This window comes from Streptomyces sp. KL109B (assembly GCF_030766935.1).
GTDB lineage: Bacteria > Actinomycetota > Actinomycetes > Streptomycetales > Streptomycetaceae > Streptomyces.
The window spans coordinates 171,957-282,486 of the sequence record NZ_JASERL010000003.1; the positions used below are offsets into that span (position 1 = coordinate 171,957).

Consider the following 110,530-nt stretch of genomic DNA (forward strand, 5'->3'; position numbering starts at 1 on the left):
CCTCGTCGTCGGTCAGCTCACGCTTCTCCTTGCCCGCGACCTCCTGGTTGGTGATCGCGGAAAGGGTCAGCCGGAGCGTCGAGGAGCGCAGCTCATCGCGCTCCCGGATCGCGGCGTTGAGGTCGTCCTGCAGCTTCGACTTGAGCGTGGTCATGACTTGATTGTCGCAGGTGCCCGAGGCCCAACGCCCGCCGATTTCCCGGGCGGTGCGGGTCTGACACGATGGGGAGCATGCGCGCGCGATACGGGAATGCCCTGAAGACCTCCCTCAAGGTGACGGCAGGCATCACGGCGGCGGGCGCCGCCGGCCTGATCTACTCGGCGGGCTTCGAAGCCCGCTCCTTCCGCCTGCGACGGGTCACGGTCCCGGTCCTGCCCGCGGGAATGCGCCCGCTGCGGGTCCTCCAGGTCTCCGACATCCACATGGTCAGCGGCCAGCACAAGAAGCGCCGCTGGCTGCAGTCGCTGGCCGGTCTGCGCCCCGACTTCGTCATCAACACGGGCGACAACCTCTCCGACACGGAGGGCGTCCCCGAGGTCCTCGACGCGCTCGGCCCCCTGATGGAGTTCCCCGGCGCGTACGTCTTCGGCTCCAACGACTACTACGGCCCCAAGCTCCTCAACCCGGCCCGCTACCTGAAGCAGCAGATCTCCGGCAAGCACGGCCTGAACGGCAACGCACCCATCGTCGGCGCCATCCACAACCCGTGGGAGGACCTCCGCGACGGCTTCGACGAGGCGGGCTGGGTGAACCTCACGAACACGCGGGGCTCCCTGAAGGTGGCCGGCGTCGAGATCGGCCTCACGGGCGTGGACGACCCCCACATCAAGCGCGACCGGTACGCCGAGGTCGCCGGCGGCCCCCTGCCGGGCCCCGACTTCTCCATGGGCATCGTCCACGCCCCGTACCTCCGCGCCCTGGACGCCTTCACCGCGGACGGCTACCCCCTGGTCCTCGCGGGCCACACCCACGGCGGCCAGCTCTGCATCCCCTTCTACGGCGCCCTCGTCACCAACTGCGACCTGGACACGGACCGCGTGAAGGGCCTCTCCACGCACGAGGCGGCGGGCAACACGTCCCACCTCCACGTCTCCGCGGGCTGCGGCACCAACCGCTACACCCCGGTCCGCTTCGCCTGCCCCCCTGAGGCGACCCTCCTGACACTGGCCCCGTCGACCACGTGAGACCCGCCGGGGCCCGCTGAGGCCCGGGCGCAGCGGGCCCCGATAACCGGATTTCGTCTCAGGCCCACTGTCCGCTAAAGTTAACGACGTCGCCGCGACCTGCAGGACCGCAGGAGGCGGAACAACGACATCGGGGTGTGGCGCAGCTTGGCAGCGCGCTTCGTTCGGGACGAAGAGGTCGTGGGTTCAAATCCCGCCACCCCGACAGCTGAAATAGCAGGTCAAGGGCCTGATCCGGATTCCGGGTCAGGCCCTTTCCGCGTCTCCGGTGATCGTTTGGGAGGAAGCCGGGAGAAGATCTTGGGCGGGGTCTCCCGGATCGGTGAACTGAAGTCTGTCTTGACGCGTGACACCGGGCTTCCGAGGTTCTGTGCGGCCGTGAAATTCGTGCTGCGAGGGGCCAACTCCCGTATCTGTGCGGGAATCAGTCGCGGCTCGTCATCAAGCCTTCGACGCCGGCCTACGAGGGCAGCGTCTGCGTGACGCGCCACAGGCGGCGTGGCAGATCGCCCTCCTCGAAGACGTGCGCCGTCCCCGGTGTGCCGGACCGTGCGGCAGCGGGTCGCGTACGTCGTGGAGCTCGGTCCGCACCCGGTCGGCGAGGCCCTGTTGGCCGGCGGTCGCGCGGTTGCTCCAGGCCCGTGGCGCTGAAGTCGGCGGCTCGTACGGTGAAGACCTCGCGGGCGAAGTGCGGCGTGTCGCGGCCGTGGCCCGCGCAGAGTTCCAGGACGTCCCGGGCGTCTGCCGTGCGGAAGGTGGCGGCGTGGCGTACGGCGGCGTCAGAGGGCGCGCCCGCCGTCCTTGACCGCGGCCACGCGCTCGATCACGCCGAGGCGGTAGCGGTCGCGTTCGGACACCGTGAACCCGGCCTCCGGCAGCAGGCGCAGCGGGCGGCGCGTCTGGTGGTCGGCGGCGAGGCTGAGCATCAGCGGTTCGATCAGGCGTTGACCCGTGCGCACGGCGAAGTTGCCGCCGATGACGTGGTCGAGGAGGAGCAGGGTGCCGCCGGGGCGCAGGACCCGGTTCATCTCGGCGACGGCAGCGCGGTCGTCGGGGATGCAGCACAGGGCGAGGGCGCAGACGACTGTGTCGAACGAGGCGTCGAGGAACGGGAGTTGGGTGGCCGACGCCTCGGACAGGGTGATGCCGGTACCGAGGTCGGCGGCTCGGGTGCGGGCGCGCTCCAGCATCGCCGGGGACAGGTCGACGCCGGTGAGGTCGCTGCCCTTCGCGTAGAAGGGGAGGTTGAGGCCGGTGCCGACCGCGACCTCCAGGATGCGCCCGCGGGCCCGCGAGGTCAGCCAGGCCCGGCCGTCGCGCACCATGAGCCGGTCGAAGGTGCGCATCCAGCCGTCGTACTTCGGTGCGTCGCGCTCCCAGATCTCGCGGTTGCGCGCGTCCGGGTCCGGCGCCTTGCCCTCGGTATCGCCTGTGCCGCCCATGCCGCCCATGCCGCCCAGCATTGCGCCGCTCCTCGTCGGACGCCACGGCTCCGCCGGGATCCACGACACCTCGCGCACGGGAATACACGGTTCTCTGAATTCAGGGATTCCTGTACTCTCGCCGTGTGCTGACCATCGCCCCGGAGATCGACGTCCTGACCCGCTTCGGCCGGGCCCTCGCCGACCCCGTCCGCTGCCGCATCCTGCTCACCCTGCGCGAGGCCCCGGCCTACCCGTCGGACCTCGCCGACACCCTCGGCGTCTCCCGCACCCGGCTCTCCAACCACCTGGCCTGCCTGCGCGACTGCGGCATCGTCGTGGCGATCCCGGACGGCCGCCGCACCCGGTACGAGCTGGCCGACGCGCGCCTCGGCCACGCCCTGGACGACCTGCGCACCGCCGTCGTAGCCGTCGAGTCGGACCGCACTTGTCCGGATGCCGCGGAGAAGGGGTGCTGCTGATGGCTTCGCCGACCCCGATATCCCTGGGTCCGAGCCCCGCCCGTCGGGACCGTCTGACCCGGCTGATACGGCTCCTGGTCGCCGCCACCATCACCTACAACGTCATTGAGGCCGTCGTCGCCCTCGCCGCCGGGGCGGCCGCCTCCTCCACCGCCCTGATCGGGTTCGGCCTCGACTCCGTCATCGAGGTGTCCTCCGCCGCGGCGGTCGCCTGGCAGTTCTCCGCCCGCGAGCACGCGGTGCGCGAGGCCCGCGAGCGGACGACGCTGCGGATCATCGCCGTCTCCTTCTTCGCCCTCGCCGCCTACGTCGCGGTCGACGCGGCCCGCGCCCTGGCCGGCACCGGCGCGGCCGACCGCTCCCTCACCGGCATTGTCATCGCCGCCCTGTCGCTGGCGATCATGCCGTTCCTGTCCGCCGCCCAGCGCCGTGCCGGGCGGGAACTCGGCTCCGCCAGCGCGGTCGCCGACTCCAAGCAGACCCTGCTGTGCACGTACCTGTCCGGCGTGCTGCTGGTCGGCCTCGTCCTCAACGCCACACTCGGCTGGTCGTGGGCCGATCCCATCGCCGCCCTCGTCATCGCCGCCGTCGCCGTCAAGGAAGGGCGCGACGCGTGGCAGGGCAAGGGCTGCTGCGCCGCCCCCGCCCACACCACGGCCGCACCGGCCGAAGCCGACAACTGCGGCTGCGCACCGGGGTGCGCCTGCTGCGGGTGACAGGGCCGCATCGGCGGCGCCCCGCCGAGGTGGAGGTTGGCCATCGGTGGTCAGCAGCACCTGCCGCCTGCGGTGACGGGCTCGGACGTCTCCGTAGCGGCCTGCGGGGTGCGACAGGGGCTGGCGATGGACGCTTGCAGGTCCGGGACGCGGAGTGCGAGTTGGACGCGGGACATGGCGTGCCTCCTGGCGGGTGGGTGGGCCGGGTGGGCCGGACGCGGGTCAGCAGCCTCCGGAGGTGGTCGGGGACCCGAGCTGCACGAGCTGCGGCTCAGGGGTGGCGCAGCAGCCGCCCGCGCTCTGCTCGGCTTCGGGGGTGTCGAAGAGGCCCGCGCCGCCGCAGACGCCGGTCTCGGGGAGGGTGAGTTCGACGCGGTCGGCCGATTCCCTGTCGCCGGCGAGGGCGGCGACGACCGAGCGGACCTGCTCGTAGCCGGTCATGGCGAGGAAGGTGGGGGCGCGGCCGTAGGACTTCATGCCGACCAGGTAGACGCCCTGTTCGGGGTGGGAGAGCTCGCGGTGGCCGTGCGGGTAGACGGTGCCGCAGGAGTGCTGGTTGGGGTCGATCAGCGGGGCCAGTTCGACGGGGGCTTCGAGCCGTTCGTCGAGGTGCAGGCGGAGCTCGGAGAGGAAGGTCAGGTTCGGGCGGAAGCCGGTCAGGACGATCATCTCGTCGACCGGGGCCGAGCGGCGGCCGTCCTCGGCGGTGAGGACGAGACGGCCGTCGGTGTCGCGTTCGACGGCCTGGGTGCGGAAGCCGGTGACCGCGTCCGCGTGGCCCTCGTCCACGGCGGCCTTCGCGGCCAGGCCGAGCGCGCCGCGGGCGGGGAGCTGGTCGGCCTCGCCGCCGCCGAAGGTGGAGCCGGAGATGCCGCGGCGCAGGATCCACACGGCGTGGGTGCCCGGGGCGTCCTCGGCCACGTCGGCGAGCATGGCCAGTGCCGTGAAGGCGGAGGCGCCGGAGCCGATGACGGCGGTGCGCCTGCCCGCGTAACGGGCGCGTACGGACGGGTCGTTGAGGTTCGGGACCTGGTAGGCGATCCGGTCGGTGGCCGCCTTCTCGCCGAGGGCCGGGAGGCCGTCGGCGCCGGCCGGGGACGGGGTGGACCAGGTGCCGGAGGCGTCGATCACGGCGCGGGCGAGGATGCGCTCCTCGCGGCCGTCGGCGTAGGCGACGTGGAGGGTGAAGGGCTGGGTCTCGCGGTCGGCGTCGACGATGCGGTCGCGGCCCGCGCGGGAGACGCCGGTGACGTTGGCGCCGGTGCGGATCTTGTCACCAAGGGCGTCGGCCAGCGGCTGGAGGTACAGGTCCGCCCAGTCGCCGCCGGAGGGGTACGTCGCCGGGTCGGGGCGGGTCCAGCCGGTGGGGGCGAGGAGCTTCTCGGCGGCCGGGTCGACCACCTCGCCCCAGGTGGAGAAGAGGCGTACGTGGGACCACTCGCGCACCGCCGCACCCGCCTGCGGTCCCGCCTCCAGGACCAGCGGCTCGATGCCCTGCTCGACCAGGTGGGCGGCGGCGGCCAGGCCGATGGGGCCGGCGCCGATCACGGCGACGGGCAGGTGGTCGGTGGCGGTGGCGGTGGCGTTCACGGCGGCTCCCTTTGATTCGACGTTTGTCGATGGCTTGGGCGGCCAGCATTGCACCTGCATCGACGGGCGTCAACATAGACGTTCATCGAAATAGCTCCCCCCGGGCCACTGCTTCGACGTATGTCAACATAGACGTATGTCGAATACGAAGGTGCTGCCGCTCGTCGAGGCCGACGGCCAGGACGCCGTGGCGCCCTGCTGTCCGCCGCTTACGGAGCGGCCGTTCACCGCCGACGAGGCGGAGACGGCGGCCCGGATGTTCAAGGCGCTCGGTGATCCGGTGCGCCTGCGGCTGTTCTCGCTCGTCGCCTCCCACGAGGGCGGGGAGGCGTGCGTCTGCGACATCTCCGACGTCGGCGTCTCCCAGCCGACCGTCTCCCACCACCTGAAGAAGCTCAAGGACGCGGGACTGCTGGTCTCCGAGCGGCGCGGGACGTGGGTGTACTACCGGGTCGAGCCGTCCGTCCTCGCGGCCATGGGGCAGCTGCTGACCCTGCGTTCCGCAGTCTGAACCGGGGTTGTCAGTGGTGCCCGGCACTATGAAGGCGTGCGCAGCGATATCCCTTGGGCGCGCGCCTAGGGCCGTCTGGGCGCGCGCCTAGGACCGTCGGCGTCCCGCGTCATGCGGATGTCGTGATCTCCGCGGGGGCGAACTTCTTCCTCCAGGCCAGCGCCACGTACACCAGCGCCACCAGGACCGGCACCTCGATCAGCGGGCCGACCACACCGGCAAGGGCCTGTCCGGAGGTGACTCCGAAGGTGGCGATGCAGACGGCGATGGCGAGTTCGAAGTTGTTGCCGGCGGCGGTGAAGGCGAGCGTCGTCGTGCGGTCGTAGGCCAGTCCGATCGCCTTGCCCAGCAGGAACGAGCCGAAGAACATGATCGCGAAGTAGACCAGCAGAGGCAGCGCGATGCGGATGACGTCGACCGGCTGCGAGGTGATCGTGTCGCCTTGCAGGGCGAAGAGGATGACGATCGTGAACAGCAGGCCGTACAGCGCCCACGGGCCGATCCTGGGAAGGAAGTCGGACTCGTACTTCTCGCGGCCCATCTTCTTCTCGCCGATGCGGCGGGTGAGGAAGCCCGCCAGCAGCGGGACGCCGAGGAAGACGATCACGTTCAGGGCGATGTGCCAGACGGGGACGTCCAGGCCCTGGCCGTTCCCGAGGCCCAGCCACTGCGGCAGCAGGTCCAGGTAGAACCAGCCGAGCAGGCTGAACGCGATGACCTGGAAGACGGAGTTGAGGGCCACCAGGACGGCGGTGGCCTCGCGGTCGCCGCAGGCGAGGTCGTTCCAGATGATCACCATCGCGATACAGCGGGCCAGGCCGACGATGATGAGACCGGTGCGGTACTCGGGCAGGTCCGGCAGGAAGATCCAGGCCAGCGCGAACATCACGGCAGGGCCGACGATCCAGTTGATGACCAGCGACGAGACCATGAGCTTCTTGTCGCGGGTGACCGTGTCGAGCCTGTCGTAGCGGACCTTGGCGAGTACCGGGTACATCATCACGAGCAGGCCGAGCGCGATGGGCAGGGAGATGCCGCCGATCTCGACCTTCGCGAGCGCGTCGTTCAGGCCGGGGATCAGGCGGCCGAGGCCGAGGCCGATCGCCATGGCCAGCAGGATCCACACCGGCAGGAACCGGTCGAGGGTCGACAGTTTCGCGACGATCGACGCGTCCGGACTCGCGTCCGGGTCGTCAGGACTCGCGTCCGGGTCGTCAGGACTCGCGTCCGGGTCGTCAGGACTCGCGTCCGGGTCGTCAGGACTCGCGTCCGGGTCGGCTGCGGCCCCGGTCTTCTGTTCGGTGGTCACGGGCAGGCCCTCTTCGTGTCGTTCTCGATGGTCGTACGGGCGGTCGCGGCCAGGTCGGCGAACAGGCCGGCGACGGCGTCGAGGACCTCCGGGCGCAGCGTGTAGTAGGTGAAGCGGCCGCACGGCTCGGTGTCCACGACGCCCGCTTCCCGCAGGACGCGCAGGTGGTTGGAGAGATTCGTCTGCCGCGCGCCCGTCTCCTCCACGAGGTGCGTCGTACAGAGCGTCTCGTGGGCGAGCAGGGTCACGATCCGAAGCCTGAGCGGGTCGGCGAGGACCCGGATCAGGTCAGTTTTGGCTGACGTCATCATGGGCTGATACTTTCACATCAGTTGCCGCTGATGTCACCAGGGAGGCCCCGCCCATGTCCGAGAAGCCCTCCGTCCTGTTCGTCTGCGTCCACAACGCGGGCCGCTCCCAGATGGCCGCCGCGTGGCTGACCCAGCTGGCCGGGGACCGCGTCGAGGTCCGCTCGGCCGGTTCGGACCCGGGCGAGGAAGTGAACCCCGCCGCCGTCGAGGCCATGGCCGAGGTCGGCATCGACATCTCCGCCGAGGCCCCGAAGATCCTGACCGTGGACGCGGTCAGGGAGTCCGACGTCTGCATCACGATGGGCTGCGGCGACACCTGCCCCGTCTTCCCGGGCAAGCGCTACCTCGACTGGGAGCTTGAGGACCCTGCCGGTCAGGGGGTCGAGTCCGTGCGTCCGATCCGCGACGAGATCAAGGTGCTCGTCGAAGGGCTGATCGCGGAGATCGCCCCGGAGGAAACTGCGTAAGCTCCACGCAGGCGACTCCGTCGGGTCAACCCCTCATTTCCGACCGGCAGTTGGCCGGACAATCGCCCCAACAGCCAGGCGACAGCCGTCAATCGCCACTTCTCCAGCAGCTTGTCGAGCACCGCGACGGGCGACTGAGCCCGCCGCCGGCTCCCGACCGACGCCCTTCAGCCGGAACCACACCCGCTTCCCGCCGCCCGGCACCGGCTCCGCGCCCCACTCGTCGGTCATCACCGCCACTATCCCGAGCCCACGCCCGCCCTCCGCCAGCGGCTCCGCCGGTCCGTCCGGCAGGGGCAACTCCCGGACGCCGTCCCGCACTTCGCCCTCCAGGCCGGTGGCCTGCCGTGCGATGCGCACGGTGCACTTCCGGTCCGGGACGTGACGCAGCACGTTCGTGACGAGTTCGGTGAGGGCGAGCCCGGCCGCCGCCTCCAGCTCCGCGAGGCCCCACTCGTCCAGCAGCACCCGCTGGATGCGGCGCAGGTGGCGGGCCGTGTGGGCGCCGACGGTCAGGTTCAGGGTGTACGAGTCCGGGGGCCACGCGGGCGGCGAGTGCATGGGTGACGGATTGTTGGGTTCCATGCACCCAGAGTGGGGATGTGTGTTGTCGTTGCGCTACTGGTTCAACTGGACTCCGGGAACGTGGAGTTCACGGCCGGCAAAGGGGCCGCCGCATGGTCAACGTACGAGAACTCGACCCCAACGCGTCACCGCTCGCCTTCTTCGGCTGCGAGGTGCGCCGCTTGCGCGAGATACACGACATGACGCTCGACCAGCTGGGAGCGAAGGTGTACGTGTCCGGTTCGCTGATCGGCCAGATCGAGACGGCCACGAAGGTGCCGAAGTACGACCTGATCCCGCGCATCGACACGGCACTTGAGGCGCGCCGTGGGCTGGTGCGGCTGTGGAACATGGCGATTCGGACGCGGTTGCCGAAGTGGTTCCAGGAGACGGCCGAGTTGGAGGCGAAGGCGGAGCGGATTCACACCTATCAAGCCCAGTTGGTGCATGGGCTGCTTCAGACGCCGGGGTACGCCGAGGCCGTCCTCGGCGTGATGAGCGACAGCGGACTGGACGAGAAGGTCGCCGCCCGGCTGAGCCGTCAGTCGATCCTGGACCGGGAGGACCCGCCGGTCCTGTGGGTCGTCATGGACGAGGCGGTACTGCACCGCGAGGTGGGCGGCCCCGCAACCATGCGAACCCAACTTCTGCGTTTGTTGAGTTGGCGCGATACCGATGAGGTGCAGATCCAGATTCTGCCGAACTCGGCGGGCGCGCATCCGGGGGTGTTGGGCTCCTTCACCCTCTACTCCTTCGCCGAGCAGGCCGACATCGCGTACCAGCCGGGGTACGAGGACGGGTGGGCGACCGCCAACCCACAGGAGACCAAGGCACGTTGGCTTCGTTACGATCTGGTCAGGGCTGCCGCGCTGTCCCCCGGGCAGTCGGCCGAACTGATCACCCGGGTGTTGGAGGAACAGTATGGGCACCATCCCGACGACCACGACTGACACGACTGAGTGGCGTAAGTCCAGCTACAGCGGGGACGACGGCGGCGAATGCGTCGAATGCGCCCCCCTCACCCCCACCGCCATCGCCGTCCGCGACTCAAAGAACCCCGACGGTCCCCGCCTGGCCCTCTCCCCCGCCGCCTTCCGTGCCTTCGTGGCGGGGGCGGCGCGGGGCTGACGGGTCGTCCGTGGGGGCCGGGCGGGCGACCCCGCCCACGTACGCATAGATCACCGACAGCATCGCCAGCAGCAGGAGCGGGCCGAAGAGCCAAGGGTGGTGGGCCATCGGCAGGGGGAGCAGGCGGTAGGAGAGCAGGAGCGCGGCGAGGACCAGCGTCCCGTACGCCGTCACGAGCAGGGCCGGGCGGGCGGACCGGCCCGCGTCGTACGCCCGCAGGCCCGCCTCCACCGTGAGGACGAGGACGACGCCCGCGATGAGGTCGACTCCGTAGTGGTAGCCGAAGCCGAGGGTCGCGGTGAGGGTCGCGACCAGCCAGAACGTGCCGGCCCAGCGCAGCGCCCGCGGGCCCTGGCGGGAGTGGACGAAGATGGCGGTGGCCCAGGCGGTGTGCAGGCTGGGCATGCAGTTGCGCGGGGTGACCTCGTCGAAGGGGATGGGGTGCGGGCCGGTGAGCGGGGGCGGGGTGTGCGGCCAGATGTCGGCGATCGCCCAGGTGCCACCGGAGTAGCTGTCCGGCGCCCAGAGGGCGATGGGCGCCCAGTGGTCGGTGCCGGTGCCGTAGGCGAAGAGGGGGCCGACCACCGGGAAGAGGAGGTAGAAGGCCGGGCCGATGACGCCGATCACCAGGAATGTGCGGATCAGGTGGTGGCGTGGGAAGCGGCGTTCCTTGGCGACGTGGCGGAGCTGGAAGAGCGCCACCGCCACCGCGGCGACGGCGAGTTGACCGTAGACCGTGTCGAGGACGTTGAAGCCGACCGGGCCCGTCGCGGTGACGAGTCTGCCGACCAGCCAGGACGGGTTGCCCAGGGCCTGGTCCGCGGTGGCCACGTACGGGTCGAGCACCGTCGGGCGGGTCCGGGCCGTGAGGAACAGCCAGGTGTCGCCGGTCTTGCGGCCCGCGAGAAGGATCAGACCGAGGCCAACCCCCTTGAGGAGCAAGGCCCGTTCGCTGCCCGTACGGCGCCGTACGGCGATCACGGCCCAGCCGAGCATCGCCCACAGCGCGCCGTTGCCGAAGGGGTGGCCGCCGTGGGTGCCGATACCGGCCGCCCAGCGGACGAGGAGCAGGGCCAGGTCGATGCCGATCGCCGCGGCCAGGGTGAGCCACCGCCGGCGCCAGGTGAGGACCAGCATCGTCAGGGCCAGCGCCGCGTACAGCATGCCGCCCGAGTCGGGTGGCAGGACGGTCTCGCGGAGGGAGGCGGTGAGCGGTCCGGGCTCTCCGTAGTGGCGGGACGCGAGCTCCAGCGCCACCAGGAAACCGAGCGTCACGACGCCCGCGAGGCCCCAGAGGGCCCTGGCCCGCGCGCGGCTCCGCCCGGCCGTCCGGTGTGTCCGTGTCCGTGTCTGTGTCCGTGGCCGTGTCCGTGTCCGTGTCCGTATCCCGCCCTGTTGCTGATCCATCCTGCCCCCCCCAGCCCCGTGCCCCCGTGCCCCCGTGTACCGGGCTCAGAACGAAACACGGGGCTGCGCGACGTATCAAGAGGCGTACGCGAGACGTACGCGAGGCGTACGCGAGCGGCGGACTGACGCCCCAGGGCTTCAGCTCGTCGTGCGGTCGCCCTGCTTGTCGCACGGCAGGTCGGAGAGCTTGGCGTGGGCGAGGAAGTCGCGGGTGGCCTGCTGTTCCACGTCGGAGATGGCCGTGGGTTCGACGTCGACGATGCCGCCGAAGGGGCGGTCGACGTCGCGGATGATGCAGAGGGTGGCTGTCAGGAGGACGGTGACCAGGGTGAGCGCGGCGAGTTGGCCGCGGTTGTCCTTGCGCGGCAGGCAGAGGCCGAGGGCGGCCACCGTCACGGCGAGCACCGCGAGCAGGAACCAGAAGATGGCGCTGGGGATGCTGGCGGTCGCCTGGGTGAGGCGTTCCTCGCGCTCATCGGAGCGCTTGTGGTCGGCGCTGACCAGCATGCCGAACGCCTCGTCGCCCTGCATCGTTCGGAAGGTGCGGCGGAGGTCCGTCGACCACACGCTGGGCGCCGTCGAACCCTTGCCCTCGGACATGGCGGGCCACTCCTTGACGCGGACGGCTCGCGCGTAGCAGATGGCGTCCGCCTGGACGTCCGACCGCTGCGCCGCCGGAGCGTACTCGGCGGTCTCCACGAGCTGGTCAAGGGCGCGCGCCTCACCGCGCGAGGCCACCTCGGCCTTGCCGTACGAGCCGTTGGCCGTGACCAGGACGAAGGCCAGGAGGAGGACGGTCAGGGTGAGCAGGGGTGCGACGAGGTCCTTGACGGCCATGCCGCTGTCGTCGTCCTCGGTCAGCAGCCTCGGCCGGAGGTATCTGTTGGCCACGAGCCCGGCGATCAGGGCGAACGCGGCGACGACGATGGCGATGACCACGGGTGAGTACCTCCGGGATGCGGCAAGACGGCGACGTGTGACGTGTCTTGTCCTCACCGTCACCGCGCTCCCCGTAAGGCGGCGCGGCGTTCTCGCCCCCTAACGAGGGACAGGTCTTGCGCCGGAAAGAGGTGCCCGGGTCACACCGAGTGCGGCGGGCGCCCGGCCAGCAGCCCCTGGCGCGCCGCCGTCGCCACCGCCGCCGCCCTGCTGTCCGCGCCGAGCTTGGTGTAGACGGCGCTGAGGGCGCTCTTGACCGTGCTCGGGCTGATGCCCTGGCGGACCGCGATCTCACGGTTGGACAGGCCGTTCGCCACGAGCCTGACCAGGTCGACCTCGCGTGGGGTGAGCACCGGGGCGCAGCCCTGCGGTCCCGGCAGGGCGTACCGGGCGACACCGGGGCCGAGGACGGTCTCGCCGCGGGCGACGGCGCGCACCGCGGCGAGCAGCGACTCGGCGGACGCGTCCTTGCCGAGGAATCCGGCGGCGCCCGCCCGCAGCGCGGAGGTCACCGTCTGCGCAGTGACGTAGGCGCTGAGGACCAGGACGGCCGGCGCGGGCCGCAGCGCGCACAGGTCGGCGACGAGCCGGAGCCCTTCGTCGACCCCCTCGCCGAGGTCGAGGTCGACGAGGGCGACGTCCGGGGCCTCGGGGCGGCGGGCCGCGCGCAACGCCTCGTCGGCGCTCGCCGCCTCCGCCGCGGGCGCCAGGTCGTCGACGGTGGCGAGCAGGGTGCGCAGGCCGATCCTGAGCGCGGGGTGGTCGTCGACCACGAGGACGCGGGTGGGGCGGGTGCCGTCGAAGGCCACTGCTGGTATGCCGCTCATGTTCATGTTCAGGACGTCACTCATCTACGTCACTCATCTACGTCGCTCGCCCACGTCCCCCACCGCCGGCCTGCGCCGCAGCCGGGCGCGTACCTCCGTGCCCTCGCCGGGCCGTGACGTCACCGTGAACGTGCCGCCGAGGCCCTCGACGCGGTGGCGCAGGGAGCGCAGGCCGTGCCGGTCGTCGGGCACCTGGGCGGGGTCGAAGCCCCGGCCGTCGTCCCTGACGGTCATGGTCGCCTCCTGCGGCTCGTAGGTCAGGGTGGCGGTGACCTGCCGCGGCCGCGCGTGCCACAGGGCGTTGGACAGCGCCTCCTGAGCGAGCCTCAGCAGGGTGTGTTCCACGTCGGGCGGAAGCGGGCCGGGCTCGCCCGAAGTGTAGAACGCGATCTTCGGGGGCTCCTCGGCGGCGGCGAAGAGGTGGTCCGGGGCGGGTGGCCCGCCCGCCTCCGCCACCCCGTCCGCCTCCACCGCCCCGCCCGCCTCCACCGCCCCGTCCGCCCCCTCCACCCGCCACCCCGCTGCGAGCGCCCGGCGCACCGCCGCGAGGTGGCACTCGATGTTCTCGGGGAGTGTGCCGTCCCTGAGCCCCGCCGGTTGCCGGGTGTGCGCCGAGTCGATGAGGGCACGCGCCTCGCGCAGGCCGAGGTCGGTGAGCTCGCGGGCGGCGTGCGTCGCCTCCCCGGCACTGGCGGGAGCCGTGGTCAGGGTGCGCTCCGCGCCTTCGAGGAGGAACTTGACGCCCGCCAGGTACTGGGCGATCGAGTCATGGACCTCGGCCGCCATCCTGCGCCGCTCGTCCGCCTGCCCGGCGGTCCGCTGAGTGAACGCCAACTGGGCGCGGCTCTCCCGCAGTTGACGGATGACGCCCTCGGCGGGAGCGCGCAGCCGCTCCTCTTTACGGAAGGCCAGGACGACCAGGAGCAGGGCGAGGAAGGCCGCTACGACGGTCATCTCCTGGTCCACGACGGACGCGGGACCCCGGCGCGCGGTGACCGCGGCGGCGGCGATCGCGACGACCGTGACCCCGAGCGTGCGCCACCGGGGCAGGAACAGCAGGACGACGAAGTAGAGCGCGGCGACCAGCACCCGGAACTGGGACCCCGTCAGGTCGAGCCAGAGCCAGAGCCCGAACAGGACCGTCAGCCAGCCGAGTGTGAAGGGGTCGGCCCTGCGCGCGAGCCGGAGCGCCCCGGGGTCGGCCCCCGAACGGCGCTCCGCGACCGGCGCGAGGCAGTACACCGCGCCGAGCACCGCCGCGACGCCGATCCGCCACGGATGCCCCGACACCCCCGCCGCCGCGGTCCGCACCAGGCCGACGGCCAGCAGCACCAGGAACGTCGCGTGCAGCGGTGACGTCAGCAGCCGAGAAAGGCCCCGCCCCGCGCCCGGTGTCGGCGCGGGCGGCTGCCCGGCGGAGGTGAGCGATACGTCGCCCATGGGTGCCCCTATCAATTGCCGGGCCGCCCGTCCAGGGCCGGATGGGCACCGCCCCGAAGCCGGGTGGCCGCGAGCACACGGCCCAGTGGCCGGTGATCGGACGTACCGGATCTTCAAAGATCAGTGATGACATGCCGGACGCCCTGGTGGGGCGCCTGACGCCCACGCGGCACCGAAGGAGGACTCCCATGGCGGAACAGGGCGGCACCCGGCTGCAGTCGGTGGAACGCGCCCTGCGCGTCCTGACCGAGGTGGCCGGGCACCCGCGGGGCCTGACCGCCAAGCGGATCGCGCGGGTGCTCGACGTACCGCTGGCGACGGCGTACCACGTGCTGCGCACGCTCACGCACGAACGCTGGCTCGAACACGTCGACGGGCACTATCGGATCGGCCCCGGGGCGGCCGCCTTCTGCCAGGACGTTTGCAGAGACTGAAATCTCGCCGGGATCTTCCGCGTACGACCCTGTTGTTGGGGCCACCGGGCGCGGTGAGAATCGCGGCGTTGCCCAGGAGGGGTGGGGCGCGCAATGCGCACGGATGACGGTGGGCCGGACGAACTGGTAGGTGTCGTCCAGGCGTTGGCGCGCTGGGGCGAGGACCTGTTCCACCCGACGGAGGTGGAGCTGCGGTTCCGGCTCACGGATCCGCTGGCCGTCACGGTGACGGCGTGGGGTGGCCCGGAGGCGGGCGTTCCGGGGTCCGTGCTGTGGCCGCTGTCCCGGGAGCTGCTGCTCACCGGGCTCGAACGGGCGGCGGGTGACGGCGACGTACGCATCGAGCCGCACAGCCCTCCCGGGGCCGAGCGGCTCGTCGTCGTGGATCTGCGCAGCGCGCCCGGCGAGCCTCAACTCGTCCTGTCACAGGACTCGTTGAGGCTTTTCCTCGACCGTACGGAGCGGATGCTGCCGGAACGCGAGGGCCGGCTCGAAGGGCTCATCGACCGCGCCCTGCGAAACCTGAGACCGGATGCCTAGCCGTTGACGCAGGTGTTGCCGGACGACGGGTTGAGCAGGCCGATCAGGTCGATCGAGTTGCCGCAGGCGTTGATCGGGATGCCGATCGGAACCTGGATGACGTTCCCGGACAGCACGCCGGGGCTGTTCTGGGCCGCGCCCGTGGCACTGGCGCCGGCGCCGTCCGCCGCGGAGGCCATGGAAGCGGACCCGATAACGGCGGTTGCGGCCAGTGCGGCCGCGGCCGCGAATGCGCGAAGACGCATCGTTGCTCCCTGTTGCATGGAGGGGATAGGACCCGCCCATGAGACCGTCTTCCGCCCAGGACAAGGGGAATTGGGCCAACGGGGGGCGTGTCCGGCCGTCCTCCCGGCGGCTACGCGCGCACGCGGCGGATGGGCAGCAGGCAGTGCGCGGCAGCCGTCAGGGTCTCCTCGGCGCCCACGAATTCCTTCAACTCCCCCTCGGTGACCGGCGATCCGGGGGTGGCGGTGGGCCAGACGCGTGTGGTGAAGACGAAGTAGGCGCTCTTGCGGGCCTCCGCCGCCTCGAGCCACTCGGGCGGCACCGGGCACTGGGCGTTCAGGAGCGGCATGGTGACGACGGCCTGACCCGCCTCGACCAGCAGGGACACGGGGAAGCTGGGGTGGCTCGAAGCGTCGTGGACGGTGTCGCCCACCGTGAGGCCGTTCGTCTCCAGGAGGCCTCGTACGGCAGCTTCCGCGGCCTCGGGTCCTGCCGGGGAATCGCCCATGGAGTACGCGAGGAGAAAGGGAATGTCGCCCTCGCCGTCGGCGTGTTCTCCACTCCAGGCGATGACCGCCAGAGTTCCCAGATCGGCTGCCTTGAACGCGGGGCCACTGCTCAATGTTGAAGTCACCGAGAAAGCCTAGCCAGATACGGTTCGCGCACCGGCCGCCGTTCACTCGTATGACGCAACGTATTCCGCGGACGAAATACCGAAGGCCGACCCGGGAAATCGAATTCCCGAACCGGCCTTCGAATGAGCGGTACGTACGCGTGGACCGCGCGGCGCCAGTGGCGGCTACTGGCCGACGGGGAGCCCGCCGAGCATGCTCCCGGGAGCGTCCGAGCCGCCGTTGTTCAGGCCGTTCACGGCGCCCGTGACGGTGCTGACGGCGCCGTCGTCGTTCTTCGGGTCGAGCATGTTGCTGTCCACCGGGCTGACGTCGAGCGTGGACTGGCTGGTGACCGTGTCCACCGCGCCGTTCAGGCTCATCGGAGTGAGGTCGGAGGCAAACGCGGGAGCGGCGGCGCCGGCGATCGCGATGGATCCGGCGACAACGGCGGCGGCCTTCAGGGACTTCATGTTTTCTGCCTTCCCTCGATGACTTGCGTCATCGGTTCGGAATCTCGCTTCTCTTTACAACGGAGCAGCCGTCCCTCATCGAGATCGAGAGACGGCTGCGAAAGAGTCGGGCCAAGCCCGTCAGTCGTTGACGCAGGTGTTGCCGAACGCCGGGTTCAGCACGCCGATGACGTCGACGGTGTTGCCGCAGAAGTTGACCGGCACGTGCACCGGAACCTGGATGGTGTTGCCCGAGACCACACCGGGGGACTCGACAGCGGTGCCGTGCGCGCCGGAGTCGGCGGCGGCGACACCGGCCGTACCGGCCATGGCGGCGGCGGCCGCAGCGGAAAAGACGACAGCCTTCGCGGTACGCGACATGAAGCATGCTCCTTGGGGGGTCGTTCTGAACGGCCAGTGCGGGTGCCTGGCGTGTGGTGCAACGGGCAGGCGGGGCAAGGGGTTTCGGTTCCGAACGGGTGACTGGCCGTCACGGCTCTGGAAGGCCCGCACCCCTTTGGGGTGACGTCACGGGCGTACGGGTGAACCGGTGGTTCCGGGGCGGCGCGCCGGTGGTCCACTGGGGCCGTCATGAGAATGGCTGCGCCGCCTTCCCTGCCAGCCGTCGGCTCCACGCCGTTGGGAGGCGGCCGCGTATCCGCGGCATCCTCCGCGGTCCGGGCCGGGAAGCGCGATCGCGCGGATCTTCCCGGCCCGTGCCGTGCGCGCCTTCGGGCGCCTAGTCGTTCCCGACGCCGTTCGCGGACAGGACCGGGATGTCCCCGAGGACGTGTGCCAGCGGCTCGTCGCCCTTGGCCTGCGTCGAGTTCACGGCGCACTGCTGGTTCTGCGGAGCCGACAGGATCGGGACGTCCTGGGCCGCGACCGGGACGCCGCCGACGATCGAACCGGCGTTGCCCTTGACCGGCAGACCGATGCAGAGCTTGTTCAAGGAGCCCTGCACGGCTCCGAGCTGGGGGCTCTGGTCGCCGGTCGCCACCGAGTCACCGTACTTCTGCGTCGCGTTGTTGCCGCTGGACGAGGTGGTGCCGCCGTCGTCGCCGATGGCGAGCGCCTGCGGGGCTGCGGCGGCGGAGACACCGACGACGGACACGGCGACCGCTGCCGCGGCCATGGCCTTCTTGAGCATGGTTCTGTTCCTTTTCTGACAGGCACCGACAACTGCACAGGAGGCAACTCCGGAAGGCGGAAATAGTTCCGCACGTGCACCCGATCGGACAGCCGTCGTTCTTCATTTCATCGAACCCTGCCGGGAGTTGAAATCGAGCGGTCCCCATCCGGGTGAACCTGAGCAACCGATGGCGCGGTACGGAGTTGATACAAGTGCTCCCATACGGAAGAAGAAGGGGAATTCCTCATGCTGAAGAAGGCTATGGCCGCAGCCGCGGCCACCGCGTCGCTCGTCGGTGTCGCGGCGGCCGCCGCCCCGCAGGCCCTGGCTGTCGGCAACGACGGTGGGACCACGTCCGAGAGCGGCAACAACGCCTCGCAGACGTACGGCAACTCCGAGACGTACGGCGACATGAGCCCGCAGATGGCGCTGATCCAGGGCTCCCTGAACAAGCCCTGCGTCGGCCTGCCCGCCAAGGTCAACGCCGGTTCGATCGTCGGCGTCGTGCCGGTCTCGGTCCAGGACATCCCGATCCTGTCGGCCCCGCAGAACCAGCAGTGCACCGAGAACTCCACCCAGGCCAAGGGCGACGAGCCGCTCTCCCACGTCCTGGACGACATCCCGGTTCTCGCGGGCAACGGTGTCGGCAACGACTGAGAATCCCTCGGTAACAGGCCGGAAATTCCGGTAACTGTACGAGCCTTTGATCCGCCGCTTCCGGATGCGGAAATGGTCCGAACGGGTTTCGGTCCGCAACTGCCCGGAATGCAATCAAGTTGACCAGCCGTGGCTCCGTTTCCGGAGCGCGCGTATCGAAAGGAACCCCCATGAAGAAGCTGTTCGCAGCGGCCACGATCGCCGCCTCCGTCGCCGGTCTGTCCGCGGTGGCCGCCCCGCAGGCGCTCGCCATCGCCGACGACGGTGGCACCACGTCCACCAGCGGCAACGGTGCCTCGCAGACGTACGGCAACTCCGAGACGGCCGGCGACATGAGCCCGCAGCTCGGCCTCGTCCAGGGTTCGCTCAACAAGCCCTGCATCGGCCTGCCGGCCAAGGCCAACGCCGGTTCGCTCGTCGGGCTCGTGCCGGTCTCGGTCCAGGACATCCCGGTCCTGTCGGCCCCGCAGAACCAGCAGTGCACCGAGAACTCGACCCAGGCCAAGGGCGACGAGCCGCTCTCCCACGTCCTGAGCGACATCCCGGTCCTCGCCGGCAACGGCACCGGGAACGGCTGACCGGACCCGGACTCGTACGGAGTTCCGTACGGCACGGCATGACGAAGGCGGTGGACCGGATTCCGGTCCACCGCCTTTGTGGTGTCTGTTCGCGGGTTACTGGACCGCCGGGAGGAGGTTGGTGACCGGGGCGACGAGGTCGGTGGCCTGGTGCAGGTCGTTGAGGTGGTTCAGGCCGGAGAGCTGCTCGGCGGTGCTGGGGAGCTGCGCCTGCTGGTCTTCCGGGATCGCCATGGTGGAGAGCGAGTCGAGGGTTGCGGTGGGGGAGATGGCGCCGCCGCCGGCGGCGGGGGTGGCGTCGGCGGCCTGGGCGGCCGGGGTGGCGAGGGCGGCGGCGCCGACGGTGAGGAGGAGGGCGGTGAGGGTGCGTCGAGTTGAGGTCATGTTCGGGTAACGGGTGGGGTGTGGGGGCGGATACGGGTGGGGTGGGTGGGCCCACTCGTCAGGTCTAAGGGGCGCGGTGGGAGGGGTGCACGTCGCGGGGCGCTGCCCCGGACCCCGCTCCTCAATCGCCGGAGGGGCATGAATGGCAGGGGCCCGGGAGGTGGGCTCGGTGGAGGGCGGAGGGGTAGGGGAGGGAGGTGGCCAGGGTGGTGGCGTGGGTGAGGGCTTCGGTGGACTCTTCGGGGGAGGAGAGGTGGGAGAGGGCGGCGGCGCGGGCCAGGTGGGCTTCGGTTTCGGTGAGGCGTTCGCCGGTTCGGGCGGCGCGGGCCGCTTCTGTGGTGGCTGTTCTCAGGGCCAATCGCGGGTTGCCTGAGAGGAGTTGGGACCAGGCGGTGAGGACGGGGGCGTCCTGTTGGTACGGGGTGAGGGCGAGGAGGGCCGCTTCGGGGTGGCCGGTGCGGAGGGACAGTTCGGCGCGGGCCGTGCTGACTTCGAAGCGGGCCTGGCGGTCGCCCAGGTGGTCGGCGGCGGGGGTGGCACGGTCGAGGAGGCGGGTCGCGGCCGGGATGTCTCCTGTGCGCAGTCGGACGCGGGCCAGTGTCGCCAGGGCGTACGGGAGGCACCAGGCGCCGTCGCCCTCCGCGAGGGTCACGGAGACCTCGGCGAGGGATGTGGCCTCGTCGAACTCGTCCAGGAGGAGGTGGAGTTCGGCGAGGTTGAGGCGTTCGAAGGAGGCGGCCGTCGGGTTGCCCGAGCGGTCGGCCAGGTCGAGGGCGCGTTCGCCGCTCGCCACCGCCTCGCGCAGCCGGCCGTGACGGCGCGCGTTCTCGCGGAGCGTGGACAGGACCGTGCCGAGCAGCGTCGGGTCGCCGTACGCCTCGGCGGGCGCGAGCGCCAGGTCGCCGGCCTCGCGGGCCTCGGTGAGGCGGCCCGAGAGGCCGAGGTTGGTGGCCTGGAGGGCGTAGGAGCGGGCGAGGAGGCCCTGGCCGTGCGGGCCCGGGACCCGGCGTGCGGCCTCCAGTGCCGAACGGGCCGCCGCGTGGCCGTCGTCGTAATGGCCGCGGACGCCGTCGAGGACCGCGCGGGACAAGTGGTGCGCGGCGACGGGTTCGGGGGCCGTGTCCGGGGTCGGCGGGTGGGCGTGGAGCGCTTCGGCGGCGGCGTCGAGGGCGCCGGTGCGGACCAGGGACTCGGCGAGGCGGGCCGCCGTGAGCACCGCGTCTTCGTGGGCGCCGCGCCGGACGAACTCGGCGAGGGCCTCGCGCAGCGCCCCGGACGCCTCCTCGAAGTGGCCCATCCGGGACAGGACTTGGCTGTGGGCGAGGCGGGCACGCGCCGCGTCGACGTCGAGGCGGGCGACGAGGTCGCGGTAGTAGCGGTCGGCGGTGTCGTTGGCGTAGAGGGCGGCGGCGCGTTCGGCGGCGCGGCGCAGGTACTCGGCGGCGCGCGGATCGTCGGCGCGGGCGAAGTGCGAGGCCAGCGCGTCGACCGCGTCGGGGCGGCGGGCGAGGACGGCCTGCGCGAAGGCGCCGTGCAGCTGCCTGCGGCGGACCGCCGTCAGCCGTTCGTAGCAGGTGAGGCGGACCAGGGGGTGGCGGAAGGCGAGGCCGGGTTCGGGGCGGCCCGCGACGACGACCTGGCGTTCCTCCACCAGTGCGGCCGTGATGGCGCGTTCGACGCCGTCGGCCGCCGCGGCGCCGGTCACCGGGGGGCGCAGGGCGTGTGCGGCGACGTCGAGGAGTTCGGTGAGGGCGGCTTCGCCTCCGGCGACGGAGAGGGCCTCCACCAGGCGGCGGGTGTCCGGGTCGAGGCGGATGAGGCGGTCCGCGACCAGGTCCCGGATGCCGGCGGGGGCGGCCGCGCCCGGTTCGGTGACCGGGTTCGCGGCCAGGTCGCGGGCGAGTTCGAGGGCGAACAGGGGGTTGCCGAGGGAGAGTTCCCAGATGCGTTGGGCCTCGCCGCTGGAGCGCTGCGACGGGGGAAGGATCGGGGCGCTGCCCCGTACCCCGCCGGCTCTCGTCCGACGGCGGGGCTCGATGCCACGCAGCACCGCAAGGCACGCCTCTCGGTCCAGGCGTGGCAACTCCTCGCGTACCGCCAGGTGTTGGCGCAGCAGGAAGGACAGGATCGAGCGGCGGGGGTCGTCCTCCGGGAGTTCTTCCTCGCGGTACGTGACCAGGAAGCGGAGGCGGGTGCCGCCGGAGGCGGCGCGGCGGGCCAGGTGGCTCATGAGTTGGTACGAGCCGGTGTCGGCGGCGTGCAGGTCGTCGAGGACCGTCAGGACGGGGTGCGCCGATGCCAGGTCGGCGAGGAGCGCCGCGCCCGCGCGGAACAGGCGGTCGCGTTCCTCCTCGGGGCTGCGCTCCCCCGCCGCGCGGATGCGGATCTGACCCAAGGAGGGGAGGAACGCGGCGAGTTCGGGGTATTCGGCGGCGATCCGCGCGCGCTGGTCCGCATCGTGTTCGGCCAGCCAGCCGTCCAGCGCCTCGGCGAACGCCCCGTACGGTGTGTGGCCCTCCGCGTCCTGGCCGCCGCCCCACAGGGCGGCCGTGCCCCGCGCCGCCGCCCGCCGCGCCACCTCGCCCACCAGGCGCGTCTTGCCCACGCCCGCCTCGCCGGTGAGCAGCGTGACCGGGGGTCCTTCGGCGGCGAGGAGGCGGTCGAGCACCGCGTCGCGGCCGTGCAGCGGGGTGGCGGGGCCCGCGCGCAGCAGCGAAGGCAACGTTGTCGAGGCCGACACTGGGGCGGGCGCCGCGGCGAGGGCGGCCCGGTGCAGCGCCTCCGTCTGCGGGCCCGGGCGGACGCCGAGTTCGGTTTCGAGCGCCTCGCGGCACGCGTGGTACTGGTGCAGCGCGCGCCGCCGCAGGCCCTGGCGGAGCGAGGCGTCGATGAGGACGCGGTGGGCCAGCTCCTCGGCGGGGCTGGTGGCGACGAGCTGCTCCGCGACGGTCGCCGCCTCCGCTGCCGCGCCCTCGGCGAGGTGTGCCTGCGCGAGGCCGAGCAGGAGGCGCTCCCGCAGCAGCGCGAGCTGCCCGCGCCGCTCCTGCGACCAGCTCGCGTACCGGTCCTCGGGGAGCAGTTCGCCGGTGAACAGGGCGAGCGCGGCGGCCAGTTCGGCCGAGTCACCGTCGGCCAGCGCCGTCCGCGCCGCCGTCTCCGCCTCGTCGGCGTCGATCCGTACGGTCGTCGGGTCGAGGGAGAGCATGCCGCCGGAGGAGCGGAGGTACGACGACGTGGCGCGGGGCGCGAGTTCGGGTTCCAGGGCGTGGCGTGCGGCGTGCAGGGCGACGCGCAGGCTGCCGGCGGCGGAGGCCGGGTCGGCCTCGGGCCAGCAGATGTCCATGGCCTGTTCGCGGTGGAGGCGGTGGCCGGGGACCACGGCGAGGAGTTTCACCAGGGTGCGGGCGCTGGGCCGCGACCAGCGTGCGGCGGGTTCGGGGCCGCCGTCACGAGTCGCCCGGAAGCCATCGAAAAGGTGCAGACGCAGGCGCGGGGCACCGGAGTTGGGGCCGTTGTCCGTGCCTAGTGCATCCATCAGGGCGACAGCGTAACGGAGCACGCTGAGGGCCCGCCGGGCGTCGACCGGCGGGCCCTGCCATGGTCGGCCGGGTCAGGAGAGTTTGTACGTCGACATCTGGTGGATGCCGTTGTTCAAGGACAGGACGCCGCCGCCCAGTTGCCCGGCCATGCGGTTGATGCCGAAGTCGTCGAAGTTGAGGGAGACCATCTCGTCGGTGCCGTCGCCGTCGAGGTCGGCGGCGACATAGTTGCGGCCGCCCATCAGGTTCGCGCCGCCGACGCTGGACTGGAAGACCCCGCCGTTGGTCAGCTGCGACGGATCGTAGGCCGCGAGGCCCGACTCCGTGCCGCCCGCGAGGAGCTTGCGGCCGCCGGGGCCGTTGATGAACCCGACCGTGCGCAGCGGGGCGATCACCGAGGCGTAGGTGTCCTCCTTGCCGTCGCCGGGGTAGCCCTTCATGACGCCGAAGCTGAGCTGGTACAGCGGGTCGCCGGGGCCGTCGATGAAGTAGTTGCCGTGGGACCAGGGGCTGCCGCCGAGGATCTGCCGGACCACCTCGCCGGTGCGGCCGTCGCGGATCTCGGTCACGACGCGCGGCGAGGCGGTGGCGAGGTCGCCCGCCGTCGTCGGGTCGGCCTTGACGATCCAGGTGTAGACGACCGCGTGCCCGTCCGCGTACGGGATCTTCGGGGACGCGAAGACGCCGTTGACCAGGACCGCGCCGTGCAGTTTGCCGTCGACGGCGCGGTCCGGCGCCTTGGGGTCGGCGGTCCAGCGGACGGCGCCCTTGCCGTCGAGGGCGACGCCGTTCACGACGGCGTCGGGGGCGTTCAGCGCGCCGAGGCTGCTGTACTGCGTGTAGACCTGCCCGTCGGAGACGACGGTGTCGGAGAAGACCACGTCGCCGGCGTCCGACGGCGCGGCGTACGACCAGAGTTGGGTGCCGCTCGCGTCGTACACGCGCAGGGCGTCGGTCGGGACGAGGATCTCGGCCCTGCCGTCGCCGTTGACGTCGGCGACGGTCACCGTGCGGACGTAGCCGCCCTTGCCGTCGATCGTCGTCAGGGCCTTGCCGGTCCTGCCGTCGAGCACGGCGGTGGCGTTGTCGGCGGCCACGACGACGTCGGGGGTGCCGTCGCCGTTCACGTCGCCGGTCGCGATGTTGTGGGTCTCGCCGGGGACGGTGGCCTGCCACAGCTTCTTCGGGGCGCCACTGACCAGCGACGTACCCGAGTACGCCCACACGCCGTGCGAGGAGCCGCCGACGACGAGATCCTTCTTGCCGTCGCCGTCGAAGTCCGCGGCCTTGCCGTAGTTGAGGTCGCCCTGGAGCGGAGTCAGCTTCTTCTGCCCGCCGTTGCCGAGGCTGTACTCGCGGATGTTCTGCTGCTGGTCGACGACGCGTACGTAGTCGTCGCCCCCGGACGAGTACAGCTGCTGGTACATCGGAGAGGCCTCAAGGGTGTGCCGGCGCCACTTGAGCTTCCCGCCGCCGGTGAACGCGGTCAGCGAGCCGTAGCGCAGGCCGCCCGGGTTGAGCGCCTCGCCCATGTCCTGGTCGTCCTGCGCGGCGGCGTAGAGCGAACCGGCCTTGGTGGCGAGGTTCCAGGTGCTGGCGCCGTCGCCGGGGTTGGTCGCCGAACGCTTCGTCGTGTACGCCCACTTGACCGTCGCGCCGTCCGAGCCGTCCAGGACCCGGATCGTGCTGGCGTTGATGAAGAGCGACGAGGTGAACGTCGACTCGCTGACCGCGATCTCGGCGCCGCCGCCCGTGGCCGCGTCGCCGACCGTCAGGGCGGTGGGCAGGGCGTTGACGCGGGTGTCGAGGGTGGTGCGGGCGCCGTCGGCCAGGTCGTAGGCGGCGAGTTCGTACGTCACGGCGTCGGAGTTGTCCGCCTGTTCCAGGGCGACGATCCTGCCCCGGGAGGCGTCGAGGCGGAGTTGGCGGCCGTAAAGGGCGCTGTCCGTCTGCCAGTTGACGGTTCCGTCGGCGGTGTCCAGGACGAGGGTGCGCCCGCGCGAGGCGTTCGTGGCGGTCTTTCGCAGGTCCCAGACGGCGGCGACCCTGCCGTCGCCGACGGACTCCAGGGCGCCCCAGTTGACGTCCGCCGTCGACTTGGTGTCGTACGTCCACGTCGACGACGGGGTCAGCTTTCCGTCGGCGTACGAGAAGCGGATGCCGGTGAGGGTGGCGGTGTCGGTCGCGGGCGCGTTGGAGTTCAGGCGCGGCGAGTTGGCGAGGAGCAGGGTGCCGTCGACGACCTTGACGTTGGTGACGTACGAGTACAGCTTCGACCACACCGTGTTCCCGGTCCTGCCGTCGAGGACCGTCACGAAGGTGCCGGTGGACAGCGAGGAGCCGGGCGAGGTGAACGGCCGGGGCATCGGCGTGGAGCCGACGGCCGCCGAGAAGACGATGTCCTTCGTGCCGTCGCCGGTCAGGTCGGCGGTGTCGAAGCCCTGGTCAGAGGACGGCGCGAACGGGTTGACGGCGTTGTACCCCATCAGGACGCGCGCCGGGTACGGCTCGGCCCGCCACGGTTGCAGCGGCTTGACCTGCCAGTCCTTGTAGTACGAGGCGTTGGTGCGGGCCCAGGCGGTGGAGCCGTCGGCCTTGTGCAGCTGGACGTTCCCCAGGCTGTGGACGGTGAAGTAGCTGCCGTCGGAGCCGGCCGGGGCGGTGGCGGCGACCCCGCGTGCGCCTTCCAGGGTGGACTTGTTGGTGAAGGTGACGGGGGTGTTGGCGGCGGTCGTGGACGTGCCGGAGGCGTCGGCGGAGGGCTCGGCGGAGCCGTCCGCCTTCGCCGCGGACGCGTTGTCGTCCCCGTACACGTCGACGTTCATGTGGTCGGCGAGCTTCTTGGACTCGGTGCTGGTCAGCGTCGTCGCCGTCGCCGTCGCCGTCGTGGTTGCGTCTGTGGCGAGGGCGGGCGGCGCCGAGGTCAGGGCGAGGCCCGCCGCGACGAGGGCGGAGGCGAGCGTCAGGGCCCGCCGGGAGGAATGCGCTCCGTGCGTTCCGTGCGTTCTGTGGGCTCTGTGGGCTCTGTGGGCTCTCATCACTTGGCTCCCTGCGCGATGCGGATCGCCGAACCGGCCGTGAGGACGGCCTGGTCGTGCGCGTACTGGAGGGCGTCGGTGCCCGCCTGGTTCTCGATGCCGACGGTGGCGGAGGCGCCCGCGCCCGGAACGGACTTGTACTGGAAGGTGATCGCGCCGGTGGCCTCGTCGAAGACGGCCTCGAAGGTGGCGCGGTCGGTGCCGCCCGCGAACAGGACGTTGTTCCAGACGACCGCGAACTTCCGGCTGCCGGACGTCCCGGTGGTGGCCGTCTGCACGCTGGACTTCTTGTCGAGGGTCAGGTCGTCCCAGAGCGGGGCGACGATGCCGTTCGGCTGCGCCTCGGTCGGCAGCGCCTCGTTGGCGTAGTCGCCGATGCGCGGCGACAGGAAGTTGATCAGGCCGTCGGTGGTGACGGCGGCGCTGCTGTACTTCACGCCGTAGAACGGGACCGGGAAGGGCAGCGCGACGGTCTTGGCGTCCTCGTCCCCGCTCAGCGCGACCTTGCTGGAGCCGGGGATCCAGGAGTACGTCGCCGGGGCGCAGCTGTGGCCCGCGGCGTCGGTGCGGGCCGGGAGCCGGATCGTACGGCTCTCGGCGCCGTCGACGGTCAGCGAACCGGTGGACGTGCCGTTGCACAGCACCGGCTGGGCCGGCTTCACGTACAGCGAGTACGTGCCCTCGGCGACCTTCGGCAGCGCGAACGTGCCGTCGGAGCCGGAGGTGACCGGGGCGAGCGGGGAGCCGTTCAGCTCGACGGTCGCGCCCTTGAGGGGCTTGCCGGTGAGGTCGAGGACGGTGCCGCTGACGGCGTGCGAGGGCGCGGGGGTGAGGGCGACGTCCTGGGTGAGCGGCGAACCGGTCGTCAGCTGCACGCCGGAGAGCGTCTTCGGGCGGTAGCCGTAGCCGGAGAGCGTGACGTCGTACGTGCCCGGGGGCAGCGTCAGCCGGTACGTACCGTCGGAGCCGGTGCCCACCGTGCGGGTGCCGGTGGTGGCGTTCGAGGTCGTGACCGTGATGTGGGGCAGCGCCTTGCCGGTGGCCTCGTCGGTGACCGTGCCGGACACGTGGACGGCGGAGTGCGGGGCGGCGTCGACGGAGGCGAGGACGTCGAGCTTGCCCTCGCCCCACACGTTGTTCATGCCGGCGGTGCCGCCGCAGTGCGTGTCGTCGACGTCGCGGGCGCCCTCGCCGAGCAGCCTGCGCGTCTCGTCGATGTCGCCGATCAGCTCGGGGGCCGCCGCCCACAGCAGGGCCACCGCGCCCGCGACGTGCGGCGTCGCCATCGACGTACCGTCGATCGTGTTGTACGCGGATCCCGGCCACGCCGACGTGATGTCGACGCCCGGCGCCGAGATGTTCGGCTTCGCCGAGCCGTCCACCGGGGAGGGGCCGAAGCCGGAGAAGTTGGCGATCGTGCCGCTGGAGTCGTAGGCGCCGACGCCGTAGGTGGAGTCCAGCGAGCCGGGCGCGGCCGTGGTCGAGCACGTCTTGCCGTCGCCGTCGTTGCCCGCGGCGAACGCCTCGAAGATGCCCGCGGAGTTCCACGCCTCCACGACGTCCTCGTAGAACGTCGTCTCGCCGCCGCCCCACGAGTTGTTGACGATGTTCGGGGCGAGGTCCGGGCGCGGGTTCTGCCCGTTGTGGTCGGTCGGGGCGAGGATCCACTGCCCGGCGGCGAGGAGGCTGCCGTCCGTGCAGTACTCGGCCGTCTCACAGCCCTTGGCGGCGATCCACTTGGCGTTCGGCGCGACCCCGATGCCGTTCTTGCCGACCATCGTGCCCATGGTGTGGGTGCCGTGGCCGCTGTTGTCGCAGGGGGTGGTGCTGGTGGGGCAGGTGCCGGAGGGGTCGTAGAAGTTGTAGTCGTGGGTGAACGTGCCGTCGCCGTTGTTTCCGCGGTAGTTGGCGACGAGGTCCGGGTGGTCGTACTGCACGCCCGAGTCGACGCTGGCGACGACGATGCCCTCGCCCTTGTCCTGGTACTGGTCCCAGACCTGGTCGGCCTTGATGTCGGAGATGCCCCAGTCGGGGGTGGTGGCGGTGGTGGTGCGTGAGCCGGTGACCTCGGCGTCGGCGCCGGTGTCAGACGTCTCGATCGTGCTCGGCTTGTACTTCCGTGCCTTGACGAGGTGTTGGACGTCGGAGCGGGCGGCGAGCTTGTTCACCAGGGCGCGGTCGCCCGTCACCTGGACCGCGTTGGCGATCCAGTAGTCCTTGTGCCCGACCTTCTCCTTGTCGAGGAAGGCCGTGAGCGACTTCTGGCTGTCCGCGGCGGTGGCCTTCAGTGCCTTGTACGTGGCCGTGGCGGCCTTCGCGTGCGAGGGCCGGCGCTTGGCCGTGGTCAGGTCGGCGGTTTCCTTGAGGACGACGAAGAAGGTGGCGTCGTCGTCCTTTTGGGAGACGGCTTTCGTGAGGGCGGAGTCGACCTTGTCCGAGGCGGGGGCCGCCGCCTGGGCGGGGGCGGCGAGGGCGGGCAGTGCGCAGGTGAGCAGGGCGGCGGCCGCGGTCAGTGCGGCCGCCGCCCGAGCGGTGTGGCTCCGCCGGGGTGGTCGGGGCTGGGGCATCGGGCACTCCTCGGGGAGGGTACGGGGTGCCCGGAATCTAGGTAGGTGGTGTTACTGCGCCATTACTGTGCCGGTGAGTGGGGTTGGTGGGGGCGGGTGTGCGGGTTTGCGGGTTTGCGGTTGTCCGGTCCTGCGTCGCGGGGCTCTGCCCCGGGCCCCGCTGCTCAATCGCCGCAGGGGCTTGAAAGATCGGGGCTCTGCCCCGGACCCCGCGCCTCAATCGCCGGCGGGGCTTGATGTGTCCGCCGGCGAGGCAGCCTGGAGGGTCACAGTCGTAGGCCTCTCGCGCGGAGCCATGGCAAGGGGTCGATGCCTGAGCCGAATTGGGGGGTGACGCGGACCTCGAAGTGGAGGTGGGGGCCGCTGACGTTGCCGGTGGCGCCGGAGAGGGCGAGGGTTTCGCCCGTGTCGAGGTGGTCGCCGGTCTTGACGCCGATGCGGGACAGGTGGGCGTACTGCGTGTAGTAGCCGTCGGCGTGCCGGACGACCACCTGGTTGCCGAAGCCGTCGCCGCATCCCGTGTAGACGACGGTGCCCGCGCCGACCGCCCGCACCGGCGTCCCGGTGGGAACGGCGAAGTCCTGGCCGGTGTGCGCGTTCGCCCACAGGCGGCCGCCGGAGCCGAAGCCCGCCGACAGCGGCGCGGGGCTCACCGGCTTCACCCAGGTCCGCCCCTTGCCCGCCCGGTCGTGCTCGCCGATGTCACCGCGCCCGCACGCCCCTCCCCCGGTCGGCATCGGCGGCCCCGCCGCGAGGGCCCGCGCCCGCGCCCGCCGCACCTCCGCCTCGGCCTTGTCGAGCTTCGCCTCGATGTCGTCGCGGGCCGCCGCCCTGCGCTTCTCCTGCGCCTTGAGCCCCTTCACGAGTCGGGCGGACTCGGCGCGCCGCTCGGCGATCCGGTCCCTGGACTCCGTCGCCCGGTCGGTGAGCTGGCGGGCGGCGCGGTCGCCGCGGCCCGCGAGGACGGCGGCGTCGAGGGCGCGCCGCGGGGAGGACGAGGTGAGCAGCGGCAGCATCGTGCCGAGCCCCGAAGCGCCCTGGTACTCACTGCGCGCCTGGCGGCCGAGGGTGGCCATGAGCGCGTCGAGCCTGCGCTGCTCGGCGGCCTGTCGCTTCGTCACCTCGGCGAGCCTGCGCTCGCCCTTGCGCGCGGCGGCCCGTGCCTTCTCGTGCGCGGCGACGGCCTTCGACGCCTGCTGTATGAGGTGTTCGGCGCGGGCCGAGAGCTGTCCGAGGCCGGGCCCGTCGTCGTGCGCGGACGCCTGGCCCGCCCCGGCGGAGCCGAGGAGCGCGGCGACCACGGCGGCCACGCATGCGGCCCTCGTCGCGCGCATCTTCGTACGCCTCGTCGTACGCCCCGTCGTACGCCTCGTCGCGCGCTTCGTACCGTTCTTGGTTCCGTGCCCGTGCCCGTGCCCTTGCCCGTTCCGTCGTGTACATCGCATCGACCGAATGTCGCAAAAAGGGCAAGCCGGACGGTGGCGCGTCGCCGTGTCGGCCGCTCAGGGTCCATCGAACGGCCGTGGGGCCGGTCCCGGTGGACCGGCCCCACGGCCGTTGTGTGGGTGGACAGTTGGTCAGAGGTCGCGGCGGCGGCTCCGGCGGACGGCGAGCAGGAGCAGCGCGCCGAGGCCGAGGACCAGCGCCGCCGCCGTGGCCAGGACGACCGTGTCGTCGTCGGCGCCGGTGTCGGAGAGGTGGCCGCTGGGGTTGCCGGGCTTGGCCGGGGGTGTGGCGGGCGGGGTGTCGGGGTTGTCGGGGGTCGTGGGTGTGCTGGGGGTCGGGGGCTTCGGGGTCTTCGGGGTCTTCGGGGGCGGGGGCACCGTGACCGTCGTGGTGCAGGCGTTCGCGCAGGTGGCGTCGGGCGGGCCGGTGACGGCGTTGGCGAGCGTCCGGTCGCCGGTGACCGGGTCGTCGACGGTGACCGAGTAGGTGACGGTCACCTTCTCCCCGGCCGGGACGTTCCCGGACCAGCTCAACTTCGGCTCGTCGTAGGAGACATCACCGGCACTGGCCTCGGCGTCGTCGTTGTACGTCGCGTCGTCGAGCACCTGGCCGAGGTCGTCGGTGAACTCGGCGCCCATGTACCGCGCGTCGCCGCTGCTGGCGACGGTCACCGTGTAGGTGACGGTGTCGCCGGGCTTCGCCTCGCTGGTGGAGGCGGACTTGGTGAGCACCAGGTGGGCCGGTTCGACGCGCACCGTGTGGTCCTCGACCTCGCCGGGCCCGCCGTAGCCGGTCGCCGTGACGGCGTGCGTGTCGGCGCGGGCGGCGGCCCGTCCGGCGGACCGCTTCGCGGCGGCCCGGTTCGCGGCCGCGGTCGACTCGTCGCCGAACAGCCGCAGCCGTACGAACGTCTCGCCGGGCTTCATGCGCTGCAGCCCGTCCCACTTGAGCGTGGCCTCGGTGGCGCCGTCCGGTACATCGGCGGTGGCCATCTCGGCGTCGTCGAAGGTGCCGTCCCCGTCGCTGTCGATCCAGCCCGCGAGCACGGCGCCCCGGCCGGTGGTGTTGGTGACCGGCACCTTCGCCGTGTAACTCCCCTGGTGCTGCTGGAGCGTCACGGTCTTGAAGCCGTCGTCGTCCCCGTCGTCGCCCGCCCTGGCGTGCGGCACCCCGTCCCGCTCCGGTTCGACCGAGCGGCCCATGTGCAGCCCGCGCACGACCTCGTGGAACGCGCCGCCGCTGGCCCGCCGCGTCTTGTACGAGTCGGGGGCGTCCCCGAAGTCGTAGTCAGGGGCCGGGAGCACCGTCGTACAGTCCGGATCGGTGCCGTCCTCCGGGCAGTTGGAGCCGGGCGGCCCGACGACGCCGTTGACGAACTTGCCGTCGCCCTCGTCGGTCACGGTGAACGTGTACGTCACGGTCGCCGACTCGCCCTTGGCCAGGTCCCCGGTCCAGGTCAGCTCCGGCTCGGCGTAGGTGACATCACCGGAACTGGCCGCGGCGTCCTCGTTGTACGTCGCGTCGTCGAGGACCCTGGTGAGGTCGTCGGTGAACGTGGCGTCCCGGTAGTCGGCCTCACCGGTGTTGGTGACGGTGACCTTGTAGCTGACGGTGTCGCCCTCCCTCGGGACGTCAGGCGTGGCCGTCTTCTTGAACTTCAGGGTGGGGACGCCGACGTCCGTGGTGCAGTCCGGGTCGTCGGACCCTTCCTGGCAGTTGCTGCCGGGGGCGTCCGAGACGACGGCGTTGGTCAGTTTCTTGTCGCCGCCGGGCGGGGCGCCGACGGTCACGGAGTACGTGAGGGTGACGGTCCGCCCGGCCCCGACATCGCCCTTCCAGGACAGCTTCGGTGCGTCGTAGGAGACCTCACCAGCCGTGGCCTCGGCGTCCTTGTTGTACGTCGCGTCGTCGACGACACCCGACAGGTCGTCGTCGAGCGCCACGTCCTTGTGCGCCACCTTCCCGGGGTTGGTGACGGACACCGTGTACGTGACCTTCTCCCCCGGCTTGGCGTCGGCCTTGTCGGCGGACTTGGCGATCTCCAGCGGGGCGTAGGGGTCGACGGTGACCGGGTAGTCCTCGATCTCCCCGACCGGCGCCCGGTCGGAACCGGCCCGGCTCCCGTCGGAACCGGCCCGCTTCCCGTCGCCACTGGCGCCGCCGCTCGTGTTCGGGACCGGCGCGTCGACCGTGCCCTCCTGAAGCCAGAGCCGCGCGTACGTGCCGCCCTCCTCAGCGCCCGTGAGCCCCGACCAGTCGAGCGTCGCGGAGGTGGCCCCGGCCGGGACGGCGGCCTTCGCCAACTCGCCCTTGCCGAAGGTTCCGTCGCCGTCGAGGTCGATCCATCCGGCGAGGGTGGCCGGTGCGCCGGTGGTGTTGGCGAGGGTGACCGGAAGCCGGTACGAGGTCATGTCCGTGCTCAGCTGCGGCCAGTCGGTCACGCCGTCGTCGACGGTGTCGCCGGTGGCGTCGTACGGCTCCCCCATCGAGGGCGCCCGCGCGTCCCGCTCCGAGGACACCTCGTCGCCGAGGAGCAGCCGGTCGTCGGCGCCGGCGACGGGCCCGTCACTGCCCTTGGCGGTGCCGTACGAGTCCGGCGCGTCACCGAAGTCGTAGGCGCGCAGACAGCCGGCGGCGTCCGCGTTGCTGGTGGTCGTGGTGGAGCCGATCCGCGTGGCCTCGCCGATCCGGTCCGCGGTGATCGGGTTCCCGGGCGTGGAGGCGGACAGGTCCAGGCTGTAGAGGCCGCCCTTGCGGTTGCCGTAGAAGTAGTAACCGCCGTGCTCGTCGGAGAACGTCTGGTACGTCCCGGCGGCCGTGCCCTGCTCGTCCGATGGCAGCTGGGTGCCCAGGTCGGTCCAGGTCCCGGCGTCCGGGTCGAGGCGCCACAGGGTGCCGTCACCGGCGGCCGTGTAGAGCATCCCGTCGCCGGGGTGGAAGTCGAAGTCCCCGGAGCCGTGCGCGGCGCCGATGTTCTTCTTCGACAGCACCGTCGAGTAGGTGTCGCTGTACGGGTCGGTGTCGATCACGTACAGGTCGTACGACTTGTGGTCGAAGACGTACAGCTTCGTGCCGTCCGAGGAGGTGGCGGCCATGGCGGCGACGTCGGAGTCGATCCCGTCGATCTTCGTGCTCGTGTACGTGCCGGTGTCCGGGTCGATGCGCAGGAGTTGGCCCGAGGTCGCCCGATAGCCGTACAGATAGCCGTCGAGCTGGCTGTAGCCGATGCTGACGTTGCGGCTGCGGTCGTCGCCGAGCGAGCCGATGCGGGTCTTGTCGCCGGTGGCGGGGTCGAACCGGGACAGCACGTACGCGCTGCCGTCCCACTGCACGAGGTAGCCGGTGTCGGAGCAGTAGCCGCCGCGCGGGGGCTTGTCCACCGTCACCTTCGTCGTGCAGCCGTCCTCCGCGCCGGTCACGCAGTTCGAGTCGCTCGACCCGGTGACGACGTTCTTCGCCGTGCCGTCGCCGGTGGCGGGGTCCTTCAGCGTCACCGAGTAGGTGAGCGTGGCCTTCTCGCCCGCGTCCAGGGTCGGCGACCAACTGAGCTCCGGTGACGTGTAGTCGGGAGTTCCGGCCGAGCCCTCGGCGTCGTCGTTGTACGTCGCGTCGTCGAGCACGTCCGTGAGGTCGTCGGTGACCGGGGTCTTCGTGGACACGGGCCCCGTGTTCTCCACGGTCACCTTGTACGCGACCTTGTCGCCCGGCTTGGCCTCGCTCCCGGATTCCGGGGTGGAGGTCTTGGTGATCTTGTAGCCGGGGTCGGCGAAGCGCACGGTGGCGCACTCGGTGGGCGGCTTCATGCCCGAGAGCTCGCCGACGTTGTCCGGGCAGTTCTTGTACTCGCCCTTCGCCGCCGTCACGTCGACGCTCAGCGTGCAGGAGGACTGCCCCTCCGTCAGATCACCTTTCAAAGCAACGGAGTTGCCACCCGAGGCCGCGTCGACCGAGCCGTTGGCGCAGGTCGTCCCGGTGGCCGCGGGGTCGGCGACGGTCAGGCCCGCGGGCAGGCTGTCCTTGAACGACCAGCCCTTCTTGGCCCGCAGGTCCGAGGTGTTGGTGACGGTGAAGTTCAGCGTCGACGTGCCGTCCGACTTCGCGACCGCGGGGCTGAACGACTTCTCCACACGCGGGGTGACGTCCAGGACCTGGATGTCGTCGAACGCGGCGTCGTTGCCCGCGTTGCTCCCGTTGCCGTTCACCATGCGCACGCCCAGCGTGCTGCCCTTGAACAGCACGGGGGCGTCACTGGTCGTGTGCACCGCCTTCGCGCTGCGGCCGCCGACCGAGATGGTCCGCGCCTCGCTGTCGGTGCACGGGTTGATGGGCTTCGCCGACGCGGGGATCGCCGTCTCCCCGTCCATCAGGGAGAACTTCAACAGGGGGTCGGAGGCATAGCAGTTGAAGGCCGCCGAGGAGACGCCGAACGTGTAGAAGCGGCCCGGCGTGACGCCGATCGGCCGCTCCGTCTCGAACTGCACCGAGTTCGCCTTGGGCGCCGTGACGGTGAAGGCGGCCACCGCGTGGTTGGCGTCGGGGTTCGCAGACCCGTTCAACTGGCCGAGCGCGTTGGCCAGATCGCGGGTCTGGTCCCACCACGAGCCGCAGTCGGCGGTGCCGGGCTTGTACCCGGCCGAGTCGGCCTTGTTCAGCACCCAGCCGTTGCAGCCCTTGAGCCAGCCCGGGTCGGCCGTGTACGTCATGTTCCGCGGAGCGGCGCCGGTGTAGTCCGAGAGCAGGACCGGGTCCCCGGTCGGATTCTCGAAGCCCTCCTTGTAGACCTCCGTCGGCTCCTCCGGGGTGGCGGCCGCACGCTGCGGGGCGGGAGCGGCGGCGTGGGCCGCGCTCGCCCCCACCACCGGCAGCGGCCCCGCCACCATGGCGAGCACGGCGCCGAGCACCACACCCGCCCTTCGGAACCAGTGTCTTGCGCCGTCCATCGAGCCCGCCTCCGTAACGGAAAGTAGTCGGAACTGGCACGACGCTCACACACCGCTTATGTGACTAACGGCACATTTATGGACGAAGAGGGTGGTTCCACCTGTTCGGGCCAAGAAAAGTGGCGCCGACAGCCATCACCGGCCGCGTGTACCCTTGACGTGCAAGCGAAGGGGAGTAGCCCCGCGAACCGGTCGTCGACACACTGGAACCCCCGGGTTCCCGGTGGCCGGGCTCACGTCGGACGCCGATGTGGGTGGGCGAGACCTTCGACCAGGCAGAACACAGCACGCGTAGGCAATCCGCACACGCGTGTCCGCTGCCGGGTCGAGTGGTCCTCCCTACGCAGCGGGGCGGGGACCGCGTTGACCCGGCCCGCACAGAAAGCGCCCCCCATGGACCTCGATCCCCTGGCGATCGTCACCGCCTTCGGACTGATCTTCCTCGCCGAACTCCCGGACAAGACGATGTTCGCGTCGCTCGCCATGGGCACGCGCATGAAGCCGCTCTACGTCTGGTTCGGCACGTCGGCCGCGTTCCTGGTGCACGTCGCGATCGCCGTCGGCGCGGGCTCCCTGCTCGGCCTCCTGCCCGGCTGGATCGTGAAGGTCGTCTCCGGCCTGATGTTCCTCTTCGGCGCGTTCATGCTGCTCAAGGGCGGCGACGACGAGGACGACGAGGACTCGGCTGGCGCGCGGACCGTCACCGGTTTCTGGCCGGTCTTCGGCACGGCGTTCATGGCCGTGTTCATCAGCGAGTGGGGCGACCTCACGCAGATCACCACGGCCAACCTGGCCGCCACGAACGGCACCTGGTCCACGGCCATCGGCTCGTGGGCGGCCCTGATGTCCGTCTCGGCCCTCGCCCTGGTCGCCGGCCGCTTCATCGCGAAGCGGGTGCCGCTGAAGACGGTCCAGCGGGTCGGCGGCTTCTGCATGCTGGCGCTGGCGGTGTGGTCGTTCGTGGAGGTGTTCACCGGCTGATCCGGGCCGATTCCGGACGCGGGCGACCGCCGCCCCTTGCCTTGACCCGCACGGATGCGTGAACGTGGCGCTCTACGTCGACCGTACTTTCGAGGAGATCGCCATGAGCAGCAGGGACGCCGACGCCGATGTCATCGTCGTGGGGGCCGGGCTCGCCGGGCTCGTGGCCACGTACGAACTGACCCGCGCGGGCAAGCGCGTTGTGCTGGTCGATCAGGAGAACGAGGCGAATCTGGGCGGCCAGGCGTACTGGTCGCTCGGGGGGCTCTTCCTCGTCGACAGCCCCGAGCAGCGGCGCATGGGGATCAAGGACAGCTACGAGCTGGCGCTCGCCGACTGGCTCGGCTCCGCCGGGTTCGACCGCGAGGACGAGGACCACTGGCCGCGCCAATGGGCCGAGGCCTACGTGCGGTTCGCGGCCGGGGAGAAGCGGGACTACCTGTACGGGCTCGGGCTCAAGGTCACTCCGAACGTGGGGTGGGCCGAGCGCGGTTCGGGCACGGCGACCGGGCACGGGAACTCCGTTCCCCGCTTCCACATCACGTGGGGCACCGGGCCCGAGGTCGTCCGCGTCTTCCGGGAGCCGGTGCTCGCCGCCGCAGAGCGCGGCCTCGTCGACTTCAAGTACCGGCACCAGGTCGACGAGTTGATCGTCGAGGACGGCGCCGCCGTCGGCGTACGCGGCTCGCTGCTCGAACCGTCCGCCGCCGCGCGCGGCGTCGCCTCCTCCCGCGAGATCGTCGGCGACTTCGAACTACGCGCGCGTGCCGTCGTCGTCACCTCCGGCGGCATCGGCGGCAACCACGAACTGGTCAGGAAGAACTGGCCCGTTGAACGGATGGGCGGTCCCGCGCCCGAGTCCATGGTGACCGGCGTACCCGCCTACGTGGACGGCCGGATGCTGGAGATCACCGAGGGCGCCGGCGCATCCCTCGTGAACCGCGACCGCATGTGGCACTACACGGAGGGCCTCAAGAACTGGGACTCGATCTGGCCGGGACACGGCATCCGGATCATCCCAGGACCGTCCTCGCTGTGGCTGGACGCGGAAGGCAAGCGGCTGCCCGCGCCGCTCTTCCCAGGACACGACACCCTCGCCACGCTCAAGCACATCACCGGGACCGGGCACGACCACACCTGGTTCATCCTGACCCGCGCCATCGTGGAGAAGGAGTTCGCGCTGTCCGGCAGCGAGCAGAACCCCGACATCACGGGCAAGGACCTGAAGCTCGTTCTCCAGCGCGTGAAGAAGGGCGCTCCCGGGCCGATCCAGGCCTTCCTCGACCGCGGGGAGGACTTCGTCGTGCGGCGGAACCTGAAGGACCTCGTCGCGGGCATGAACGAACTCACTCCCTCGACCCCCGTGACGTACGAGCAGATCGAGCGCGAGATCGTCGCCCGCGACCGCGAGGTCGACAACGGGTACTCCAAGGACCTCCAGCTCATGGCGGTCCGCAACGCCCGCTCGTACCTCCCCGACCGCATCACCCGCGTCGCCAAACCGCACCGCCTCCTCGACCCGGCGCAGGGCCCCCTGATCGCCGTACGACTGCACGTCCTCACCCGCAAGACGCTCGGCGGCCTGGAGACCAACCTCGACTCACAGGTCGTACGCCCCGACAAGTCCGTCTTCGAGGGGCTGTACGCGGCCGGGGAGGTCGCCGGGTTCGGCGGGGGCGGCGTGCACGGCTACAACGCGCTCGAAGGGACCTTCCTCGGCGGCTGCATCTTCTCCGGGCGTGCCGCGGGCCGCGCGCTGGCCAGGAGCCTGGCGTGAGTACGCGGGGCAGGGCCCTCGTGACAGGGGCCTCTTCGGGCATCGGGGCGGCGGTCGCGGCGGCGCTCGTGCGGCGCGGCTACCAGGTGTACGGGACCAGCCGCGACCCCCGGAAGGTGGCCTCGCCGGTGCCGGGCGTGGAGTACCTGCCGCTCGACCTCGCCGACGAGGAGAGCATCGCGACCCTCGTGCGCGCCGTCGGCGAGATCGACGTCCTCGTCAACAACGCCGGGGAATCGCAGAGCGGCCCGTTCGAGGAACTGCCGATGGACGCGGTGCGGCGGCTGTTCCAGCTGAACGTCTTCGGGGCGGTGCGGCTGAGTCAGCTGCTGCTGCCGGGCATGCGGGAGCGGCGGCGCGGGCGGGTGGTGATGGTCGGCTCCATGCTGGCCAGCTTCCCGCTCGCGTACCGGTCCTCGTACGTCGCCTCCAAGGCCGCGATCAAGGGCTTCGCGAGCGCGGCGCGGCGCGAGTACGCGCCGTACGGCGTCGGCATCACGACGGTGGAGCCGGGCTCCATCGCCACCGGTATCAGCGAGCGCAGGACGCAGTACGTCGCGGAGGACTCGCCCTTCCGGACCGCCTACGACACGATGCTCGCCGCCCTCAACGCCAATGAGGCGAGCGGGATCTCGGCCGAGAAGGTCGCCGCGAAGGTCGTCACCGCGGTGGAGGCGGGCCGCCCGCGCCCCCTGTACGCGGTGGGCAGCGGCGCGCCCCTCGTGTTCGCCCTGCGGAGGGTGCTCCCGAGGTCGGCGGCGGAACGGATGGTGGCGAGGCGCCACGGCCTGTCCTGACACTCGCGCCCCGATCTCTTGAGGCGTAGGAGGACGCGCTGGACGCCGCACCCGGAACCGCTTCAACGGATATGCGCGCGGGCTATTCCAGCCCGGCCCCCACGGGCGTACATTCCCCACACCGTCGACGCACGCACGGTCGACCGGATGAACTGCGTCGGTGCTGTTCATCCCCAGCCCGTGCACTGCCCAGGACGGAGTGCAGGCGCAGCACAGCGGGAGCACCTGCGAAGGCCGGCCCGGCCGCTCCCCTCGGAAAGCACCATTCCGGTCGGGCCGAGCCGCTCCCCGGCGGATTGTCGGTGGGGGCAGGCACACTGGGGCCATGACTGAGAGCAACGGGGTCACGCCGCCCACCGACGCCACCATGCCCGACTGGGAGAAGCGGTTCCGGGCGCCGCGCGTCTCGCTGCCCGACTGGGCGGAGGACGCGCCGGACCGCTCCCTGTTCGTGTCGAACGCGACGGGGACGTACGAGCTGTACGCGTGGGACAGGGCCACGGGCGAGCAGCGCCGCGCGACGGACCGGGCGAACGGGACGACGGACGGCGTGCTCTCCCCCGACGGCGCGTGGATCTGGTGGTTCGACGACACGGACGGGGACGAGTTCGGGACCTGGAAGCGCCAGCCCTTCGAGGGCGGCGACGACACCGAAGCGGTGCCGGGACTCGCGGCCTCGTACCCCGCCGGGCTCGCCCTCGGCCGCGACGGCCGCACCGCCGTCGTCGGCCGCTCCACGGACGAGGACGGCACGACGATCCACGTCGTACGCCCGGGGTCCGAGGCCCCCGTCGAGATCTACCGGCACCACGAGTCGGCGGGCGTCGGCGACCTGTCGCACGACGGGACGCTGATCGCGATCGAGCACACCGAGCACGGCGACGCGATGCACGGCGCGCTGCGCGTGGTCCGGCTCGACGGTTCGACGGTCGCCGAGCTCGACGACTCCAAGGGCGGCCAGGAAGAGCTCGGCCTCGAAGTGCTCGGCTTCGCGCCCGTGGCAGGCGACACCCGGCTGCTCGTCGGGCACCAGCGGCGCGGCCGCTGGGAGCCCATGGTCTGGGACGTCACCACCGGCGAGGAGACCGACCTCGCCCTCGACCTGCCGGGCGACGTGTCCGCGGAGTGGTGCCCGGACGGCTCGGCGCTCCTCGTCGTGCACGAATTCGAGGCGCGCGGCGAGCTGTGGCGCTACGAGTTCGCGACGGGCGCGCTGACGAAGGTCGACACCCCGGTCGGCTCGGTCTCGGGCGCCACCGCGCGGCCCGACGGCAGCGTCGAGTACCTGTGGTCCTCGGCCGCCGAGCCGTCGGCCGTGCGCTCGACGACGGGTGACGTGGTCCTCGACCCGCCGGGGATGCGCGCTCCCGCCTCCGTGCCCGTCGAGGACGTGTGGGTGGAGGGCCCCGGCGGCCGCATCCACGCCCTCGTACAGAAGCCGGCGGACGCTCCCGCCGGGCCGCTGCCCACCGTGTTCGAGATCCACGGCGGGCCGACCTGGCACGACTCCGACGCGTTCGCGGCGGGCCCGGCGGCCTGGGTCGACCACGGGTACGCGGTGGTGCGGGTCAACTACCGGGGCTCCACCGGATACGGGCGCGAGTGGACGGACGCACTCAAGCACCGCGTCGGCCTGATCGAGCTGGAGGACATCGCGGCCGTGCGCGAGTGGGCCGTCTCCTCCGGGCTCGCCGACCCTGAGCGGCTCGTCCTCGCGGGCGGCTCGTGGGGCGGATTCCTGACCCTGCTCGGCCTGGGTACGCAGCCGGGCGCGTGGGCGGTGGGGCTCGCGGCGGTGCCGGTCGCCGACTACGTGACGGCGTACGAGGACGAGATGGAGGCGCTCAAGGCCCTCGACCGCACACTGTTCGGCGGGTCTCCGGAGGAGGTCCCCGAGCGCTTCCGCGTCTCCTCCCCGATCACGTACGTCGACGATGTGAAGGCGCCGGTCTACATCTCGGCGGGGGTCAACGACCCGCGGTGCCCGCTCCAGCAGATCGACAACTACGTCGACCGGCTCGCGGCGCGCGACGCGGTCCACGAGGTGTACCGGTACGACGCGGGGCACGGTTCGCTCGTCGTCGAGGAGCGCATCAAGCAGGTCGCGCTCGAACTGGACTTCGCGGAGCGCCACTTGCCGAACTGACCGGCGCCGCGGGGCAAGGGAGGGGCCGGTGCACGGGTCTTTATTTCGGACCCCGTACCGTGGGGGTGTGTACCGGTTCCTCCTGACCCCGCGCTGGTGGGGGATCAACATCTTCGTCCTGCTCGCGATCCCCGTGTGCATCTTCATGGGCTCGTGGCAGCTCAGTCGTTTCGAAGACCGGGTGCAGGACCACAAGACGGTGTCCGAGCAGACGAAGGTGAACAAGACGGCGGCGCCCGAGCCGCTCGCCTCCGTGCTGCCCGTGGACCAGAAGACGTCCGGGAAGCGGACCACCGCGACCGGGCACTACGGCAAGCAGCTTCTCGTGCCGGGGCGGGACCTCGGCGAGCGCGGCGGGTTCTACGTCCTGACGCTGCTCAAGGTCGACGGGACCGGGAAGGCGTTGCCGGTGGTGCGGGGGTGGCTGCCGGGGAAGGCGTCCGCCGCGAAGGCGCCGGCCGCGCCGAAGGGGAAGGTCACGGTCGTCGGGGCGCTTCAGGCGTCCGAGTCCGCGACGTCGAACGGGGTGACGGCCACGGGGGGCCTGCCTTCCGACCAGGTCGGGGTGATCAGTGCGGCGTCGTTGGTGAACCTGGTGCCGTACCGGGTGTACGACGCGTGGGTCACGCTCGACGAGGCGGATGCCGGGATGACGGCGGTGCCGGCCACCGCGCCTGAGGGCAGCGGGCTCGACCTCAAGGCGTTCCAGAACCTTGGCTACACGGGTGAGTGGTTCGTGTTCGCGGGGTTCGTGGTCTTCATGTGGTTCCGGTTGGTGCGTCGCGAGGCGGAGGCCCTTCGGGATGCGGAACTGGGGATCACGGAGGCGTCTTCGGAGCCGGCTCCCTCGGCCACGGTCTAGCTCCGCCGGCCGACCGGTCCCACGCCACGGGGCTCCGCCCCGGACCCCGCGCCTCAAACGCCGGCGAGGCTTGATTTGCCGAACCGGCGTTACGGACGCGGGGCTCTGCCCCGGACCCCGCGCCTCAAGCGCCGGCCGGGCTTGATTTACCGGACCGGCGTTACGGACGCGGGGCTCTGCCCCGGACCCCGCGCCTCAAGCGCCGGCGAGGCTTGATTTGCCGAACCGGCGTTACGGACGCGGGGCTCGGCCCCGGACCCCGCGCCTCAAGCGCCGGCGGGGCTTGATCATGCCGTTACGGCCGCGGGGCTTGAATGGCCCGCCTGCTCCTGGCGGTCGGCCGTCGTCGGCTTGGGCGGCAGGGTGGGCAAGGCGGCCCCCGGTGCGGCGCACGCAAAGCCACGGGCGTCGGCCACGGCACGGGGTGGGTCAGGACGCCGGGAGGATACCCGTTCGGTAGAGCGTGCCTGCGCAGGCGTCGGGGATGGTGGTGGCCGTTGAGGGGGCGCCCGGTTCGGCTGTGTGGGAGACGGCGACGCTGCCTTCGTCGCCGCCGCCTCCGTCGGAGCCGAGTTGCGTCGTCGTCTGGGTGTCGGTGCCGGTCGTGGCGTCGCCGCCGTTGCCCGTGTCCTGGCTCGCCGAGGGCGAGGGCGAGGGGTCCTCGGAGCCGCCGCCGCTGTCGCCGCCGCCCGAGGCGGAGCACGACGCCGAGGGGACCCACGCGAACCGCACCTCGTACGCCTTGCCCGGTTCGAGGATCAGCTGGCTCGGCTCGGTCGAGGGGTCGGGCAGCCCGGAGCCGTCCCCGGACGTGTGGTCGACGACGCTCACCTTGGTGGGGTCGGCCGCGCCCTGGGCGACGGTGACCACGGAACCGGGGTTGTCCACCGTGCAGTTGGACCCCGAGACGTTCGCGACGCGGAACGTGCCGTACACCTTGCCGTCCGCGTCGGGCGCGCCGACCGTCGCGGACGGCTTGCCCAGCTCACCGGCCTCGCACCCCGGCGAACTCGCGGCCGCGGTGGACGCCGGATCGGCGCCCCCCGTGGCGCCGCCCGTCGCCTTGCGGCCGCCGCCCTTCTTGCCCTTCTTGCCGTCCTTGCTCTTGCCCTTGGCGTGCGAGGGCGTCCCCGCGTCCCCCTGCCCCGTACCGCCGGACGCCGCCCCCGCCGTGGCCCCGCCGCGCGTGGCATCGCTGCTGTTGCCCGCGATGGTCGGCCGGTCGCCGGAGGAGTCGGGGTTCGTCACGTGCAGCACGGCGGGCACCGCCATCGCCGCGAAGACTCCGACGGCGATCGCCCCGACCGCCGCCTGCCGTTTGCGCGCGCGCCGGGCCGGAACCGCGCGCTGCAACTCGTCGAGCGCCTGGTCCGATGGCTCGATCTCCGAGACGGCCTGCCGCATCATGCGGCGCAGCGCCAACTCGTCCTTGTCGAGCTCCGGACCCTCCCCCTGCTCGGCGGCGGTGTCGACGGATTCGAGGGGCCCCGAACCCGTCGCCGCACGCACTTCGTCGGCCGACCGACCTCGGCCGCCGTCGAGATGGTGGTTCATGCCGGCTCCTCCATGGCGACGCGCAGCGCCGCGATCCCGCGCGACCCGTACGCCTTGACCGAGCCGAGCGATATCCCGAGCGCCTCGGCGACCTGCGCCTCCGTCATGTCCGCGAAGTAGCGCAGCACGAGGACCTCGCGCTGGCGGCGCTGCAGCCCGCGCAGCGCCTTCTTCAGGGCGTCCCGCTCAAGCAGGTCGTACGCGCCCTCCTCCGCGCTCGCCATGTCCGGCATCGGCTTGGTGAGGAGCTTGAGGCCGAGGATGCGGCGGCGCAGCGTGGACCGCGACAGGTTCACGACGGTCTGGCGCAGATACGCGAGCGTCTTCTGCGGGTCCCGGACCCGCCCCCGCGCCGAGTGCACGCGGATGAACGCCTCCTGCACGACGTCCTCGCAGGAAGCGGTGTCGTCGAGAAGCAGCGCCGCGAGCCCCAACAGGGAGCGGTAGTGGGCGCGATACGTCTCGGTGAGATGGTCGACGGAGGTACCGGCCTGCGTCATCGACTCGTCAGCGCCCTCGACCTGTGCCGGAACGCGTGCCGGTCGCGCGGCTGGCATGGGGGCGATCACCGGCATGCCGCCGGCCACGCGGGCCCGACGGGTTCCGAGGGGTGCGAGAGGGGGACGAAGGGCCGCGCCCGTCGCCCGTACCGCTGTGAAGTCCAGTACTTCTGCCACGCCTGTTGGACAAGCTTCCCCCCGTCAGGGTTGTACGCGTCCGACGCCCCTTTTGCGACAGACCTCGTCGTCCCCACCAAGGACGCCGCCCCGAATGCCGACATGCGTACCACTCTTCCCCTATGCCCCGTATGCCCGGTGCGGGTCGACGCCTCCGTGGGGCGACCGCAAAGACGCTCCCCGCCCTGCGGTCGGTTGCAGGACGGGGAGGAAAAACCACCTACACAAAGCTCACACAGAATCTTACGAGTCAACGCGCGTAGGGGAAGGGGCTGCCCATATCCCGGGCACCGAAAGAGCCGCAGCTCACATCGCGCGGCTCAGATCGTGGAGAGTTCGGCCGCCACCAACTCGGCGATCTGCGCGGTGTTCAAGGCCGCGCCCTTGCGCAAATTGTCCCCGCATACGAAGAGTTCGAGCCCGGCCGGATCGTCGAGCGAGCGCCGCACGCGCCCCACCCATGTCGGGTCGGTGCCCACCGCGTCGGCGGGCGTGGGGAATTCACCGGCGGCCGGATTGTCGAAGAGGACGACGCCGGGGGCGGTCGCGAGGATCTCGCGCGCGCGGTCCACGGTGACCTCGCGCTGGAAGCGGGCGTGGACGGTGAGGGAGTGCGTGGTGACGACGGGCACCTGTACGCAGGTGACGGCGACCCTGAGGTCCGGCAGGCCGAGGATCTTGCGGGACTCGTCCCGCACCTTCATCTCCTCCGAGGACCAGCCGTCCTCGCAGAGCGCGCCCGACCACGGCACGACATTCAGCGCGACGGGCTCCAGGAAGGGCCCGGTCTCGTCGCCGACGGCCCGCCGCAGATCCCCCGGCTTCGTACCGAGCTCGGAGCCCGCCACGAGCGACAGCTGCGCGCGCAGCGTCTCGACTCCGGCGTGGCCCGCCCCGCTCACCGCCTGATAGCTGGACGCGACCAGCTCGTGCAGGCCGAACTCGGCGTGCAGCGCGCCGATCGCCACGATCATCGACAGCGTCGTGCAGTTGGGGTTGGCGATGATGCCGCGCGGCCGCACGCGCGCGGCGTGCGGATTGATCTCGGGAACGACCAGCGGTACGTCCGGGTCCATCCGGAAGGCTGGCGAATTGTCCACCACCACAACGCCCTTGGCGGCGGCGATGGGCGCCCACTGCGCGGCCACCTCGTCGGGTACGTCGAACATCGCGACGTCGACCCCGTCGAAGACGGACTCCTCAAGCGCGACGACCTCGACCTCCTCGCCGCGCACGGTGAGCTTGCGCCCCGCCGAACGCGCGGAGGCCACGAGCCGGATCTCGCCCCAGATGTCCGCGTGCTGCGAAAGGATCTGCAGCAGAACGGCGCCGACGCTCCCGGTCGCTCCCACGACCGCGAGCGTCGGACGCCGCTCAGGTGCTTCGGCCATCAGCGGCCGGTGCCTCCGTAGACCACGGCCTCGTCGGAGTCCGAGTCGAGCCCGAAGGCGGAGTGCACGGCGCGCACGGCCTCGTTCACGTCATCGGCGCGCGTGACGACCGAGATGCGGATCTCGGAGGTGGAGATCAGCTCGATGTTGACCCCCGCGTCCGTCAGCGCCTCGAAGAAGCCGGCCGTGACGCCCGGGTTCGTCTTCATGCCCGCGCCGACGAGGGAGATCTTGGCGATCTGGTCGTCGTAGCGCAGCGAGTCGAAGCCGACCGTGGCCCGCTGCTTCTCCAGGGCGTCGATGGCCTTGCGGCCCTCGGTCTTGGGAAGCGTGAACGAGATGTCGGTCAGACCGGTCGACGCCGCCGACACGTTCTGCACGATCATGTCGAGGTTGATCTGGGCGTCCGCGACAGCCCGGAAGATCTTCGCGGCCTCGCCCGGCTTGTCCGGTACCCCGACGACGGTGATCTTCGCCTCGGAGGTGTCGTGCGCGACACCGGAGATGATGGCCTGCTCCACGCCCTTTTCCCCTTGCTGGTTCTTCTTCTCGACCGGCTCGTTGCTGACCCACGTGCCCTGCAGCCCACTGAAGCTGGAGCGGACGTGGATCGGGATGTTGTACCGACGGGCGTACTCCACGCAGCGGTGGAGCAGCACCTTCGACCCGGAGCTGGCCAGCTCCAGCATGTCCTCGAAGGAGATCCAGTCGATCTTCCGCGCCTTCTTCACGACGCGCGGGTCGGCCGTGAACACGCCGTCGACGTCCGTGTAGATCTCGCAGACCTCGGCGTCGAGCGCCGCGGCGAGGGCGACAGCGGTGGTGTCGGAGCCACCACGACCCAGGGTCGTGATGTTCTTGCCCTCCTGGCTGACGCCCTGGAACCCGGCGACGATGGCGATGTTGCCCTCGTCGATCGAGGTCCGGATGCGGCCCGGCGTGACATCGATGATCCGCGCTTTGTTGTGGACCGAGTCCGTGATGACTCCGGCCTGACTGCCCGTGAACGACTGGGCCTCGTGGCCCAGGTTTTTGATCGCCATCGCCAGCAAGGCCATGGAGATCCGCTCTCCGGCGGTCAGCAGCATGTCGAATTCGCGCCCGGCAGGGATCGGGGATACCTGCCCGGCGAGATCGATCAACTCATCCGTCGTGTCGCCCATCGCGGACACCACAACGACAACCTGGTTGCCGTTCTTCTTGGCGTCGACGATGCGCTTGGCGACCCGCTTGATGCCCTCGGCATCTGCAACGGAGGAGCCTCCGTACTTCTGCACGACAAGGCCCACGTGCGCTCCTCGCTCAGTCCGTCTGTCACCACATGTACGTATGCGTACTGCGGTCGGCTCAGTCTAACGAGCGGCCGAAATCCGCCCCGGCCATATCACTCCGTGAGATGTCCCGCCCACGGCTTGATCACCAGGTTTCCGTTTGCCGACATCCGGCCGCTCGGACAATCGCATGCCCAGCCCTGCCGGGCGCAACCGGGATAGTGGGGTGGGTCACACGCGGGCGCTCGGTTAGCCGGGGTTGGCGTTGCGCAGTTCCCCGCGCCCCTATCGGGGCGCTCCGCTCCCGCTCATTTCACCGGGCGTAGGCCCAGTGGGCCGGCGATTTCCTCGGCCATGACCTGGCCCGCCTCCTCCTCCAACGTGTCCTCGGTCGTCGTCAGGTCCTCGTCGGTGTCGAGGCCGTCGAGGTCGTCGAGGGGCTGGTTGAGGCGGACGTGGGCGACCAGGGACTGGAGGGCGCGCAGGGTCGCCGAGGCGGTCGAGCCCCAGTTGGAGAAGTACGAGAACTGCCACCACCACAGCGCCTCGGTGATCCGGCCCGCCCGGTAGTGGGCCATGCCGTGGCGCAGGTCGGAGACGACGTCCGCGAGGTCGTCCGAGATCCGCGCGGCGACCGGCGCCTTGCGCGGCTCGTACGGGTCGAAGACCTCCGAGTACACGTCGACCGGGTCGAGCAGCGCGGCGAGCCGCTCGCGCAGGTCGTCGGCGTCCATCGCGTCCTGCTCGGCGCCGAGATCGGGCTCGTAGCGCTCCTCCGGGAGGATGTCCTCGTGCGCGCCCAACCGGCCGCCCGCGAGCAGCAGTTGGGAGACCTCGAGGAGCAGGAAGGGCACCGCCGAGTCCGGCTCGTCGCCCTTGGCGACCTCGGTCACGGCCACGATGAACGACTCGATCTGGTCCGAGATCTGGACGGCGAAGTCGTCCGGGTCCTGGGCGGTGGCCGGGGTGGCTGGCGTCTTAGACATCTAGGAGTCTTCTCCCCTCGAAGGCGCGGCCGAGGGTCACCTCGTCCGCGTACTCCAGGTCGCCCCCGACGGGGAGGCCGCTGGCCAGGCGGGTGACCTTCAGGCCCATGGGCTTGATCATGCGGGCGAGGTACGTCGCCGTGGCCTCGCCCTCGAGGTTCGGGTCGGTGGCGAGGATGAGTTCGGTGACCGTGCCGTCCGCGAGGCGGGCGAGCAGCTCCCGTATCCGCAGATCGTCCGGGCCCACGCCCTCGATCGGGCTGATCGCGCCGCCGAGCACGTGGTACCGCCCGCGGAACTCACGGGTGCGCTCGATCGCGACGACGTCCTTCGGCTCCTCCACGACACAGATCACGGAGCCGTCCCGCCGCTGGTCGCGGCAGATGTTGCACAGCTCCTCCTGCGCGACGTTGCCACACGTCGCACAGAAGCGGACCTTCGCCTTGACCTCCATCAGGGCCTGCGCGAGGCGCCGTACGTCGGTGGGCTCGGCCTGCAGGACGTGGAAGGCGATCCGCTGCGCGCTCTTGGGACCGACGCCGGGCAGCCTGCCCAACTCGTCGATGAGGTCCTGGACCACGCCTTCGTACACGGATTGCCTTCCCTGCTGCTTACGGTTGTCGCTTGGTACGTACGGTAGTTGGCGGCGGGGTCAGAAGGGGAGACCCGGAATGCCGCTGCCGCCGCCGAGACCCTGGGCGAGCGGGCCGAGCTTCTGCTGCTGGAGCGTCTGCGCGTTCTCGTTGGCCGCCGCGACCGCCGCGACCACCAGGTCGGCGAGGGTCTCGGTGTCCTCCGGGTCGACCGCCTTCGGGTCGATGACGAGACCTCGCAGCTCGCCGCCCCCGGTCACCGTCGCCTTGACGAGACCGCCGCCGGCCTGGCCCTCGACCTCGGTCTGCGCCAGCTCCTCCTGAGCCTGCGCGAGGTCCTGCTGCATCTTCTGGGCCTGCTGGAGCAGCTGCTGCATATTGGGCTGGCCACCACCGGGGATCACGATCAGCTCCTGTTCCGGTCCGTTACGCGTCTTCGGACAACCGAGCCTACGTGGTCGGGGGGCCACCCGCCCCGGCGACGTGAAGCCTCCCGGGGTGGACGGGGGCTCCGTTCCGGTCTGCACTCTTTCGAGTGAGATGGGTTGCTTTCTATACCTGATGCAGGCCCACGTCCGGGCGGAGATCCGGTGAAAACTGGGGTTCGGCCACCCATTGGGCGGTAGGAAGATGCTGCACATTCAGCCCCAGCCGTGACCAGTCGTAGGGAGTTCCGGGTGAGTCAGCCGGAGATGCAGCCCGAAGGAGCGCCCCAGGAGGGGGCGGGCCCGGGTGAGAACGGCGCCGCCCAGGGCAACCACGGCAAGAAATCCGGGAAGCCCGGGAAGGCCGGGAAGTCCCCTCGGCAGGGCGATCTCACCGGCCGTACGTTCCCGCTCGGCGACTGGGGCGAGCCCGCCGAGCGGCTCGACGAGCTGTACCGCTGGGTCGAGGAGGGCGCGCTGCGCACCGCGGACTGGTACCTCGCGGACCGGGTGTGGAAGCGGCGGTGCGCGCGGGCGCTGCGTACGGGCACGGTTCTCGGGGCGGTCTGCGGAGGCGTCCTTCCGCTGCTCGACCTCACGGGTGTGGTCGGGGGCGCGGCCCCCTGGGGATATCTGTCGCTGCTGCTCGCGGTGGCGTGTGTGGCGGGTGACCGGTACTTCGGGCTTACGTCCGGGTGGATAAGGGACGTCGCGACGGCGCAGGCCGTGCAGCGCAGGCTCCAGGTGCTCCAGTTCGACTGGGCGTCGGAGAACGTACGGGAGGTCCTCGGCCCCACCGAGGGGACGGCCAGTGAGGCGGCCGAGCGGTGCCTGGGGGTGCTGCGGAGGTTCTCGGACGACGTGACGGAGCTGGTGCGGGCCGAGACGGCGGACTGGATGGTGGAGTTCAAGTCCGGCCCCGCGCCGCTCACGATGCAGGCCGCGGGGCAGGGGGCCGCGCGTCCCGCGGATCAGCCGAGCAGTCGGTTTCCGTTGCCGCCGGGGGCGCGGCCGAACATGCCGAGGCAGCGGCCGCCGGAGCCGAGGTAGCGGTTCGGGTCAATGGGAGCCCCTCCGGCGATTGAGGAGCGGGGTCCGGGGCGGAGCCCCGAGGCGTGGGGCTCCGGTGCCGGTCAGCTGAAGATGAGCATGGAGCCTTGTGCCAGGCTGCGGGTCGCCGCCTGGTGGAGGCCCAGCCATACGTGGCGTTCGCGGGCGAAGGGGTTGTCGTCCAGGGGGACGGCCGCGGCCGGTTCCTCCAGGGACGTCGGCGCGGCGGGCGGGGCCGGTGGCCGGGGCGGGTTGGCCGGGTCGATGCCGATGGACGGGGCCACGAACTCCAGCTCCCGCAGCAGCGTGTGCGAGGAGCCCAACGGGCCGCCTCCCGCCAGGAGTTCGTCGTTGGAGAGCGGTTCCGGGAAGTCCACGGGGACGTACGCGCCCGCGTGGTCGTAATGCCAGACCAGGTGGGAGCTCTGGGCCGTCGACTCGAACATCTCCAGGAGTTGCTCGTAGTCGCCGCCCAGTTCGTCGACGGGCGTCACGGCGAGGCCGCAGATCTGCAGGAGGTACGCGCGGCGCAGGAAGTGCAGCGCGTCGTAGTCGAACCCCGCGATCGGCGCCACGTCACCGGAGAGGCCCGGCATGTACGCGTAGACCGGCACCGGTGGCAGTCCTGCCTCGTTCAACGCCTTGTCGTAGAGCGCGAGTTCTTCGGCGAACGGATTGTCGGGGCTGTGGCACAGCACGTCGACCAGGGGAACGAGCCACAGGTCACAGGCCAAGGGGGCTCCTCAGTGCTCCGGAGTATCGGCGTAGGTCAGGGTAGTGGGGTGCGGGGCAGGGTTGACCTGTCTTGCGCGTACCCGTTGTTCCTGCTCCCTAGCCGCCCGTCAGTTCCTCGATGAGGGTGAGGGAGTCGTCGTTGTACGAGGCGATGAGCGCGTGCGCGGCGTCCGGGTCGCGGTCCGCGAGGGCGTCGACGAGTGCGCAGTGGCCCGCCCACAGGCGGCCCTTGAGGTCGCCCGCGGTGCGCAGGTGCGGGACCGCGCACATCCAGGACTGGACGCGCAGGCGGTGGAAGAAGTCGGAGAGGTACGGGTTGCCGAAGAGGGCCGAGAGCTCGCGCCAGAAACGCAGGTCGTAGCCGATGAGGACGTTCAGGTCGCCGGCCGTCGCGGCGCGGGACGCCTCCTCGCCGCGGCGGCGGACGCCGGCGAGGTCCTCCGGGGTGCGGGGGGTGCGGTCGGGGTCGGCCGCCAGGCCCCGGAAGATTCCGTCGGCGACGAGGCTGCGGGCCTCGATCATCGCGCGGTAGTCCGGGAGCGAGTACTCGTGGACGCGGAAGCCGCGGTGCTGCGCGGAGTCGAGGAGGCCCTGGGCGGACAGGTCGACGAGGGCCTCGCGGACCGGGGTGGCCGAGACCCCGTATCCCTCGGCGATCTCCTTCACCGTGAATTCCTGGCCGGGCGTGAGGCGTCCCGCGAGGATCTCGTCGCGCAGGGCGTCGGCGATTTGTTGGCGGAGGGTGGAGCGGGTGACGGCGGGGCCGTCTGGAGCGGGCACGGGTGGGTCCCCCGGTTCGGCTGGTGTGGGTCGGTTCGTGTGGCTGGTTAGGTTACGCCTGCGGGGTGGGGGGGCGTGTGTGGTTGGTTCGGCCAGCGCCGGGGCTTTGGGCTGGGCCGGGGGTGGCGTGTGTGACTGGTTCGGCCAGCGCCGGGGCTTTGGGCTGGGCCGGGGGTGGCGTGTGTGACTGGTTCGGCCTGCCACATGGGCCTTGGCCGTACCGGGGGCGGCGTCCGGTGCTCCGTTGCGCGGCACGGGTCCCTTTCCCGGCTGCGCCGGTGCCGGGTCATCTCCCACCCACCCGCCCCCTCCGGGGGCGTCGGCCCCCCCCGTGCGTGGTGTCGGGGTTGGCCCGTGTCGTTCTGTTGCGCGGCACCGGCGCGCGTACGTGGCCTTTGCCCGCAGGTTTTCGGTCTGCCGGGGGTGGGGGGCTGCGACGGGGTGGTGCCTGCCGTTGGTGCGGCCTGCACCGGGGGCCGCCGGCCTAACGGGTGGGAAAACGGGCCGACGGTAGATCGCCCGGGGCCGGGTGGCGTCGGGCGTAATGGGTGGGGAGCCGGGCTGACGGTGGGGGTGAATCAAGCCCCTCCGGCGATTGAGGAGCGGGGTTTGGGGCGGAGCCCCAAGGCGAGGAGGAGTTGGCCGCAACGGGTGGGGAGCCGTCGCTGCGGTACCCCGTCGGGCCGACGCACCCGGAGGGGGCGGGTGGGTGGGCGAGTGGATCGTGTCTGGGCCAAAGGCCCCGGTGCGGCGCGTCAAATCAAGCCCCTGCGGCGATTGAGCAGCGGGGTCCGGGGCGGAGCCCCGAGGCCGTAACCCCGGGGGCGGCCGAGTGAACCCGCCCCGGGTGCCCTGCGGCGGAGCCCCGGGGCCGGGCCCCCGAGGGTTACGACACGTGGGTGTCGGCGACGGAGAGCGCCGCGTCCAGGGCCGCGAGGCCTTCCTTGGCCTCCGGTTCCGTGATGTTGAGGGCCGGAACCACGTGGGTGCGGTTCATGTTGATGAAGGGCCAGAGGCCGCCCGCCTTGGCGGCGGTGGCGAAGGCCGTCATTGGAGCGTTCGCCTCGCCGGCCGCGTTGTAGGGGACCAGCGGTTCGTGCGTGGCACGGTCACGTACCAGTTCCAATGCCCAGAACATGCCGACGCCGCGCACCTCGCCCACCGAGGGGTGGCGCTCGGCCAGCTCGCGCAGGGCCGGCTCGATGACCTCCGAGCCCAGCTTCGCGGCGTGGTCGACGATGCCCTCCTCCTCCATCACGTTGATCGTGGCGACGGCGGCGGCGCAGGCCAGCGGGTGGCCGGAGTACGTGAGGCCGCCGGGGTAGGGGCGCTTCGCGAACGTCTCGGCGATGGCGGATGAAATCGCGACGCCGCCCAGCGGGACGTAACCCGAGTTCACGCCCTTCGCGAAGGTCATGAGGTCCGGCGTCACGTCGTACAGGTCGGCGGCGAACCACTTGCCCGTACGCCCGAAGCCCGCCATGACCTCGTCGAGGATGAAGACGATGCCGTACTTGTCGCAGAGGGCGCGGACGCCCGCCAGGTAGCCGGGCGGCGGGAGCATGATGCCCGCCGTGCCCGGGATCGTCTCCAGGATGATCGCGGCGATCGTCTGCGGGCCCTCGAACTGGATCGTGGATTCGAGGTGTTCAAGGGCGCGCTCGCACTCCTGCTCCTCCGTCTCCGCGTAGAAGCGGGAGCGGTAGAGGAACGGCGCCCAGAAGCGGGCCACGCCCGCCGTCCCGGTGTCGCTGGCCCAGCGGCGCGGGTCACCGGTGACGTTGATGGCCTGCTGGGTGCCGCCGTGGTACGAGCGGTACGCCGAAAGCACCTTGGGGCGGCCCGTGTGCAGGCGGGCCATCCGCAGGGCGTGCTCGACGGCGTCCGCGCCACCGTTCGTGAAGAAGATCTTGTCGAGGTCGCCGGGGGTGCGCTCGGCGATGAGGCGTGCGGCCTCGGAGCGCGCCTCGATGGCGAAGGCCGGGGCGAAGGTCGTCATCTTCCCGGCCTGCTCCTGGATCGCCGCGACGACCTTCGGGTGCTGGTACCCGATGTTCGTGTAGACGAGGCCGGAGGTGAAGTCGAGGTAGCGGTTGCCTTCGTAGTCCCAGAAGTAGGAGCCTTCGGCGCCGGCGACGGCCAGCGGGTCGATCAGCTCCTGTGCGGACCAGGAGTGGAACACGTGCTTGCGGTCCGCGGCCTTCACGGCGGCGCCGACCTGGGGATTCGGCTGAGGGGTCATGGGGCCGAGGGTAAAGGGGCGGTGCGGCGGCACACCATCGGCGTCCTGTCTGTGGGACGCGGAGGAACCCGACAACCTGTCGCCCGTACCCCCTCGCCCCCTCTGAGGCTGCTTTTAGCGTGGCGTTAGGGAACTGTGCGGCACGCTGGTCGGCATGAAACAGCCGATCGCGCAGCGCTGGCGCAACGTGGCCGTGACCGCCGCATGGGTCGCCGTAGGAACGACCGCGGGTGCCCTGGGCGCCTGGCAGTTGGCGGGCACGGACGCGGACGCGAGTTCCCGCGCGCACGGCAAGCCGCTCGACGACGCGGCCGTGCACCGCGCCCTGGCGTCGGCGCGGTCCGCTCCCCAGTCGTCCGCTCCCCAGTCGTCCGACCCCCAGTCCTCCTCAGGCCCCGACTCCAACGCTCCCGCCCCCGCCGACCAGCGCCGCACGCTCCGCTTCACGGGCGGTTCGGCGACGGTCGAGTGCGGCACGGACGGCAGCGTGTACCTGGTGTCGTGGAGCCCCGCCGACGGCTACGAGATCGATGACGACGACGTCGCACGCGGCCCCGGCCGCACCGCCCGCCTGGAGGCGGAGCCCACCGACGACGAGGACGGCCCCGACCGGCACTACGAGATCCGGTGCGATGGCGCCTCCGGCACTCCCCGGGTCATGGAGACCGCGGATCCTGACGACGAGGACGACTGACGGCCGCGGCACCCCGGCGTCGCGCTCCCGGGGCGCTGCCCCGGACCCCGTTGCTCAAGCGCCGCAGAGGCTTGATTAGGTGATCGAATGCCGCATCTCCTCGTCGTCGAAGATGATCCCGCCCTGCGGAACGCCCTGGTCCGCGCCCTGCGCGACCGCGGCCACGCCGTCGCCACCGCCGCCACCGGCATGGCGGGACTCGACGCCGCCGTCACCGACCGCCCCGATCTCGTCGTCCTCGACCTGGGGCTTCCCGATGTGGACGGCGCCCGAATACTTCGCATGCTGCGTGCGGTGAGCGACGTACCGGTGATCGTGGCGACGGCCCGCGACGAGGAGGGCGAGATGGTCGCGGTGCTCGGGGACGGGGCCGACGACTACATCGTGAAACCGTTCGGCGCGGCCCAGTTGGACGCCCGGATCAAGGCGGTGCTGCGCCGCCTTGGGCTGCCCGGTGACGTCGACGAGCCGCTCACGGTCGGCGGGCTCGTGATCACGCCCGCGTCCCGCGAGGTCACCCTCGACGGGCAGCCGCTCGATCTGACGCCGCGCGAGTTCGACCTGCTCGCGTATCTCGCCCACCGCCCCGGCCAGGTCGTGTCGCGGCGCGAACTGCTCGCCGAGGTGTGGCAGCAGCCGCTGGGCGGCGCGGACAAGACGGTGGACGTCCATCTGTCGTGGATACGAAGGAAGTTGGGCGAGTCGGCGCAGGCGCCGCGCTATCTGCACACCGTACGTACGGTGGGTGTGAAGCTGATGGCGCCGGAGGTCGGGGAGAGCGTGGGGGGCGCTTCGTAATGCGGCGTACGTTGCTGTTGCTCACCGCCGCCACCACCGCCCTCGTACTGACCGCGCTGCTCGTCCCGTTGACCCTGCTCACGCGCTCGCACGCCGCGGACCGGGCGACCGCGGAGGCGACCGCGCGCGCCCAGTGGGTGGCCGCCGCGATGGGGCCCACGCTGCACAGCGCGGACGAGCGGGCGAGCGCCGAGCAGGCCGTGGAGAGCGTCAACTCGACCTCCCGGCCCGACACTTCGCTCATCTTCGCCGACGGCAAGGTCATCGGCGCGCCGGCCGCCGTCACCGACGCGGTGCGGCTCGCGCGGGCGGGGCGGGCGTTCACGTACGAGCCGCCGAGCGGTGGGCGGCAGGTGCTCGTGCCGGTGCAGGGCGCGGAGGGCGGTACGGCCGTCGTCCAGGTGAGCCTCACCGGTCGGCAGCTGTACGACGGGATGCTCTCGTCGTGGCTGACACTGGCCGGGATCGGGCTCGGGCTCGTACTCATCGGGCTGCTGCTCGCGGACCGGCTCGGGGCGCGGCTGGTCGGGGCGACGCGGGCGCTCGCCGGGACGGCGGACCGGCTCGCGGGCGGCGATCTCACGGCTCGGGCCGAGCCGCAGGGGCCGCCCGAGCTGCGTTCCGTCGCCGCGGAGTTGAACCATCTCGCCGGTCGGATCGACGAGTTGCTCACCGCCGAGCGGGAGAACGCGGCGGACCTCGCGCACCGGCTGCGTACGCCTGTCGCGGCGTTGCGGCTTGACGCGGAGGGGTTGCGGGACGCGGAGGAGGCGGAGCGGATCGCGGCGAGTGTCGCTTCGCTGGAGCGGGGCGTGGACGACGTCATCCGCAAGGCGCGCAAGCCCTTGCGGGAGGCGGCGGGGGTGGATCTGGCGGCGCTCGCGCGGGAGCGGGTGGAGTTCTGGGAGCCGCTCGCCTCCGATCAGGGGCGGGAGCTGGAGGTGTCGGTGCCCGACGTGGCGGTGCCGGCTCCCGTGCCGGAGGACGAACTGGTCGCGGCGCTCGACGCGTTGATCGGGAACGTGCTGGACCACACACCGCAGGGTGTCGGTTTCCGGGTGTCGGTGCGGGTCGTCGGCGCGGCCACGGAGTTGGTGGTCGCGGACGACGGGCCCGGGATTCCGGCGGAGGCCGAGGAGCGGGGGGCCAGTGGGGGTGGGTCCACGGGGCTCGGGTTGTCGATCGTGCGGCGGACGGCGGAGGAGTCCGGGGGGGAGGTTTCCTTCGGGGGCGGGAGGTCCGGTGCGGCGGTCACCCTCCGGTGGACCGGGGTGGGCGTCTCCGGTGCGTGAGGGTGCGGCCCGGGGGGCTGCCCCCGAGCCACGTCTCACCGGAACCGGTTCCCGCCCCCTGGGGCTCCGCCCCAGACCCCGCTCCTCAATCGCCGGAGGGGCTTAATTGGCCGGAGCCGTTGCCCGGGGGAAGGCCTTGCGGACCGAGCGGGACCAGCGGTTGATGCCGAGTTCGGGGCGGAGGGCGGCGAAGCCGCCGCAGTACTTGGTGAATTCGGCGGCGCGGACGCCGAAGCGGTGGAGCATCCGGTCGGCCTCCGTGAGGTGGCCGCGGGTCTTCGTCTCGACGAGGACGAGGCCGCCGTCCGAGCGGACCGTACGGCCGTCGGAGAGGTCGCGGACCACGAGGCCCGCGTCGCACGTGATCCGCTGCCCGTCGGCGACGAACGTGGCGCGCTGGTAGTCCGTGACCAGGGAGGGCGTCAGGCCCTCGGGGGCCTCGATGCCGTACGCGCCGCCGAGCACCCCGGAGAGGAAGCCCTGCTGCGCGGCGTCGAGCGGCTGCTCGTCGCCGTCGAGGCGGCGGCGGTGCTTGACCGTCTCGCCACGCCCGTTCTTGAGCTTGATCTCGAACTGCCGCTCCCCGGAGTCCTGGTAGATCCGCTCCCGGATCTTGTACCGGAGCCGGCGCCCCTGCCGGTGGTCGTGGTAAGTGCGCAGGTCGGCGGTGTCGTAGTAGGTGGATCTGTACGAGAACCAGCGGCGGCCGTTCAGCGACAGCGCCCGGAACGGTCCCTCCGACCGGCGCGGGTCGGTCAGCAGCGCGGCGAAGTCGTCGAAGACCTCCACCGGCACCAGATAGCTGTTGTCGTAGCGGGCCAACAGCTCTGCCCTGTTGTTGAGTTCGTCGAGCGACAACGGCTTGGCGGCGAGTGCGGCGCGCCCGATGGCGCGTACGGCGGGGATCACACGGTCTCCTGGTGATAGGCGGCTGCGGTCTTCGTCGTACTGCGAGGCTCATGCACGTCATGAGCGCCACTGTGGGTACGGGAGGTACGTATGGGCGCCTCCGATCGTTCCCCCGGTCGTTCCCCTGCTTCCGATTGGCGGAAACGAACTTCCACGACCATCAAGTCGCGTACGTAGTCGATCTCCCGCACAGTCCAACCATGCGGTCGCCCCATGCGGCGCGCCAGTTCGGCCCGCAGCTCGTCCTCGTCGACGTACACGGCGTCGAGGGTGACGACGGCCCGCCGGTCGCGGGCGTACAGGCGGGGGTGGTCGGCGACGTAGACGACGACCAGGAGCAGCGCGGCGAGCGCCGCCGTCACGCCGAGGCCGAGGGCGCGCAGTCCGCAGAGCAGTCCGAGGACGAGCGTCACGAAGTAGTACGCGACTTCCTGGTGCCGCAGCGCGTCCGAGCGCAGTCGCACGATGGACAGCACCCCGAACAGGCCGAAGCCGAGGGCGAGACCGCCGCCCTTGCCGACCTCGCCGAGCGCGGCGACGACCGCGAACAGGGCGACGTTCAGCGCGAGATAGGCGGGCACCAGCTCGCGCCTGCGGTGCCGCGGATAGAAGATGCCGAAGGTCAGCAGCGTCACCGCCAGCAGGTCGAGCCCGAGATGGGCGCCCAGTGCGGCGACCGGTGGGATGTTGTCCATGGCCAGGACGCTACGGACGGGCAGGTTAACGCCGCGCTTGGCGACAGTTAACGATCCGCGTCACCGAACCGCTACGGAACGGAACCGGCGTCGCCGCGAACGGACTCTCTGTCAGAGGTCCGCACTATTCTCGATTCGTTGCACACACACCGGGGGAGGGTGGCGCGACATGGACGGGATGCAGGGGAGCATCGGGGCGTATCGGCTGCTCGGGCGGCTCGGCTCGGGCGGCATGGGCGAGGTGTACCTCGCGCGTTCGGAGCGCGGGCGCACGGTCGCCGTGAAGGTGGTGCGCCAGGAGCTCGCGGAGCAGGAGGAGTTCAGGAACCGGTTCCGGCAGGAGGTCGCGGCCGCGCGGCGGGTCGGCGGCGCGTGGACGGCCCCGGTGCTCGACGCGGACACGGACGCGGAGATTCCCTGGGTGGCTACCGGGTACGTGGCCGGGCCCAGCCTCCAGCAGGTCGTCTCGCACGACTACGGCGCGCTGCCGGAGCGTTCGGTGCGCATCCTCGCGGCCGGTCTCGCGAACGCGCTGAAGGACATTCACGCGGCGGGCATCGTGCACCGCGACCTCAAGCCGTCGAACGTGCTGCTGACCATCGACGGGCCGCGCGTCATCGACTTCGGCATCGCGCGCGCCCTGGAGACGGTGACCGAAGGCGGGCTCACGCGCACCGGGGCGCTCGTCGGCTCGCCCGGTTTCATGGCGCCCGAGCAGGTGCGCGGCGAGCGGATCACGCCCGCGTGCGACGTGTTCTGCCTGGGGTCTGTGCTCGCGTACGCGGCGTCGGGGCAGCTGCCGTTCCGCACGTCCCACAGCGGGGTGCACGCCCTGATGTACCGCATCGCGGAGGAGCCGCCGGACCTGACGGAGCTGCCGGAGGGCCTGCAGGATCTCGTACGGGACTGCCTGCGCAAGCAGCCCGCCGCCCGTCCCACGCTCGACGCCATCATCGGGCTCACGGGCGCCGAGGAGACGCTCGGCGACGGGGGCCGGATGCTCGACCCGTGGCTGCCGGGCGCGCTGGTCGCACAACTGGGCCGTCACGCGGTGCGGTTGCTGGACGTGGAGGAGCCGGAGCGCACGCCGCCCGAGGAGCCGCCGGCCGCCCCGGCGCCACCGCCGCCCGGACAGCCCGGCGCCGCCCCGCTGGACCACCTGCCGACGGTGGTCTCCCACGAGCAGCCGCCACCGCCCGCGCCCGTACCCGCGCCTCCGCCGCAGTACGGCTATCCGCACGGCCAGTGGGGCCAGACCCCGCCCTACGGCCCGCCGCCGACCCGGGAGCGGGGGCGCGGCAATCGCTCCACCGCCGCGCTGGTCGCGGTCGCGGTGATAGTGGCGCTCGGGGCGGGCGGTTCGGTGTACGCGCTGATGAACGGCGAGGACACCCCCTCCGGGAAGGCGGGCGGCAGGGCGAGCGAGAAGGCCGCCGACAAGGGCTCGTCCTCGGCCGCCACCTCCACAACGCCGTCCTCCGCCCCGGACTCCGGCTCCCCCGACGAGAAGGCGTCCTCACCGCAGGAGGAGTCCCCGCGGTCCGGCGCCGCGGGCACCGTCCCGACCGAGTTCCTCGGCACGTGGAACGGCGCGATCGACAACGCCAACGGCCACCACCCGCGCCGCATCACGATCCAACAGGGCGAGTCCGGCGACACGGTCTTCTCCCTCACGGCGGACGGCTACCAGAAGAACGGCGATCCCTACCACTGCGTGTTCCAGGGCCAGTTGGAGTCCGCGACCGCCTCCGCACTCCGCATCGGCCCCACCGACCCGACCACCGCGCAGCCGGCCTCGGCCTGCACACCAGGTGAATCGAGCACGATCACGCTCACCCCGGGCGGCGGGCTGAAGCGCGCCATGTCGGGCGGCGAGGCCCCATTGACGTACGAGAAGGCGGGCTGAAGCCCCCCGGCAGGGGGGCGCGGCGTCAGCTGGCGTCCGCCGGGCACGGCTCCTGGCCCGGGTTCCACGTGGTCACCGTCTTCTCGTTCAGGCCGAACGCGCCGCAGTACAGCACCAGGCTCGGGTCGCCCGCGGTGGCGCGTTCTATCACGATCGCCTTCTCGCGCGGCGGCCGTGAGCCGGGGTTGCTCTGCGGGTAGCGGATGGCGCCGCTCGCGCCCTCCAGTGCGATCGGCGAGTCCAGTTTGGACTTCACGGCGGACGGCGTGACGTCCTCGCGGTTGCTGCCGTTCGCGTCGTCGGCCGCGAGGCTCAGGACACGGAAGGCGTCGAAGGCCATCGGGCCGTGCCCGTCGTTGCGCCACTTGTCCTTCGCGCCCGCGTAGTACGCGTAGTTGGCGGCGTACCGGCGCGCCTCGCTGCTCGCCAACTCGTGGCCCACGGGCAGCACATGGGCGGTGTGGTAGAGCCGCAGCCACGGCACGTTGTACTTGAAGTCACCGTTGAGCTCGGCGTTGGTGATGTCGTTGCCCGCGATGACGGTGAGGGTGCGGCCCGCGCACTTCGTGTTCGCGTAACTGTCCAGGAAGCTGCGGAAGCTGTTGACGCGCGAGGACCAGTAGACGACGGTGCGGCGGTTCTCCTCGCGGTAGGCGCAGATCTGCCGGCCGATCTCCAGGAGCTCACCGGACTCGCCGGAGTAGAGCAGGCGCTTGGCGCCGCCCGGCTCCTCCTTGTTGAACTTGGTGGCGAACTCGCGGCCGATCTCGTTGCTGTAGAGGTCGTCGGGGGTGCTCACCACGACGGCCCGGGCCGCGGTCTCGCAGGAACCGGTGAGGTCCTGTTCGGTGTCGCCCTCGGCGATCACGGCGCCCTTGTGGGCGAGTTGGACGGCGAGTTCGCTCTCCCGGTTGTCGCTGGGGGCCATCGGCCGGTAGTAGGGGCCCGCGGTCTGCATGGCGTCCGCCGACGCCGTCGTGCTGATCGTCGGCACCTGGTGGTCGCTGAGGATCCGGGCCGCCGCCTTCGTCTCCCTGCGGCTCTCGGCGAAGCCGATGACGCCGACGACCGTGCGGTGGTCCTGGTAGTCGCGGGTCTTCTCGACCCGGTCCACCACGTCGTCCGCGATGCGCTCGGCGCGCTCGAAGTGCTTGCCCGCGTCCTTGATGTCGACCCGCAACTGGACCCGGCTGCGGCTGTCGTCGCGGTGCGCCTCGGAATTGAGCCTCGCCTGCGCCAGCCAGACGCCGCGCAGCTCCGCCAGCGCCTTGTACGAACCCTCGGCGGGCGAAGGGCCGATGTAGACGACCTCGCGGACCACATAGCGGTCCTCCGGCCTGCGCTTCTTCCGGGTGTCCCGCTCGTCCTTCTCCGCCAGCTCGTTGTTCGCCCGGATCTGCTCGACGACCTTGCGGTACGCGGCGGCCGGGTCGTCGTCGCTCAGTACGTCGCGGGCGGCGGCCACGCCGGTGAGGGGCTGGGAGGCGCCGGTGGAGTGCGCGACCCGGGCGCCGTCGAGGCAGTGGGCGGTGACGCCGGAGCCGGGGCCTCCGGGGCGGATGATCAGCAAGGACGTGATCGCGGCCACGATGGCCGCGACGACGAGGGCCGTGGCCTCGGTGCGCGGCCCCACGCGGTGCTTGGGCGCCTGCAGCCGGGACACCGGGAGGCCCTCGCCCTGGAAAGCGGCGTCGTCGAAGCGCCGGTCGAGCACCCAGGGCACCGCCTCCACCGCCGTGTGCTCCGGAGGCGGGTCGGTCAGCTGCTGCGAGATGACGGGCAGGCTGTCCGCGAGCTCCCAGCGCCACTCCTGGCCCGGCACCTCCGGGTACTCCTGCGGATCGCCCACCCCGACCACGAACAGCGAGGCGGATCCCCGCGCCCGGTAGGCCTCCCGGTACGCCTGAAGGAACCGCGCGGCGTCCCGCCCCTCCGGTTCGGCGTGCGGCGGCATGTCGAGCAGGACGACCCTACGGGTCCTGCGGCGGCGCTTCCACGGCCCGAAGCGCGCGGGATGCGCCCGGTCCAGGTCCGAAAGGAGCGCGCGGACCAGCAACTTCTCCAGTTCGAGCAGCGCGTTCTCGCGCTCGTGGTCGGAGCCGCGCAGCGCCAGGCTCTGCGCGACAATCATGTCCGACACCTGGTCGAAGACCGAGCTCGCGGGGTGCGCCAGACGCATCCAGGAGCGGTACCAGCCGTAGCGGCGCGAGCGGAGCAGGCGGCGCCCCCAGCGCCGGTCCCACAGCTTGCGGGGCAGGCTGTGGAAGAGCGGTTGGGACAGCAGCCGGGACACGTAGGCGAGCAGGACGTTTCCACCGTCAGGCGCCGGTACCAGCTTCGCCAAATGGTGCGGCAGCCCGTCCGGTTCGGCGGCCCGCTGCTCGTACAGATCGTTTCGCAGCTCGATGGCCTGGAGCCGGTCGCTGAGCTGGGCCGCGGTGAGCGCGTCCGGGCCGGTGTCGCGCGCGAGCCGCAGCGCGTGCTGCACCATCCGCGCGACGAAATGGAAGTCGCGCAGCCGCAGCCGCCCGGTGTGCCGCGGGGGTTGGAGGCACAGTTCACGGCCCGCCCGCAGCGCGAGCAGTTCCTCGCCGGGGCGGTCTGCGGGCGTGTGCTGGGGGCGCGCGTAGCAGACGAGCCTGCCGTCGTTGGACGCCAGCGCCCGCTCCAGGGCGTCGAGGACCCGCCTCCTGCGCTGCCGCGCCTGTGCCGCGTCGCCGCCGGTGCCCAGCACCACCATGGGCAGCGGCGGCGACGCCGCCCTCATCTCCCGCCACCGCTGCGGATACACGGAGGCACGGAACGCCCGCAGGAACTCCGTCGCGCCCTCGTCGTTCGGAAACCCCATCCTCGCCCCTTCGCGCCGTGAGGTTGTCGAGCGCCAAGTATGGGGCTACCAGGGCGAGTTGGAGGCCATATCCCCGTAAATGCAAGAGCGTCAGAGAATCACCTGCGACGCCTCTCCCTCCATCCGTACGATCGCCTCACGGACCGCCCCGGCGAAGTTCCAGAACACGTCGGTGGTCGACCCGGGCCGGCCCTGGCGCGTGTTGACGGTGAACATCGAGGCGCGCAGTTCCGTGGTCAGTTCCAGCTGGGCGCCTTGGCCGAGCAGGGTGCGGTTGCAGATGTTCTTCGGGTCCACGCCCGCGATGTCGCCGTCCGGGGAAGCGTCGATCGTCTGGAAACCGGCGGCGTCCAGGGTGTCGTGGAGGTGGCCGCGCAGCGTCGCGTTGAGCCCGCCGATGACCACTGCCTCGGGGCGCGCCGCGGGGGCGCCCGCCTGGGTTGCGGTGCAGCCGTGAACGCTGATCACGTTCAGGGCGCCGGCGGCGAGCGAGAGGGCGACGTGGTCGTCGCAGTGGGTGGACGTGACGTGCAGGGCCGAGTTACCGGAGGACTTGAGGCCCTCGAACATCCAGTAGTCGTGGAGCGGGGCCTCCGCACCGTATCTCGGTGTGAGCGTCGCCGGGTGGTAACCCGCGATGGCGAGGGCGAGTTCGGAGGTGCCGACTTCGATGCCGCCGCCGTGCAGGGCGAGGACGGCGGTACGAGTGAAGGGGTACGTGGTCGCGGACTGGTCGGTGTCCGTGCGGTCGTGGCGCTTGTAGCGGCGGGCGAAGTCCAGGCCCTCGCGCCCGGCGAGCTGTGTGTAGAGGTCGGTGTTGGAGGCGTACAGGTCGGTCGCCGCCTGCGCGGGGGCGGCGGCCCCCAGCGGTACGCCGACACCTGTGGCGGTCACGGCGAGGGCGGCGGTCAGGACGGTGCGGCGGGATGCGTAGCTCATACCGCAGATAGTGGCAGGCTAGTGAAGCGCGGCGCAGAGCAGGCGGGCGTGTACGAGGCTCCCGGACGGCCCATATCGCCAACTCAGTGGCCAGCTCGTCCCGTTGAGCGCCGGCACGGGTACGTACGTGACGAGGTTCGGGCCCGCCGCGAGTGGCGTGACGCCGGGCGGCCAGGGCTTGAACGCCGTGCTGCCGACCGGGACCAGGAAGTACACGGCGCGCGCCCCGTTCACCTGCTCCACGACCGGGCCCGGGTCGCCGCCGGTCAGTTCGGCGAGCCGGTCGGCGATCCGACGCCCCCGGTCGCCGTCGATCCGTACGGCATCGAACTGGACTCCTGTCATGCGGAGTTGAAAGCCGGCTCTGGGAACCCACTCCGGGATCACGCCGGTAATCCCGTCACTTTCGGTGTTCATGGTTTCAGCGAAGCGGCTGGTGGCTACCGTCGTCCATGACTCTACGTACACGGTTGCGCGCGGTTGACAATGCGAGTGGCGTGACCCAGATGGTCGCCGACCTCACCAAGGCATTGCGTACACAACAAGGCCTGTCCCCGGACCAGTTGGGAAAGCGCATCGGCTATACCGGGGCGGCCATCAGCGCCGTGGAGACGTGATGCTGGAGCAGTTGGAGGGTTCGATCGGGGCCGGGCTCGGGGTCTTCGACAAGGCACGCCGATATGTGCTGATGGAGAAGTACCCGCCGCAGTTCCAGGACTTCTCCCTGATGGAGGCGGAGGCGCTGACCCTGTCCTCGTACCAGACGTACGTGGTCGACGGGCTGTTCCAGACGCAGGAGTACGCGCGGGCGCTGATCGGCGGCGGCTTCCCGAAGCTGTCGGACGAGAAGGTGGAGGAGCTGGTCGAGGCGCGGATCGCCCGGCGCAAGCTCTTCGACCGGACGCCGACCGCGATGATCGAGCTGATCCTCGACGAGGCCGTACTGCGCCGCCCCTTCGGTGACTGGGCCGTGCAGCAAGGGCAGTTGCGCTCGCTCACCGAGGACGCTCAGCGGCACAATGTGAGTCTCCAGGTCATGCCGTTGGCGCGGGGAACGCGCGGCAGTCACGCGGGCGCGCGCGGCGACATGATCCTCGTAGAGACCAAGGAGCACCAGCACGTGGTGTACATGGAGATCGAGGACGAGAGCTTCCTGGTAGCCGATCCCACCAAGGCGTCCCGGCTCGCGCACCGCTATGCGAAGATCCGCTCACAGGCTCTGAGCCCGGACGACTCCCTGAGCCTCATCGAGCGGTTGGCAGGAGAAGAACACTGATGAACGGCGTCAGCACCCTGCGGTGGTTCAAGTCCAGCTACAGCAACGACAGCGGCGGCGACTGTGTCGAGGTCGCCGGCTGTCCGCAGGCGGTCCACGTCCGCGACTCCAAGGACGTCTCGCGGCCGGGGTTCGCCGTGGCGGGGGCGGCGTGGGACGCGTTCATCGCAGGGGTCGGGCGGGCCTAGTCGCGCCCGCGGACAGGCCCCTGCTCGGAAACATGTCGCACTCTCACGTGTCAGTGCGACACTTTTCCGCTACCACACCACACCTCCGGGCGGTCGCCGCCGGCCCCCGCCCCTTCCGAGCAGCCGGCGCACCAGGCTGCACCGCATGAAGGAAAAACGGCCGCACATCCCGAATCCGCCCGCACTCACCGCCGTTCATCGGGCCGTGGTGACCGCCATGGGCGACCACGGTCCGCTGCGTGTGCCGCGCACCGAGGTCGCCCGGCTGGCCGGGACCGACCGGCAGTTCCTGCTCCGGAACTGGCCCGACCGGCACAAGCTCCACCTGGCGGCGGTGAAGGGCGAGTTGCAGCGCCTGCTGCGCGTCGCGGCGGAACTGGCCGACTTCTCCGACATGCCGCCCTCAGCATGTTTGGCCGTCCGGCAGATCGTGCGGGCGGCACGGCTCGTACGGGAGCACCCGGTGACAGCGGCCACCGCTCGTACAGAACCTGGGCTGCTGCACGCGGCGCTGCTCCAGGCACCTGGGCCGCTGCACAATATCGCCCTGAGCTGGATCACCGGAGGCCCTCTTGTTCAACAGGCGCGTGAGACAAGGGATTTCGGAGCGCTGGCGCAGCTGATGTTCGCGGTGGCTCTGCCGTTCGCACTGACCCCCGGCAGCGGCGAGCGGGAGGCCCACAACGCACGGCTTGCCCGGCTCCTGCACACGTGCACCACCGGAACGGCCGTCTGCTCCCACTGCAACCTGACCTGACCTAGGCGAACACCGGTGCCCCGGCCCGCCGCAGCGGACCGGGGCACCGGTCGTGATCCGGACTCGCTCCCTACAGGAAGGAGTTGACCTCGATCGTCTCGTCGCGGCCCGGGCCGACGCCGATGGCGGAGATCGGGGCGCCGGACATCTCCTCCAGCGCCTTCACGTACGCCTGCGCGTTCTTCGGGAGGTCCGCGAAGGTCTTGGCCTTCGTGATGTCCTCCGACCAGCCGGGCAGGTACTCGTAGATCGGCTTCGCGTGGTGGAAGTCGGTCTGGGAGTACGGGAGTTCCTCGACGCGCTTGCCGTCGATCTCGTACGCGACGCAGACCGGGATCTGCTCCCAGCCGGTGAGCACGTCGAGCTTGGTGAGGAAGAAGTCCGTGAGGCCGTTGACGCGCGTCGCGTACCGGGCGATCACGGCGTCGAACCAGCCGCAGCGGCGGTCGCGGCCGGTGGTGACACCGCGCTCGCCGCCGATGGTGCGCAGCGCCTCGCCGTCCTCGTCGAACAGCTCGGTCGGGAACGGGCCCGCGCCGACCCGCGTCGTGTAGGCCTTGAGGATGCCGATGACGCGGCTGATCTTCGTCGGGCCCACGCCCGCACCCGTGCAGGCGCCGCCCGCGGTCGGGTTCGAGGAGGTGACGAAGGGGTACGTGCCGTGGTCGATGTCCAGGAGCGTGCCCTGGCCGCCCTCGAACAGGACGACCTTGTCGTCGTCGAGCGCGTCGTTGATGACCAGGGTGGTGTCGGCGACGTAACCCTTGATCTTGTCGGCGTAGCCGAGCAGCTCCTCGACGACCTGCTGCGCCTCGATGGCGCGGCGGTTGTAGAGCTTCGTGAGGAGCTGGTTCTTGACCTCGAGGGCCGCCTCGACCTTCTGGGTGAGGATCGACTCGTCGTAGAGGTCCTGGACGCGGATGCCGACGCGGTTGATCTTGTCCGCGTACGTCGGGCCGATGCCGCGCCCTGTCGTGCCGATCTTGCGCTTGCCGAGGAAGCGCTCGGTGACCTTGTCGACGGTCACGTTGTACGGCGTGATGATGTGCGCGTTGCCGCTGAGCAGGAGCTTGGACGTGTCGACGCCGCGCTCGTTCAGACCGCTCAGCTCGGAGAGCAGGACCGACGGGTCGACGACGACACCGTTTCCAATGACCGGCGTGCAGTCCGGGGAGAGGATTCCGGAAGGGAGGAGGTGCAGCGCGTACTTCTGGTCGCCCACGACAACCGTGTGGCCGGCGTTGTTGCCGCCCTGGTAGCGCACTACATAGTCCACGGATCCACCGAGCAGGTCGGTGGCCTTTCCCTTGCCTTCGTCACCCCACTGAGCACCGAGCAGCACAAGTGCGGGCACAGGCGTACACCCCTTCCGGGCGGGGCATGTCCAAGGTCAGGGGCCGTGGCCGCGGCGGTGCGGCGTGCCTTCGTAAGCCTTGGGGTGCCCCGGAATAGACGAAGCCCCTGGCGCAATAGCGCAAGGGGCTCTTGCACAAAGATGCTACCCGAGGAAGCGAGGCAAGGCCGAGGTGGCGGCTTTGGACCATCCATCTGACCGTGCGGACGACGCGAGCTCAGGCCTTTCACGGCAGCTGTTGGTGATCGTCGATCCGGTCGCGATGCGCGCCGACGGGGAGTCCGTACGCATCGCCAAGGACGTGTTGTGCGCGGGCTCTGCGGCGAAGGTGTGCCTGCCGGAAGGACCCGCCGAATTTTCGAAAGCCCTGGCCAAACGGGGTGCGCGGCGGCCCGTGGTGGTCGGCGACGACCGGGCGCTGCTGCGGACGGTGTCGCTGCTGCACCGGGAGCGGGAGCTGTCGGACGCGGTGTTCTCCGTGGTGCCGGTGGGGGCGGCGGTGTCGCTGGCGCGCTCGCTGGGGGTGCCGGGCTCGGCCGTGGACGCGGCGCGGGCGGTGCTCGACGGGGCGCCGCGGCGGCTGGACCTGCTGGTGGACGACAGCGACGGCGTGGTGCTTGGCGGCCTGTCCATTCCGCCGGCCGCGGCCGCCTCATCCGCCTCGGCGGAGGGTGGGCGGGGCTGGTGGCGTACGTGCGGGTCCCTCGTACGGAATCTCGCGGGGCGGGGGGCCGAAGGGGGCGACGAGGCGGTGGGGGCGCGGCTGCGGATCGAGGCGGACGGGGTGACGCTCGTCGATCTGGACCAGGTGGTGCGGGGGGTGACGGTGACGCCGGAGGGCGGGCTCGCGCGGGTGGAGGTGCGGCGGACCGCGGCGGCGCCGGTGTCCGTGCGGGCGCATACGGTCACGGTGGCCGGGGCGGATTTCCGGTATCGGGCGGATCAGGTGGCGATCGGGGGGCCGGTGCGGAGGAGGACGTGGTCCGTACGGGCCACTGCGTGGGGCTTGGTGCTGCCCCGTTGACCTGCGACGTGGTTGCGGTCTCGGGGCTCTGCCCCGGACCCCGCCGGCTCTCGTCCGACGGCGGGGCTTGATGGGCCGGAACCGGGCTGGCCAGGGTTAGTCAAGGCCCAGCGTTTTGCGGTGTTCGCGCCAGCGTTCGATGAGGTCGGCCAGTTCGACCTGGACGAACTCGAAGAACGCGAGGGTTTCCGCGATGCGGCGGCCCGGCGGGGTGTCGGGGCCGAGGCTTTCGACGCCCTCGCGCAGCGAGTCCTCCCAGCGCTTCAGGACGTTGTCGCGGCTGCCCAGCGCCTCGTACCACTGATTGCTGTGCACCCGGAAGAGGTCGCGCCGCGTGCCGGGCTCGCGTTCGCGGGTGACCATGTGCTGCTGCGTGAGGTAGCGGACCGCGCCGGAGATCGCCGCCGGGCTGACCTGGAGCTGCTTGCCGAGTTCGGCGGAGGTGAGGGCGCCGGAGTCGGAGGCGAGGAGCGCCGCGAAGACGCGGGAGGGCATCCGGGTCATGCCGGCCTCGACGAGCTGGGCCGCGAAGCGTTCGACGAAACGGGAGCGGGCGTCCTCGCTCGCCTGCGCCCCGCCCTCGTCCGTGCTGCTGCCCTGCGTGCTCATGTCCCGATCATCTCCCCATGCCCGACCTGCGAGGCCAGTTTATACGCTTCCTTAACTTCACAACTTTGTGAAGTGCGCGTAGCTTCAAAATCATGACGAAGGCAATCACGGTCTCCGGACTGCACAAGTCGTTCGGCAGGACCCACGCGCTCGACGGTCTCGACCTGGATGTCGAGGCCGGAGAAGTGCACGGATTCCTCGGCCCGAACGGAGCGGGGAAGTCCACCACCATCCGCGTCCTGCTCGGCCTGCTGCGCGCCGACTCCGGCGCCGTGCAGCTGCTCGGCCGCGACCCCTGGGCCGACGCCGTGGAGCTGCACCGCAAGGTCGCGTACGTACCCGGTGATGTGACGCTGTGGCGCAACCTCAGCGGCGGCGAGGTCATCGACCTCTACGGCCGCCTTCGCGGCGGCCTCGACAAGAAGCGCAAGGCCGAGCTCATCGAGCGCTTCGAACTCGACCCGACCAAAAAGGGCCGCACGTACTCCAAGGGGAACCGGCAGAAGGTCGCGCTCGTCGCCGCCTTCGCCGCCACCGACATCGACGTCCTCATCCTCGACGAGCCGACGTCCGGGCTCGATCCGCTGATGGAGGACGTCTTCCAGTCGTACGTCGAGGCCGCCGTGCGCGAGCACGGTCAGACGGTGCTGCTGTCCTCGCACATCCTCAGCGAGGTCGAGGAGCTGTGTGACCGGGTCAGCATCATCCGCAAGGGCGTGACCGTGGAGAGCGGTTCGCTGGCCGAGCTGCGGCACCTGACACGGACCAGTGTCACCGCCGAACTCGCGGGCGTGCCAGGTGAGTTGGAGAACCTTCCCGGCGTGCACGACCTCGACGTACAAGGGAAGCGGGTCAGGCTCCAGGTCGACACCGACAAGCTCGACGCCGTGCTGCGCTCGCTCACCGACTCCGGCGTGCGCTCGCTGACCAGCACTCCGCCCACCCTGGAAGAGCTGTTCATGCGGCACTACCAGGAGGACGTGCGCAGCGACGAGAAGGAAGCGGTGTCGCGATGACCACCCTCGTGAGCGACGGACGCTACGTGTCGCGGTCCGGCGGGGCGCGGCACCTCGCGGGCACCGGGACGCTGCTGAGGCTCGCGCTGCGGCGCGACCGCGTGATGATGCCCGTATGGATCGCCGTCACCGCCATGATGGTCGTGTCGATGCCGAACACGCTGAACAGCGTGTGGCCGACGGCCGCCGAGCGGGCCGACATCGCCGCCTCCATGAACACCAACAGCTCGATGCGCGCCATGTACGGGCCGGTCTTCGGGGACTCGCTCGGCGCGCTCACGGCGTGGCGCGGGGGCACGTTCGCCGCGATCTTCGCGGCGATCATGAGCCTGCTCATCGTCGTACGGCACACCCGTGACGAGGAGGAGAGCGGGCGCCAGGAGATGGTGTCGTCGGCAATGGTGGGGCGGCGCGCGCCGCTGACCTCCGCGCTGCTCGCGGCCCTCCTCGCCAACGTCGTGCTCGCGCTGATCGTCGCGGGCGGGCTCGCAGGACAGGGCGGGGCGGGTGCGCTCGCGCTCGGCGTGGCCATCGGCGGCTGCGGGATGGTGTTCGCGACGATGGCGGCGATCGTCGCCCAGTTCACGGAGAGCGCGCGGCTCGCGCGCGGCGCGACGTCGGCGGTGCTCGGCATCGCCTTCGTGCTGCGCGCGGCGGGCGACTCCGGTACGAACGACGGCTCGTCGCCGCTGACGTGGATCTCGCCGATCGGCTGGGTGGAGAACACCCGGGCCTTCGCCGACGAACGCTGGTGGGTCCTCGGGCTGCTGCTCGCCGCCATCGTGCTCCAGGGCGTGATCGGCTACGAGCTGGCCGGGCGGCGCGACATCGGCATGAGCTTCCTGCCGACCCGCCCAGGCCCGGCCGACGGACGCCTTGGCACGGCCGGTTCGCTGGCCTGGCGGCTGCAGCGGGGCAGCGTGATCGGCTGGTCGATCGGGTTCCTCGCGGCCGGGGTCGTCTTCGGCGGGATGACGGAGGGCGCGGCCGATCTGGTCGGCGACAGCCGGAACACCATGGAGATCATCGAGCGGATGGGCGGCCAGTCCGGCATCACCGACGCCTTCCTCGCCACGATGGTCGGCATGCTGGGGATGGTCGCGGCCCTCTACATCGTGCAGGCCGTGCTCCGGCTCAGCGGCGAGGAGACGTCGCAGCGCGCCGAACCGATCCTCGCGAACGCGGTCGGCCGCGTCGCCTGGGCGGGCGGCCACCTGGTGATCGCCTTCGCGGGCGCGGCACTCATCATGCTGCTCGGCGGCATCGGCCTCGCGGTCGGCTACGGCCACGAGTTCGGCGCGATCGTCGCCGCCTGCCTGGTCCAGCTCGCCGCGATCTGGACGCTCGGCGGCGTGGCCGTCCTCCTGTACGGGCTGCTGCCGCGCGCCGCCGCGGCGGCGTGGGCGGCGGCGGGCGCGGCGCTGCTCATCGGCTGGATCGGCCCGGCGCTCAAGCTGCCGCAGGCCGTCATGGACATCTCTCCCTTCGGACATCTGCCGAAGCTGCCGGGTGGGGAGATGGCGTGGGGGCCGGTTCTGGTGGAGGTGGTGCTCGCGGTGGTGTTCGTGGGCGTGGGTCTTGTGGGGCTGCGGAGGCGGGACATGGCGAACTGAGCGTTGTACGGCGTTCGTCGGGGGCTCCGCCGGGATCCGGCGGGGCTCCGCGCGTCAGCTCACGTAACGCTTCAGTTCCCCGGTGTCGAGATCGAACCCGACGGGATCGGGCAACCGGACCCGCACGCCGAACAGCACCCGGTGCGCGTCCCGGTAGCCGCCGCCCTCCGGATCCGGGTCGCTGTGCACGGTCACCGAGGAGTCGTCCCGGTCGATCAGCAAATACACCGGGATACCGGCCTCCGCGTAGGCCTGCGGCTTCTCCACCCGGTCACGGGCATGAGTGTCGGAGTCGTACGACGTGATCTCGACCGCCATCAGGATGCCCTCGGCCTCCGCCCAGTCCTTCAGAGTGTCGATGAAGTGCCCGATCGGCGCGAGCACGGCGTCCGGCCGTGCACGCCCCTTGCGGTACGCCTCGGCCTTGATGCCCTGCACCGGATTGAGATCGAGCTCCGGCCTCGCCTGCATGCACTGCCGGATCAGCCACATGATGGCCGCGCCGTGCTTTCCGTCGGTCATCTTCTTGGCTCCGATCCGTCCCCCGATGAACTCCAGCCGGACGGTGTCGGACTCCTTGGCGGCGAAGTCCGAGATCGCCTCGAACTCCTCCACCGTCATCTGAGCCGCGTGCGAGGTGCGCTCTGCCATAACCGTCATCGTGCCCTCCTTTCCAGGCGGGCACCACTGTGACCGGGCGGGTGGGCGCGCGCCGCAGTAACGTCACAGCTCGACGTCGAGCCCCTCAAGCCCCCGGATCACGAAGTTCGGCTTGCGGTCCGGCTTCGACGCGAGGCGCAGCGTAGGCGCCTGCGTGAGCAACGCCCGCATGGATGCCGCGAGTTCGACGCGGGCGAGTGGGGCGCCGATACAGTAGTGGATGCCGGCCGAGAAGGAGATGTGGGGGTTGTCGGGGCGGGTCAGGTCGAGGCGGTCGGGTGTCTCGAACACCGTCGGGTCGTGGTTCGCGGAGCCGAAGAGGAGGGCGACCTCCGAGCCGACGGGGAGGGTCACTCCCGCCACCTCGGTCTCTTCCAGCACCCAGCGTTCGAAGAGCTGGAGCGGGGTGTCGTAGCGCATGAGTTCCTCGACGGCGGACGGTACGAGGCCGTGGTCGGCGCGCAGCGCCGCCAGCTGCTCGGGGTGCTGGAACAGCGCCCACCAGCCGTTCACGGTCGCGTTCACCGTGGCCTCGTGACCGGCGTTGAGGAGCAGCACGCACGTTGAGATCATTTCCTGCTCGGTGAGACGGCTGCCGTCCTCGTCATCGTGGGCGGCGATCAGGCCCGAGATCAGGTCGTCACCGGGACGAACACGGCGGGCGGCGATCAACTCCCGTAGGAAATCGGTGAATTCGCGGGACGCGGCGACCGCCGCGCGCGCCGTCTCCTCCGAAGGGTTCAGCTCGTACATTCCGCAGATCGCCGCCGACCAGGGGCGAAGGGGCGCCCGGTCGGACTCGGGGATGCCGAGCATCTCCGCGATGACCGCTACGGGGAGCGGCTCGGCGACCGCCGTCAGCAGGTCGCCGCCGCCGTCCGCGACGAGGCCCGCCACCAGTTCGTTCGCCAACTTCTCCACGTACGGCTGGAGCCCGCGCACCGTGCCCGGCGTGAACGCCTTCGAGACCAGGCGGCGGATGCGGGTGTGGTCCGGGGGTTCGAGGTCGAGCATGCCGTGGTCGTTGAGGGTGTGGAACGGCTCGTGCTCGGGCGGCGGGGCGGTGCGGCCGAAGTCCTCGTGGGCGTACCGGTGTTGGTAGGTGCGGCCGAGGCGGCGGTCGCGAAGGAGGGCCGATACGTCGGCGTGGTGCGGGATCAGGTACTGGTTCGAGGGCTCGTACCAGTGCACCCGGCCCGCCTCGCGCAGGGCGGCGTAGGCGGGGTACGGGTCGGCGACGAAGGCCGGTGACCAGGGGTCGAAGGCGGCGACATCCATGCCGGGACGTTAGTCCGGGTCACCCCGGCGTGACCAGACGTGCCTCGTACGCGAACACCGCCGCCTGCGTGCGGTCGCGCAGGCCCAGTTTCACCAGGACCCGGCTCACATGCGTCTTGATCGTCGACTCGGCGACGACGAGGCGTTCGGCGATCTCGCCGTTGGACAGGCCCTGCGCGATGAGGACGAGCACCTCCGTCTCGCGCTCGGTCAGCTCCCCGTGCGCGCCCGGCTGCCGGGCCGCCGGGTGTCGCGGCGCCTCGGACAGCTTGGCGAACTCGGTGATCAGACGGCGGGTCACGGTGGGCGCGAGGAGGGCCTCGCCGTTCGCCACCACGCGTACGCCGTCGGCGAGTTCGCGCGCGGAGGCGTCCTTGAGGAGGAAGCCGGAGGCGCCGGCCCGCAGCGCCTGGTAGACGTATTCGTCGAGGTCGAAGGTGGTCAGGACGAGGACCTTGGTGCCCGCGTCGGCCGGTTCCGTCGCGACGATCTCGCGGGTGGCCTCGATGCCGTTCAGCTCCGGCATGCGGATGTCCATCAGGACGACGTCGGGGCGGAGTTCGTGGACCTTGGTGATGGCCTCGGCGCCGTCGACCGCCTCGCCGACGACCTCGATGTCGGGCATCGCGTTCAGGAGGACCGAGAAGCCCTCGCGGACCATCATCTGGTCGTCGGCGACGAGGACCCTGATCACGCCTGCTCCTCGGGCTCGGGGGTGGTGGCCGCGCCGACCGGGATGAAGACGGTGACCTCGTAGCCGCCGTCGGCCGTCTCCCCCGCCGTCATCTCGCCGCCCAGCATGGACACGCGCTCGCGCATGCCGGTGATGCCGTGCCCGGCGCCGGGGCTGGGCTTGACCAGGCCGGTGCACGGGCCGTTCACGATCCGCAGGCCGAGGCCCCCGAGGACGTACGACACCTCGACGGCGGCCTGTGAACCGGGCGCGTGCCGCAGGGTGTTGCTGAGCGCCTCCTGCACGATCCGGTACGCCGACAGCTCGACGCCGGGCGGGAGCTCGCGGGCCGCGCCGGTCAGCGTCTTCGTGGCGGTCAGGCCGGCGTCCCGGACGTTCTCCAGGAGCTTGTCGAGGTCGGCGAGGGTGGGCTGCGGGGCGTCGGGGGCCTCGTAATCCTCCGCGCGTACGACGCCCAGGACACGGCGGAGTTCGGTGAGGGCCGCCACCGCGTTCTCGCGGATCGTGACGAAGGCCTGTTCCAGCTCCGGGGGCGGGTTCTCCACACGGTAGGGGGCGGCCTCCGCCTGGATGGCGACGACCGACATGTGGTGCGCCACCACGTCGTGCAGCTCGCGCGCGATGTTCGTGCGCTCTTCGAGGAGCGTACGCTTGTCGCGCTCGACGGCGGTGACCGTGCGCTCCTGCACGACCTCGCGCCGGGTGGCGCGGTTGACCTGGACGAGCGCCACGATCCCGACCCCGAGCCCCGACAGCACCGCCATCGGGACCGCGATGCCACCGTCGATGCCGCCGAAGAGCACCGCGGACAGCAGCGCGTACAGCGTGGACAGGGACCACATCCACGCCGCCGTACGCGGCCGGGTGCGGGCCGCGACCACCATCATCACGACCGTGTGGCCCAGGAGACTGCCGCCCGACCACGGGTAGAGGCCGTCGCTGGTCGCCCACACGAGGACCGGGGCCACCAGGAGCGAGAGCCACCAGGCGAGCACCGGGCGGATCAGGGTGAGCGCCACCGGGACCGACGCCATCAGCCCGGCGACGAGGGCGAAGGGGCCTTCGTCGATGGCGCCGTAGCTCGTCGCTCCCACGAACAGCGTGAGCGCGGCGAGTACGAGGACGACGGCGTGCGGCAGCAGCCCCAGGTGCTTGCGCGTCCCGTCGGGGAACTGCCGGGCCCACGGCCCGTCCGTGCCCGCGCGGGGCAGCGGCCGGTACGCGAGCACGCCGCGGAACAGGTCCTCGCGCAGCCCCCGCAGCGCCGACTTGGCGAGACTGAACTCGGGGCTGTGCTCGCGCGGCGCCCCGGAGATGGTGGTCGTGTCGGTCATGGCGTTCACGGTAGGACCGGGCGGAGGGGCGGCGCGTCCGTACGGAGGAGGGTTTGCGGGGGTCCGTCGGAAGGACTACGTGGGGCCACGGAGCGGCCCCCGGGCGGTCACCAGGCCAGTTGCGCGATCTCCTCCGCGACCACCGCGCAGGCGTCCGCCGCCGGGTCGATCGGCGGGAAGTGGCCGACCTCCTCCAGATACGTGACGCCCACGACCTCGCCCGCCTTCGCCGCCGCGTCCGCGTACGCCTCGGTCAGGGCGAAGGGGACGGTGGTGTCCGTGCGGCCCTGGACGACGGTCGTGGCGACACCGGTCGGCAGGAGTTCCACGGGGTCGGTGTACGGGCGCCGTTCGTCGAACAGACCCTTCGTACCGCCCAGGAGTTGGACGCAGGCGCCCGCGCACACGCCGAGTTCCTCGGCGAGCGTGAAGTCCGCGAGCGGGGCGAGGGCGACGACGCCGCGCAGCGCCGCCGAGTCCGGGGTGCGCCAGGGGGCGCCCTCCGGCAGTACGTGCCGGGCGGCGGCCCACAGCGCGAGGTGGCCGCCGGCCGAGTGCCCGGTGACGACGGTGCGGCGGGCGTCGGCGGAGGGGAGGTGCTCGGCGACGAGGGCGGGCATGGTGTCGAGCGCGTTCGCGACGTCGTCGAAGGTCTCCGGCCAGCGGCCGGCGATGGGGCCTTGGGCGTCCTGGTGGGGCAGCGAACTACCGCGCCGGTACTCGACGTTCGCGACGGCGAAACCACGTCGCGCCAGGAAGTCGCAGAACGGGCCCAGGTACGCCCTGTCGTACGGCGCCCGCCACGCGCCGCCGTGCAGGACCACGACCAGCGGGGCGGCGGTGGAGCCGTCCCTCGGGGCGTAGAAGTCGACGATCTGATCGGGGTGATCGCCGTACGCGGCGCTGACGTCCGGCGGCGCGGCGGGGTGCGAGAAGGCCGACGCCTCCTCCGCCTCCTCACGGGCGGCGCCGGACTTGTCGGGGTCTGGCATGCTCCAACCTCTCGACGTCGTGCGGAACTTGCGGGTTACGGGTATGCGGACGCTACCAGGCCCGTGACGTGCGTCAACACGCACAGTGACGGCACAAACGGTTCCTTTGTTCCGTTACCCTGGCCGCCATGACCAGTGACCCGGCGCGGCCGCCCGAACCCGGCACGCTGCGCCCCGGTGGGCGCACCGCGCGGGTGCGGGCCGCGGTGCTCGACGTGACGGGCGACGTCCTCGCGGAACAGGGCTTCGACCGGCTCGACCTCGCCGATGTGGCGCGGCGCGCGGACGTCGGCAAGACGACGGTGTACCGGCGGTGGGGTTCGCCCACGGGGCTCGTCGCGGACCTCCTCGACCAGATGGCGCGGGAGCCGCTTCCGCGCACCGAGACGGGGACGCTCCGCGGGGATCTGGTGGCCAACGCGCGTCTTGTGCAACGTACGTTGGCGGATCGGCGGCAGGGGGCGCTGTTCCGGGCGGTGATCGCGGCGGCGGCGTGTGACGCGCGTGCGGCGGATGCGCTCGCGCGCTTCTACGCGGTGCGGGTGGCGGAGTGGGCCCCCTGCGTGGAACAGGCGGTGTCCCGCGGCGAATTGCCTCCCGGCACGTCCCCCTCCGAGGTCATCCGCGCCGTCTCGGCCCCCCTCTACTACCACCTCCTCACCACCGGCACCGCCCCCACGGACACCGACGCGTGCCGCTCCGCGGAGGCGGTGGTGGTGGCGGCCGTGGCCGGGGTGTACGTCGTCGCGTAGCGCGGCGACGGGGTTGGTGAACCGGTGCCGGGGGGTGTGAACCGGTGCCGGGGCGGGCTCGTGGTGTTGGGCGCGGCGCCCCGGGGTTCCCGGCTGCGCCGGGAGCGGCGCTTCTGGTGCTGGGCGCGCTGCCCCGGAGTTCCCGGCTGCGCCGGGGCGGGCTCGTGGTGCTGGGCGCGCTGCCCCGGGGGCGGTGCTTCCCGGGGTCGGCGCCCACTCTTTAGGGCACGCCGCACCGGGGGCCGCCTTGCCCACCCTGCCGCCCAAGGCGGCAGATTGCCCAAGGCGGGTGCGGCCGACCGCAATGGGTGGGGAGCCGTGGTTTGGCGGCAGATCACCCGAGGCGGGCGCGGCCCACCGCAACGGGCCGGGAGCCGTGGTTTGGCGGCAGATTGCCCGAGGCGGGTGCGGCCGACCGCAATGGGTGGGGAGCCGTGGTTTGGGGGCAGATTGCCCGAGGCGGGTGCGGCCCGCCGCAACGGGCCGGGAGCCGTGGTTTGGCGGCAGATCGCCCAAGGCGGTGCGGCCCGCCGCAACGGGCCGGGAGCCGGGCTCGGCGGCAGATCGCCCAAGGCGGTGCGGCTCACCGTGGGGCCGACGCCCCCGGAGGGGGCGGGTGGGTGGGAGATGGGCGGGGCGCCCCAAGGGGCGGTCGAGGTGACCCGCTTCAGGCCCCGTCGGCGATTGATGCGCGTCGGCCCCGGGTGGGCAATTCAAGCCCCGCCGTCGGACGATAGCCCGCGGGTGCCGGGGCGGAGGCCCGTGGGTGTAACCCCGGACCCGGTGTTACGGGAGTTCGTGGGAGAGGGAGCGCGCCGCGCGTTCCACGTCCGCGTAGGAGAGGTACAGCGGCGTGAAGCCGAAGCGGAGGATGTCGGGGGCGCGGAAGTCACCGACGACGCCGCCCGCGATCAGCCGCCGCATCACGTCATCCGCGTCAACGCACCGCAACGCCACCTGACTCCCCCGCTCCCCGTGCGGCCCCGGCGTCACCGACTCCACCCGCCCCCCGGGAACGTACGCCTCGACACACTCGAGGAAGAAGTCCGTCAGGGCGAGGGACTTGGCGCGGACCGACTCGACGGAGACGTCAGGGCGCGCCCACACTTCCAGCGCCGCCTCCAACGCCAGCATCGACAGAATGTCCGGCGTCCCGACCCGCCCCCGTACGACCCCATCCGCGGCCTCGTACTCGGAACGCATCCCGAACGGTTCGGCGTGCGAGTTCCACCCGGGCAGCGGCGAGTCGAAGGCCGCCTGGTGCGCGCGCCGCACGTACAGGTAGGCGGGCGAACCCGGCCCCCCGTTCAGGAACTTGTACGTGCAGCCGACCGCCAGGTCGACCCCGTGTTCGTCGAGCCCGACCGGCAACGCCCCCGCGCTGTGGCACAGGTCCCACACCGAGACCGCCCCCGCGGCGCGGACCGCCGCCGTCAGCGCCAGCAGGTCGTGCAGCCGACCGGTCCGGTAGTCGACGTGGTTGAGGAGCACCGCCGCCGTACGCGACGAGACCTCCCCCGGTACCGCTCCCGGTTCCACGGCCCGTACCGAACACCCCGTCATCCGGCCCGCCGACGCGGCGATGTACCCGTCCGTGGGGAACGTCGCGGCATCGACGAGGATCTCGTCGCGCCCCTCCCCCGCGAGCCGCACCGCACCCACAAGTGCCTTGAAGACATTGACACTTGTGGAGTCGCCGACCACGACCTGCCCGGCCGCCGCACCCACCAGCGGCGCGATGAGATCGCCGATCCGCTCGGGCGCGGTCCACCACCCGGACTCCGTCCAGGACCGGATCCGCAGCTCGCCCCACTGCCGCCGTACGACGTCCTCGACCCGCCCCGGCACGTTCGCCGGCAGCGCGCCCAGCGAGTTCCCGTCGAGGTACACGACGTCGTCGTCGAGGACGAAGTCGCCGCGTACGCCCGCGAGTTCGTCCTTCGCGTCCAGCTCGCGCGCCCGCTCGTACAGATCAGACATGGGACCTCGCCGTCCACAGCTCGGGGAACACGTTCTTGCCTGCCCGCTTCTCCAGCCACGCCACACCGGCGGAGCCACCCGTGCCCGCCTTCGCGCCCATGGCGCGCCGCGTGGCCACCAGATGGTCGTTCCGCCAGCGCCACACCAGCTCGGCGACGTCCGTCAACGCCTCGCCCAGACGCGCGAGTTCGTCGTTCTCGTCGCCCGCGTAGAGGCGCGTCCACACCGCCTCGACCTCCGGCGACGGCTCGTACTTCTTCGACACGTCACGGTCGAGGACGGCGCGCGGCACCGGGTGTCCGCGCCGGTAGAGCAGCCGCAGCACCTCGTCGTACAGGCTCGGCTCGTGCAGCGCCTTCTTCAGCTCGGCGTGCACCCGGGGCGCGCCGCGGTGCGGCACCAGCATCGACGCCGACTTCTCGCCGAGCAGGAACTCCATGCGCCGGTACATCGCCGACTGGAAGCCGGAGCCGTCGCCGAGCGCGGAGCGGTAGGAGTTGAACTGGGCGGGGGTGAGCCGGCCGAGCGGCCGCCACGAGGCGTTGAGCGCGTCCAGTTCGTGGACGGACCGTTTCAGCGCCGCGATCGCCGTCGGTACGTCGTCGCTGCCGAGGGCGGTGGCCGCCGTCTCCCACTCGTGCACGATGACGGTGAACCACAGCTCCATGACCTGCGTGGTGACGAGGAAGACCATCTCGCCGGGATCGTCCGAGCGCGGCTGCTGGAGGTGGGTGAGGACGTCGGCCTGGACGTAGTCCTCGTAGGGCGTGGTGCCCGCGAAGTCGAGATGCGGGGTGGCAGGCGCCTCGGTGTCGCGACCCGCGTCGTGATCCGTGTCGTGATCCGCGTCGTGGGACATCGCTGTCTCCTGTTTTGTACTCCGGGTAGCGGTCCGCCCTGCCGTTACCGGCACGGGGCCCCGGTCCCCGCCTGCATCCTCCGCAATCGTCCCCGGAAACGGCAAGGCCCGCCTGGTCACAATGACCGGCGGGCCGCACCGCGACGGAAAGTCTCAGGTCAGCGTCTGCGCCGCCGTCTCCGAAGAGTCCTTGAGGAACTGCGTGCAGCGCTCGTACTCCTCCTGCTCACCGATCTCGCCCGCGGCCCGCGCGAGGGCGTGCAGCGCGCGCAGGAAGCCGCGGTTGGGCTCGTGCTCCCACGGCACCGGGCCGTGGCCCTTCCAGCCGCTGCGGCGCAGCGAGTCGAGGCCGCGGTGGTAGCCGGTGCGGGCGTAGGCGTACGACTCGACGACGCTGCCGCGCTGGTACGCGTCGTCGGCGAGCTGCGCCCAGGCGAGCGAGGAGGTCGGGTACTTCGCGGCGACGTCCGCCGGGGCCGTGCCGGTCGCGAGCAGCTCGCGGGGCTCCGGGTCGTCCGGGAGCTCGGTCGGGGGCGGACCGCCGAGGAGGTTCTCGTGAAGGTTCATGGGGTCAAGTGTGCCGCGCCCGGCCGGCGACCTGTCGAGTGCCCCGGTGACACATTCGACGGGCCCGGCTCCCCGAAGGGAACCGGGCCCGTACACGTGCTGAAGTGCCTTACTTGATCTTCGTACCCGTCGAGCGCAGGTTCTCGCAGGCCTGGACGATGCGGGCGGTCATGCTCGCCTCGGCCTTCTTGCCCCACACGCGCGGGTCGTACGTCTTCTTGTTGCCGACCTCGCCGTCGACCTTCAGGACGCCGTCGTAGTTCTCGAACATGTGGCCGGCGATGGGCCGCGTGAAGGCGTACTGGGTGTCGGTGTCGAGGTTCATCTTCACGACGCCGTTCTCAAGCGCGGTGGTGATCTCCTCGACCGTGGAGCCGGAGCCGCCGTGGAAGACGAAGTCGAACGGCTTCGAGCCGGCCGGCTGCCCGTACTTCGCGGCGACGCCCTCGTTCAGCTCCTTGAGCAGGTCGGGGCGGAGCACGACGTTGCCCGGCTTGTAGACGCCGTGCACGTTGCCGAAGGACGCGGCCAGCAGGTAGCGGCCCTTCTCGCCCAGGCCGAGGGCCTCGGCGGTGCGCAGCGCGTCGTCGACGGTCGTGTAGAGGTTGTCGTTGATCTCGTGCGAGACGCCGTCCTCCTCACCGCCGGTCGGGGTGATCTCGATCTCGAGGATGATGTTCGCGGCCTTGGCCTTGGCGAGCAGCTCCTGCGCGATCGTGAGGTTGTCGGAGAGCGTCTCCGCCGAGCCGTCCCACATGTGGGACTGGAACAGCGGCAGGCCGCCGGCCTCGACGCGCTTCTGCGAGATCGCGAGCAGCGGGCGTACGTAGCCGTCCAGCTTGCCCTTGGGGCAGTGGTCGGTGTGCAGCGCGATCTTGTTGCCGTAGCGGGCGGCCGCGACGTGCGCGAACTCGGCGAGCGCTTCGGCGCCGACGACCATGTCCTTGACGCCCTGGCCCGAGAGGTACTCGGCGCCACCGGTGGAGATCTGGATGATGCCGTCGGACTCGGCCTCGGCGAAGCCCTGCAGCGCGGCGTTCAGGGTCTGCGTCGACGAGACGTTGATGGCCGGGTAGGCGAACTTCCCCGCCTTGGCCCGGTCGAGCATCTCGTTGTACTGGTCCGGGGTTGCGATGGCCATCTGCCGTCTCCTCGTAAAGCGCGGGTTGCGGGGCTCGGGTTGTCGTTCTCGGTGGTTCTGGTGACCCTCACCAAGCGTCAAAGGGGTGACATCATCGTCGACCCCATCTTTCCAGACTTGCGCGAATGCTCTAGTCCAGACCGAGCTCGTCCTTCGAGAAGGCGAAGAGGTACGGCACCCCGGCACCCTCGGTGATCTTCTCGGCGGCGCCGGTGGCCCGGTCCACGATGGTCGCGACGGCGACGACCTCGGCCCCGGCCTCGCGCACCGCCTGCACGGCCTCCAGCGGGGAACCGCCGGTGGTGGACGTGTCCTCGACGACGAGCACGCGGCGCCCCTTGATGTCCGGGCCCTCCACGCGCTTCTGCAGGCCGTGCGCCTTGGCGGCCTTGCGGACGACGAACGCGTCTAGGCGCTGCCCGCGCCCGGCGGCGGCGTGCAGCATCGCGCCGGCGACCGGGTCGGCGCCCATGGTGAGGCCGCCGACCGCGTCGAAGTCGAGGCCGTGCTCGGCGGTCAGGTCGAGGAGCACCTCGCCGACCAGCGGGGCGGCCTCGCCGTCGAGGGTGACGCGGCGCAGGTCGACGTAGTAGTCGGCCTCGATGCCGGAGGAGAGCGTCACCTTGCCGTGCACCACGGCCTTGTTCTTGATCTGCGTCAGCAGCGCGTCGCGCACGTCGTTCGTCGTCATGCCTACGAGCTTAGATGTGGGTCCAGGTCCACGTGGTGCGGGCCTCCAGCGGTTCCACCGGGGTGACCAGGCGGGGCGCGGTGTTGAGCCCGTTCGGCGGCCCGGTCTGCGGTTCCACGCAGACGGCCGCGTCCTGCTCGTCGTACACGACGACCCACTGCTCGGGGCTGGTCACCTCGACCCGGAGGGCGCCCGGCCAGGACAGCGTGACGTCGACGCCGTCGGGCATCCCGAAGCAGTCGTCCCAGGGGCCGGGGGTGGCCTCGACGCGCTTGCCGGTCGGCAGGTGGTCGGTGCCGCGCTCCTCCTGCCAGGCCGGGTCGAAGGCGATCTGTACGCCGCTGCCGCCGTCGGTGATGGTCCGGTTGAACCAGGGGTGCCAGCCGGCCTGCGCGGGGAACGAGTCGCCGTACGTCTCGATGCCGAGGGAGAGGGTCAGCGAGTCCTCGGTGAGCGAGACGAGCTGGGTGACGCGGCCGCTGTACGGCCAGGGGTCGGTGAGGTCGTACGTGAAGACGGCCTCGGTGCGGGTCTCGCGGGCGGTGGTCCACTCGGCGTTCCGGCCGAAGCCGTGGATGGCGTGCGGCGGGGAGTTCAGCGGCATCTGGTGCACGTTGCCGCCGTCCCGGAACCGGCCGTCCCTGATGCGGCCGCACCACGGCACCATCGGGAAGCAGCCGTACTTCTCGCCCTGGCGGAGCAGTTCGGTGCCGGAGATCTTCAGGCTGCTGATACGGCAGCCGTTGCCCGGCGCCACGGTCACTTCCGCGTCGCCCGCGGTCAGCGTCGTTTCCTGTGTCGTCACGGGTCCCGAGCCTATGCGGGGTGGGGCTATCGGCGCCTGCGCAGGGCCCGGCCGACGACGATCGCCGAGGCGAGGGCGAGGGCCGCGGCGGGGGCGGCCCAGCGGAGTGTGGCGCTGGTCGTGACGCCTTCGGGGGCGGGTACGGGGGCGTAGCGGCCGCGCGGCGGGGCGTGGTCGACCTCTTCCGCGCTGCGGCCGATCATGGTGCGGCGGGCGTGCGCGGCGGCGGGCTCCGCCGGGAGGTCGGAGCCAGGCAGATCAAGCCCCTGCGGCGGCAGATCAAGCCCCTGCGGCGATTGAGCAGCGGGGTCCGGGGCAGAGCCCCGAGGCGTGTCGGCGGCGGCTGCCGTACCAGTGTCATCGGCGTCACCGCCGGAGGCCTCGTCGGGGTCCGAGCCCGGTTCCTGGCCGGTGGCTCCGAGGTTCCCCGCGAAACGGTTCAGCAGGCGGTGGGCGGCCGATTCCACGGCCTCGCGCGGCAGTTCCGTGACCCGGCCGTCGGCGGAGCCGGTGCCGGAGAAGGTGACGGCGGAGCCGCCGGCCGCCGCGGCGACGCGGGCGGTCAGGGCGAACTTCACGCCTCCGCTGCCGCGGGCCTCGGTGGCGTCGCCCGTCATGGCGAAGGAGCCGTCGGCGGACTGGGTGACGGTGACGCTGCCGCGGTACGTGATGGTGTGTCCGCCGATGCGTACCTTCAGGCGGCCTCCGGTGCCGGAGGCGTCGCGTTGGTAGCCGGGTAGGGCGCGGTCGACGCGTTGGGGGTCGCAGAGCACCGCCCGCAGGGACTCCGCCGGAACCGGAACGAACACCTCATGCTCCATGTCGCCGAGCCTAGCGACCCCGCCGCACACGTGTCCCCCCTTCGCGGCCCCCCTTTCCACTTTCCACCACCCCCCGACCCCCTACGCCACGGGGCTCCGCCCCGGACCCCGCGCCTCAAACGCCGGCGGGGCTGGAAAAGACCGGGGCTCCGCCCCGTACCCCGCTGCTCAAGCGCCGCAGGGGCTTGAGGTGCTAACCCGTCCGCGTAGGGCACCACCCATCTCCCACCCACCCGCCCCCTCCAGGGGCGTCGGCCCCACGGGGACCGCAACCGCCTTGGGCAATCTGCCGCCTTGGGCGGCAGGGTGGGCAAGGCGGCGCCCGGTGCGGGGCGCGTCAACGGCAGGCGTCGGCCACGGCACCCGGTCCCAGACCCCGGTGCCGCGCACCCGCTAGTCGCCGAAGCGGGGATGCACCAACGTCGACGGGGCCGTGCCGGAGGCAGGGTGGACCGCGGCGGCGCCCGGTGGGACGCGGGGGCGGGACCAGCTCGCCAGGACGTAGCCCGCCGCATCGGCGCCGCGATACGCCACCTCCCGCAACCCCGCGGAGCGCACCGTCACCGCAGCCGTCCGCAACGACGCATCACCCCCACCCACCCGCACCACCACTCGCCCCCGCTCCGCGAGGACCCGGCCCACCAAACCGTAGAACTCCTGCGAGTACAGCTTCGTGCTCGCCGTGCTGCCGGGATCCGGCAGATCGCACACCACCACGTCGTAGGGAAGAGCCCGCGGTGCGCCCCGGAGCCAGGCGAACACGTCCGCCGTCACCACCCGCACCCGAGGATCCGACAACGCCCGCCCGTTCAGCTCGCTCAGCCCCGGATCGGTTCGCGCGAGCCGCACCACCTCCGGATCCGGGTCGACCACGTCGACCCTCCGCACCCCGCGGTGCCGCAACGCCTCCCGCGCCGCGAGCCCGTCACCCCCACCGAGGACGAGGACCCGCGCCCGCGGCCCCCCGCGCAGCGCGGCCCCGGCGAACTCCGCCTGCCCGCCGCCCGGTTCCCGCCCGTCCGCCCGCAAACGGCCGTCCAGGTACAGGGCCGCGGGGCGCCGCCCACCGCCCGTGAGCACGACCTCCTGCACCCCGCTCTGCACGGCGATCCGCACATGCGCCCCGAACAGGGCGTGCCGCGCCGCCCGTTCGAAGTCGTCGACGAGCACCCAGGACGTGGCGAGCACGCCGAGTACCGTGACGTTGGCGACGACCAGCAGCCAGCGGGCGCGGCGGCTCAGGTCCCGGCGGAACAGTCCGAGGACGAGGACCGCGCCAGCCACCGCGTTGATCGCCCCCGTGAGCAGCGCCCCCGTCAGTTGCCCGAGCAGCGGCAGGAGCAGGAAGGGGAAGGCGAGGCCGCCGACCAGCGCGCCCACGTAGTCCGCCGCGAACAGGTCCGCCACCGCGCCGCCCGCGTCCTGCCGTCTGATCCGCTGGATCAGCACCATGAGCAGGGGGACTTCCGCGCCGATCAGGACGCCGATGGCCAGCGAGAACGCGACGAGCAGCCAGCGCGGCCCGTCCACCCAGGCCCCGCCCCAGTCCCCGGTCCACGCGAACACCGCGTACAGCGCTATCGCGCTGCAGCCGCCGACGAGCGCGAGCAGCGATTCGATCATCCCGAAGCCGACCGCGGCCCGCAGCCGCAGCCGCTTGGCGGCGAGCGAACCGAGGCCCATCGCGAAGACCATGACGGAGAGCACGACGGAGGCCTGGGTGACGGAGTCGCCCATCAAGTACGAGGCGAGCGCCACCAGTTCGAGTTCGTAGACGAGCCCGCAGGCCGCGCAGATGAAGACGCCGACCAGGACGAGGAAGCGGGCCGTGCCCGGTCTCACCGGCAGCGGCGTCCGGACCGGGCCGCCCCAGGGCCGGGGAGCCTCGGGGCCTCCGGGCGGTGCGGGCGGGTGCGGTTCGATCACGCCTGGAACGCTACGTCACCGTCCAACTCCGACCGGTCACCCACACGTGTGGAACCCGGGTCCCGCAGGCATAACGCGAACACAACGATGAGCTGTCCACCCTCGACCCCGGCCCCGGCACACCACTCACAGCGCCGCCGCCAACGGCATCCGCGCCCCCACCCTCGTACGAGTGGCGACCAGTTGGCCGTCCTGCGGGTAGGCGTGCCAGGTGCGCCAGTGCACCTGGCCCTCGTGCCGCTGCGCGAGCATCGCGGTGAAGGCGTACGGGCTGCCGGGGAAGACGCCCGCGAGGCCGTTCGGATGGTCGGCGACGAGGGCGAGCAATTCCTGTGCGCGGCCCGCGAATTGACCCGCCGTCAAATGTTCGACGCGGGCCGCGAATTCGTACTCCCAGTCGCCGAGGCGCTTGGCGACGCCCAGCGGGAGCGGGGTGCTGCTGCCGGGGATGCACGCCACGGTCTCCGAACAGCTGCCGCGCTCCTCCTCTAGCAGCACCTGGTGAGAGGCGCCGAGCAGTCTCAACTGGAGCTTCGCGTCGTTGATTTCGAGGTCGAGGGCGGCGAGGGCGGGCAGTGGCTCGCGGCCCAGGGCCCAGGCCAGATCGGCCGCACTCGTATCGCTGTAGGCAGTGTTCAGGGTCGTGAGCATGGGTCGGCTCCGCTAGCACGCAAAGGGAGGTGGGGCCGGCTGAGTCGAAGGGCCGGCTCGGGCCCACGCGAACGCGGTAACTGCGTAGTACGAGGGCTGCGTTGACGGTTAAAGGGAATCATGGGGGGTGGCGCCGCCACAGCGTTTTTACCCAACTTCGGAGGGTTTCCATCCCCCCGAGGGCAGCTCAGCTCAACTGTTCAACTTCCACGACCATCTTTCGCGCCCGGCGCACACCCTCCGGGGGCGCAACCGGACAAACGTGCGGCCCACGCGGACCGACTGCCCCGTGTCAGTCGCCTCCGCGCGGGCCGCACCCCCCGGACGCGGCGCGTCAGCTTCCGCCGCCGCCGCAGCCGCCACCGCCGCCACCGCACGACGAGCCGCCTCCGCAGGAGGAGCCGCCGCACGACGAGCCGCCGTGATGTCCACCGGAGTCACCGGACGAGCAGCCGCCGCCACCGCCCGCGCCGCCACCACCCGCGGCGCCGCCGGCCCACCAGCTGCCCCGGCCGGCCCGGTTCTTCTTCTTGAGCGAGGTGCTGGGCGCGCCGCTGCCGCCCGCCTTGGCCGTTCCGATCACGATCGCGACTACCAGCGCGATGAAGAGCACGATGACGAAGGTCCCCATCACCGGTCCTCCTTTCTCTTCCCCCGAACCCCCGCGGTCCCCCGAGGGGCCGCCCCGAGCGGGCGTGACAGGGGGATGCCCCTGCCAGGAGCGCGTCAAAGCAGAGTTGAGCTAATCCAGAGGTTCGGCGCAGGATGGCCGCCATGACCGCCACCCCGAACAGCTCGCCCAGCCAGCACCGCCCGCGCCCCCTGCTCAACCGCCGCCTCGCCGAGTTCGGGACGACGATCTTCGCCGAGATGTCCGCGCTCGCCGTCAAGACCGGCGCCATCAACCTCGGCCAGGGCTTCCCCGACACCGACGGCCCCGAGCAGATCCGGGAAGCGGCGGTCAGGGCGCTGCGCGAGGGCCACGGCAACCAGTACCCGCCGGGCCCCGGCATCCCCGAGCTGCGCACCGCGATCGCCGACCACCAGCTGCGCCGCTACGGCATGGAGTTCGACCCCGACCGCGAGGTCCTGGTCACGGCGGGCGCCACGGAAGCCATCGCCGCCTCCCTCCTCGCGCTCGTCGAGCCGGGCGACGAGGTCGTCGCCTTCGAGCCGTACTACGACTCGTACGCGGCGAGCATCGCGCTCGCGGGCGGCACCAGGGTGCCGGTCACGCTCCGCCCGACCGTCGACGGGAGTGCGTCGTTCCGCCTCGACCTCGACGAGCTGCGCGACGCGATCACCCCGCGCACCCGCCTCCTCCTCGTCAACACCCCGCACAACCCCACCGGCACCGTCCTGACCCGCGCCGAGCTGACCGCGATCGCCGAACTCGCCGTCGAGCGCGACCTGTTGGTGGTCACGGACGAGGTGTACGAGCACCTGACGTACGGCGACGCCGAGCACATTCCGCTGGCCTCGCTGCCCGGCATGCGCGAGCGGACCGTGACCATCGGAAGCGCCGGGAAGACGTTCTCGTTCACCGGGTGGAAGGTCGGCTGGGTGACGTCGACGCCGGAGCTGGTCACCGCGGTGCGCTCGGCGAAGCAGTTCCTGACGTACGTGTCGGCCGGTCCGTTCCAGTACGCGGTCGCGGAGGCCCTCGCGCTCCCCGACAGCTACTTCTCCGACTTCCGCGCCACCATGACCGCCAAGCGCGATCTCCTCGCGGCGGGCCTGGAGGACGCGGGCTTCACCGTCTTCCGCCCGCAGGGCACGTACTTCATCACCACCGACATCCGGCCGCTCGGCTTCGACGACGGCTTCGAGTTCTGCCGGGCGCTGCCCGAGCGCTGCGGCGTCGTCGCGGTCCCGAACGCCGTCTTCTACGACGACCGGGACGCGGGAGCGCCCTTCGTACGGTTCGCGTTCTGCAAGCGGGACGAGGTGCTGAGCGAGGCGGCGGAGCGACTCGCCAAACTGCAGGCATAGTTTTCCCGTTCTCCTCGCGTCCTTGTGGGCGTCAGAGAACGGGAGGGGCCATGGACCCGCAGGATCAGCTGAGATTCCGGGACTTCGTCGACGCCAGATGGGGCAGTCTGCTCCGGCTCGCGAACCTGCTCACCGGCGGCGACCGGCACGAGGCGGAGGATCTCGTGCAGACCGCGCTGATGAGGGCGCTGGGGCGCTGGCGGCACATCGACGACCCGGAGGGGTACGTCCGCACGGTGATGTACCGGCATCAAGTCAGCCGCTGGCGGCTGCGCCGGCCGCACCGCGAGCCGACGTTCGACGCGTCGCGCACGGTGTGGCGCGAGGAGGGCACGGCCGACGGCACCGCCGACGCCGATCTGCGGATCACCATGGCCGGAGCGCTGGCCCGGCTCACCCCTCGGCAGCGCACGATGCTCGTCCTGCGCTACTTCGAGGACCTGTCCGAGAGCGAGGTGGCGAACGCCCTCGGCTGCTCGATCGGCACCGTACGCAGCACCACCCACCGCTCCCTGGCCCGGCTGCGCACGCTCGCGCCGGAGCTCGACACCCGGCGGCCCGCCACGGCCCCCGACACCGCGAACGGCACCGCGCCGAAGGGGGCCCACGCATGAACGCCGACCAGCACACCGACCAGCTCGACCGCACACTCCGGGACACCCTGCAGGCCTGGGCCCCCGACGCCACGGGCCCCGCCCCCGCGGGCCTCGCCGACCGTCTCGTCCGCCGCCGCAGGCGCCGCACCGCGCTCCGGGTCGCCGGCGCCGCCCTCGGCCTCACCGCCGTCGCCTTCGGCACGGTCCTCGTCACCGACCCGGGTGGCGGGGAGCCCTCGCCCGCCCACCACGTCAGCCGCGAGGGCAAGCTGCGCTGGCAGACCACGCTGCCGGGAAAGACCACGTGGGACGCCTGCGCCATGGGTCCTGGCGCCGTGTACTGCCGGGGCGCCGGATACGACGGCATCGGCGTCGACACCCGTACCGGAAAGGTCGTATGGCAGCGGGAGGCCGAGCGCAAGGGCGACGGCGGCACCCCGGCGGGCTCGGTCACCGGCGTCCGCGACGGCATCCTCTACTCCTACGCCGACCACGCCCCGGGCACCTCGAACCCCCGCACCGACCTCGTCGCCGTCGACCTCGACAGCCACAAGGTGCTGTGGAAGCAGAAGCTCGCCGACGACAGCCGCGACGCGGACTCGGCCGTGCTCTTCGACGGCGGCGTCCTCGCCAACACCCCGACGTTCAAGAGCGCCGCCGCCCTCGACCCGAAGACCGGCCGCACCCTGTGGACGTACAAGTGGAAGCGCGCCGACTGCTCGGCGGTCGCGATCGGCGGCGTCCCGTACCTGACGTGTTCGCCGGACAGCGAGAAGGCGCCGCAGCGCAGCACCGTCGTCCGCCTCGACCCGAGGACCGGCCGCCCGCACACGGTCGCGACGGTGGCGGGGATGACGTATGCCATCGGCCGGGACGGCGACACCGTGCTGCTCGCGCGCCTCGCCGGAAAGCAGGACCACGTCGGTGAGCCGGGACCCGTCGACCTGATCCGCGTCGACACCGGCACCGGGAAAGTGACCCGGCACCGCGCCGACGGGCCGCGCGGAGGCGTGATCGCGGACGGCGTCATGCTCACGGTCCGCAGCGACGGCACCGCGCTCGCGTGGTCGGCCACCAACGGGAAACAGCTGTGGGCGAGCCCGACCGGCCTCCGACTCCGCAAGGACCCCACCGGACCCGACACGTACGAACTGGCCTCCCCCGCCGCCGTGAACCTCCCCGACCGGGTCGCCTACTTCCTCGACCCGACCGGGAACCTGGTCGGCCTCGACCTCGACAACGGCACGGTGCGCTGGCGCGGAAAGGCCGACCTGCCCGAGCAGCCGTTGCTCGGCGGCGTGTTCCCGCAGCTCATGACCGAGGGACGGCACGGCCTCATCGGCCAGACCGGCGACGCGCTGTTCCGCATCGATCCGAAGCCGACGCCGCGTTCCGGATCGTAGAACGACGAGAGCCCGGCCCCATGTGGGGCCGGGCTCTCGTCGTGGCTCAACGACTCACTCGGCGTCGTTGCCGTCCTCCGGCTTCTCCGCGGAGTCGACCTCGGCCTCAAGGCCGAGCTGCTCCACGAGCCAGCGGTCGAACTCGATCGCGGCGCGCACCCAGCTGACCGTCGACGACACGAAGTGCTCCAGGGAGACCCCGGTGCCGATCAGCATCTGCGCCTCACCGATGAGGCGGACGGTGCCGTCGTCGTGGGTGTGGCTGTAGACCTTCGGCCACAGGGTGCGGCGGTTCCAGTCGTCGATCGACTCAAGGAGCTGCGGCTTGATCTCGATGGCGTGCGGCCGGTCGTAGAACGTCCGCACCGAGAAGACCTGCTGGTCGCCCTCGCCGCGGAACATGAAGTACGTACGGAACTCCTCCCACGGCGCCGCGAGGTCACCCTCCTCGTCGGTGACGTACTTGAGCTCCATCTGCTCCAGGAGCTGCTTGACCAGGTCCTGGTCGGGGATGACGGGACCGGCCGGTCCCGCCCCCTGCTGCGGGTCGGGCTGTCCCCCGAAATTGGGAATCGAGGACGGGTCGATGCTCACTTGCTTGGTCCCTTCGTACGGATGCCGCCATCCTCTCCCACCCGGGCCCCCCAAGGGCAAGCCCGCGCCCGGAAGGGCCCGCCCTACAGCGTCTTGCCGGTGGCCGGTCCCACGATCAGGCCGTCGCCGAAGGCGTCGACGCGGACCGTGTCGCCGTCCTTCACCTCGCCGGAGAGGATCTCCTTCGCGAGGCGGTCGCCGATGGCCGTCTGGATCAGGCGGCGCAGCGGGCGGGCGCCGTAGGCCGGGTCGTTGCCCTCGTCGGCGAGCCAGGCCAGGGCGTCGTCGGAGACGTCGAGGGTGAGGCGGCGGTCGGCGAGGCGGCGCGCGAGGCGGTTCAGCTGGAGCTTCGCGATGCGCTTCAGCTCGTCCTTGTCGAGGGCGGAGAAGACGACGAGGTCGTCGAGGCGGTTGAGGAACTCGGGCTTGAAGGAAGCCCGGACGACCTCCAGGACCTGCTGCTTCTTCTCCTCGGCCGAGGTCATGGGCTCCACCAGGTACTGGCTGCCCAGGTTCGACGTCAGGATCAGGATCGTGTTCCGGAAGTCGACCGTGCGGCCCTGGCCGTCGGTGAGGCGGCCGTCGTCGAGGACCTGGAGCAGGATGTCGAAGACCTCGGGGTGCGCCTTCTCCACCTCGTCGAGGAGGACGACGCTGTACGGGCGGCGGCGCACGGACTCCGTGAGCTGGCCGCCCTCCTCGTAGCCGACATAGCCGGGAGGCGCGCCGACCAGGCGGGCGACGCTGTGCTTCTCGCTGTACTCCGACATGTCGATGCGGATCATGGCCCGCTCGTCGTCGAAGAGGAAGTCGGCGAGTGCCTTGGCGAGTTCGGTCTTTCCTACGCCGGTGGGGCCCAGGAAGAGGAAGGAGCCGGTCGGCCGGTCCGGGTCGGCGATGCCGGCGCGGGTGCGGCGCACCGCGTCCGAGACGGCGCGCACGGCTTCGGTCTGGCCGATGAGGCGCTTGCCCAACTCGTCCTCCATGCGGAGGAGTTTCTGTGTCTCGCCCTCCAGGAGGCGGCCCGCCGGGATGCCGGTCCAGGAGGCGACCACGTCGGCGATGTCGTCGGGGCCGACCTCCTCCTTGACCATGCTGCTCTTGGCGGAATCGGTCTTGGCGGCCTCTTCCTCCGCTTCGGAGGCGGCCTCAAGGTCGCGTTCGAGGGTCGGGATCTCGCCGTAGAGAAGCTTGCTCGCGGTGTCGAAGTCGCCGTCGCGCTGGGCGCGTTCGGCCTGGCCACGCAGTTCGTCGAGCTTCTCCTTCAGCTCGCCGACGCGGTTGAGGGACTGCTTCTCCTTCTCCCAGCGCGCGGTGAGTCCGCGCAGCTCCTCCTCCTTGTCGGCGAGGTCGCGGCGGAGCTTTTCGAGGCGGTCGCGCGAGGCCGGGTCGGTCTCCTTGGCGAGCGCCATCTCCTCCATCTTCAACCGGTCGACGGAGCGCTGGAGTTCATCGATCTCCACCGGCGACGAGTCGATCTCCATACGCAGCCGGGAAGCCGCCTCGTCGACGAGGTCGATGGCCTTGTCGGGCAGGAAACGGGAGGTGATGTACCGGTCGGAGAGCGTCGAGGCGGCCACCAGGGCGCTGTCGTTGATCTGCACCTTGTGGTGCGCCTCGTAGCGGCCCTTCAGGCCACGCAGGATCGCGATCGAGTCCTCGACGGACGGCTCGGCGACCAGCACCTGCTGGAAGCGGCGTTCGAGCGCCGGGTCCTTCTCGATGCGCTCGCGGTACTCGTCGAGCGTCGTCGCGCCGACCATGCGGAGCTCGCCGCGGGCCAGCATCGGCTTGAGCATGTTGCCCGCGTCCATCGCCGAGTCGCCGCCCGCGCCCGCGCCGACGACCGTGTGCAGCTCGTCGATGAACGTGATGATCTGGCCGTCGCTCTCCTTGATCTCGGAGAGGACGGTCTTCAGCCGCTCCTCGAACTCGCCGCGGTACTTGGCCCCGGCCACCATCGCGCCGAGGTCGAGCGAGACGAGCCGCTTGTCCTTCAGGGACTCCGGTACGTCGCCCTTCACGATGCGCTGCGCGAGGCCCTCGACGACGGCGGTCTTGCCGACGCCGGGCTCGCCGATGAGCACCGGGTTGTTCTTCGTACGCCGGGACAGGACCTGGACGACCCGGCGGATCTCCTGGTCCCGGCCGATGACCGGGTCGAGCTTGCCCTCGCGGGCGGCCGCCGTGAAGTCCGTACCGAACTTCTCCAGAGCCTTGTAGGACCCTTCGGGGTCGGGTGTCGTCACCCGGCGCCCTCCCCTGCTCTTCGTGAATGCGTCGACCAGCTTCTTCGCGCCGGCCCCGTTCTGTGCCAGCACGTCGGCGGCGGCGCCGCCCTTGTCCGCGATGCCGATGAGGAGGTGTTCCGTGGACAGGTACTCGTCGCCGAGGTCCTTGGCCCGCTCGGTGGCGTCGGCGATGACGGCGAGCAGTTCGCGGTTGGGCTGCGGCGGCGCGACCGTGGAGCCGGTCACGCTGGGCAGCGAGCCGAGTACCCGCTCGGCGCCCGCCCGCACCTGCGCCTGGTCGGCGTCGACCGCGGCGAGGAGGTCGGTGATGTTCTCGTTGTCCTGGCCCTCCAGCAGGGCCAGAAGCAGATGGGCCGGGGTGAGATCCGGGTTGCCCCCGGACACGGCCCGGCTGCTCGCCGCGTTGATCGCGTCGCGGCTCCGGTTCGTCAGCTCGGCGTCCACGTGCCTGTTCTCCTCCACATACGACTACGCCTGGGTGTCCTGAAACTCTGACTCATCCAACGTACACAAAGTTGAGTCTATTCCACTCAAGGCCACCGAAGACAGCCCGGTGAACCCCTGGGATAGGTTCCCGTCCATGGCCAAGCGCATCGACCTCGACGCCCCCGATCCCGCCTTCCTCAGCTTCTGGCGCGAACGGCACCTGTGCACGCTGACGACGCTGCGCGCGAACGGCACGCCCCATGTGACCCCGGTCGGGGTGACGTACGACGCCGATACCCGGATCGCCCGCGTCATCACCGGCAAGTCGAGCCGGAAGGTCGCCCATGCCGTCGAGGGGGCGGGGCACGCGGCGGTGTGCCAGGTCGACGGCCGGCGCTGGGTCACGCTTGAGGGCCGGGCGACGGTGCACGCGGATCCGGAGCGGGTCGCCGACGCCGAGCGCCGCTACACCGAGCGCTACCGGGCGCCGCGGCCGAACCCGGACCGGGTGGTCATAGAGATCGCGGTCCGCCGCGCCACCGGCAACCTGCCGCAGGAGCAGGAGCAGGAGCGGGAGCAGCAGCAGTAGTAGTAGCAACAGCAGCCGCAGCCGCAGCCGCAGTAGCCGCCACAAACACCGCAGCGGCGCCACCGTGTCAGGTACACGGTGACGCCGCTGCAGGGGGGAAGCACCTGCGCGACTACAACGACGGGGGCATCGCGTCAGGCACTGCGGGGGGTGGCTGAGGTTCGTGGGTGGTGCTGGTGGAGCGGTGGGGACTGCGAGGCGTCGGGCGCTGCCTCGCCGACCAGTTGGTGGTCCCGCTGGTCGAGGTTGACGAAGATCATCCCGTACCGGACGACCGTACGCACCGGCTGTGGGGCGCCGCGCGGCCGGCGAAGACACCGGTACGCCCGGATGTCGTCGCCTTCGCGAACCACGATGATGGGCTCTCCGAAGAGGGTGACCATGAGCGAGTCACCGTCGTTCGGAACCGCGGTCACGAGGTCGATGGTGTGCCAACCGGAGCGATAGGCGATCGCCATCTCCCGACGTAACGACCGGTCGTCGGGCGGGGTGATCATTCTCCGCCGCCTCCGGTGACCGGTGCGACTCCCCATGCGACATCATCGGTGCCGGTCACGGTCGTCACGCTGTGCGTACCGACCTGACCAGAGCCCCAGGCGACGTCACCGGGCGTAGCGGCGCCGGCGGTGCCGAGTACCAGCGCAAGCGCGCCGGCCGCTACCGCGGCACCGAGCGCTGAGCGAAGCATTCTCTTACTCATGTCGGCTTCGTCCTTACTTGATGGCTTCTTCTCCCCCGCACCACAGACGATGACTCATTCGGGCACGTGGAAACCACAGGAGCGATGCATCATGTTCCTGCACGTTCAGGACCCTGGGGGGTGGAGATTTGCCAACGAGCAGCCCAAATGCGACACATCCTCATCCAGTCACTGAGCTGTGCCCGGATGGGGAACGCCTTTACGCCATCGCACTGAGCGCGGGACGTGTCGCCCGCGCCGAGATCCAGTCAGCTCCCTGCCTGCTGGAATTCGCGCTCCTGCACCCGGATCCGGACGACGCGGACTGGCTGCGCCCGGTTCCGCCCTCGGTCGTACTCTCCCAGCGACTGCAACCCATAGAGCGGGAAATCCACGACCGACGGCAACTGTCCGGCGAACTGACCGCAGCTTTCGAGCCGTTCATGGCCATCAGCGCGCAGATGCCCGCGACGACGCACGCCATCACCGTCCTGGAGGGCGGCGCCAGGATCAAGGCGGCGCTCGACAAGGCCATCGCCGAAAGCCGCACGGAAGTCCTGACCGTGCAGCCCGGAGGAGGCCGTAGCGAACACCTGCTGAGCGAGGCCTTAGAACGCAGCCGCCCCCTCATCGAACGCGGCATCTCCATGCGCACGCTGTACCAGCACACGGTCCGCTACAGCCAGAACACCTTCGCGTACATGGACAAGATGGCGGGTGCCAGGGTAGAGATCAGGACGCTCGAAGAACTCATCGAGCGGCTCATCATCTGCGATCACGCCGTAGCCTTCATCCCCGCCGAGGCCGGCGACAGTATGGCCCTCGAACTGCGCCACCCAGGCCTCGTTCAATACCTGATCAATGTCTTCGACCACATGTGGCGGCGCGCCACCCCGCTCCAGGAAGACGTCCCGTACGAGTCGACTCCCGAAGGAATCACCGGTGTTCAGCGCTCCATCGCGAAACTGCTCATCGAAGGGCACGTCGACGAGGCGATCGCCCGTCGGCTCGGCATGAACGTGCGCACCTGCCGCGCCCACATAGCCAAGATCGCTGCCGCCCTCGGCAGCGGCAGCCGGGCCCAGCTCGGCTATCTCATCGCCCAGTCCGGGATGCTGGAGCAGGATTCGTGACGATCGACTCGCCCGATTCGGCTACGCAAGGTACGCACGGTTCTCCTGCGCAAAGCGCCCAAGCCCACACCCACGGCGCGGAGGAACTGTGCCGTCCGGGCACGGAGTTGTACGCCCGCGCCCTGCGCGAGGGCCGCGTCGAGCAACGCGACGCCGAACCCGCCCCCTGCCTCCTGCGCTTCGGCCTCCTCGTCCCCGCCGACGACGACTCGACGACGCTGAGACCGGTGGCCCCCGCGGTCGCGCTGCCGCGCCTCCTCGGCACGTACGACGAGGAGATCGCCCGACAGAGACGCCGCAGCTCGCGCCTCGCGGACCAGTTCGCCCCGCTCATCGCCCTCGAATCGCAGCGCGCGTCGATCCCGAGCACCCCCATGTTCCGCGTCCTGATGGGCTTCCACCGCATCAACGAAGCGATCGACGAGGCGGCGGGCGAGGCCTCCCAGGAACTCCTCACCATCCAGCCCGGCGGCCGCCGCCCCCCGCAGGGCCTCGCCGCCGCGCTCCCCCGCGAGCAGCAACTCCTCAGCTCCGGCGGCCGGATGCGCACCCTGTACCAGCACACGGCCCGGCACTCGCCCGCCGTCACCGCCCACTACGAGCAGCTCACGGGCGACGTCCAGGTCCGCACCCTCGACGAGGTCACCGAACGCCTCGTCCTCCTCGACCGCACGGTCGCCTTCATCCCCGCGAACCCCGACCGCACGGTCGCCCTGGAGGTCCGCCACCCGGCCCTGATCAGCTACCTCGCCACGACCTTCGACCGGCTCTGGCAGCTGGCCACGCCGATGTTCCCGCAGGCGGCGGCCGAGGAGCTGACGGCCGACGGCGTCACGACCCGCCAACGCACCATCGCCACCCTCCTCATCGAGGGCCACACGGACGCGGTGATCGCGGAACGCCTCGGCATGAACATCCGCACGGTGCGCGTACACATCGCGAAGCTGGCGGCGACGCTGGGCAGCGAGAGCCGGGCCCAACTGGGCTATCTGATCGGCCAGTCGGGCATCCTGGAGGACTGACCGCCCCGCACCGGGCGTCCGGTCACTTCACCAACCCGGCCTCCGCACACGCCTCCTGGTACTTCGGCGTGCAGATCTGCGCGAGCTTGAAGATCCCGTCCTCGACGACGGTGCTCTCGATGTTGTCCTTCGTGAGCGCGACGACGCTCACGCTCGCCGTCCTGATCTGCTTGTCGGTCGGGCTGTCGGTCCGGTCCATCGCCAACGCCTCGAACTCGATCTCCCGCCCCTGCGAGGCCCGCACCGCCATCTCGGCGGCGGTCTGCGCCTCGTCCGGATAGGGCTTGTACACACTCATGTACTGCTCACCGCTCAAGATCCGCTGCACGGCGGCGAGTTCGGCGTCCTGCCCGGTGATGGGCGGCATGTCGGTGACTCCGGCCCCCTTGAGGGCAGCGATAACACCCCCCGCCATCCCGTCATTGGCGACGTACACCCCAGCGATGTTGTCCACACCCACGGCGTTGATGGCCTGCTCCATGTTCGCCTTGGCGTTGGACGGCTTCCAGCCCGCCGTGTCGTACGACTTCGCGACGCTCACGGAGGTGGCCAGTTCGGCGCGGGCGGCGGACTTGTACTGCCCGGCGTTCGGGTCGGTGGGGGAGCCGTTGATCATCACGACCTTGTCGCGCTTGGTGGCCTTGGTGCCGCCGAGCGCGGAGATCAGCGCCTTCCCCTGCGTCTGCCCGACCAGCTCGTTGTCGAAGCCGACGTAGGCGTCCACGGGACCCTGGGCCAGCCGGTCGTACGCGATGACGTGGATCCCGGCCTTCTTCGCCTTGCGCACGGAGGCGGCGATGTCCTTGGAGTCGACAGCGTCGACGACGATCGTGTCGACCTTCGCGTCGATCATCTGCCCCATCTGCTCGCGCTGGAGCTTCGCATCCTGCTTGGCATTGGCGTAGACCAACTCTCCCTTGCCGCCCGTCAGCTTCGCCACCTGACGCTCGAAGATCGGGTGGTCGAACTTCTCGTAGCGCGCAGTCTCCTTCTCCGGCAGCAGCAGGCCGATCCTGACATCGTTGCCCTTGGTGGTCGACGCGCTGGGCTCACCGTCGTCGCCCGGCAGCACACCACCGCAGGCCGAGAGCGATACCAAGAGAACGGATGCGGCGCCGGCCGTCGCGGCGCACCGCATTCGCGTGTTCATGTGCGGATACCTCCCTGACGTGGCCGCGACGATGCGGCCGAGGTGGCTCGAAAGCCAACTCGCCCGCCCTGTGACCGTCAAGAGGTGAAGCCACACCGCAACGAAACCGGGTCCATTACTTCCTGACATGAAGTCGGTTACGGCGAATACCGGACACCTCCACAAGGCCCACAGAAGGTTCACAGGTGGCGCCCTATGGCCCTATGGCCCTATGGGTCTCCCCACGCCCCACGCACCCCTTTACGCGCCCCGGCCCCCGCAGGACACTGTTCGGCCATGAGGCGTTCCACCTCGCTCACTCGCGCCCTCGGCGCCGGTGCGCTGATCGCGGCGGCCGCCGCTCAGGTGCTGGTCTACGTTCCCGCCGACGCCCCGCGTCTCGACATCCTCGGGGCGCTCGCCGCGGCTCTCGTGCTCACGATCGCGTGGGCACTGACCTGCCGAACGGCTCCGCCACTGGCGGCGGCCGGCCCGGCACCACCCGACATCGCCGAAACCCACGAGACCAACGAAGCCCACGAGACCAACGGAGCCCACGAGACCCACGAGACCTACGAAGCCCCCAAGGCCCCCGCGATACCCGCGATACCGGCCCAATTACCCGGCCTGCGCGGTGACTTGGGCCGCACGCTGGGCACCGCGCTGATCGCGGCCGCCCCCATCACCCTGGCCTGGCTCGCCATCCGGAGCACCGGGATCCTCGACGCCGCCCTCTTCGGCATCGTCGCGGCCATCACGCTGAAGCTGACCTCTGCCATGCGCCGGGCGATGGTCTCGGACACGGAACGGACCAGGCTCAAGGTCCTGATCGAGGACGCCGCGGCGGGCGAGGTGCACGGGATACGCGTCCGCGCCGGACAACCGCAACACCTGCGCTACAGCGAGCGCGGCGACCGTCCGGGCTCGGTGTCCGTCAGCAACGACTACTTCCTGACGCTCCACGACGCGAAGGGCGAGGAGATCCCGCTCGCCGTCGACCGCCTCCGGGTCGCCGAACTCTCGCGCGCGGGAACGCTGTTGACGGATCGCGACGGCTGGCTCATCTGGCCCCGCCGCCACAAGCTGATCGAGGACGCGCAGCCGGTGGCGTTCGTCGCCGACCACGACGGCTCCACGATCCTCGGCCTGACCGCCCCGTCGGAGGTCACCCACCGCTCCGACACGGCGAGCGCCCGCGACCCCCACCCCACCAGCCGCGACCGTACGGCCCGCGCTCTGCCCCGCACCACCAAGTTCCGGACGCCGATCCACGGCCCCATCGCCGGCGGCGCCCTCCTCGCGGCGCTCCTGTGCGCACCCGTGCTGCTCCTCGACAAGGACGACCTGTCCGGGTTCCTGTCCTGGCCGCTGTGCGTACTGGCCGGGGCGGCGCTGCTGACCGGGGTGAGTCGCGGGACGTCGGCGACCCTGGACTGCACGGTCGCCGATGCGGAGTGGACGGTACGGGAGGAGTCCGACCCGGACATCACGTGACGCTTGGACTGTGGGCTGTGGGCTGTGGACTGTGGTCTGTGACGGCAAATGCCCATCAGCTTGGGGTTTCCGGTCACAGTACGAGGTCGAGTTCGGCCCAGACCGTTTTGCGGGGTGGCGGGGTGGCGGGGTGCGGTCCGCGCGGGTGTCCGTGACCTCGATGCGCAGGGCGACCGGTCGACGATCCGAAGCAGCTCAGGATCCTCGAACTGCGGTATGGCGTGAGGCATGATCCGGGCGCAGGGTCTCACCCCCAGGGAGTCGCGGGCCTTCACCGAGCAACTGCTGGGAGAGACATGAACGCTGAACTGCACTGGCACAAGAGCAGCTACAGCAGCTACAGCAGCTACAGCAGCTACAGCAGCTACAGCAGCAACGGCAGTGAGGGCGACTGCGTCGAGGTCGCCCACACCTCCGCCACCACCCACGTCCGTGACACCAAGAACGCCCAGGGCCCGCGGCTCGCCGTGAGCGACACCGCCTGGTCGGACTTCATCAGGTACGCCGCAGCGCGCTGACTCACGCCTCGAACTCGCTCAGGTCGATCGCGTACAGGCGCCGACCGTCCTCCTCGCCGGTCACCGTCATCCCCAGCTTGTGGAGAACCTTCGCCGACGGGGCGTCGCCCTCGACCGTGACGGCGACGACCCGGTCGATGCCGCGGTCCTGGAGGGCGTACTCCAGGCTCGCCTGCGCCGCCTCGGAGGCGTAACCCTGGCCCCAGAACTGCCGGCCGAGCCGCCACTGGATGCCGATGTGCCCGGCCACTCGCGGCGGAGAGTCCGGTACGTACAGGCCGACGGCGCCCGCCAGCTCGCCGGAGCCGAGCAGTTCCACGGCGAAGACGCCGAAACCCTCGTCGTCCCACTCCTCCTCCCAGCGCTCGATGTCCTCGGCGGTCTCGTCGAGGGAGCGCGGCGTGCCGTCGCCGATGCGGCGCATGACGGCGGGGTCGGTCTGGATGTCGGCGAGCGGGGCGAGGTCGTCGTCGGGCTTCCAGCGGCGCAGGAGGAGGCGGGGGGTGCGGATCTCGGTCATGGGCCCATCCTGCCTGTACGTACGGAGACCAGGGTGCAGCGAGGCGCCAGGTAGTACGCTGTAATACATGGAAGCCACGGCACGCGAGCTCAATCAACAGTCCTCGGCACTGCTCGACCGTGTCGAGCGCGGCGAGGAAGTCACGGTGACGCGCAACGGCCGCGCCGTCGCCCGCATAGTGCCGATCGGTCACACCGACATCCCACCGCATCCGACGACCCCCATAGGGGCCATAGACCTGCCGGAAATCGACTTGGGCGACCCTATGACCAACGAGGACATGGACGAGATCCTGCGAGGCATGGGGGAATGACGATCCCCGTCGCCATCGCGGACACCAACGCCCTCATCCGACTGCTCGCCCCTCGCGAGAAGGGTCACGCCGAGCACAGGAACGCCTTCGCGCAGATGGCCCACCTCGTCGTCTCCCCGCTCGTCCTCGCAGAGCTGGACCACATCGTCACCGTCCGCTCCGGGCCCGCACCCGCGCTGGCGGCGGCTCGGTTCATCGAGACGCAGCGCGCCTTGAACCGCTTCACCGTCCCGGACCTCGCCCCTCACCTGTCGACCGCCATCGCCGTTGCCGAGGGGTACACCGATGCACGCGGAGGCAAGGGCATCGGCCTGACAGACGCGATGAATGTCGCCCTCGCCAAGGCGTACAGCACCGATGCGCTGTTCACGACGGACAAGGATTTCCGCATACTGCGACCGTTGACCGGGCACGGGGCGTTCCGGCTCCTGCCCGAGGACCTCTAGGGACAACGGAAAGCAGCACGAAGCCCGTCCCGTCCTCGCCCGCCTCGACCTCGACCTCGACCGTGCTCAATACAGCTGGAGCCCGGTGGCGGCAACCACGTAGAAGACCAACGGGTACAGCACGGTGAGCACACTGACGGGCAGGCCGATCAGCACGAACACGAGGAAGAGGAGCGAGCGGGCGGGCGGGCGGGCGGTGACACCTCGCCGAGGCCTCATACGGCGCTCGTCGAGGGGGTCGTAGGTCACTTCGATCCGCTCCGGGTCCCGGGCGATGATCCTGCCCCCCGCCGAAACACTCGCGCTCGGATCCCCCGATGTCCCTGAAGACGTACACCTTGGTCGACGTGAGATTGCCCCTGCTGTCGCGGGACTCGACGGTCTGCTCGTACGTGGCCTCGACGGTGACCCCGTTCCGGCGCAGCACCCACCAGTCCTCGGCCGTCCACCAACACGACTGGGTGATCAGGCATCCGATGTAGAACAGCGCGTAGGACACCGCCCACAAGGTGACGAGTAAGACACCGCCCGTGGCCGCCGTCACGCAGGCCCCCAGCACGAACAGCCCGCCGAAGGCCCACCAGTACCATCGGATCCCGCCGCCCTGCGGCCGTCGTCCGCGCGGCGCTTTCACCTCGTACGACACCTCCTTGCGGCCACTGCGCCGCGGCTGGTCAGGATCCCGTACCGGCAGCGCCGAGTTGACCGCGTCGGCGAACACCTCGGCAGCGGTACGGCTGCTGGGGCGCAGGCTGTACGTGGCGGGGGCCGGCCCGGTCGAGCAGCACGGCGCCCTGCCCCAGGCGAGCGGTCGTGAGGCGGCTGCGCAACACCTGTTCGGTCGTCACGGCGGGGAGCGTAGGGCATGTGCATGACGTGGGTGAAGGGTGCGCCCAGTACGCCGAGTGCGTCCAGTGCGCCGAGTGCGTCCAGTGCGCCGGAAGCCTGGATCCGGCAGGCGCAGGCCGCCCGGCCCCACGCCTACGGCCGATGCCGCCCCCGTGACCTGAGCCGGTGCGGCATCAGTTCACGGACCTCCGCCTCCGCGGCGCCGACGACCGGTAAAGGGAATTCGTCGCGGCTCCCGTTCTGGCTGCCGTGACCGGCGCCCTCTTCGCCGTCCGCGCGCTCGCCGTCGGCCCGGCCGCCCCGGTCGTCGGACCGCGGGAAGTCGTCGGCGCGGTCGTGCTCGCGTTCGCACTCGTCCGCGTCCACGTCCACGTCCACGTCCACGTCCACGCCTGCGTCCGCGGAGGCACGGTCCGGCGCGTCACCGTTGTCCGCGACCCGCAGCCGCGGCCCGGACGGCGCGGCGGGCGCGGATTCGCCCGACACCAGACGCGCGTGCTCTTCCCAGCCGAGACGGAACCAGTCGAGCCGCTCCCGCTCGGCCTCCTCGACAGTGACGACGCGGAGCGCCGCGGGGCCGAACTCCGCCATCTTCCGGCCGAGTTCGACGACCAATTCAGCAGCGCGGCGCCGCGCCTCCGGCTCTTCGCCACCCATACGCCCCTGCCCCTTCGTCCCCCCTGGGACTGATCACTGACCGTCCATCAGCCGCCTTCCGGCAGGAACTGCTTCGCCACTCGGACGAAGGTGTCCCGCAACTCCGGCGGCACTCCCATGCGCCTGGCCGCCTCCTCAGGTGACAGACGCGGCCCGTCCGCCTCCCCATTCCCCTGCGGGCTGTCGCCAACCGGCAGGTCCGACTCGGTGAGCCGCCCCGACCTGATCAACATGTCCCGCACCGGCACCCCCAATGCCACCGCGAGCCGCCGCATGGTCTCCAGATCGGGCATGCTCTGCCGGTTCAACAACCGGCTGACAGCGGCCCGGTGGACACCGGCGTCGTCCGCGAGCCGCGATTTTCCGCCACCTCGCGGGCTGTCGATGGTGTAGCCGCGCTCCCGCATCAGGCCTTCGACCCAGTCCGCGAACGCGTCCAGGACGGGTGGTCCGCCGCCGCGCCCCTGGTCCGAGCGCTGATCCGATCGCGGATCCGAGCGCCGGCCCGATCCCTGGTCCGGGCCTTGGTCAGGGCCCTGCTCGATGTGGGCTCGTGCCCACGAGCTTCCGCTCATGACGCTGATCTCCCCTCGTCGCGGGGCACAGCGTACCGAGCGCGCGCGCATCAAAGCTGCGCGCGCACGCACACAGTTATGGAGATGTGTACAACGGGCGGGTGAGGACGGCCGGTTGGGGAACACGGCGAACGGCCCGAACGGCCCAGGGTGCTCTCAGGCGACCACCTCCTCCCTCTTGTCTCGTACGTACCGGAACAACTTGCGCACGCACGCGCAACATGCCACTCTCATCACGCGTTCGCATGTGTCGAACAAATATTCCCATACGTGGGGAGGCGCTGCACGTGTCAAGCCCGATGATTCTTTCCATCTCTTCGCTGACCAGGGCATTCACCCGGCACGACGATGAACTCGACTGGCGCAGATCCGCCGCCTGTGCCGAACTACCCCAGCACCACGTCTTTACACGGAGCCCCTCCGAGGCCGCCCTTACGTTGCGAGCCTGCAACAAGTGTCCGATCCGGCTGGAGTGCGAGGCCGTGGTCGATCCCGCCCACACCTGGTTCGACGGCGTCTGCGCGGGACGCCTGTGGCGCAACGGCCGCGTGGTCGACGCCCCGGAGGAGCAGCACCAGGAACAGAGCGAGGAGAGCGAGTCCCACCGATGACGCTTCGTACCGAACACGCCGAGCACGAGGCGCGCCACGACAACGACACCGGCGAAGCCCTCGGCTGGCTGCGCGCCCTCGCCGAGCGATTCCCGCTGCTGCTCGCCGAGTTGAACCCGTCGCCCGCCTCCGGCACCCCCCGCCCCGGCACCTCCGGAGGCCATCGCGACGGCGGCCGCCCACCGCTCAAGCTCTACGTCTCCGACACCCTCCGCGACGTCACCGACGGCGTCGTCGAACTGGAGGAGGCGGTACGCGAACGGCTCGCGCTGCGCCCCGCGCGCCCGTCCCCCGCCCCCGTCCCCGTACGACTTCGGCGCCTCGCCGAACTCCTCGACCAGGTCGCCGCCGTACCCGACCTGTACGCGCACGTGACCAGCGAGGCCCGACGGATGGCGGGTCGCTGCGCCCGCGCCATCGGTGACCCCGAACAGCTCGTACGCATCCCGGGCCGCTGCCCGGCCTGCGACTCCGTCTCCTTGCGGGCGCTGCCCGAGCGTGCGGTCGTGATGTGCGTGAATCCGGCCTGCCGGCACGTACTCGAAGAGGAGGACGGCGGATGACGTACGTAACCGGCGAGCTGGCCGCCAACGAGGCCGGGGTGTCGCCCGCGACCATCCGTAAGTGGGTGCAGCTCGGGCATCTGCCGACCGCCGGGAAACAGGGGCGGCGGACGCTGTACCGGCTGGAGGACGTGTTCGCCGCCGAGCGTGCCGCGCGCGGCAGGAGCGCGTACGGGGGCAAGTGAGTCACCCCGACCCAGAAGGGCCCGTCGACCTGCGTCGACGGGCCCTTTCTTGTGCCATCAACTGGCCCCGTCCCAGCGTCAGTTGCGGGATTCGGCACCCCGGATCACACTTGAAGCAGCGGCAGAGCTGCGCCCGGAAACCGGGCGGCGGTCCTGCCGCTTTGTGTTGCCCGGACATGCCCGGACTCCCTCGTCGCGGTCGCGATCCGGGCGCGAACGCCGCGCGACTCCCCCGTGTCCAATGATCCGAAGGAGCGTCCATGTGGCCGTCCTGAACTTTCCCGACGTCGAGATGCTCGTCGTCGACTTCCTCAAGAACCGCACCGAGATGTCGGGCGTGACCATCGACAACCGGCCGCCCGCCGGGTTCGACGGCACCCAGAAGACCGTTCTGGTCTCCCGGGCCGGCGGCGCCTGGGTCGACGACCTCGCGCTCGACCATCCGCTGGTCGACCTGGAGGTGTACGCGGCCGACAAGACGGTCGCGCACGGCATCTCGCTCGCCGCCCGCGCCTGTGCCGTCGAGCTGGAGGGGACGACGTACGGCACCGCGCTCGTCACCGACGTCGCCGAGGCGGACGGGCCGCGCTGGCTGCCCGACTACAACCGTCCGGCGAGCGCCCGGTACCTCACGACGCTGCGGCTGTCGATCAGCCCCGCGTAGACCGACACATCCCACAACACCACTTCCTGAACCAGGAGTTCGCATGCCTTCTCCCAACACCAGCTCACAGATCCGCGTCGCCGGCACCGGCAAGGTGCTCGTCGCCCCGTACGGCGCCAGTCCGGCCGTCGTCGGACCCATCGACACCAAGGCGGCCTGGCCGACCGGGTGGACCGAGCTCGGGTACACCTCCACCGACGGCGTGAAGCTGGCCAAGAAGGACAAGATCGACCAGGTCGACGGCTGGCAGTCGGTGAGCGCGCTGCGCTACATCTACTCCGACCGTGAGCTGACGCTGAAGTTCCAGCTGATGCAGTTCAACAAGACGACGCTGCCGTTCTTCATGGGTGGCGGGGCGACCGCCGCGGTGGCCACGACCGGCGCGGAGGCGGGCACCTTCAAGTACGACCTCACCTCCAACCCGTCGCCGGACGAGCGCCAGCTCGGCTTCGAGTTCACCGACAGCAAGGGCGGTACGCCGGTCATCTACCGGCTGATCGTGCCGCGCGGCCAGGTCACCGAGACCGAGGAGCTCTCGATGACGCGGACCGGTGCGCTGAAGCTGGGTGTCACCTTCACGGCCTTCGCCCAGGACGACACGTCCTCGCCGCTGGCGACGTGGCTGATGAAGGACGACGCGTACGTGTAAGCGAGCCCACGGGGCGGGGCCGTTCGCGGCCCCGCCCCGCCTCCTCCACCCCACCTCTACCAAAGGAGTCCCCGCATGCCCGGTTTCGACGTCAACGCCGCCCGCGCCCAGCGCCTGGAGGCGCTCGGCCACGCCTGGTCCTTCCAACTGGACGACGACCGTTTCGAGTTGCCCACCGAGCTGGGCCGCGCCACGGCCCGTAAGCTGCGCGACCTCGATGACAACGACATCGACGGTCTGTTCCGACTCCTCCTCGGGGACAAGCAGTTCGCCCGCTTCGAGCGGCACGACATCACCATGCAGGACATCGCCGCGATCCTGGAGGCCTACGGCAAGGAGACCGGGCTCGGCCTGGGGGAAGGCTGAGCCTCGTCGCGCTCATAGAAGAGCACGCCGAGGCCATCGAGGCCGACCTGCTGCGCCACTACGGCGTGGATCTGCTGGACTGGCACCGCGGGGAGCTGTCCTCGCGGCGGCTCTCGGTGCTCGTCGAGCACCTGCCGCGTGACAGCGCGCTCACCCGTGAACTCCACGGCGACGTGGCCGAATGGGGCGTGACGGACTACCTACTGGCTCATGTGGTGGACCTGCTCCAGGACGCCAACTGGATGTTCGCCACGGTCAACCGCGACGAGGACAGCGAGTCGCTCGACACTCCCAAGCCCATCCCGCGCCCGGGCCAGGCGGAACCGGTCGAGGAAGACACATCGAGCGACTCCGCGACCACACTCCCGGCACACCAGGACCTTCGCACGTTCTTGGCTTAAGAAGCACCGTCACAGTGGGGCCGGCCCTGTCGACCCGTCAGGCGGTGAAATAGAGGGCAGCTCCGCCCCCGAGTACAACAATCCCCAGGCCCAAGATGATCAGCACGTTCCTCTTGACCTTTGCAGCAGCCTCAAATTTCCCCTCCTCCCGGTCCTGCCTAACCGCTCCGGAAATAATGGCCGCGAAAATAATCATGATCGCGCCAAATGCCGACATAACGACCCCGGCCAACCTGGCCAAGATTTGCATGTCGGTCGCCTCCGCAAGACGGAACATGCGCCCACCCTTCACTCGGCCATCTCGCCTGTGGTTGCGCCTCATCCTCGTCACGACAGATCAACGAGTCAAGACACAAGGAAAGGAACGGAGGATCACACATGAGCAAGCACACGACGGATGACGTCTACGACAAGGTCGTGGACCTGAAGAAAGCAATAGCCAAAGGCCCGGACGACAAAAAGACGGACCTCAAGGGGGCCCTCGCAGAACTTCCCGTCCTGAAAGAAATACTGGCCGTAGCCAAGGCGGGCGGCGGCCCTGCCTACATCGTGCTCGGAATCGTGGCACTCAAAGCAGGGCTTTCATCGATAGGCATCAAGATCTTCGATATCCAGAAAGGGATCCAGGCGCTCACGCGAAAGCTTACTGGGGGGAAGGAACTCACCACGACAGACAGTGGGCGGTTCGCGGTGGCCACGCCAGAGGAACCCCGGAACATGCGGCTCCCCACGGCAGGCCGAATCACCGCCCTGAAGGAAGCAGTACGAAAGCTGAACGGCGAGATACACATCTACAGCACCAAATCCCGGGCGCTGCCGTCCCCTCGGAACATGAAGCAGCTCGCCGACTCCGCCGGACGCCTGAGCTCCGCCGCGAGCAAACACGGCGACGTCGCCCGCCTCGCCGCCAACACGCACACCCTCACCCAGCGCTTCCAGGAACTCTCTCGGGCCGTCGGCAGCGCCTGACACCGGCGATCGGAGGATCCCATGGCACTCGTTCCGTCCCTCAACCGCGCCATCACCTCGCTCAACCGACTGCGCACCGCCGCAGGTTCGGCCGGTAGCTCCGTCGGCACCATCAAGACCAGAACGGCGCAAGCCGAGGCGTCTCTCAATAAGTCCGCGACCTCGTCCGGCAAATTCAAAACCTCGCTCGACCGTCTCAGGTCCTCCTCCAGCAAGACCAACACCGCCCTCCGCAACGTAAAGCGCCAATCCGACGCCGTAGAGAAGTCCGTCGGCAAGGCCGGCAAGTCCGCCACCGGTAGTGGTCGGTCGATGACCGGGCTCGGCAAGGGGCTGAAGGGGGCGACACTGGCGCAGAAGGGGCTCAACATCGCCATGAAGGCGAATGCCTTCGGGCTCGTGATGACCCTGCTCGCGCCGATCATCAGCCAGTTCATCAACATGGACAAGGTCTCCAAGCTCCTCGCCAAGGGCGTGAAGTGGGCCTGGAACGCCATCACCGGCGCCATCAGGTCCCACTCCGGGCCCATCAAGGCGATCCTGAAGGGCATCATCAACGCCTTCACCGCCCTCCCCCGCGCCTACATCGGCGGCATGAACGCCATGATCGGCGGCCTGAACAAGATTCACGTGAAGATTCCGGGCTGGGTGCCGGTCGTCGGCGGCAAGGAATTCGGAATCAACCTTCCGAAGATTCCGAACATTCCGACACTCGCCGAAGGTGGCGTCATCGGCGCACGGACCGGCGGACGGCTCGCCGTCGTCGGCGAGGCCGGCGAGGACGAGGCGGTCATTCCGCTGTCGAAGCTGAGCGCGATGCTCGGGCACCACCCGGGCGGCGGTGCCGCCGTCGAGCGGCTCGCCGCCGCCGTCGAGAAGCTCGCCGACCGGCCCGTACACATTCAGGTCGACTCGCAGACCATCGCGCGCGCCGTATTCCTCGGGCAGCGCCAACTCGCCCGCCGGTAAGCCGACTACACCGAAGACCGAAAGGGGTGTGCATCGTGGGCAGTAATTTGTGGATCGGGCAGCCCGGATCCCTGTACGAGATCGATCAGGCCACCACGTCCTTCGACCGCAGCGCCGACCTCGGCGTGAGTGAGTTCAAGTCGCTCGGCGGTCTCGTCACCGTCACCCGCACCGGCTCCACCACCCGCCGTACGAAGCTGAGTTGGGACCGGCTGCCGCCCGTCGACGCCCGCGCGCTCGACCGGCTCGCGCGGCGGATCGACGGTCCGGGCCCGCTGGTCCTCATCGACCCGGTCGCCGGGAACGTGCTCGGCGCCGCGCAGGCCGCGGGCCGCGGGGTGGCGGGGGCCGGGGACGTGAGCGGGCTCGACCAGTGGTTCAAGGTGTCGGCGACCGGCGCCGTCGTCGAAGTCGCGGGCGCACCGGGGACGTTCGCGTTCACGGCCGCCGACGCGACAAGCAAGCTCGGCTGGCGGTGCGTGCCGTGGCAGGGCAACTTCCCGGTGGCGCCGGGCACCCGGATCTCGTTCCGCGCGCCGAGCGCGATGGCGACGCTGGGGACGGTCGGGGTCAACATCGACTTCAAGAAGGCGGACGGCAGCTATCTGTCCGGACCTTCCACGACCGGCCCGTACGTCGCCGCGACCGTGCCCGCCGGAGCCGTCTTCGCCACCCCGTGCGCGACGCCGGGCACCGCCGGCACGTACTCACTCGCCGGTGCCTGCCTCTCGTACGCCGACGGGGCGGAAGCCACCATCCCCGGTGACGGCCTCCCGCAGCTCGCCGTGACCACGTACACCGATACCCCCGGCCTCCCGCTGCCCTACCGCAGCATCAACCTCGAACTCGTGGAGGTGTCCCGTGCAACAAGCTGATCCGGCCACGGAGGCCGCGCTCGGCACCGGCGAGCGCACCGCCACGCACACCACCCGGCTCGGCGGCAAGGATGTCAGCGACCAGGTGCAGTCCTGGGAGCTGGAGCGCTCGTACGCGACCGATCTGCCGGCCGCGATGCGCGCGTTCTCGGGGAGTTCGTCGGCGCAGCTGCAACTCCAACTGGGCGGCAGTGGTGCCGACTTGGCGCCCGAGCTGTACTCGGCGTGGGCCGACCGGGGTACGGGCGACCTCGCCCGCCCCGGACAGAGCGTCGTCCACGAGACCGGAGTCGGAGCCGGTGACACCCTCCCCTCCTTCCGCGGCACCCTGCGCGCCCGGTCCGCCGCGTCCGGCACCGACACCGTGCAGCTCACCGCGCTCGACGGCGCCGAACGGCTGCGCTCGCCCGCCGAACTCCCGCGCCCCTACACGGGGTTGTACTGGCGCCGCCCCGTCGCCACCGCCACGTGGTGCGTCGACGAACTGCTGCGCCAGGCCGGTTTCCTGACCAGCCCCCCGGCGCGGGCCCCGCTGTTCGTCGCGGACGAGCCGCTGACCCTCACCCACGCCACGCTGCACGGCGGGTTCGCGACCTCGTACGGCATGCCGGAGGACCTGCCCGACCCGCGCCACTACACGTGGGCGCGGACCGGGGCGCCGCACGAGATGGCCCTCGTACCGCGCGGTCTGCCGGCCGGGGCGAGCGGCATCACGGTGTCCTGGTTCCCGCGCAGCCGCGTCACGGTGCCGGGCAGCCGCCTCTTCGCGGAAGCCTGGGTGAACAACGCGATCGGCATCGGCTCGACCGTCCGCCTCGACCTGGAGCTGAACCGTACGGGCTCGGCCACCGGCACCCTGTCCCTCGCGGTCGACTTCACCGCGGGCACGGTGACGGGATGGTCGCTCGGCACCGG

General features: G+C 71.1%; 112 protein-coding genes, 1 tRNA gene and 2 pseudogenes (2 of these 115 only partly in view). 52 read left to right on the forward strand and 63 right to left on the reverse strand.

Features of this window, described 5'->3' with window-relative positions:
• Positions 1-154, reverse strand: partial view of a GatB/YqeY domain-containing protein gene (locus RBJ65_RS12075; protein ID WP_306318499.1) — the beginning only. 311 nt of this gene lie to the left of the window's left edge; the window shows 154 of its 465 coding nt (coding positions 1-154); it begins with the start codon at positions 152-154; its stop codon lies beyond the left edge, outside the window.
• A gap of 77 nt (positions 155-231) precedes the next feature.
• On the opposite strand from RBJ65_RS12075, the gene RBJ65_RS12080 reads away from it, so the two are divergent.
• A complete protein-coding gene (locus RBJ65_RS12080; protein WP_306318498.1) occupies positions 232-1,185 on the forward strand; it encodes a metallophosphoesterase in 954 nt (317 codons plus the stop codon).
• A gap of 131 nt (positions 1,186-1,316) precedes the next feature.
• Positions 1,317-1,390, forward strand: a tRNA-Pro gene (locus RBJ65_RS12085).
• Positions 1,391-1,964: 574 nt separating this feature from the next.
• Here RBJ65_RS12085 and RBJ65_RS12090 read toward each other — a convergent pair.
• Positions 1,965-2,648, reverse strand: a complete 684-nt coding sequence (locus tag RBJ65_RS12090; RefSeq protein WP_306318497.1) for a class I SAM-dependent methyltransferase — start codon at positions 2,646-2,648, stop codon at positions 1,965-1,967.
• 104 nt (positions 2,649-2,752) lie between these two features.
• On the opposite strand from RBJ65_RS12090, the gene RBJ65_RS12095 reads away from it, so the two are divergent.
• Together RBJ65_RS12095 and RBJ65_RS12100 are read left to right on the forward strand one after the other, a co-directional pair.
• Positions 2,753-3,088, forward strand: a complete 336-nt coding sequence (locus RBJ65_RS12095) for a helix-turn-helix transcriptional regulator (RefSeq protein WP_306318496.1) — start codon at positions 2,753-2,755, stop codon at positions 3,086-3,088.
• Positions 3,088-3,804 (forward strand): cation transporter, encoded by a 717-nt coding sequence (locus RBJ65_RS12100; protein WP_306318495.1) that lies wholly within the window; start codon positions 3,088-3,090, stop codon positions 3,802-3,804. Before RBJ65_RS12095 ends, RBJ65_RS12100 begins: the two co-directional genes overlap by 1 nt.
• A 222-nt stretch (positions 3,805-4,026) precedes the next feature.
• Here the strand turns inward: RBJ65_RS12100 and RBJ65_RS12105 are convergent, their stop codons facing one another.
• Positions 4,027-5,394, reverse strand: a complete 1,368-nt coding sequence (locus tag RBJ65_RS12105) for an NAD(P)-binding domain-containing protein (RefSeq protein WP_306318494.1) — start codon at positions 5,392-5,394, stop codon at positions 4,027-4,029.
• A 136-nt stretch (positions 5,395-5,530) separates the two neighbouring features.
• Between RBJ65_RS12105 and RBJ65_RS12110 the strand changes: the two genes are divergently transcribed.
• Positions 5,531-5,905, forward strand: coding sequence for a helix-turn-helix transcriptional regulator (locus tag RBJ65_RS12110; RefSeq protein ID WP_306318493.1), 375 nt, complete (start codon positions 5,531-5,533; stop codon positions 5,903-5,905).
• Between the two features lie 109 nt (positions 5,906-6,014).
• Here RBJ65_RS12110 and arsB read toward each other — a convergent pair whose 3' ends face one another.
• Positions 6,015-7,070 carry an ACR3 family arsenite efflux transporter gene (gene arsB, locus RBJ65_RS12115; RefSeq protein ID WP_306318645.1) on the reverse strand — a complete coding sequence of 352 codons (1,056 nt, stop codon included), beginning with the start codon at positions 7,068-7,070 and terminating at the stop codon, positions 6,015-6,017.
• Between the two features lie 140 nt (positions 7,071-7,210).
• Entirely contained in the window at positions 7,211-7,525 is a 315-nt protein-coding gene (locus RBJ65_RS12120) for a helix-turn-helix transcriptional regulator (protein ID WP_306318492.1), read from the reverse strand.
• Between the two features lie 53 nt (positions 7,526-7,578).
• Here RBJ65_RS12120 and RBJ65_RS12125 point away from each other — a divergent pair, with 53 nt between their 5' ends.
• Positions 7,579-7,992 carry an arsenate reductase ArsC gene (locus RBJ65_RS12125; RefSeq protein WP_306318491.1) on the forward strand — a complete coding sequence of 138 codons (414 nt, stop codon included), beginning with the start codon at positions 7,579-7,581 and terminating at the stop codon, positions 7,990-7,992.
• Between the two features lie 33 nt (positions 7,993-8,025).
• Here the strand turns inward: RBJ65_RS12125 and RBJ65_RS12130 are convergent, their stop codons facing one another.
• Positions 8,026-8,577 (reverse strand): ATP-binding protein, encoded by a 552-nt coding sequence (locus RBJ65_RS12130; RefSeq protein WP_306318490.1) that lies wholly within the window; start codon positions 8,575-8,577, stop codon positions 8,026-8,028.
• A 92-nt stretch (positions 8,578-8,669) separates the two neighbouring features.
• Between RBJ65_RS12130 and RBJ65_RS12135 the strand changes: the two genes are divergently transcribed.
• Positions 8,670-9,506: a helix-turn-helix transcriptional regulator gene (locus RBJ65_RS12135; protein WP_306318489.1), complete on the forward strand. Its 837-nt coding sequence runs from the start codon at positions 8,670-8,672 to the stop codon at positions 9,504-9,506.
• Positions 9,478-9,684, forward strand: coding sequence for a DUF397 domain-containing protein (locus RBJ65_RS12140; RefSeq protein ID WP_306318488.1), 207 nt, complete (start codon positions 9,478-9,480; stop codon positions 9,682-9,684). Before RBJ65_RS12135 ends, RBJ65_RS12140 begins: the two co-directional genes overlap by 29 nt.
• Here the strand turns inward: RBJ65_RS12140 and RBJ65_RS12145 are convergent.
• The 4 genes from RBJ65_RS12145 to RBJ65_RS12160 all read right to left on the reverse strand — a co-directional run bounded on the left by RBJ65_RS12145 (position 9,604) and on the right by RBJ65_RS12160 (position 14,297).
• Complete coding sequence (locus RBJ65_RS12145) at positions 9,604-11,091, reverse strand: phosphatase PAP2 family protein (RefSeq protein WP_372341243.1); 1,488 nt, start codon at positions 11,089-11,091, stop codon at positions 9,604-9,606. The two genes, RBJ65_RS12140 and RBJ65_RS12145, sit on opposite strands and share 81 nt — an antisense overlap.
• Before the next feature lie 138 nt (positions 11,092-11,229).
• Positions 11,230-12,030 (reverse strand): hypothetical protein, encoded by an 801-nt coding sequence (locus RBJ65_RS12150; protein ID WP_306318487.1) that lies wholly within the window; start codon positions 12,028-12,030, stop codon positions 11,230-11,232.
• Positions 12,031-12,170: 140 nt separating this feature from the next.
• Positions 12,171-12,881: a response regulator transcription factor gene (locus RBJ65_RS12155; RefSeq protein ID WP_306318486.1), complete on the reverse strand. Its 711-nt coding sequence runs from the start codon at positions 12,879-12,881 to the stop codon at positions 12,171-12,173.
• Between the two features lie 9 nt (positions 12,882-12,890).
• Positions 12,891-14,297 (reverse strand): sensor histidine kinase, encoded by a 1,407-nt coding sequence (locus RBJ65_RS12160; protein WP_306318484.1) that lies wholly within the window; start codon positions 14,295-14,297, stop codon positions 12,891-12,893.
• A 188-nt stretch (positions 14,298-14,485) separates the two neighbouring features.
• On the opposite strand from RBJ65_RS12160, the gene RBJ65_RS12165 reads away from it, so the two are divergent.
• Together RBJ65_RS12165 and RBJ65_RS12170 are read left to right on the forward strand one after the other, a co-directional pair.
• Positions 14,486-14,731: a helix-turn-helix domain-containing protein gene (locus RBJ65_RS12165; RefSeq protein WP_306318483.1), complete on the forward strand. Its 246-nt coding sequence runs from the start codon at positions 14,486-14,488 to the stop codon at positions 14,729-14,731.
• Positions 14,732-14,824: 93 nt separating this feature from the next.
• Positions 14,825-15,271, forward strand: coding sequence for an SsgA family sporulation/cell division regulator (locus RBJ65_RS12170; protein WP_306318482.1), 447 nt, complete (start codon positions 14,825-14,827; stop codon positions 15,269-15,271).
• On the opposite strand, the gene RBJ65_RS12175 is transcribed toward RBJ65_RS12170, so the two are convergent.
• The 5 genes from RBJ65_RS12175 to RBJ65_RS12195 form a co-directional block, all read right to left on the reverse strand.
• A complete protein-coding gene (locus tag RBJ65_RS12175; protein ID WP_306318481.1) occupies positions 15,268-15,516 on the reverse strand; it encodes a chaplin in 249 nt (82 codons plus the stop codon). The genes RBJ65_RS12170 and RBJ65_RS12175 overlap by 4 nt on opposite strands.
• A 110-nt stretch (positions 15,517-15,626) precedes the next feature.
• A complete protein-coding gene (locus RBJ65_RS12180; protein WP_306318480.1) occupies positions 15,627-16,130 on the reverse strand; it encodes a DUF5949 family protein in 504 nt (167 codons plus the stop codon).
• Positions 16,131-16,295: 165 nt separating this feature from the next.
• Positions 16,296-16,580, reverse strand: a complete 285-nt coding sequence (locus tag RBJ65_RS12185) for a hypothetical protein (protein WP_306318479.1) — start codon at positions 16,578-16,580, stop codon at positions 16,296-16,298.
• Positions 16,581-16,700: 120 nt separating this feature from the next.
• Positions 16,701-16,940, reverse strand: a complete 240-nt coding sequence (locus RBJ65_RS12190) for a chaplin (protein WP_306318478.1) — start codon at positions 16,938-16,940, stop codon at positions 16,701-16,703.
• Positions 16,941-17,298: 358 nt separating this feature from the next.
• Positions 17,299-17,709, reverse strand: coding sequence for a rodlin (locus RBJ65_RS12195; RefSeq protein WP_306318477.1), 411 nt, complete (start codon positions 17,707-17,709; stop codon positions 17,299-17,301).
• A 228-nt stretch (positions 17,710-17,937) separates the two neighbouring features.
• On the opposite strand from RBJ65_RS12195, the gene RBJ65_RS12200 reads away from it, so the two are divergent.
• Both RBJ65_RS12200 and RBJ65_RS12205 read left to right on the forward strand, forming a co-directional pair.
• Positions 17,938-18,348 carry a rodlin gene (locus RBJ65_RS12200; RefSeq protein ID WP_306318476.1) on the forward strand — a complete coding sequence of 137 codons (411 nt, stop codon included), beginning with the start codon at positions 17,938-17,940 and terminating at the stop codon, positions 18,346-18,348.
• Positions 18,349-18,518: 170 nt separating this feature from the next.
• On the forward strand, positions 18,519-18,926 hold the full coding sequence (locus tag RBJ65_RS12205; protein WP_306318475.1) for a rodlin: 408 nt from the start codon (positions 18,519-18,521) through the stop codon (positions 18,924-18,926).
• Between the two features lie 96 nt (positions 18,927-19,022).
• Here RBJ65_RS12205 and RBJ65_RS12210 read toward each other — a convergent pair whose 3' ends face one another.
• From RBJ65_RS12210 to RBJ65_RS12235, 6 genes are all read right to left on the reverse strand, one after another.
• Positions 19,023-19,310 (reverse strand): hypothetical protein, encoded by a 288-nt coding sequence (locus RBJ65_RS12210; protein WP_306318474.1) that lies wholly within the window; start codon positions 19,308-19,310, stop codon positions 19,023-19,025.
• A gap of 121 nt (positions 19,311-19,431) precedes the next feature.
• Positions 19,432-22,845 carry an AAA family ATPase gene (locus tag RBJ65_RS12215; protein ID WP_306318473.1) on the reverse strand — a complete coding sequence of 1,138 codons (3,414 nt, stop codon included), beginning with the start codon at positions 22,843-22,845 and terminating at the stop codon, positions 19,432-19,434.
• Positions 22,846-22,920: 75 nt separating this feature from the next.
• A complete protein-coding gene (locus RBJ65_RS12220; protein ID WP_306318472.1) occupies positions 22,921-25,887 on the reverse strand; it encodes a VCBS repeat-containing protein in 2,967 nt (988 codons plus the stop codon).
• Positions 25,887-28,454, reverse strand: a complete 2,568-nt coding sequence (locus RBJ65_RS12225; RefSeq protein WP_306318471.1) for a S8 family serine peptidase — start codon at positions 28,452-28,454, stop codon at positions 25,887-25,889. Before RBJ65_RS12225 ends, RBJ65_RS12220 begins: the two co-directional genes overlap by 1 nt.
• 266 nt (positions 28,455-28,720) lie before the next feature.
• Positions 28,721-29,788: a M23 family metallopeptidase gene (locus tag RBJ65_RS12230; protein ID WP_306318470.1), complete on the reverse strand. Its 1,068-nt coding sequence runs from the start codon at positions 29,786-29,788 to the stop codon at positions 28,721-28,723.
• A gap of 243 nt (positions 29,789-30,031) precedes the next feature.
• The gene (locus RBJ65_RS12235) at positions 30,032-34,840 is read right to left on the reverse strand and encodes a GEVED domain-containing protein (RefSeq protein ID WP_306318469.1); all 4,809 of its coding nucleotides are present in this window, start codon (positions 34,838-34,840) and stop codon (positions 30,032-30,034) included.
• A gap of 393 nt (positions 34,841-35,233) precedes the next feature.
• On the opposite strand from RBJ65_RS12235, the gene RBJ65_RS12240 reads away from it, so the two are divergent.
• From RBJ65_RS12240 to RBJ65_RS12260, 5 genes are all read left to right on the forward strand, one after another.
• Positions 35,234-35,821, forward strand: a complete 588-nt coding sequence (locus tag RBJ65_RS12240) for a TMEM165/GDT1 family protein (protein ID WP_306318468.1) — start codon at positions 35,234-35,236, stop codon at positions 35,819-35,821.
• A gap of 103 nt (positions 35,822-35,924) precedes the next feature.
• Positions 35,925-37,598 (forward strand): FAD-binding dehydrogenase, encoded by a 1,674-nt coding sequence (locus RBJ65_RS12245; RefSeq protein ID WP_306318467.1) that lies wholly within the window; start codon positions 35,925-35,927, stop codon positions 37,596-37,598.
• Entirely contained in the window at positions 37,595-38,395 is an 801-nt protein-coding gene (locus tag RBJ65_RS12250; RefSeq protein ID WP_306318466.1) for an SDR family oxidoreductase, read from the forward strand. The genes RBJ65_RS12245 and RBJ65_RS12250 overlap by 4 nt, the downstream gene beginning before the upstream one ends.
• A 325-nt stretch (positions 38,396-38,720) precedes the next feature.
• Positions 38,721-40,541 (forward strand): prolyl oligopeptidase family serine peptidase, encoded by a 1,821-nt coding sequence (locus RBJ65_RS12255; RefSeq protein ID WP_306318465.1) that lies wholly within the window; start codon positions 38,721-38,723, stop codon positions 40,539-40,541.
• A gap of 67 nt (positions 40,542-40,608) precedes the next feature.
• On the forward strand, positions 40,609-41,403 hold the full coding sequence (locus RBJ65_RS12260; protein WP_306318464.1) for an SURF1 family protein: 795 nt from the start codon (positions 40,609-40,611) through the stop codon (positions 41,401-41,403).
• Between the two features lie 429 nt (positions 41,404-41,832).
• On the opposite strand, the gene RBJ65_RS12265 is transcribed toward RBJ65_RS12260, so the two are convergent.
• The 7 genes from RBJ65_RS12265 to RBJ65_RS12295 form a co-directional block, all read right to left on the reverse strand.
• Positions 41,833-42,957, reverse strand: a complete 1,125-nt coding sequence (locus tag RBJ65_RS12265) for a hypothetical protein (RefSeq protein WP_306318463.1) — start codon at positions 42,955-42,957, stop codon at positions 41,833-41,835.
• Entirely contained in the window at positions 42,954-43,634 is a 681-nt protein-coding gene (locus RBJ65_RS12270; protein ID WP_372341242.1) for a SigE family RNA polymerase sigma factor, read from the reverse strand. The genes RBJ65_RS12265 and RBJ65_RS12270 overlap by 4 nt, the downstream gene beginning before the upstream one ends.
• 320 nt (positions 43,635-43,954) lie before the next feature.
• Positions 43,955-45,025: an aspartate-semialdehyde dehydrogenase gene (locus tag RBJ65_RS12275; protein WP_306318462.1), complete on the reverse strand. Its 1,071-nt coding sequence runs from the start codon at positions 45,023-45,025 to the stop codon at positions 43,955-43,957.
• Positions 45,025-46,314, reverse strand: coding sequence for an aspartate kinase (locus RBJ65_RS12280; protein ID WP_306318461.1), 1,290 nt, complete (start codon positions 46,312-46,314; stop codon positions 45,025-45,027). Before RBJ65_RS12280 ends, RBJ65_RS12275 begins: the two co-directional genes overlap by 1 nt.
• Positions 46,315-46,604: 290 nt before the next feature.
• Positions 46,605-47,282: a DUF5063 domain-containing protein gene (locus tag RBJ65_RS12285; protein ID WP_306318460.1), complete on the reverse strand. Its 678-nt coding sequence runs from the start codon at positions 47,280-47,282 to the stop codon at positions 46,605-46,607.
• Positions 47,275-47,874: a recombination mediator RecR gene (gene recR / locus RBJ65_RS12290; protein WP_306318459.1), complete on the reverse strand. Its 600-nt coding sequence runs from the start codon at positions 47,872-47,874 to the stop codon at positions 47,275-47,277. Before recR ends, RBJ65_RS12285 begins: the two co-directional genes overlap by 8 nt.
• Positions 47,875-47,934: 60 nt before the next feature.
• Positions 47,935-48,279 carry a YbaB/EbfC family nucleoid-associated protein gene (locus RBJ65_RS12295; RefSeq protein WP_306318458.1) on the reverse strand — a complete coding sequence of 115 codons (345 nt, stop codon included), beginning with the start codon at positions 48,277-48,279 and terminating at the stop codon, positions 47,935-47,937.
• Between the two features lie 273 nt (positions 48,280-48,552).
• On the opposite strand from RBJ65_RS12295, the gene RBJ65_RS12300 reads away from it, so the two are divergent.
• Entirely contained in the window at positions 48,553-49,350 is a 798-nt protein-coding gene (locus RBJ65_RS12300) for an SLATT domain-containing protein (RefSeq protein WP_306318457.1), read from the forward strand.
• Between the two features lie 83 nt (positions 49,351-49,433).
• On the opposite strand, the gene RBJ65_RS12305 is transcribed toward RBJ65_RS12300, so the two are convergent.
• The 3 genes from RBJ65_RS12305 to RBJ65_RS12315 form a co-directional block, all read right to left on the reverse strand.
• Positions 49,434-50,084: a hypothetical protein gene (locus tag RBJ65_RS12305; RefSeq protein WP_306318456.1), complete on the reverse strand. Its 651-nt coding sequence runs from the start codon at positions 50,082-50,084 to the stop codon at positions 49,434-49,436.
• 97 nt (positions 50,085-50,181) lie between these two features.
• Entirely contained in the window at positions 50,182-50,865 is a 684-nt protein-coding gene (locus tag RBJ65_RS12310; RefSeq protein ID WP_306318455.1) for a GntR family transcriptional regulator, read from the reverse strand.
• An 886-nt stretch (positions 50,866-51,751) separates the two neighbouring features.
• Positions 51,752-53,107 (reverse strand): aspartate aminotransferase family protein, encoded by a 1,356-nt coding sequence (locus RBJ65_RS12315; protein ID WP_306318454.1) that lies wholly within the window; start codon positions 53,105-53,107, stop codon positions 51,752-51,754.
• 154 nt (positions 53,108-53,261) lie between these two features.
• Here RBJ65_RS12315 and RBJ65_RS12320 point away from each other — a divergent pair, with 154 nt between their 5' ends.
• The 3 genes from RBJ65_RS12320 to RBJ65_RS12330 all read left to right on the forward strand — a co-directional run bounded on the left by RBJ65_RS12320 (position 53,262) and on the right by RBJ65_RS12330 (position 55,891).
• The gene (locus tag RBJ65_RS12320) at positions 53,262-53,801 is read left to right on the forward strand and encodes a hypothetical protein (protein WP_306318453.1); all 540 of its coding nucleotides are present in this window, start codon (positions 53,262-53,264) and stop codon (positions 53,799-53,801) included.
• 87 nt (positions 53,802-53,888) lie between these two features.
• Complete coding sequence (locus RBJ65_RS12325) at positions 53,889-54,599, forward strand: response regulator transcription factor (protein WP_306318451.1); 711 nt, start codon at positions 53,889-53,891, stop codon at positions 54,597-54,599.
• Positions 54,599-55,891, forward strand: a complete 1,293-nt coding sequence (locus tag RBJ65_RS12330; protein ID WP_306318450.1) for a HAMP domain-containing sensor histidine kinase — start codon at positions 54,599-54,601, stop codon at positions 55,889-55,891. Before RBJ65_RS12325 ends, RBJ65_RS12330 begins: the two co-directional genes overlap by 1 nt.
• A 102-nt stretch (positions 55,892-55,993) precedes the next feature.
• On the opposite strand, the gene RBJ65_RS12335 is transcribed toward RBJ65_RS12330, so the two are convergent.
• Positions 55,994-56,800, reverse strand: coding sequence for a polyphosphate polymerase domain-containing protein (locus tag RBJ65_RS12335; RefSeq protein ID WP_306318449.1), 807 nt, complete (start codon positions 56,798-56,800; stop codon positions 55,994-55,996).
• Positions 56,797-57,495, reverse strand: a complete 699-nt coding sequence (locus tag RBJ65_RS12340; protein ID WP_306318448.1) for a DUF4956 domain-containing protein — start codon at positions 57,493-57,495, stop codon at positions 56,797-56,799. The genes RBJ65_RS12335 and RBJ65_RS12340 overlap by 4 nt, the downstream gene beginning before the upstream one ends.
• A gap of 178 nt (positions 57,496-57,673) precedes the next feature.
• Between RBJ65_RS12340 and RBJ65_RS12345 the strand changes: the two genes are divergently transcribed.
• Positions 57,674-59,401, forward strand: a complete 1,728-nt coding sequence (locus RBJ65_RS12345) for a serine/threonine-protein kinase (RefSeq protein ID WP_306318643.1) — start codon at positions 57,674-57,676, stop codon at positions 59,399-59,401.
• Positions 59,402-59,426: 25 nt separating this feature from the next.
• On the opposite strand, the gene RBJ65_RS12350 is transcribed toward RBJ65_RS12345, so the two are convergent.
• The 3 genes from RBJ65_RS12350 to RBJ65_RS12360 form a co-directional block, all read right to left on the reverse strand.
• Positions 59,427-62,249 carry a hypothetical protein gene (locus RBJ65_RS12350; protein ID WP_306318447.1) on the reverse strand — a complete coding sequence of 941 codons (2,823 nt, stop codon included), beginning with the start codon at positions 62,247-62,249 and terminating at the stop codon, positions 59,427-59,429.
• 90 nt (positions 62,250-62,339) lie between these two features.
• Entirely contained in the window at positions 62,340-63,188 is an 849-nt protein-coding gene (locus RBJ65_RS12355; RefSeq protein ID WP_306318446.1) for a poly-gamma-glutamate hydrolase family protein, read from the reverse strand.
• 18 nt (positions 63,189-63,206) lie between these two features.
• Complete coding sequence (locus RBJ65_RS12360) at positions 63,207-63,605, reverse strand: hypothetical protein (RefSeq protein ID WP_372341241.1); 399 nt, start codon at positions 63,603-63,605, stop codon at positions 63,207-63,209.
• Between the two features lie 35 nt (positions 63,606-63,640).
• On the opposite strand from RBJ65_RS12360, the pseudogene RBJ65_RS12365 reads away from it, so the two are divergent.
• From RBJ65_RS12365 to RBJ65_RS12375, 3 genes and pseudogenes are all read left to right on the forward strand, one after another.
• A pseudogene (locus RBJ65_RS12365) lies at positions 63,641-64,464 on the forward strand (DUF5753 domain-containing protein).
• The gene (locus tag RBJ65_RS12370) at positions 64,464-64,652 is read left to right on the forward strand and encodes a DUF397 domain-containing protein (protein ID WP_306318444.1); all 189 of its coding nucleotides are present in this window, start codon (positions 64,464-64,466) and stop codon (positions 64,650-64,652) included. The pseudogene RBJ65_RS12365 and the gene RBJ65_RS12370 overlap by 1 nt, the downstream one beginning before the upstream one ends.
• A 145-nt stretch (positions 64,653-64,797) precedes the next feature.
• On the forward strand, positions 64,798-65,409 hold the full coding sequence (locus RBJ65_RS12375) for a hypothetical protein (RefSeq protein ID WP_306318443.1): 612 nt from the start codon (positions 64,798-64,800) through the stop codon (positions 65,407-65,409).
• 70 nt (positions 65,410-65,479) lie between these two features.
• Here the strand turns inward: RBJ65_RS12375 and RBJ65_RS12380 are convergent, their stop codons facing one another.
• Positions 65,480-66,763 carry an adenylosuccinate synthase gene (locus tag RBJ65_RS12380; protein WP_306318442.1) on the reverse strand — a complete coding sequence of 428 codons (1,284 nt, stop codon included), beginning with the start codon at positions 66,761-66,763 and terminating at the stop codon, positions 65,480-65,482.
• 262 nt (positions 66,764-67,025) lie between these two features.
• Here RBJ65_RS12380 and RBJ65_RS12385 point away from each other — a divergent pair, with 262 nt between their 5' ends.
• Positions 67,026-67,787, forward strand: coding sequence for a diacylglycerol kinase (locus RBJ65_RS12385; RefSeq protein ID WP_306318642.1), 762 nt, complete (start codon positions 67,026-67,028; stop codon positions 67,785-67,787).
• A 96-nt stretch (positions 67,788-67,883) separates the two neighbouring features.
• On the opposite strand, the gene RBJ65_RS12390 is transcribed toward RBJ65_RS12385, so the two are convergent.
• Positions 67,884-68,396 carry a GbsR/MarR family transcriptional regulator gene (locus RBJ65_RS12390; protein WP_306318441.1) on the reverse strand — a complete coding sequence of 171 codons (513 nt, stop codon included), beginning with the start codon at positions 68,394-68,396 and terminating at the stop codon, positions 67,884-67,886.
• A 92-nt stretch (positions 68,397-68,488) separates the two neighbouring features.
• Between RBJ65_RS12390 and RBJ65_RS12395 the strand changes: the two genes are divergently transcribed.
• Together RBJ65_RS12395 and RBJ65_RS12400 are read left to right on the forward strand one after the other, a co-directional pair.
• A complete protein-coding gene (locus RBJ65_RS12395; RefSeq protein ID WP_306318440.1) occupies positions 68,489-69,412 on the forward strand; it encodes an ABC transporter ATP-binding protein in 924 nt (307 codons plus the stop codon).
• Positions 69,409-71,025: an ABC transporter permease gene (locus tag RBJ65_RS12400; RefSeq protein ID WP_306318439.1), complete on the forward strand. Its 1,617-nt coding sequence runs from the start codon at positions 69,409-69,411 to the stop codon at positions 71,023-71,025. The genes RBJ65_RS12395 and RBJ65_RS12400 overlap by 4 nt, the downstream gene beginning before the upstream one ends.
• A gap of 54 nt (positions 71,026-71,079) precedes the next feature.
• Here RBJ65_RS12400 and RBJ65_RS12405 read toward each other — a convergent pair whose 3' ends face one another.
• The 5 genes from RBJ65_RS12405 to RBJ65_RS12425 form a co-directional block, all read right to left on the reverse strand.
• Complete coding sequence (locus RBJ65_RS12405; RefSeq protein WP_306318438.1) at positions 71,080-71,685, reverse strand: Uma2 family endonuclease; 606 nt, start codon at positions 71,683-71,685, stop codon at positions 71,080-71,082.
• A 63-nt stretch (positions 71,686-71,748) separates the two neighbouring features.
• Positions 71,749-72,963, reverse strand: a complete 1,215-nt coding sequence (locus RBJ65_RS12410; RefSeq protein WP_306318437.1) for a cytochrome P450 — start codon at positions 72,961-72,963, stop codon at positions 71,749-71,751.
• 19 nt (positions 72,964-72,982) lie between these two features.
• Positions 72,983-73,657: a response regulator transcription factor gene (locus RBJ65_RS12415; protein ID WP_306318436.1), complete on the reverse strand. Its 675-nt coding sequence runs from the start codon at positions 73,655-73,657 to the stop codon at positions 72,983-72,985.
• Complete coding sequence (locus RBJ65_RS12420; RefSeq protein ID WP_306318435.1) at positions 73,654-74,991, reverse strand: sensor histidine kinase; 1,338 nt, start codon at positions 74,989-74,991, stop codon at positions 73,654-73,656. The genes RBJ65_RS12415 and RBJ65_RS12420 overlap by 4 nt, the downstream gene beginning before the upstream one ends.
• 107 nt (positions 74,992-75,098) lie before the next feature.
• Complete coding sequence (locus tag RBJ65_RS12425) at positions 75,099-75,983, reverse strand: alpha/beta hydrolase (RefSeq protein WP_306318434.1); 885 nt, start codon at positions 75,981-75,983, stop codon at positions 75,099-75,101.
• 128 nt (positions 75,984-76,111) lie between these two features.
• Here RBJ65_RS12425 and RBJ65_RS12430 point away from each other — a divergent pair, with 128 nt between their 5' ends.
• A complete protein-coding gene (locus RBJ65_RS12430; RefSeq protein ID WP_306318433.1) occupies positions 76,112-76,735 on the forward strand; it encodes a TetR/AcrR family transcriptional regulator in 624 nt (207 codons plus the stop codon).
• Positions 76,736-77,521: 786 nt separating this feature from the next.
• Here the strand turns inward: RBJ65_RS12430 and kynU are convergent.
• The 10 genes from kynU to RBJ65_RS12480 form a co-directional block, all read right to left on the reverse strand.
• Positions 77,522-78,715, reverse strand: a complete 1,194-nt coding sequence (gene kynU / locus RBJ65_RS12435) for a kynureninase (RefSeq protein ID WP_306318432.1) — start codon at positions 78,713-78,715, stop codon at positions 77,522-77,524.
• Complete coding sequence (locus RBJ65_RS12440; RefSeq protein ID WP_306318431.1) at positions 78,708-79,574, reverse strand: tryptophan 2,3-dioxygenase family protein; 867 nt, start codon at positions 79,572-79,574, stop codon at positions 78,708-78,710. The genes kynU and RBJ65_RS12440 overlap by 8 nt, the downstream gene beginning before the upstream one ends.
• Before the next feature lie 153 nt (positions 79,575-79,727).
• Complete coding sequence (locus RBJ65_RS12445) at positions 79,728-80,141, reverse strand: DUF3151 domain-containing protein (protein WP_306318430.1); 414 nt, start codon at positions 80,139-80,141, stop codon at positions 79,728-79,730.
• A gap of 109 nt (positions 80,142-80,250) precedes the next feature.
• On the reverse strand, positions 80,251-81,282 hold the full coding sequence (fbaA, locus tag RBJ65_RS12450) for a class II fructose-bisphosphate aldolase (RefSeq protein ID WP_306318429.1): 1,032 nt from the start codon (positions 81,280-81,282) through the stop codon (positions 80,251-80,253).
• A gap of 130 nt (positions 81,283-81,412) precedes the next feature.
• Entirely contained in the window at positions 81,413-81,973 is a 561-nt protein-coding gene (gene pyrE / locus RBJ65_RS12455; protein ID WP_306318428.1) for an orotate phosphoribosyltransferase, read from the reverse strand.
• A gap of 10 nt (positions 81,974-81,983) precedes the next feature.
• Positions 81,984-82,778 carry an aldose 1-epimerase gene (locus tag RBJ65_RS12460; protein WP_306318427.1) on the reverse strand — a complete coding sequence of 265 codons (795 nt, stop codon included), beginning with the start codon at positions 82,776-82,778 and terminating at the stop codon, positions 81,984-81,986.
• 26 nt (positions 82,779-82,804) lie between these two features.
• On the reverse strand, positions 82,805-83,599 hold the full coding sequence (locus tag RBJ65_RS12465; RefSeq protein ID WP_306318426.1) for an SRPBCC family protein: 795 nt from the start codon (positions 83,597-83,599) through the stop codon (positions 82,805-82,807).
• Positions 83,600-83,992: 393 nt separating this feature from the next.
• Positions 83,993-85,525 (reverse strand): polyamine aminopropyltransferase, encoded by a 1,533-nt coding sequence (locus RBJ65_RS12470; RefSeq protein WP_306318425.1) that lies wholly within the window; start codon positions 85,523-85,525, stop codon positions 83,993-83,995.
• A 126-nt stretch (positions 85,526-85,651) separates the two neighbouring features.
• Entirely contained in the window at positions 85,652-86,176 is a 525-nt protein-coding gene (locus RBJ65_RS12475; RefSeq protein ID WP_306318424.1) for a DUF2617 family protein, read from the reverse strand.
• Between the two features lie 334 nt (positions 86,177-86,510).
• Complete coding sequence (locus tag RBJ65_RS12480; protein WP_306318423.1) at positions 86,511-86,807, reverse strand: hypothetical protein; 297 nt, start codon at positions 86,805-86,807, stop codon at positions 86,511-86,513.
• Positions 86,808-86,941: 134 nt separating this feature from the next.
• Here RBJ65_RS12480 and RBJ65_RS12485 point away from each other — a divergent pair, with 134 nt between their 5' ends.
• Genes RBJ65_RS12485 through RBJ65_RS12495 form a run of 3 tightly spaced genes read left to right on the forward strand, consistent with a single transcriptional unit; the run spans position 86,942 to position 90,167 of the window.
• Positions 86,942-88,168, forward strand: coding sequence for a pyridoxal phosphate-dependent aminotransferase (locus tag RBJ65_RS12485; RefSeq protein WP_306318422.1), 1,227 nt, complete (start codon positions 86,942-86,944; stop codon positions 88,166-88,168).
• A gap of 50 nt (positions 88,169-88,218) precedes the next feature.
• The gene (locus tag RBJ65_RS12490; RefSeq protein WP_306318421.1) at positions 88,219-88,782 is read left to right on the forward strand and encodes a SigE family RNA polymerase sigma factor; all 564 of its coding nucleotides are present in this window, start codon (positions 88,219-88,221) and stop codon (positions 88,780-88,782) included.
• Positions 88,779-90,167 carry a PQQ-binding-like beta-propeller repeat protein gene (locus tag RBJ65_RS12495; protein ID WP_306318420.1) on the forward strand — a complete coding sequence of 463 codons (1,389 nt, stop codon included), beginning with the start codon at positions 88,779-88,781 and terminating at the stop codon, positions 90,165-90,167. Before RBJ65_RS12490 ends, RBJ65_RS12495 begins: the two co-directional genes overlap by 4 nt.
• A gap of 54 nt (positions 90,168-90,221) precedes the next feature.
• Here RBJ65_RS12495 and RBJ65_RS12500 read toward each other — a convergent pair whose 3' ends face one another.
• Together RBJ65_RS12500 and clpB are read right to left on the reverse strand one after the other, a co-directional pair.
• Positions 90,222-90,761 carry a YbjN domain-containing protein gene (locus RBJ65_RS12500; protein ID WP_306318419.1) on the reverse strand — a complete coding sequence of 180 codons (540 nt, stop codon included), beginning with the start codon at positions 90,759-90,761 and terminating at the stop codon, positions 90,222-90,224.
• A gap of 83 nt (positions 90,762-90,844) precedes the next feature.
• Entirely contained in the window at positions 90,845-93,457 is a 2,613-nt protein-coding gene (gene clpB / locus RBJ65_RS12505) for an ATP-dependent chaperone ClpB (RefSeq protein WP_306318418.1), read from the reverse strand.
• A 136-nt stretch (positions 93,458-93,593) separates the two neighbouring features.
• Here clpB and RBJ65_RS12510 point away from each other — a divergent pair, with 136 nt between their 5' ends.
• On the forward strand, positions 93,594-94,028 hold the full coding sequence (locus RBJ65_RS12510) for a pyridoxamine 5'-phosphate oxidase family protein (protein WP_306318417.1): 435 nt from the start codon (positions 93,594-93,596) through the stop codon (positions 94,026-94,028).
• A 134-nt stretch (positions 94,029-94,162) separates the two neighbouring features.
• On the opposite strand, the gene RBJ65_RS12515 is transcribed toward RBJ65_RS12510, so the two are convergent.
• Positions 94,163-94,525 carry a hypothetical protein gene (locus RBJ65_RS12515; protein ID WP_306318416.1) on the reverse strand — a complete coding sequence of 121 codons (363 nt, stop codon included), beginning with the start codon at positions 94,523-94,525 and terminating at the stop codon, positions 94,163-94,165.
• Between the two features lie 331 nt (positions 94,526-94,856).
• Between RBJ65_RS12515 and RBJ65_RS12520 the strand changes: the two genes are divergently transcribed.
• Both RBJ65_RS12520 and RBJ65_RS12525 read left to right on the forward strand, forming a co-directional pair.
• Positions 94,857-95,840, forward strand: coding sequence for a helix-turn-helix transcriptional regulator (locus RBJ65_RS12520; protein WP_306318414.1), 984 nt, complete (start codon positions 94,857-94,859; stop codon positions 95,838-95,840).
• A gap of 86 nt (positions 95,841-95,926) precedes the next feature.
• Entirely contained in the window at positions 95,927-96,862 is a 936-nt protein-coding gene (locus tag RBJ65_RS12525) for a helix-turn-helix transcriptional regulator (protein ID WP_306318641.1), read from the forward strand.
• 22 nt (positions 96,863-96,884) lie between these two features.
• On the opposite strand, the gene RBJ65_RS12530 is transcribed toward RBJ65_RS12525, so the two are convergent.
• The gene (locus RBJ65_RS12530; protein WP_306318413.1) at positions 96,885-98,012 is read right to left on the reverse strand and encodes a sugar ABC transporter substrate-binding protein; all 1,128 of its coding nucleotides are present in this window, start codon (positions 98,010-98,012) and stop codon (positions 96,885-96,887) included.
• Positions 98,013-98,288: 276 nt separating this feature from the next.
• Here RBJ65_RS12530 and RBJ65_RS12535 point away from each other — a divergent pair, with 276 nt between their 5' ends.
• From RBJ65_RS12535 to RBJ65_RS12545, 3 genes and pseudogenes are all read left to right on the forward strand, one after another.
• Entirely contained in the window at positions 98,289-99,485 is a 1,197-nt protein-coding gene (locus RBJ65_RS12535) for a hypothetical protein (protein WP_306318412.1), read from the forward strand.
• Between the two features lie 167 nt (positions 99,486-99,652).
• Positions 99,653-99,785 (forward strand): annotated as a pseudogene (locus tag RBJ65_RS12540) (transcriptional regulator); the annotation flags it as partial.
• Positions 99,782-100,003: a DUF397 domain-containing protein gene (locus RBJ65_RS12545; RefSeq protein WP_306318410.1), complete on the forward strand. Its 222-nt coding sequence runs from the start codon at positions 99,782-99,784 to the stop codon at positions 100,001-100,003. The pseudogene RBJ65_RS12540 and the gene RBJ65_RS12545, both read left to right, overlap by 4 nt.
• Position 100,004: 1 nt before the next feature.
• Here RBJ65_RS12545 and RBJ65_RS12550 read toward each other — a convergent pair whose 3' ends face one another.
• A complete protein-coding gene (locus tag RBJ65_RS12550) occupies positions 100,005-100,523 on the reverse strand; it encodes a GNAT family N-acetyltransferase (protein WP_306318409.1) in 519 nt (172 codons plus the stop codon).
• Positions 100,524-100,590: 67 nt separating this feature from the next.
• Between RBJ65_RS12550 and RBJ65_RS12555 the strand changes: the two genes are divergently transcribed.
• Together RBJ65_RS12555 and RBJ65_RS12560 are read left to right on the forward strand one after the other, a co-directional pair.
• Complete coding sequence (locus tag RBJ65_RS12555) at positions 100,591-100,836, forward strand: type II toxin-antitoxin system Phd/YefM family antitoxin (protein ID WP_306318408.1); 246 nt, start codon at positions 100,591-100,593, stop codon at positions 100,834-100,836.
• Positions 100,833-101,282: a PIN domain-containing protein gene (locus RBJ65_RS12560; protein ID WP_306318407.1), complete on the forward strand. Its 450-nt coding sequence runs from the start codon at positions 100,833-100,835 to the stop codon at positions 101,280-101,282. Before RBJ65_RS12555 ends, RBJ65_RS12560 begins: the two co-directional genes overlap by 4 nt.
• A 66-nt stretch (positions 101,283-101,348) precedes the next feature.
• On the opposite strand, the gene RBJ65_RS12565 is transcribed toward RBJ65_RS12560, so the two are convergent.
• The gene (locus RBJ65_RS12565; protein WP_306318406.1) at positions 101,349-101,501 is read right to left on the reverse strand and encodes a hypothetical protein; all 153 of its coding nucleotides are present in this window, start codon (positions 101,499-101,501) and stop codon (positions 101,349-101,351) included.
• Positions 101,502-101,629: 128 nt separating this feature from the next.
• On the opposite strand from RBJ65_RS12565, the gene RBJ65_RS12570 reads away from it, so the two are divergent.
• Positions 101,630-101,764: a hypothetical protein gene (locus RBJ65_RS12570; protein ID WP_306318405.1), complete on the forward strand. Its 135-nt coding sequence runs from the start codon at positions 101,630-101,632 to the stop codon at positions 101,762-101,764.
• A gap of 192 nt (positions 101,765-101,956) precedes the next feature.
• On the opposite strand, the gene RBJ65_RS12575 is transcribed toward RBJ65_RS12570, so the two are convergent.
• The 3 genes from RBJ65_RS12575 to RBJ65_RS12585 form a co-directional block, all read right to left on the reverse strand.
• Positions 101,957-102,130: a hypothetical protein gene (locus RBJ65_RS12575; RefSeq protein ID WP_306318404.1), complete on the reverse strand. Its 174-nt coding sequence runs from the start codon at positions 102,128-102,130 to the stop codon at positions 101,957-101,959.
• Positions 102,131-102,263: 133 nt separating this feature from the next.
• A complete protein-coding gene (locus tag RBJ65_RS12580; protein ID WP_306318403.1) occupies positions 102,264-102,788 on the reverse strand; it encodes a hypothetical protein in 525 nt (174 codons plus the stop codon).
• A gap of 47 nt (positions 102,789-102,835) precedes the next feature.
• Positions 102,836-103,195, reverse strand: coding sequence for a helix-turn-helix transcriptional regulator (locus RBJ65_RS12585; RefSeq protein ID WP_306318640.1), 360 nt, complete (start codon positions 103,193-103,195; stop codon positions 102,836-102,838).
• Positions 103,196-103,845: 650 nt separating this feature from the next.
• Here RBJ65_RS12585 and RBJ65_RS12590 point away from each other — a divergent pair.
• The 7 genes from RBJ65_RS12590 (at position 103,846) to RBJ65_RS12620 (ending at position 106,802) form a co-directional block, all read left to right on the forward strand.
• Positions 103,846-103,974, forward strand: a complete 129-nt coding sequence (locus tag RBJ65_RS12590) for a hypothetical protein (RefSeq protein WP_306318402.1) — start codon at positions 103,846-103,848, stop codon at positions 103,972-103,974.
• Positions 103,971-104,537, forward strand: coding sequence for a hypothetical protein (locus tag RBJ65_RS12595; protein ID WP_306318401.1), 567 nt, complete (start codon positions 103,971-103,973; stop codon positions 104,535-104,537). Before RBJ65_RS12590 ends, RBJ65_RS12595 begins: the two co-directional genes overlap by 4 nt.
• Entirely contained in the window at positions 104,534-104,722 is a 189-nt protein-coding gene (locus RBJ65_RS12600) for a helix-turn-helix domain-containing protein (protein WP_306318400.1), read from the forward strand. Before RBJ65_RS12595 ends, RBJ65_RS12600 begins: the two co-directional genes overlap by 4 nt.
• Before the next feature lie 241 nt (positions 104,723-104,963).
• Positions 104,964-105,386: a hypothetical protein gene (locus tag RBJ65_RS12605; RefSeq protein WP_306318399.1), complete on the forward strand. Its 423-nt coding sequence runs from the start codon at positions 104,964-104,966 to the stop codon at positions 105,384-105,386.
• Positions 105,387-105,429: 43 nt separating this feature from the next.
• Complete coding sequence (locus RBJ65_RS12610) at positions 105,430-106,035, forward strand: phage tail protein (RefSeq protein ID WP_306318398.1); 606 nt, start codon at positions 105,430-105,432, stop codon at positions 106,033-106,035.
• 75 nt (positions 106,036-106,110) lie between these two features.
• Positions 106,111-106,401, forward strand: coding sequence for a hypothetical protein (locus RBJ65_RS12615; protein WP_306318397.1), 291 nt, complete (start codon positions 106,111-106,113; stop codon positions 106,399-106,401).
• A 65-nt stretch (positions 106,402-106,466) separates the two neighbouring features.
• Positions 106,467-106,802 carry a hypothetical protein gene (locus tag RBJ65_RS12620; RefSeq protein WP_306318396.1) on the forward strand — a complete coding sequence of 112 codons (336 nt, stop codon included), beginning with the start codon at positions 106,467-106,469 and terminating at the stop codon, positions 106,800-106,802.
• Positions 106,803-106,839: 37 nt separating this feature from the next.
• Here RBJ65_RS12620 and RBJ65_RS12625 read toward each other — a convergent pair whose 3' ends face one another.
• Complete coding sequence (locus tag RBJ65_RS12625) at positions 106,840-107,079, reverse strand: hypothetical protein (RefSeq protein WP_306318395.1); 240 nt, start codon at positions 107,077-107,079, stop codon at positions 106,840-106,842.
• Between the two features lie 101 nt (positions 107,080-107,180).
• Here RBJ65_RS12625 and RBJ65_RS12630 point away from each other — a divergent pair, with 101 nt between their 5' ends.
• The 4 genes in view from RBJ65_RS12630 to RBJ65_RS12645 are tightly spaced (at most 35 nt apart) and all read left to right on the forward strand, a layout consistent with a single transcriptional unit that may run on beyond the window.
• Complete coding sequence (locus RBJ65_RS12630) at positions 107,181-107,771, forward strand: hypothetical protein (RefSeq protein ID WP_306318394.1); 591 nt, start codon at positions 107,181-107,183, stop codon at positions 107,769-107,771.
• Between the two features lie 21 nt (positions 107,772-107,792).
• Complete coding sequence (locus tag RBJ65_RS12635; RefSeq protein WP_306318393.1) at positions 107,793-108,740, forward strand: hypothetical protein; 948 nt, start codon at positions 107,793-107,795, stop codon at positions 108,738-108,740.
• Positions 108,741-108,775: 35 nt separating this feature from the next.
• Positions 108,776-109,615: a hypothetical protein gene (locus tag RBJ65_RS12640; protein WP_306318392.1), complete on the forward strand. Its 840-nt coding sequence runs from the start codon at positions 108,776-108,778 to the stop codon at positions 109,613-109,615.
• Positions 109,602-110,530: the start of a hypothetical protein gene (locus tag RBJ65_RS12645; RefSeq protein ID WP_306318391.1), read on the forward strand. 1,462 nt of this gene lie beyond the right edge of the window; the window shows 929 of its 2,391 coding nt (coding positions 1-929); the start codon lies at positions 109,602-109,604; its stop codon lies off the right edge, out of view. The genes RBJ65_RS12640 and RBJ65_RS12645 overlap by 14 nt, the downstream gene beginning before the upstream one ends.

Coding starts and splice junctions, on each gene's coding strand:
- RBJ65_RS12080 (WP_306318498.1), top strand. CDS start 232: ATGCGCGCGCGATACGGGAATGCCCTGAAGACCTCCCTCAAGGTGACG.
- RBJ65_RS12090 (WP_306318497.1), bottom strand. CDS start 2,648: ATGCTGGGCGGCATGGGCGGCATGGGCGGCACAGGCGATACCGAGGGC.
- RBJ65_RS12100 (WP_306318495.1), top strand. CDS start 3,088: ATGGCTTCGCCGACCCCGATATCCCTGGGTCCGAGCCCCGCCCGTCGG.
- RBJ65_RS12110 (WP_306318493.1), top strand. CDS start 5,531: ATGTCGAATACGAAGGTGCTGCCGCTCGTCGAGGCCGACGGCCAGGAC.
- RBJ65_RS12120 (WP_306318492.1), bottom strand. CDS start 7,525: ATGATGACGTCAGCCAAAACTGACCTGATCCGGGTCCTCGCCGACCCG.
- RBJ65_RS12125 (WP_306318491.1), top strand. CDS start 7,579: ATGTCCGAGAAGCCCTCCGTCCTGTTCGTCTGCGTCCACAACGCGGGC.
- RBJ65_RS12130 (WP_306318490.1), bottom strand. CDS start 8,577: ATGGAACCCAACAATCCGTCACCCATGCACTCGCCGCCCGCGTGGCCC.
- RBJ65_RS12135 (WP_306318489.1), top strand. CDS start 8,670: ATGGTCAACGTACGAGAACTCGACCCCAACGCGTCACCGCTCGCCTTC.
- RBJ65_RS12140 (WP_306318488.1), top strand. CDS start 9,478: ATGGGCACCATCCCGACGACCACGACTGACACGACTGAGTGGCGTAAG.
- RBJ65_RS12145 (WP_372341243.1), bottom strand. CDS start 11,091: ATGGATCAGCAACAGGGCGGGATACGGACACGGACACGGACACGGCCA.
- RBJ65_RS12155 (WP_306318486.1), bottom strand. CDS start 12,881: ATGAGTGACGTCCTGAACATGAACATGAGCGGCATACCAGCAGTGGCC.
- RBJ65_RS12160 (WP_306318484.1), bottom strand. CDS start 14,297: ATGGGCGACGTATCGCTCACCTCCGCCGGGCAGCCGCCCGCGCCGACA.
- RBJ65_RS12165 (WP_306318483.1), top strand. CDS start 14,486: ATGGCGGAACAGGGCGGCACCCGGCTGCAGTCGGTGGAACGCGCCCTG.
- RBJ65_RS12170 (WP_306318482.1), top strand. CDS start 14,825: ATGCGCACGGATGACGGTGGGCCGGACGAACTGGTAGGTGTCGTCCAG.
- RBJ65_RS12175 (WP_306318481.1), bottom strand. CDS start 15,516: ATGCGTCTTCGCGCATTCGCGGCCGCGGCCGCACTGGCCGCAACCGCC.
- RBJ65_RS12185 (WP_306318479.1), bottom strand. CDS start 16,580: ATGAAGTCCCTGAAGGCCGCCGCCGTTGTCGCCGGATCCATCGCGATC.
- RBJ65_RS12190 (WP_306318478.1), bottom strand. CDS start 16,940: ATGTCGCGTACCGCGAAGGCTGTCGTCTTTTCCGCTGCGGCCGCCGCC.
- RBJ65_RS12195 (WP_306318477.1), bottom strand. CDS start 17,709: ATGCTCAAGAAGGCCATGGCCGCGGCAGCGGTCGCCGTGTCCGTCGTC.
- RBJ65_RS12200 (WP_306318476.1), top strand. CDS start 17,938: ATGCTGAAGAAGGCTATGGCCGCAGCCGCGGCCACCGCGTCGCTCGTC.
- RBJ65_RS12205 (WP_306318475.1), top strand. CDS start 18,519: ATGAAGAAGCTGTTCGCAGCGGCCACGATCGCCGCCTCCGTCGCCGGT.
- RBJ65_RS12210 (WP_306318474.1), bottom strand. CDS start 19,310: ATGACCTCAACTCGACGCACCCTCACCGCCCTCCTCCTCACCGTCGGC.
- RBJ65_RS12215 (WP_306318473.1), bottom strand. CDS start 22,845: ATGGATGCACTAGGCACGGACAACGGCCCCAACTCCGGTGCCCCGCGC.
- RBJ65_RS12220 (WP_306318472.1), bottom strand. CDS start 25,887: ATGAGAGCCCACAGAGCCCACAGAGCCCACAGAACGCACGGAACGCAC.
- RBJ65_RS12225 (WP_306318471.1), bottom strand. CDS start 28,454: ATGCCCCAGCCCCGACCACCCCGGCGGAGCCACACCGCTCGGGCGGCG.
- RBJ65_RS12230 (WP_306318470.1), bottom strand. CDS start 29,788: ATGCGCGCGACGAGGGCCGCATGCGTGGCCGCCGTGGTCGCCGCGCTC.
- RBJ65_RS12235 (WP_306318469.1), bottom strand. CDS start 34,840: ATGGACGGCGCAAGACACTGGTTCCGAAGGGCGGGTGTGGTGCTCGGC.
- RBJ65_RS12240 (WP_306318468.1), top strand. CDS start 35,234: ATGGACCTCGATCCCCTGGCGATCGTCACCGCCTTCGGACTGATCTTC.
- RBJ65_RS12245 (WP_306318467.1), top strand. CDS start 35,925: ATGAGCAGCAGGGACGCCGACGCCGATGTCATCGTCGTGGGGGCCGGG.
- RBJ65_RS12255 (WP_306318465.1), top strand. CDS start 38,721: ATGACTGAGAGCAACGGGGTCACGCCGCCCACCGACGCCACCATGCCC.
- RBJ65_RS12265 (WP_306318463.1), bottom strand. CDS start 42,957: ATGAACCACCATCTCGACGGCGGCCGAGGTCGGTCGGCCGACGAAGTG.
- RBJ65_RS12275 (WP_306318462.1), bottom strand. CDS start 45,025: ATGGCCGAAGCACCTGAGCGGCGTCCGACGCTCGCGGTCGTGGGAGCG.
- RBJ65_RS12285 (WP_306318460.1), bottom strand. CDS start 47,282: ATGTCTAAGACGCCAGCCACCCCGGCCACCGCCCAGGACCCGGACGAC.
- RBJ65_RS12315 (WP_306318454.1), bottom strand. CDS start 53,107: ATGACCCCTCAGCCGAATCCCCAGGTCGGCGCCGCCGTGAAGGCCGCG.
- RBJ65_RS12320 (WP_306318453.1), top strand. CDS start 53,262: ATGAAACAGCCGATCGCGCAGCGCTGGCGCAACGTGGCCGTGACCGCC.
- RBJ65_RS12325 (WP_306318451.1), top strand. CDS start 53,889: ATGCCGCATCTCCTCGTCGTCGAAGATGATCCCGCCCTGCGGAACGCC.
- RBJ65_RS12330 (WP_306318450.1), top strand. CDS start 54,599: ATGCGGCGTACGTTGCTGTTGCTCACCGCCGCCACCACCGCCCTCGTA.
- RBJ65_RS12340 (WP_306318448.1), bottom strand. CDS start 57,495: ATGGACAACATCCCACCGGTCGCCGCACTGGGCGCCCATCTCGGGCTC.
- RBJ65_RS12345 (WP_306318643.1), top strand. CDS start 57,674: ATGCAGGGGAGCATCGGGGCGTATCGGCTGCTCGGGCGGCTCGGCTCG.
- RBJ65_RS12350 (WP_306318447.1), bottom strand. CDS start 62,249: ATGGGGTTTCCGAACGACGAGGGCGCGACGGAGTTCCTGCGGGCGTTC.
- RBJ65_RS12355 (WP_306318446.1), bottom strand. CDS start 63,188: ATGAGCTACGCATCCCGCCGCACCGTCCTGACCGCCGCCCTCGCCGTG.
- RBJ65_RS12360 (WP_372341241.1), bottom strand. CDS start 63,605: ATGAACACCGAAAGTGACGGGATTACCGGCGTGATCCCGGAGTGGGTT.
- RBJ65_RS12370 (WP_306318444.1), top strand. CDS start 64,464: ATGAACGGCGTCAGCACCCTGCGGTGGTTCAAGTCCAGCTACAGCAAC.
- RBJ65_RS12375 (WP_306318443.1), top strand. CDS start 64,798: ATGAAGGAAAAACGGCCGCACATCCCGAATCCGCCCGCACTCACCGCC.
- RBJ65_RS12385 (WP_306318642.1), top strand. CDS start 67,026: ATGCGCGCCGACGGGGAGTCCGTACGCATCGCCAAGGACGTGTTGTGC.
- RBJ65_RS12390 (WP_306318441.1), bottom strand. CDS start 68,396: ATGAGCACGCAGGGCAGCAGCACGGACGAGGGCGGGGCGCAGGCGAGC.
- RBJ65_RS12395 (WP_306318440.1), top strand. CDS start 68,489: ATGACGAAGGCAATCACGGTCTCCGGACTGCACAAGTCGTTCGGCAGG.
- RBJ65_RS12400 (WP_306318439.1), top strand. CDS start 69,409: ATGACCACCCTCGTGAGCGACGGACGCTACGTGTCGCGGTCCGGCGGG.
- RBJ65_RS12405 (WP_306318438.1), bottom strand. CDS start 71,685: ATGACGGTTATGGCAGAGCGCACCTCGCACGCGGCTCAGATGACGGTG.
- RBJ65_RS12410 (WP_306318437.1), bottom strand. CDS start 72,963: ATGGATGTCGCCGCCTTCGACCCCTGGTCACCGGCCTTCGTCGCCGAC.
- RBJ65_RS12420 (WP_306318435.1), bottom strand. CDS start 74,991: ATGACCGACACGACCACCATCTCCGGGGCGCCGCGCGAGCACAGCCCC.
- RBJ65_RS12425 (WP_306318434.1), bottom strand. CDS start 75,983: ATGCCAGACCCCGACAAGTCCGGCGCCGCCCGTGAGGAGGCGGAGGAG.
- RBJ65_RS12430 (WP_306318433.1), top strand. CDS start 76,112: ATGACCAGTGACCCGGCGCGGCCGCCCGAACCCGGCACGCTGCGCCCC.
- kynU (WP_306318432.1), bottom strand. CDS start 78,715: ATGTCTGATCTGTACGAGCGGGCGCGCGAGCTGGACGCGAAGGACGAA.
- RBJ65_RS12440 (WP_306318431.1), bottom strand. CDS start 79,574: ATGTCCCACGACGCGGATCACGACACGGATCACGACGCGGGTCGCGAC.
- RBJ65_RS12445 (WP_306318430.1), bottom strand. CDS start 80,141: ATGAACCTTCACGAGAACCTCCTCGGCGGTCCGCCCCCGACCGAGCTC.
- fbaA (WP_306318429.1), bottom strand. CDS start 81,282: ATGGCCATCGCAACCCCGGACCAGTACAACGAGATGCTCGACCGGGCC.
- pyrE (WP_306318428.1), bottom strand. CDS start 81,973: ATGACGACGAACGACGTGCGCGACGCGCTGCTGACGCAGATCAAGAAC.
- RBJ65_RS12465 (WP_306318426.1), bottom strand. CDS start 83,599: ATGGAGCATGAGGTGTTCGTTCCGGTTCCGGCGGAGTCCCTGCGGGCG.
- RBJ65_RS12475 (WP_306318424.1), bottom strand. CDS start 86,176: ATGCTCACGACCCTGAACACTGCCTACAGCGATACGAGTGCGGCCGAT.
- RBJ65_RS12480 (WP_306318423.1), bottom strand. CDS start 86,807: ATGGGGACCTTCGTCATCGTGCTCTTCATCGCGCTGGTAGTCGCGATC.
- RBJ65_RS12485 (WP_306318422.1), top strand. CDS start 86,942: ATGGCCGCCATGACCGCCACCCCGAACAGCTCGCCCAGCCAGCACCGC.
- RBJ65_RS12490 (WP_306318421.1), top strand. CDS start 88,219: ATGGACCCGCAGGATCAGCTGAGATTCCGGGACTTCGTCGACGCCAGA.
- RBJ65_RS12495 (WP_306318420.1), top strand. CDS start 88,779: ATGAACGCCGACCAGCACACCGACCAGCTCGACCGCACACTCCGGGAC.
- RBJ65_RS12510 (WP_306318417.1), top strand. CDS start 93,594: ATGGCCAAGCGCATCGACCTCGACGCCCCCGATCCCGCCTTCCTCAGC.
- RBJ65_RS12515 (WP_306318416.1), bottom strand. CDS start 94,525: ATGATCACCCCGCCCGACGACCGGTCGTTACGTCGGGAGATGGCGATC.
- RBJ65_RS12530 (WP_306318413.1), bottom strand. CDS start 98,012: ATGAACACGCGAATGCGGTGCGCCGCGACGGCCGGCGCCGCATCCGTT.
- RBJ65_RS12535 (WP_306318412.1), top strand. CDS start 98,289: ATGAGGCGTTCCACCTCGCTCACTCGCGCCCTCGGCGCCGGTGCGCTG.
- RBJ65_RS12545 (WP_306318410.1), top strand. CDS start 99,782: ATGAACGCTGAACTGCACTGGCACAAGAGCAGCTACAGCAGCTACAGC.
- RBJ65_RS12550 (WP_306318409.1), bottom strand. CDS start 100,523: ATGACCGAGATCCGCACCCCCCGCCTCCTCCTGCGCCGCTGGAAGCCC.
- RBJ65_RS12555 (WP_306318408.1), top strand. CDS start 100,591: ATGGAAGCCACGGCACGCGAGCTCAATCAACAGTCCTCGGCACTGCTC.
- RBJ65_RS12560 (WP_306318407.1), top strand. CDS start 100,833: ATGACGATCCCCGTCGCCATCGCGGACACCAACGCCCTCATCCGACTG.
- RBJ65_RS12565 (WP_306318406.1), bottom strand. CDS start 101,501: ATGAGGCCTCGGCGAGGTGTCACCGCCCGCCCGCCCGCCCGCTCGCTC.
- RBJ65_RS12580 (WP_306318403.1), bottom strand. CDS start 102,788: ATGGGTGGCGAAGAGCCGGAGGCGCGGCGCCGCGCTGCTGAATTGGTC.
- RBJ65_RS12585 (WP_306318640.1), bottom strand. CDS start 103,195: ATGCGGGAGCGCGGCTACACCATCGACAGCCCGCGAGGTGGCGGAAAA.
- RBJ65_RS12595 (WP_306318401.1), top strand. CDS start 103,971: ATGACGCTTCGTACCGAACACGCCGAGCACGAGGCGCGCCACGACAAC.
- RBJ65_RS12600 (WP_306318400.1), top strand. CDS start 104,534: ATGACGTACGTAACCGGCGAGCTGGCCGCCAACGAGGCCGGGGTGTCG.
- RBJ65_RS12605 (WP_306318399.1), top strand. CDS start 104,964: ATGATCCGAAGGAGCGTCCATGTGGCCGTCCTGAACTTTCCCGACGTC.
- RBJ65_RS12610 (WP_306318398.1), top strand. CDS start 105,430: ATGCCTTCTCCCAACACCAGCTCACAGATCCGCGTCGCCGGCACCGGC.
- RBJ65_RS12615 (WP_306318397.1), top strand. CDS start 106,111: ATGCCCGGTTTCGACGTCAACGCCGCCCGCGCCCAGCGCCTGGAGGCG.
- RBJ65_RS12625 (WP_306318395.1), bottom strand. CDS start 107,079: ATGTTCCGTCTTGCGGAGGCGACCGACATGCAAATCTTGGCCAGGTTG.
- RBJ65_RS12630 (WP_306318394.1), top strand. CDS start 107,181: ATGAGCAAGCACACGACGGATGACGTCTACGACAAGGTCGTGGACCTG.
- RBJ65_RS12635 (WP_306318393.1), top strand. CDS start 107,793: ATGGCACTCGTTCCGTCCCTCAACCGCGCCATCACCTCGCTCAACCGA.